The following is a 115,343-nucleotide window of genomic DNA, read 5'->3' on the forward strand; positions in this document are numbered from 1 at the left end:
GAAGTACGGCGAGCAGATCCTGACCGTGCTCGCCGACGCCCCGGCCTGACCAGCGGGCTCGGCTCAGCCGTCACCGTGCCGTCTCCTACCAGGATCTCGGCGGCGGCTGCCTACCTGACCGGCGAGTTCACTCGGTCGTCGGCGCCTTCTCGGTCGCGCCGCCGAGCGCGGCGAGGATCGCCTCGGCGGTACGCCGGCCCACCCCCGGCACCTCGGTGATCTCCTCGACGGTGGCCGCCGAGAGCCGCTTCAGCGACCCGAAGTGCCGCAGCAGCGCCTTGCGCCGCACCTCCCCCAGCCCGGGCACCGAGTCCAGCGCCGACTGGGTCATCCGCTTGGAGCGGCGCTGCCGGTGGAAGGTGATGGCGAACCGGTGCGCCTCGTCACGCACCCGTTGCAGCAGGTAGAGCCCCTCGGAGCTGCGCGGCAGGACGACCGGGAACTCGTCGTCGGGCAGCCACACCTCCTCCAGGCGCTTGGCCAACCCGCAGAGCGCGACGTCGTCGATGCCCAGCTCGGCGAGGGCCTGCGCGGCGGCGGCGACCTGCGGCGCGCCGCCGTCGACCACCACGAGCTGCGGCGGGTAGGCGAACCGGCGGGGCCGCCCGGTCGTCGGGTCGACCAGCGCGCCGACCCGCGGCTCGCCGTCGGCCGCCGGCCCGTCCGGGGCGGCCAGGTCGTCGGCCGACTCGACGCCCGCCTCGCCGGTCTCCGCGCGGGAATCCAGGTAGCGGGCGAAGCGGCGGCGCAGCACCTCGGACATCGCGGAGAGGTCGTCGGTGGCGCCGCGGATGATGAAGCGGCGGTACTCGCTCTTGCGCGGCAGCCCGTCCTCGAAGACGACCATGCTCGCCACCACGTCGGTGCCCTGGATCTGCGAGATGTCGAAACACTCGATGCGCAGCGGCGACGTGCGCATGTCGAGCGCCTCGCTGATCTCGTCGAGCGCCTTGCTCCGGGTGGTCAGGTCACCGGCGCGACGCAGCTTGTGCCGGGCCAGGGCGTCCTTGGCGTTGCGCTCGACCGTCTCCATGAGGACGCGCTTGTCGCCGCGCTGCGGCACCCGCAGCGAGACCCGGCTGCCACGGTGGTCGGAGAGCCAGTCGGCCAGTGCCTCGGCGTCACCGGGGAGTTCGGGAACGAGCAGTTCCCGGGGCACGTCGGCCTCGCCGTGCTCGCCGCCGTAGACCTGGGTGCAGAAGTGGTGCACCAGGTCGCCGGTGGTCAGCTCCTCGGTCTTCTCGACCACCCAGCCCCGCTGGCCCCGGACCCGACCGTCACGGACGTGGAAGACCTGCACGGCCGCCTCGAGCGGGTCGTCGGCGAAGGCCACCACGTCGGCGTCCGTACCGTCGCCGAGCACGACCGTCTGCTTCTCCATCGCCCGGCGCAGCGCGGCGACGTCGTCCCGCAGCCGGGCGGCCCGCTCGAACTCCAACTGCTCGCTGGCCTCGACCATCTCGCGTTCGATCCGGCGCACCATGGTGTCCGTGCGACCGGCCATGAAGTCGCAGAAGCCGTCGACGATCTCCCGGTGCTGCTCGGCGGAGACCTCGCCCACGCAGGGCGCCGAGCACTTGCCGATGTAGCCGAGCAGGCAGGGGCGGCCGACCTGACCGGCGCGCTTGAACACCCCGGCGGAGCAGGTACGCGCCGGGAACACCCGCAGCAGCAGGTCGAGCGTCTCGCGGATCGCCCAGGCGTGCGAGTACGGCCCGAAGTAGCGCACCCCCTTGCGCTTGGCGCCCCGCATCACCTGCAGCCGCGGATACTCCTCGTCGAGGGTGACGGCGAGGTAGGGGTACGACTTGTCGTCCCGGTACCGGACGTTGAACCTCGGGTCGTACTGCTTGATCCAGGTGAACTCCTGCTGGAGCGCCTCCACCTCGGTGCCGACCGTGATCCAGTCCACCGACTCGGCGGTGGTCACCATCTGGCGCGTGCGCTCGTGCAGGTTCCAGAGATCACCGAAGTAGGAGTTGAGGCGGCTGCGGAGGTTCTTCGCCTTGCCGACGTAGATCACCCGGCCGGTTCCGTCGCGGAACCGGTAGACCCCCGGCGACTCCGGGATGGTGCCAGGTGCGGGGCGGTAGGTCGAGGGGTCAGCCACGGCTGCAAGCCTAGTCCGGGGTACCGACAGGGCCTCGGCGCGGCGCGGGCGGCCGCGAATCCCACGATGGCCCGGGAGGCCGGAAATCAGCGTCGCCGCGACTCCCCGACCTCCCGGCCCTCGACAACTCGGATCAGGCGAACGAGATCTGGTCGCCGACGACCTTCACCGGCTTGGCGGGCAGCGGCCTGGTGGCCGGGCCGGCCTTGACCGAGCCGTCCTCGATCGAGAACTTGCTGCCGTGGCAGGTGCAGTTGATCGTGCCGCCGTCGACGTTCGACACCGGGCAGCCCTGGTGGGTGCAGATCGGGTCGAAGCCCTTGAACTGCCCGGCGGCGGGCTGGGTGATGACCACGCCCTGGGCGGCGAGCACCTTGCCGCCGCCGACCGGCACGTCGGCGGTGGTGGCCAGCGACTGCGAGCCCTGCCGGTCGCCGCCGCCCGCGTCCCCGGTGCTCGGCACGGCCGGCCCGCCGCTGGTGGGCTGCTGCCCGCTCGCGCCGTCGCCCGCGTCGTTCCCGCCACAGGCCGTCAGGACCACGGCCGCCCCGACCGCGCCGGCGCCGGCGAGCAGCGCCCGCCGCGTCTGCGTGCCCGGACCGGTCAACTCCTGATGGTCACTCATGCCTTGCCCTTCTCTCGGCTGCTGCGGCTCGTCCCGACCCCCGCGGCCACACCTTTTTCACACGTCCAACTGTGCCCGACGGTTCACTCTCAGCGTGCCGGAACCGCCCGCCGGCTGATCATCCGCCCCCACCCGGGGGACCGGCTCGGAGCCGTCGCGGGCGCGCCGGCCGGCGCGCGAGAAACGTCGACAGCCGGGCGGGACACGCCCGGCTGTCGAGTAGGCGGCTCGTCAGCGGGCCCCGGCGGGCACCTTCCGGCCGCTGCGGGCCTTCGACCCGTTGGCCTTGGCCGCCCGCGAGGTCGCCGCCGCGGCGCCCTTCGCCTCGCCGTCGAGCTTCAGCACCTGGCGCAGGAACTGCCCGGTGTGGCTCTCGGGCACCTCGGCGACCTCCTCCGGCGTGCCGGTGGCCAGCACCGTCCCGCCCCGGTGGCCGCCCTCCGGGCCCATGTCGATCAGCCAGTCCGCCGTCTTGATCACGTCGAGGTTGTGCTCGATCGTGATCACCGTGTTGCCCTTGTCGACCAGCCCCTCGAGCACCATCAGCAGCTTGCGGATGTCCTCGAAGTGCAGGCCGGTGGTCGGCTCGTCGAGCACGTAGACCGTCCGGCCGGTCGAACGCTTCTGCAGCTCGGAGGCGAGCTTGACGCGCTGCGCCTCACCACCGGAGAGGGTCGGCGCGGGCTGACCGAGACGCACGTAGCCCAGACCGACGTCGACCAGGGTCTTGAGGTGCCGGTGGATGGCCGGGATGGCGGAGAAGAACTCGGCCGCCTCCTCGATCGGCATGTCCAGCACCTCGGCGACGGTCTTGCCCTTGTAGTGCACCTCCAGGGTCTCCCGGTTGTAGCGGGCGCCCTTGCAGACCTCGCAGGGGACGTACACGTCGGGCAGGAAGTTCATCTCGATCTTGATGGTGCCGTCACCGGAGCACGCCTCGCAGCGCCCGCCCTTGACGTTGAACGAGAACCGGCCCGGCCCGTAGCCGCGCACCTTCGCCTCGGTCGTCTCGGCGAAGAGCTTGCGGACGTGGTCCCAGACGCCGGTGTAGGTCGCCGGGTTCGACCGAGGCGTACGGCCGATCGGTGACTGGTCGACGCCGACCACCTTGTCGACGTGCTCCAGCCCGGTGACCCGGGTGTGCCGGCCCGGCACCAGCCGGGCGCCGTTGATCTGGTTGGCCAGTACGGCGTACAGGATGTCGTTGACCAGGGTCGACTTGCCGGAGCCGCTGACCCCGGTGACCGCGATGAGCTGGCCGAGCGGGAAGCTCACCGTGAGGTTGCGCAGGTTGTGCTCCCGCGCGCCGTGCACCACCAACTCCCGGCCGGCGGTCTGCGGCCGGCGCAGCTGCGGCGTCGGGATCGACCTGCGACCCGACAGGTACGCCCCGGTCACCGACTCCGGGTTCTCCAGCAGTGCGGGGACGGAGCCGCTGTGCACGATCCGACCGCCGTGCTCACCGGCGCCCGGCCCGATGTCGACGATCCAGTCGGCGGTGCGGATGGTGTCCTCGTCGTGCTCGACCACGATCAGCGTGTTGCCCAGCCCACGCAGCCGGACCAGGGTCTCGATCAGCCGGTGGTTGTCGCGCTGGTGCAGCCCGATCGACGGCTCGTCGAGCACGTAGAGGACGCCGACCAGGCCCGACCCGATCTGCGTGGCCAGCCGGATGCGCTGCGCCTCGCCACCGGAGAGGGTGCCGGCCGGCCGGTCCAGGGAGAGGTAGTCCAGGCCGACGTCGAGCAGGAACCGCAGCCGGGCGTTGATCTCCTTGAGCACCCGCTCGGCGATCATCTTCTGCCGGTCGGTGAGCTCGATGCCGGCGAGCAGCTCGGCGCACTCCCCCACCGAGAGGTTGCAGACCTCGGCGATGCTCTTGCCGGCGATGGTGACCGCGAGCACCTCGGGCTTGAGCCGGGTGCCGCCGCAGGCCGCGCAGGGCACGTCCCGCATGTAGCCCTCGTACTTGTCCCGCGACCACTCCGACTCGGTGTCGTTGTGCCGCCGCTCGATCCACTGCACCACGCCCTCGAAGCCGGTGTAGTAGGAGCGCTCGCGGCCGTACTTGTTGCGGTAGCGGACGTGCACCTGGTCGTCGGAGCCGTGCAGGATCGTCTTCTGCGCCCGCGACGGCAGCTTCCGCCACGGCGTGTCCACGTCGAAGTGCTCGGCCTGGCCGAGCGCCTCCAGCAGGCGCAGGAAGTATTCCAGGTTGTGCCCGGTCGACCAGGGCTGGATCGCGCCCTCCCGAAGCGTCCGCTCCGGGTCGGGGACGACCAGCTCCGGGTCGACCTCCTTCTTGGTGCCGAGACCCGTGCACTCCGGGCAGGCGCCGTAGGGCGCGTTGAAGGAGAAGACCCGGGGCTCCAGATCCTCGATGGCGAGCGGGTGGTCGTTGGGGCAGGCGAGGTGCTCGGAGTAACGCCGCTCCCGGTCGGGATCGTCCTCGGCCAGGTCGACGAAGTCGAGCAGCACCAGCCCGCCGGAGAGGCCGAGCGCCGCCTCGACCGAGTCGGTCAGCCGCTGCTTGGCGCTCGCCTTCACGGTGAGCCGGTCGATCACCACCTCGATGGTGTGCTTCTCCTGCTTCTTGAGCTTCGGCGGCTCGGTGAGCGGGTGCACCACACCGTCGACCCGGGCCCGGGCGTAACCCTTGGCCTGGAGCTCGGTGAAGAGGTCGACGTACTCGCCCTTGCGGCCTCGCACCACCGGGGCGAGCACCATGAACCGGGTGCCCTCGGCCATGGCCAGCACCCGGTCGACGATCTGCTGCGGGCTCTGCTTCGAGATGCGCTCGCCGCAGACCGGGCAGTGCGGCTCACCGACGCGGGCGAAGAGGAGCCGAAGGTAGTCGTAGACCTCCGTGATCGTGCCGACCGTCGAGCGCGGGTTGCGCGAGGTCGATTTCTGGTCGATCGAGACGGCGGGGCTCAGCCCCTCGATGAAGTCGACGTCGGGCTTGTCCATCTGCCCGAGGAACTGCCGGGCATACGACGAGAGCGACTCGACGTAGCGGCGCTGTCCCTCGGCGAAGATCGTGTCGAACGCCAGGCTCGACTTGCCCGACCCGGAGAGCCCGGTGAAGACGATGAGGGCGTCCCGGGGCAGGTCGAGACTGACGTCACGCAGGTTGTGCTCGCGCGCGCCACGGATGATCAGTCGGTCGGCCACGGTCCGTGTACTCCCGGGTGAAGAAGATGAGGCGGATCTGTCCGCTCGGAGGCGATTCTGAGCGGTTGTGTGGGCGCAGAAATACGCCTCGGCAACTCTAGCCCCGAGGTACGACAATTCTCCGCGCCCGCACATTCCCCCAGCTCAACCCGGTCCGCCGCCCACCCGAGGGCACCCCGGCAGTCACCCGCGCGGACGCCCAGCCGGGCGGCCCGGCGACCGACCCCGCGGACCACCCCCCGCCCCGGCCGGGCGACCGCGGATCACTCCCCTGACCGGCCGGACGACCGGGAGATCAACCGGCCGGGGTTCAGAAACCGCCAGGTGCGGGCGGCCGGCTCGGTCGGCTCGGCCGCCGACGCGCGCCCCGCCAGCCGCCGCGCCGTTCGGCGGCGAGCCGCGTCTCCCGCCGCCGCGTCTCGAAGGCCACCTCCCGCTGCAGCCGACGCCAGCTCTCCCAGCGCCGGGCCGTCAACTCGCCGTTCTCCAGCGCGTCCCGCACCGCGCAGGCCGGCTCGCCGTCGTGCGCGCAGTCGGCGTACCGGCAGTCGAGCGCGAGCTCGGCGATGTCCGCGAAGGCCTGATCCAGGCCCGTCGAGCCGTCCAGCAGGCCGACCGCCCGTACGCCCGGGGTGTCGATCACCGCACCCCCGCCCGGCACCGGCACCAGCGAGCGCCACGTGGTGGTGTGCCGGCCCTTGCCGTCGACCCGACGGATCGCCTGCGTGGGCATCACCGCCGCCCCGGCGAGCGCGTTGACCAGGCTCGACTTGCCCGCCCCGGACGGACCGAGCAGGCCCAGCGTGCGCCCGGGGGCGACCTGCGCCCGTAGCGGGTCGAGGCCCGTGCCGTGCTCGGCGCTGACCGCCAGCACCGGCACGCCCGGCGCGATCGCGGCCAACTGGCGGGCGATGGCGTCCGGGTCGGCGGCCAGGTCGACCTTGGTGAGCACCACGAGCGGCCGGGCGCCGGACTCGTGGACCAGGGAGAGCAGCCGCTCGATGCGGCCGGTGTCCGGCTCGGGGTGCACCGGCTCGACCACCGCCGCGGCGTCGAGGTTGGCGGCGAGGACCTGCCCGCTGGCGTCCTTGCCCGCGGTGCGACGCACCAGCGCGGTCCGCCGGGGCAGTACGGTCTCGACGGTGCGGCGCCCGTCCGGCCAGGTGCCGACCAGCACCCAGTCACCGGCGCAGGGCAGGTTGGTCAGGTCGCGGGCGGCGGCCGCCAGCAGGGTGCCGCCCACGCTGGCCCGGACCGGTCCGTCCGGGCAGAGCACGGTGCACACGCCCCGGTCGACGCGGGCGACCCGGCCCGGCTGGTGACCGCTGCGTCGACGGGCGCTCGCCGCCCACCCGGCGTCCCAGCCGAGGGCGGTCAGTTCGATTCTCATGGCATCCTCATCGGTGTCGAAGGTGATGGTGGATCACGCGTGGCGAGGATCGGCATCGGCCCTCACCTCCTCCCGATCGATCCGGTGCCGCGTCGTCGCCGACGGTAGGTGGCGCGGCGACGCGCCGAAAGCCATTTCCCCGGCGACGCCGTGCCGCGCTACCGCTAGGGTCGGAACGTGACCACGGACCCGCTGCTGCTGACCGGCGAGGTGCAGGCCTCGACCGCGCGGCTGCTGGGCACCGCCGCCGTCTTCGACGAGGCCGGCCTGGCCGCCGCGTCACTGCTGCCGGGCTGGAGCCGCGGCCACGTCCTGGCGCACCTGGCCCGCAACGCCGACGGCTTCGTGAACCTGCTCACCGCCGCCCGCACCGGCGAGCCCCGCCCGATGTACGCCTCGCCCGCCGGCCGGGCCGCGGACATCGAGGCCGGCGCGGCCCGGCCGGCCGACGCCCACCTGGAGGACCTGCGCCGCTCGGCGGACCGGTTCGGCGAGGCGGTCGCCGCGATGCCGGCCGAGGCGTGGACCGCCACCGTCACCACTCCGGGCGGGCCGAGGGTCGCCGCCGAGCTGATCTGGTGCCGGCTGCGCGAGGTGGAGGTCCACCACCTGGACCTGGCCGCGGGGCATCGTGCCGCGGACTGGCCCGCCGGCTTCGCGCACCGGCTGCTGCACGAGGTCGTCACCGACCTGGCCGCCCGACCGGACGCGCCGGCGATGGTGCTGCGCTTCGACGGGACCCGGCACGAGCTGGTGGTCGGCGAGCGCGACGGCGCCCCGGTCGTCGCCGGCCCCGCCCCCGACCTCGCCGCGTGGTTGATCGGCCGGGGCAGAGGGGACCTCCTCACCGTCACCCCCGAAGGCCCCCTGCCGAACCCACCGGAATGGATGTAGAGACCAGATGACCTACAGCGGAGAGGTGACCCCCGGCGGCGCGCCGGCGGTACGCGAACTCGACCGGCTCACCGTCAGCAAGTTGTCGGTCGGCCCCATGGACAACAACGCCTACCTGCTGACCTGCCGCTCGACCGGCGAGCAGCTGTTGATCGACGCGGCGAACGAGGCCCCCCGGCTGCTGGAGCTGATCGGCGACCGGGGTCTCACCGCCGTGGTCACCACCCACCAGCACATGGACCACTGGGTGGCGCTGGAGGAGGTGGCGGCCAAGACCGGCGCCCGGGCCCTGGTGCACGCCGACGACGCGGCCGGCCTGCCGATCGAGGCGGAGACGCTGACCGACGGGGACATTGTTCGGCTCGGTGACTGCGCGCTGGAGGTCATCCACCTGCGCGGGCACACGCCCGGCTCCGTCGCGCTGCTCTACCGCGACCCGGCCGGCGTCCCGCACCTCTTCACCGGCGACAGCCTCTTCCCGGGTGGGGTGGGTAACACCGACAAGGACCCGGAGCGGTTCGCCGCGTTGATCGACGACGTCGAGCGGAAGCTCTTCGACCGGTTGCCGGACGAGACCTGGTTCTATCCGGGCCACGGCAAGGACAGCACGCTCGGCGCGGAGCGGCCGGCCCTGCCCCAGTGGCGTGCCCGCGGCTGGTGAGCGTGCTCAGGCGGCCCCGTCGGCGCCGGTGAGCGCCCGCAGCCGGCGCCGCGTGCCGAGCAGCACCACCCCGGCGAGCGCCAGCCCGACCCCCATGGTCACCAGCATCGGGCTGGACTCGCCGGGCAGCAGTCCGGCCAGGGAGCGGGAGGCGGTGCCGAGCACCAGGTAGAGGCCGGCCCAGCTGGCGGCGCCGAGCGCCGCGCAGCCGATGAACCGCCGGTACGACATCCGCAGCCCGCCGGCGGCGAGCGGCAGCAACGCGTTGAGCACGGGCAGGAACGGTGCGATCAGGACCATCCGGCCGCCGCCCCGGCGCAGCACCCGTTCGGCCGCCGCCCACCGCGACTCACCGATCCAGCCGCCGACCCGGCTGCTCCGCAACCGGTCACCGTAGTGCCGGCCGGCGTAGAAGCTCAGCGACCAGCCGGCCAGGCAGCCACCGACCACGGCGGCGAAGGTGGCCAGCCCGGTGGTGGGCCGACCCACCCCCACCGCGGCGAGAATGGCCACGTCGCCCGGGACGAGCACCCCGAGCAGCGGCACGGCGTCGAAGAGCATGACCACTCCGAGGACGCCCACCAGAAGCACGGTGGGCAACTCTCCGACCTGCGCGAACCAGTCCGCCATGACCCGTACGGTATTGCCGTGCCGCCACCGGCCACATCCGGCCGGAGCCCGGAGCCCACCCCTGACTTCGGCTAGGGGTGGTCCCTGATCCGGTACGAGCCGGTGACATGTGGTGCTCAGGTCGGCCGGAGCACCTGCACCCGGCGCACCGGGGAGTCGACCGCGGGTTCGGTGGTCGGCACCGGATAGCTGGTGACCAGCGCCAGTCGGTCCGCCGGCAGGTGGCCCCGGTCCGGATCTCCCACCAGCACCTCCGTGCCGTTCGCGGCGGCGCGGGCGAGGAACGGCAGCACCCGGTCGGCGAGCGCGCGGTCGTAGAGCACGTCGCCGGCGAGCAGTAGGTCGGCGTCGTCCCCGGCCGTGTCGAGCAGGTCGTCACCGGTGGCCGCGACGCGTACCCGGTTCGCGCGGGCGTTGACGGTCACGGCGGCGATCGCGTACGGGTCGATGTCGTTCGCCGTCACCTGTTCGGCCCCGGCGAGGGCGGCGGCGATCGCCACCAGCCCGGACCCGGCGGCCAGGTCCAGCACCCGCCGGCCGGCGGCCAGGTCGGGGTGGTCGAGCAGGTGGCGGGCGAGGGCCTGACCGCCGGCCCAGACCGAGGCCCAGTACGGCGGTGGCAGGCGCCGCCCGGCGGACGCCTCCATCCGCGCCCACCACAGGATCGGGTCCTCGGCCACGTGCAGCCGCACCTCGGGCACGAACGGGGTGGGCACCAGCCGCAGTCGGTCCATCCCGCCCCCCGGCGCGCCGATTTCGCGCTCCAGCTCGGACAGGGCGGCGACCGCGGCATCCCTCACCGGCGCAAGCATGCCCCAGCCCGGGTGCGACCGCGCGGATTTCTCCGGGTCGCCAGAAGAGTTCACCCGATTACCTGCGGCACTTCGCCCAGCGGATGGGCCTTTGGCCCGTTACTGTCGGGGGTGATACAGGGCGATCATCGGTCGGCGGCCGGTGGTCAGCCGTTTTGAACAGGGAGAGACGCATGGCAACCGGCACGGTTAAGTGGTTCAACTCGGAAAAGGGCTTCGGCTTCATCGAGCAGGACGGCGGAGGCCCGGACGTGTTCGTCCACTACTCGGCCATTCAGAGCGGTGGCTACCGGGAGCTGAGCGAGGGGCAGAAGGTCGAGTTCGAGGTGACCCAGGGCCAGAAGGGCCCGCAGGCGGACAACGTCCGCCCGATGTAGATAGGCGTGCCACGGCGGCGGTCGGCGAGCCCGACCGCCGCTGCGGCGTGTCACGACACGGTTCCGCCGGCCGCGGAGGCGTCCACGGCCGTCCGCGCCGCCGGGCCGGGTCGTGTTCGTTCCGGCGGCTCGGGGGCGGCGGGCAGGTCCCGCCGGTGTCGTACGGGCCCGACCAGCAGGATCAGCGGGGTCAGCGCCAGCCAGCCGGTCATCGCCAGCACCGCTACGCGTACCCCGAAGACGGTGCCGAGCGCGCCGGCGAGCAGCGCGGCGAGCGGAATGGTCCCGTAGTTGAGCAGTTGCATGCTCACCGTGACCCGGCCGAGCAGTTCGCGCGGCGGGTACGTCTGCCGGAAGCTGCCCTTCAGCACGTTGCCGACGGCGACCCCGAGGCTGACCAGCACCCCGCCGAGGGCCGGCCAGAGCACTGCCGGGCCGGGGCCGGCCAGCGGGATGAGCAGCGCCGGCGGCCCGGTGAACACCGCCGCGAGCAGCATCGCCCGGGCGGAGCCGAACCGGCGACCGGCGGCGGTGGCCAGTAGCGCCCCCGCGATGCCGCCGAGGCTCATCGCCGCGACCAGCAGGCCGACCGCCCCGGGGGCGAGTCGCACCTCGCGGACCAGGAAGAGCACCAGCACCGCCTGGTAGCCGACCAGCCCGATGTTGCTCGCCGCGCCGAAGAGCGTCATCACCCGCAGGTACGGGTCACGGGCGACGAACCGGACGCCGTCGACGATCTCGCGCCGCAGCGACCGGGCGGGACCCGAGCGCGACGGTCGGGGTTCCGTCCTGTGGATCCGGGCCAGACACACCGCCGAGACCAGGAAGGTCAGCGCGTCGAGCAGCAGCGCGGCGACCGCACCGACGGCCTGTGCGATCAGGCCGGCGAGGCTCGGCCCGACCACGTAGCTCGCGGTCTGGGTGCTCTGCAGCTTCGCGTTGCCCTCCGGCACCTGGGCCGGGCGGAGCAGGAAGGGCAGGTAGACCTGGTCGGCGGTCTCGAAGAAGACCCGGCTCAGCCCGGCACCGAGCGCCACGACCAGCAGCTGGCCGATGCTGAGCAGGTCGGCCGCGGCGGCGGCCGGGACGCTGAGGAAGAGCAGCGCCGACGCCAGATCGCAGGTGATCATGACGGGTCGGCGGGGCAGCCGGTCCACCCAGGCGCCGGCCGGCAGACCGACCAGCAGCCACGGCAACCAGGCCGCGGCGGTGAGCACGGCCACCTGGAACGTGCTCGCGTCGAGCACGGCCACCGCCACCAGGGGCAGGGCCACCGCCGTCACGTTGCTGCCGATGCCGCTGACCGTCTGGGCCGCCCAGAGCAGCCGGAAGTCGCGGTGCCGCAGCAGCCCGGCGCGGCGGGGCGGCGCCGGGGCGAGCGCGGTCACGGCTGTGCCGGGATGCCGTAGGCGAAGACGAAGACCGGTTGCCGCTCCCGTCCGTCGTCGGGGATCTCCCGGTCGGCCCAGCGGGCGAGCAGATCGATCACCTCGCGGCTCAGCTCGGCCAGCTCCTCGGGGCTGAGGTGCAGCCAGCGGTCGGTGGAGAAGGGGCCGTCGCCCCAGGCCGCGTGCGCGCTCTCGTCGGCGGCGTGCCAGGCGCGGGCGAGCCCGACGTGCCGGTCCAGGTTGAGCGAGGTGGCGGCGTCCGCCACCGCCCGGGTCGCCGGGTCCGCGTCGAAGTCCGCGTTCGACCAGCGCAGGCCCCGGCTGACCAGCCGCCACCACCGCTCGCGCCGGTCCCGGGCCAGCTCCGGCGCCTCGGTGACCAGCTCGGCGCCGGCGAGCACCTTGAGGTGGTGGCTGACGTTCGCGGGCGCCTGACCGGTGCGCTCGGCGAGCAGGCCGACGGTGGTGGGGCCGTGCACCTTGAGCACGTCCATCAGCCGGCGGCGCAGCGGGTGGGACATGGCGGCCAGCACCCGGGAGTCGGTGACCTGGCGTACGTCGTGGTTGCCCATGACCAGCAGCATGACATCCGCAAGAGTCCTTGCGCAATGATGATTGCGCAACAATCGTTGTGAACAGGGTGGGCGGGCCGCCCTCGGGCCTGGGCGGCCCACCCACGACTCAGGCGGCCAGCCGGCGGGCGAGCTCGTCGGCGACCTGCCGGGCCATGGTCGGCGGGATCGCGGCAGCGATCTTCTCGGGCGTGAGTGAGGCCAGCACGCCCTGGACGATCGCCGGCTCGTCGGTGAAGTCCCGACCGGCGAGGGCCGTCAACTGGCTGGTCAACGCGTCGATTCGCAGCATGGCGTAGTCGAGCTTCGCCACCAGGCTGTTGCTCGCCTTCTGACTGCCGCTGCCGTCCGGGTCGACCGAACGCCCCATCGAGCTGCCACCGAAGAACATCCCGGTGTACACGGAGTGGATCTCTCGTTCTGCCTGTTCGCTCATCTCATCCTCCAGAAGGCCGATGCTGGTGAGGTAGCGGCGGAACAGCGGGGTCTGGTCCCGGCCCGCCTTGATCGAGTCACGGAAGAAGCTGAAGTGTGTGTGCCAGAGGTGCGAGTTGTCGCCGCTGGTACGCCGGCCCAGCCGGTCCCACCGGCGGACGACCCGGCCGTCCGGGCTGTAGATGATCTCCCGAAGGTCGCGCGTGTCCGCGGCACCCGCGGTGCACTGGCCGACACACCAGGTGGAGAAGCTGCGCAGGTCATGGGTACGGCCCCCGGACGTCACCCGGAACTGGCCCACGTCGAGCGCGGCCGCGTCCAGGGTCAGCCCGTTGCGGTCCCGGGACGACTCGACGACGGAGTAGTCGTTGCTCACCACCCGGTCCGAGCCGCAGTGGTATCCGCCCCGGTGCGCGGGGTCGCCGACGATGCCCACCTCCGCGGGTTCGAGGTCCACGTCGCGAACTCGGGTCTTGTCGACGTTGAGGTGAGCGAGGAGCAGGCTTCGTACGGCCATGAGGTTCGCCGGAGCCCGGGTCATGATCTCCCCCCTTTCCGATGGATGGGGGCCGGGCGCGGCGTTACATCACGTGATTGGGTGGAGTCGACGCTCGAGCCCGGCCTACTGATGCACGGCGCCGGGCGTTGACCCCACCATAGCTCGGCGTTCGAGCAAACGCCCAGGTCAGAGCCTTCGCATTCACATTAGACGGTGGCGATCACCACTTCGGACGGGTGACGAACGCAACCTAAGCGGACCCGCACTGTCTTCACTCAGGGTGACGTACGAGCGTCCGGTGTGGACGCGTTCGGCGGCGTCAGGACGGATCCCGGGACGGCTCGGTGCGAGCCGCCCGCACCTCGTCCCGGTACTCCCGCGTCGACTCGGCCATCGTCCGCAGGAAGCGGTGCACCACCTGCAACTCGTCGTCGGTGAACCCCGCCACCACGGCGTCGGTACGCGTCCCCAACGGCCCGAAGAACGCGGTGGCGAGCGCGGCCCCACGGTCGGCGTAGCGCAGCAGGACCTTGCGCCGGTCGGCGGTGGCGCGGTCCCGGCGGAGGTGGCCGGCGCGCTCCAGCCGATCGACCAGAGCGGTGACGGAGCCGGAGGAGAGGCCGAGCTGCGTACCGAGCCGGCCGGCGGTGATCGGGTCGCCGGCGAGTTCGGCGTCCATGACCGCGATCAGCGCCTGCAGGTCGGTGGCGTTGAGCCCGTGCAGGGCGGCGAAGGCGTGCCCGATGTGCTGCGCGTCGGACGAGTAGCGCCGCAGGTCACCGGCGATCTCCGCGACCAGCCGCGCGCGCTCGGTGTCGCGCCGCCGGTACATGCCGTGCGCCGTCACCCGCCGTCGTCCCCCCGCTGCGATCTCTCGAGTTGCAGCCTAGTCCACCCACCAATAATCTCGATTATCAAGATACTTGACGGGCAGGAGAATCAGGATGGCTCTGCGTACGGCTGGACGGCGGGTGGCCGGGGCGGTCAGCGGCAGGTGGAGCGCGTGGGCCGTCCTGCTGATCGCCGTGGCCCTCTCCGGCGCCCTGCTCTCGTTCGGCGGCGCGGCGCGCACCAGCAACGACCCGACCGGCGCCCTACCGGCGAGCACCGAGTCGGTCCAGGCCGCCGCCCTCGCCCGGCAGCTCCCCGACGGGCAGCTGAACCCGGCCCTCGTCGTCTACTCCCGGGCCGGCGACCCGCTCAGCGCCCAGGACGAGGCGGCGATCACCGCCGACGCCGCCGCCCTCGCCCCGCTCGGCACCGGCCCGATCTCCCCACCGGTCTACTCCCCCGACCGGCGCGCGGCCCTGCTCGCCGTACCGCTGCCCGCCGACGTCGGCTCGGACGCGATCAGCGAGGCCGTGGAGCGGCTGCGGGCCACCGCCCGCGACGGGCTGCCGCCCGGACTGACCGCCCAGGTCAGCGGCGGCGCCGGCTTCCGCGCCGACGTCGCCTCCTCGTTCGACGGCACGAACCTCACGCTGCTGCTGGTCACCGTCACCGTGGTGGCGGCGCTGCTGATCGTCACCTACCGCAGCCCGTGGCTCTGGCTCGTGCCACTGGCCGTGGTGGGTACCGCCGACGTCGTGGCCAACGCGCTGATCGCCGTCGTGAGTCGCGCCGTCGACCTACCCATCGACCCCTCCACCACCGGCATCGTCGACGTGCTGGTCTTCGGCGCCGGCACGAACTACGCGCTCCTGCTCATCGCCCGCTACCGGGAGGAGCTACGCCGCCGCCCCGACCGGCGCGACGCGCTGCGGCACGCGCTGACCTCGGCCGGCCCGGCGATCGCCGCCAGCGCCACCACCGTCGTGCTGAGCCTGCTCACGCTGACCGTCGCCGTGCTGCGCAACGACCGGGCGATCGGCGTCGCCGGCGCCGTCGGCATCGGCACCGCAGCGCTCTTCGGTCTGGTCGTGCTGCCGGCCGCGCTGGCGGTCTGCGGACGCGGCCTCTTCTGGCCCTTCGTGCCCCGCCCCGGGCAGGCCGAACCGACCCGCAGCGGCGGCTGGGCGCGCGTCGGCGACCTGGTCGCCCGCCGACCCCGGGCCGTGCTCGCCGGCGCGCTGGTCCTGCTGATCGTGCTCAGCACCGGGCTCTCCGGTGCCCGGCTGGGGCTGAGCAAGACCGAACAGTTCCGGGTACAGGCCGAGTCCATCGACGGTCTGCGTACGGTCAGCCGGCACTTCCCCGCCGGCACCGCCGACCCGACCGTCGTCGTCGGACGGGTCGACGCCGAGGCGGCGCTGCTCGCGGCGATCACCGGCACCCCGGGCGTCGCCACCGCCCGGCCCACGGGGCGTACCGCCGAGCTGGTCGGCGTGGACGTGGTGCTGACGGCCGAACCGGACAGCAGCGCCAGCTACGACACCATCCGCGAACTACGGGACCGGGTGCACCGGGTACCCGACGCCGACGCCCGGGTCGGCGGCACCGTCGCCACCAACCTGGACACCCGGGACGCCGCCGTACGCGACCTCAAGGTGGTCGTACCGCTGGTCCTCGCGGTGGTGCTGCTCGTGCTCCTCGTACTGCTGCGCTCACTGGTGGCGCCGCTGCTGCTCGTCGCCACGGTGGTCGGCACCTTCTTCGCCGCGCTCGGCGCGAGCACCTTCCTCTTCACCCAGGTGCTCGGCTACGCGGCCCTGGACACCAGCGTGCCGCTGCTGTCGTTCCTGTTCCTGGTGGCGCTCGGAGTGGACTACAACATCTTCCTCGCCACCCGGGCCCGAGAGGAGGCCGTCACCGAGGGCACCCGGCAGGGCATCCGCACCTCCCTCGCCGTCACCGGCGGCGTGATCACCAGCGCCGGCGTCCTGCTGGCCGCCGTCTTCGCGGTGCTCGGGGTGCTGCCGCTGGTCCTGCTCACCGAGATCGGCGTCATCGTCGGGCTGGGCGTCCTGCTGGACACGTTGCTGGTGCGTACGCTGCTGGTGCCCGCGATCGTGCTGCTGCTCGGCCGGCGCTTCTGGTGGCCCGGCGCGCTCTCCCGGCGCAAAGATCCGGCGCACGCGGCGGCGACGCCGACGACCGGGGACCGGGATCGGGCGGGCACGCCCGGCTGACCCGCCCACGCGCTCGGCGCGCCGCCGGCCCGCGCGACCCGGGTGACCTCGCCCGCGCTAGCCGGGCTCCACCGGGTGCGGCCGCTCCCCGGCCCCTTCCGGCGTCGCCGCCGGGCCTTCGGCCTCGTCCGCCGGCGGGTTCTCCGATGCCCGTGGCGCCACCGCCGCAGGCTGCCCCGTCCCGCCGAGCGCCCGGTTCCGGGTCGCCCACGCCACCATGAAGACCGCCGTCCAGAGCACCCCGAGCAGGACGGCGGCGATCGTCCCACTGGCCGTGCTCAGCCCCAGGTAGAGACGAGCCCCGCCGAGGTAGACCACACCGGCGGCGGCGCCCGTCCAGGCGGCCACGGCCACCGGCCAGCGGGTGTTGCGGGAGAGCAACCAGGCGAGCGTGCAGAGGCTCGCCGTCACCACCGCGTTCTGAGTGGGGAAGAGCACATCGTCCGGGCCGGACCCGGCGGAGCCCGCCAGGTGGGCGGCGAGGGCCAGCACCAGCAGCGGGACGAACGCGCCCACCGTGCCGACCAGGCCGAGCAGGTCGGCCCGCCAGGAGCGCTGCCGCCACGCCAGCACCGCCGCCACCACCGCGACCAGCGTGATCACCACCGGGACGCGCAGCGCCGACACGGTCGCGAGACCGACCTCGACCGCCCCCGAGGTACGCCGGTCCGCGAACCAGCCGGCGATGGCGTCGTCCACCAGCGCCAACCCGCTGTTGCGCACCACGAACCTCAGCAGCCCCGCGAAGGCGAGACCGGCGGCGAAGAGCAACAACAGCCCGGCCGTCAGGTTGAGCAAGAGGGTCCAGCCGGGCCCGATGCGCATGGCGAGCAGGAAGAAGAGCACCCCGTACCGGCCGGCGAGCCAGCGCACCGGCGGCAGGGCGGTCGCCCGGGTCAGCAGCGCCCGGACCGGGTCCGGGTTTCGCCCCAGCCAACGCCCGGTCAGCACCACCGCGACCAGGGCGGCGAGCAGCACCAGCACCGCGCCGGTGGCCCGGCCCAGCAGCCGGGAGACCGTCTCGTACGACTCACCGGCCACGTAGCCGACCAGGACCGAGCCCCCCACCCAGCCGACGATCCCGGCCAGGTTCCAGGGCGCGAAGCGCCGGTACGGCATTCCGGCGGCGCCGGCCAGGCGGGGCACCAGGGTGCGGGCGAAGGCGATCCAGCGGGCGGTGAAGACGCCCCGGCCACCGAGCCGGCCGAGCAGCGCGTCGGCCCGCTGCCAGCGCTCCGGCCCGACCCGGGTGCCGAGCCCGCTGGCGCGCAGTTTCGGCCCGTACCGGCGACCCGCCCGGAACGCGAGTGTGTCTCCGATCACGGCTGCGCCGATCATCACGAGCAGCGCCGGGGCGAGCCGTAACGTCCCCGCGTACGCTAGGAAGCCGACCAGCAGCAGGGTCGCCTCTCCCGGCACCAGCAGCCCGAAGATCACGGCGGTCTCACCCGCGACGATCAGCGCGGCGACCAGGTAGATCAGCAGGGGCGGTAGACCCTGCACGAAGGTCAGCAGGTCGTGCACTCGGCCCCCATGAACACGAGGGTCAGCATGCCAGCCGTGCCCACGGCTGGGACAGGACTTCCACCACAGATCCGGGCCATTTCGGGGGATGACCCCGAGGCGGAACCGGCAACCTCGGACAGGAGAGTATGGAGGGTATGCAGCTACGCACCGACCTCCGCAACGTCGCCATCATCGCCCACGTCGACCACGGCAAGACGACCCTGGTCGACGCCATGTTGCGGCAGGCCGGCGCGTTCGGCGCCCGGGCCGAGGTGACCGACCGGGTGATGGACTCCATGGACCTGGAACGGGAGAAGGGCATCACGATCCTGGCCAAGAACACCGGCGTGCGTTACATGCCGGCCGACGGCTCGGACCCGGTGACCATCAACATCATCGACACCCCCGGCCACGCCGACTTCGGTGGTGAGGTCGAGCGCGGCCTCACCATGGTCGACGGGGTCGTCCTGCTGGTCGACGCCAGTGAGGGTCCGCTGCCGCAGACCCGCTTCGTGCTCCGCAAGGCACTCAAGGCCCGCATGCCGATCATCCTGGTGATCAACAAGGTGGACCGGCCGGACGCCCGGATCAAGGAGGTCGTGGACGACACCTACGAGCTCTTCCTCGACCTGGACGCCGACGAGGAGCAGATCGACTTCCCGATCGTCTACGCCTGCGCCCGCGACGGCATCGCCTCGCTGACCCAGCCCGCCGACGGTGCGGTGCCGGACGACAGCACCTCCCTCGAACCGCTCTTCCGCACCCTGCTGGACACGATCCCGGCGCCCGCGTACGAGCAGGACGCGCCGCTTCAGGCGCACGTCACCAACCTGGACGCCTCGCCGTTCCTGGGCCGGCTGGCGCTGTGCCGGGTCCGCCAGGGCACCATCACCAAGGGCCAGACGGTGGCCTGGTGCCGCACCGACGGCAGCACCCAGCGGGTACGCATCTCCGAGCTGCTGATGACCGAGGGGCTGGAGCGCAAGCCGGCCGAGTCGGCGGGCCCGGGCGACATCATCGCCGTCGCCGGCATCCCCGAGATCATGATCGGTGAGACCCTGGCGGACGCGGAGGACCCGATCCCGCTGCCGCTGATCACGGTCGACGAGCCGGCCATCTCGATGACCATCGGCACCAACACCTCGCCGCTGGTCGGCCGGGTCAAGGGCGCCAAGGTCACCGCCCGGATGGTCAAGGACCGGCTCGACAAGGAGCTCATCGGCAACGTCTCGCTGCGGGTGCTGCCGACCGAGCGCCCGGACGCGTGGGAGGTGCAGGGCCGCGGCGAGCTGGCGCTGGCCATCCTCGTCGAGCAGATGCGCCGGGAGTCCTACGAGCTGACCGTCGGCAAGCCGCAGGTGGTCACCCGGGAGATCGACGGGAAGACCTGCGAGCCGGTGGAGCGGCTGACCATCGACGCCCCGGAGGAGTACCTGGGTGCGATCACCCAGCTCCTCGCGACCCGCAAGGGCCGGATGGAGCAGCTGGTCAACCACGGCACCGGCTGGATCCGGATGGAGTGGCTGGTCCCGGCCCGTGGCCTGATCGGCTTCCGTACCGAGTTCCTCACCGACACCCGGGGCACCGGCATCCTGCACCACGTCTTCGAGTCCTACGAGCCGTGGTTCGGCGAGCTGCGGACCCGGCAGAACGGCTCGCTGGTCGCCGACCGGTCCGGCGCGGTCACCTCCTTCGCGATGATCAACCTGCAGGAGCGCGGCCAGCTCTTCGTCGAGCCGACCACCGAGGTGTACGAGGGCATGATCGTCGGAGAGAACTCGCGCTCCGACGACATGGACGTCAACATCACCAAGGAGAAGAAGCTCACCAACATGCGGGCCTCGACCTCTGACGAGACCGAGAAGCTGATCCCGCCGCGCAAGCTCTCGCTGGAGCAGGCCCTGGAGTTCTGCCGCGAGGACGAGTGCGTCGAGGTGACCCCCGCCGCGGTGCGTATCCGCAAGGTGGTGCTGGACCAGCAGCAGCGTGGTCGGGCGGCGGCCCGCCGCAAGCACGCCGGCTGATCCACCCCACGCACCTCGGAGCCCGGCCCGCCCCACCCGGCAGGCCGGGCTCCCCCACATCCCCACCCCTCTCCCCCTCCCTCCCTCCTCGGCCGCGTTGATCATGGAGTTGTTGCTCTCCCACACGGCGTGTCGAGGCGATAACTTCATGATCAACGTGGCTCGGGCGGGGCGGGTCGGCCGGGTGGGTCGGCCGGGCGGGTCGGCCGGGTGGGTCGGCCGGGTGGGTCGGTCAGGGTTTGGTGGCCTGGAGGGCGAGCAGATCGGGGATCGCTGTGGCGCCGGACTCCTGGAACCGGGTCGGCACCAGCCCCGCCTCGGTCACCGCGTTCAGCAGGTCGGCGAGCGGCACGTGCCAGGCGCCGACCCGGGCACGCACCCCGTTCGGGTTCCAGCCGCGACGGGTGCGCGCACGGTCGGCGTAGCCGCCGTCGACCACCGCCCGCGCCGGGTCGGACCGATCGGCGAACGCGCCGACGAAGCACGGGTGCACGCCCACGTGCACGAAGCGTCCGCCGGGAGCCAGCACCCGGGCGGCCTCCGCGATCACCGCCGAGTAGTCGGGCAGATCGGTGTGCCCGAGTACGCAGGTCACCGCCGGCACGCAGCCGTCGGCGACCGGCAGCCGGGTCACGTCGGCCCGTGCCACGGGCAGCCGCCCGTGGGCGTACCGCAGCTGCCCGGCCGACAGGTCCACGCCCATCGGCTGCCAGCCCAGCGCCCGCAGGTGCGCGGCGTGCACCCCGGTGCCGCAGCACAGATCGAGGCACCGGTGACCCGCGGCGGAGCCGAGCAGGTCGGTGAGCTGGACGCGCACCCGGTCCATGTAGTCGGCCGAGGTGTCGGAGGCGAACCGTTCGTACCAGTCGGCGATGTCGTCGTACGCGGCGGTCGGCATTCCCGCACGCTAGCCCCCGGGCCGTCCGGCCGTCGCCCCGTAGAGCGCCATGATCCGCTACGGTCACCGACATGACCTGGGAGCACCTCGACGCGCACCTCGACACGGTGCCCGGCACCGTCTCCGCGTACGTGGGGCGGCCGGACGCCGAACCCGCCTGGACCCGCCGGGCGGACGCCACCCACTACGCGGCCAGCACCATGAAGGCCGCGGTGCTCGCCGCCCTGCACCGCGCCGCCGAGGCGGGCGCCCTCGACCTGGACGCCCCGGTTCCGGTGGTCAACTCGTTCGACTCGGCGCAGCCCGGCGCCCCCCGCTTCACCTGCGCCCAGCACTACGACAACGACGACGCGGTGTGGGCGCGGGTGGGCGGCACCGCGCCGCTGCGCTGGCTCGCGCACCGCATGATCGTCCGCTCCAGCAACCTCGCCACCAACCTGGTGATCGGCCACGTCGGCCTGCCCGCGGTCGCCGAGGTCTGGTCGCTCGCCGGCGCCCGGCACAGCGTCACCGGCCGGGGCATCGAGGACTTCGCCGCCCGCGACAACGGCATCACCAACCTCGTCACCGCCGCGGACCTGGCCGCCCTGCTCGGCGCGCTCGCCACCGGCGCCACCCGTCCCGGCCCCATCGCCTCGCCGGCCGCCTGCGCCGAGATGCTGGACGTGCTCGTCGCCCAGGAGCACCGCGAGGACCTCGCCGCCGGCCTGCCACCGGGCACCCGGATCGCGCACAAGAACGGCTGGGTCCGCGGCGTCCGGCACGGCGCCGGCGTGGTCTTTCCCGACGACGCCGCCCCGTACGCCGTGGTCGTCTGCACCACCCGCGACGCCGAAGGCGACGACGAGGACGACGCCGACGCCTGCGCGCTCATCGCCGACGTCTCCGCCCGGGTCTGGTCGGCTCGCCACGACCTCTGACGGGCCGGCGCGCCGTCAGGCGGGCCGGGCGTCCGCGGGTGTGTCGACGGGCGGGTGGTCGTCGACGGGCGCCACGATCAGCGTCCGGGCGATCCCGACCAGCCACAGGAAGGTGAACGCGATGACGGTCGGGTTCTTGACCGCCACCACGACCGCGGTCACCGTCTCCCGGCTCGCCTCCGGCACGGCGGCGGCGATCACGGCGTTGGGAATGACGTCGAAGACGACGAACGCGGCCGCCAGGACCACCCACTGCAGCCAGAACGCCACCGGCCGGGCGTCGATCCCGGCGGTGAGCCGGGACCAGGCCGCTCGGCGGTCGATTCCGGTCGCCGCCAACTCCCGCAGCATCAGCCCGGCGGTCAGGAGCAGCAGGAGCAGCCGGACGAGCACGACCAGCACCTCGGTGGTGACGGCCACCGGCGTCGCCACGTCGAAGCGTACGACGAGGAACCGCTGCACGGTCGGCACCAGCGACAGCCCGATGACGAGCAGCGGGTGGTGCCCGTAGAAGCGCGCCGCCCAGCCGAGCGCCGCTTTGCTCAGAGCGAGTGCCTGCCTCATACTTCACGAGAATGAACTATCCATCCAGATGAAGCAATAGGGAGTCGGATGCGGGACTACGGCTGGGAGCTGAGCACGGCGATCGTGCTCTTCCACGAGGCGATCGCCCGCCGCCTCGGCCTCAACGCGGCCGAACACAAGGCACTCGGCCTCATCGTGCGCTCCGGCCCCCTCCCGACCGGCACGCTCGCCCCCGAACTCGGCGTGGGGGCCACCGCCGTCACCGCCATCGTCGACCGGCTGGTACGCGCCGGCTACGTCCGGCGCGAGCCCGACCCGACCGACCGACGCCGGGTGCTCCTCGTCGCCGACCAGTCCCGGGCACCCGACCTGAACGGCATCTTCGCCGACCTCGGACGGGAGATGAACACCTTCATGGCCGGCTACGACGAGCACGAGATGGCCGCGATCGTCGACTACCTGGAGAACACCATCCGGGTCCTCAAGGCACAGACCGCCAAGCTCGCCGAGCAGCCGTGACCACCTCCGGCCCGCCGACGGCACTCGACGCACCGGCGACCGGCAGGACGTGGCCGGCTCACTCCAGCAGGTGCGTACGCAGCGCCTCGACCACCTCGTCGGTCAGCCCGAGACCGTCACGCAGGTACGCCTCGAACGAGCCGTGCACCCGGCGCACCTCGTCGTAACCCGCGTCGAGGTACTCCGAGCGCACCTCCAGCACCGGCAACACCGCCTCGACGTCCAGCTCCGGCTGGCGACGCCGCATCGCCTCGACGATCACCGCCCGCAGGCTCTCGGTGAGCGGATTGTTCCGCAGGTACTCGGCGCGGATCGCCTCCTCCTCCACCCCCAGCGCGGTCAACAGGATCACCGTCAGCCAACCGGTGCGGTCCTTCCCCGCCGAGCAGTGGTAGACCAGCGGCAGGTTCTCCACCCGCGCCGCCAGCCGCACCGCCTCGGCGAAGCCCGCCCGCGCCGACACCCCCGTGACGAACCACCGGTAGATCGCCGCCATCGCCGCCGGAGTCCCCTGCCGCGCCAGCTCCGTGTAGGCCGACAGGTCGTGGCCGAGCAGCACCGCCGACACGTACGTGAACACCGGATGCTCCGGGTCGTACACCGGAAGGGTCACCAGCCGCGGCTCACCCACCAACCGGTCCGCCGGGGCGACCACGACCTCCGAGCGGTCCCGCAGATCCACCACGCAGGCCGGCGCGAGCTTGCCGAGCACCCCCAGGTCGTCGTCGGTCAACCGACCGAGCGCCGGGGTACGGACCAGCCGGCCGGCGCGCACCCGCCGACCCCCCGCCCCGATCAGGCCGCCCAGGTCACGCGCGTTCGGCGCGCCCACCAGCTCCCAGTCCCGCCCGCTCATCCCGACGCCTCCGTACCCACCCGACACCCTGCCCGCACGTTCCCCGCTCGACGCCGAGCACCCGCCATGCAGAGGCGGCGTCGCGTCGATGCCCCGCTGCCCGACGCCGTCGCGCACCACGTCGTCGAGCCTGGTCTGCGTATAGGGTGCCGCACATGACGATCGCCGCGGTACGCACCCACCGGCTCACCGCCCCCTTACACACCCCGTTCGTCACCGCACTGCGCCGGACGACCACGGTGGACACCCTGGTCGTCGAGGTGGTCGACACCGACGGCCGCACGGGGTTCGGCGAGGCGCCGCAGGTGTGGCAGGTGACCGGCGCGTCGATCGACGGCTCCGAGGCGTGCGTCCGGCAACTGCTCGGGCCGCTGCTCACCGGCCGCGACCCGGACCAGCTGGTGGCCCGCTGCACCGAGGTGCAGCGCGCGGTGGTCGGCAACGAGGCCGCCAAGATGGCCGTCGACGTCGCGCTGCACGACCTGGCCGCGCGGCGGCTCGGCGTACCCCTGGTGCGAATGCTCGGCGGCACCGCGCTGGTCGTGCCCACCGACGTCACGCTCGCCGCCGGCGAGGCCGCCGACCTGGCCGAGACCGCCGGCAAGCGGCACGCCGAGGGCTTCGACGTGCTCAAGCTCAAGGTCGGCACGGACGCCGCCGGTGACCTGGACCGCGTCCGGGCGGTACGCGCCGCGGTCGGCCCGGACGTGCGGATCCGGCTCGACGCGAACCAGGGCTGGACCCCCCGCGAGGCGGTCCGGGTGATCCGCGGCATCGAGGACGCCGGGCTCGACGTGGAGCTGGTCGAGCAGCCGGTGGTCCGCTGGGACCTCGACGGGCTGGCCTGGGTGAGCGACCGGGTGGACGTGCCGATCCTCGCCGACGAGTCGGTGTTCGGGGTGCGTGACCTGGTCGAGGTGATCCGTCGCCGGGCCGCCGACCTGGTCAACGTCAAACTGGCCAAGTGCGGCGGCCTGCACCCCGCGCGCACCCTGCTCGAACTGGCCACCGCGCACGGCCTCGGCACCGTCGTCGGGTCCATGATGGAGAGCGAGGTGGGCATCGGCGCGGCCGCCAGCCTCGTCGCCGCGTACGGCACCACCGCCGTGCCCGACCTCGACGCCGCCTGGTGGCTGGCCCGATCGCCGGTCCGCGGCGGACTCCGTTACGAGGGGGCGTCGGTCGTGTTGCCGGACGCGCCCGGCCTCGGCATCACCTCGGTGACTGAAGCAAAGGTGCAGGACGCCGGTTGAGCACTGGCGGTTTCTTTCATAAGGTCGCGAGGAACAACACGCACAACTGGGGGTGGACGTGGAGCTGCAACCGGGCCGCGAGGCCGTCGTCGGGGCGGCGGTCGCGACGCTCTGGACCGACCCCGAAGCGGTACGCCCCATCGACCGGCCCGCCCTCGCCACCCGCACCGACATCCCCGCCTGGATCAGCGGGATGGACAGCGACCAGCAGGTCGGCGACTGCGTACTGAGCCAACTGCTGCTCGGCGAACGGGTCCTCGTCACCGAACTCCGACCGGACGGCTGGGCGCACGTCGTCGCCGTCGAACAACCCGCCGCCAAGCTCGACCCGCGCGGCTACCCCGGCTGGCTCCCCGCCGACCAGCTCGTCCCCGCCGAGGAGACCGTCCCCGCCGACGTCGCGCCGCTGGTGCTGGACGCGAGCGTCAGCGCGCTGCGAGCGACCCCCGACGGCCCGGTGGTGCTGCCCGGGCTGATCCTCGGCACCCGGCTCGCCGCGGCCGGGCCGGCGCGCGACGGCTGGCGGCCGGTGCACGCCCCCGGCCACGCCGAGCCGCTCTGGCTGCCCGAGTCGCACCTCGCGGAGCCGTCGGCCACCCCACCGACCGCCGCCGAGGTGCTCGCCGTCGCGCAACGCCTGCTCGACGTCGTCTACGTCTGGGGCGGCGTCACCGCGTACGGCATCGACTGCTCGGGCCTGGTACACCTGGCCTGGCGCCGGTTCGGGGTGCAGCTGCCCCGCGACGCCGACGACCAGGCGGCCGCCACCGTCCCCCTGACGCTCGGCGACGAACGCCCCGGTGACCTCTACTTCTTCGCCCGCCCCGGACGCAAGATCCACCACATCGGCATCGTCACCGCCGAGCCGGGCTCGGCCGGCGACCGGCGCATGCTGCACGCCTGTTACCGGCGGCGGCGGGTGCTGGAGGAGGCGCTGCCGGCCGAGCGGGTCGCCACCCTGGTCGGCGCCCACCGGGTCTGACCGCCCAGGTACGCGAAGCAGGGGTGGCTCGTCGACGAGCCACCCCTCCTTCGCGTACGTGTCACGCCGCCGGCCCGGGCGCGGCGGCCTCGACGTGCCGCCGCGCGCCCGGGCCGTGGGATCAGCTGCGCGCCTCGGCCAGCGCTCGGCGCCGGTCCCGGGCCGACTTGACCAGGCTGGCCGCCGTGGCCGCCAGCAACGTGCCGATGATCACCAGCAGCGAGAGCCAGATCGGGATGTGCGGCGCCCAGCCCACGTGCTCGCCACCGTTGACGAACGGCAGGTTGTTGTCGGCGAGCGCCTCCAGCACCAGCTTGACGCCGATGAAGCCGAGCACCACCGCCAGGCCGTAGCTGAGGTAGATCAGCCGGTCCAGCAGCCCGCCCAGCAGGAAGTAGAGCTGACGCAGGCCCATCAGGGCGAAGACGTTGGCGGTGAAAACCAGGTACGGCTCCTGGGTGATCCCGAAGATCGCCGGGATCGAGTCCAGCGCGAAGATCAGGTCGGTGGTGCCGATGGCGATCATCACGATCAGCAGCGGGGTGAAGAGCCGCTTACCGTTCTCGTGCGTGACGAGCCGGCCACCCTCGTACGAGCGCGACAGCGGCAGCGCCCGGCGACTCCACCGGATCAGCACGTTCTCGGAGAACTCGTCCTCGTCCGGCTCGCCCTGCCGGGCCAGGTTGATCGCCGTGTAGATGAGGAACGCGCCGAAGATGTAGAAGACCCAGGAGAACTGGGAGATCAACGCCGCACCGGCGGCGATGAACCCGCCGCGCATGATCAGCGCCAGCACGATGCCGATGAGCAGCACCTTCTGCTGATACTGCCGGGGCACCGCGAACCGGGCCATGATGATCACGAAGACGAAGAGGTTGTCGACCGAGAGGCTGTACTCGGTCAGCCAGCCCGTGTAGAACTGGCCGGCCGCGCTCCCGCCGGCCGTCAACCAGACACCCGCCCCGAAGAGCAGGGCGAGACCGACGTAGAAGCCGACCCAGAGGCTCGACTCCCGCACGCTCGGTTCGTGCGGCCGCCGCCCGATGATGAGCAGGTCGACCGCGAGGACCGCGATCAGAGCGACGAGCGTGACCGCCCACACCAGCCCGGACACATCCAACGTTCATTCCTCCGGCAGACACGCGGCAACGGGCACACCGTACGCCTGGTGGGGGCGCGGCGTGCCGGCGATGCTCGCTGTGGTGACTGTCGGAGGTCTCTTCCGTCACCGCGGGTGGCGGCGACCGACGGGGCCGGGTCGCGCCACCTGGGTGGTCGACCGTGCTGACGACTCCGCCGCGGGGGAATACTCCCCTCCTCGATCACCATTGTGGCGCACCGGGTCCGCTGATCGCACGTCGGGCGGCGGTGGCGTCAGCCACCCCGACCCGGTGCCGGACTTCGACCTGCTCCCGCCCTGCCGGATGCGACCGGTGATCGACTCGGGTTCCGTGAAGTCGGGGCATCACGCGGCCGGGACACCCCGACATCACGGAAACCGAGCGAATCACCGGCACGCCTGCGGCCATTCGCGTGACCTAACCGCACAGCCGTGGTTGATCCGGACAGACCTGCCGGACCGGATGGCCGGGGCCGATCCGGTCCGGCAGAGGGCGGTCCGCTCGCGCCCGCCGAGACGGGAAGCGCCGGCTGACGGGACGATCGGGCGACGCGAGCGCCGCCACACCGCCTACGGCATCCTAGGAGGCTGGGTCATGCCTGTGGCACCAGCGGATCGGCCAGGCCCCAACCGGCGGAGAGCAGCGCGTCGCAGGCGGCCACCGCCCGCGCCAACCGCTCCTCGTGCGAGCCGGTCAACTCCACCACCGGCACACCGCAGCCGGCCAGCTCGGCCCGGAACCGGTCGGTCATCCAGGCCCGCAGGTGCTCACCGTCGCGCAGGCCGTCGTCGGTGAACGGCACGTCCCGGTGATCGGTGAGCAGATACAGCGCGGGTCGCCGGGCGGCCGCCCGGACCGCCGCCGAGGCCGAGCCCAGGTAACGCTCCTCCCAGACCGCGGTGGCCCGGGCGTCGGTGTCGCAGATCAGCAGCGGGCCGCCGGACCGGGCCGCCGCGTCCTCAGCCGCCTGCTGCGCCCGCACCACCTCCAGGAAGTCGTCCCGGTCCCAGGTGACGTCGAAGACGGTCGCCTCCGGCCGCCGCTCGCGCAGCCGCGCCAGCTTGCGGGCGGTCAACTCCCGGCCGTACTCCGGCACCCAGGCCGTGCCGTAGTGGGCCCCGAGAGCGGCGGCCATGGTGGTGGTGCCGGTCGACTCCGCGCCGACCACCACCACCCGCCGCACGAACCAGGCCCGCACCGGCGGGGCCAGCCACCGCCAGTTCGCCACCGGGTCCGCCCGCACGGCGGTCCCGGACACCGGCAGGTCGCGCCGGCCCGGATCCACGGTCACCGGCACCGCGTCGAAACGCCGCGCCAACTCGACGCCGTACGCCTCGGACGAGAAGACCGCGTCCACCGGACGGTCGCCGACGGCCTCGCGGAAGACCGCGCAGTGCGCCTCCCACGCCGCCGGATCGGCGTAGTCCACCGGATGGTCGTCGTACCGCCCGACGAACCGGACCCAGGGCGTACCGGCGTGCACCTCCCGCAACCAGTCCAGCCGATCGGCGAGCGGGATCGACTCCCGCCGGGACGGCGCGACCACCACGGTGACCGCCGCGCAGCGAGCCGCCGCCGCCCCGATCAGCGCGTGATGGCCCGCGTGCGGCGGATAGAACTTGCCCACCACCATGCCGTGGCGGAACTCCGCCCCCGGCCCGTGAGCGGTCGCCGTGCCGGTCACCGGCCGAGGCGGGCCGCGCCGCCGGTCACCCGCTCGGCGGCGTCCGGCGCCTGCGACGGTGTCGCCGCGTCCCCGCGCAGGTCCGCGCGCCACGCCCGCAGCCCGACCACGCAGAGGGCGAGGAAGACCAGGTAGAGCGCGGAGGTCAGGTAGAGCCCCTTGTAGGCGTACAACGGGATGTAGATCAGATCGGCGGCGATCCAGAGCCACCAGCTCTCCACCCGCTTGCGGGTCTGCCCGTAGGTGGCCAGCAACGACAGGGCCGTGGTCAGCGCGTCGGGCAGCGGCACGGTGGAGTCGGTGGCCCGGTCCAGCAGGAGCCAGAGTCCGCCGGTGAGCAGCAGACCGGCGGCGGCCAGGGCCAGCCACTCCGACCGCCCGGTGCGGCTGACCGCGAGCCGGCTGCGCTGCTCGCCGCCGAAGAGCCAGTGCCACCAGCCGTAGAGGCCGAGTCCTACGTAGACGATCTGGAGCCCGGCGTCCGCGTACAGGCCGGCCGTCCAGAACAGCAGCATGAGCAGCAGCACGTTCGCGAGGCCCACCGGCCAGTTCGCGATGCGCTGGCGGGCCACCAGCCAGACGTTGACCACGCCGGTGGCGAAGCCCAGCAGCTCGGCCCAGGTGGTGGCGGTGCCGGCCACGGAGAACGCCGCGCCGGTGAGCCAGTCGATCATTCGTGTTCCTCCCGTCGGCCACCCTATGGCCGACTCCGCCCTGTGGACAGACCCCGTTCCGGCCGCCGACGGCGGCGTGGCAGGCTGTCGGCATGGTGCTCGAGGTCGCGCTGATCGACGTACTGCCCGGACACGAGGACGCGTTCGCCGCCGCGTACGCCCAGGGGCGTCCGGTGCTGGCCAGCACACCCGGCTGCCGGTCGGTGCGGATGACCCGGGGAATCGAGTCCCCGTCCCGCTTCGTGCTGCTCGTCGAGTGGGACACGGTCGAGGCGCACGACGAGAACTTCCGCGGCACCGAGCGGTTCACCCAGTGGCGGGCGCTGATCGGGCCGCACTTCGCCGGCCCGCCCGTGGTCGAGCACTACACCGACGTCACGGTCTGACGGCGCGACCGGCCCGAGTCGCGCTGTCGTACCCCTGTCCTATGGTGCGGACGCACGCGCGGGTCACCGGTCCCGACGGGCTCGGGGGCGCCGGGCCCGGTGCTCGCGCGTCCTCCTCCGCCCGGTCTCCGAGGGCGAGCGCCCCGCCCTCAGCCGTCGACGCCGCGTGCCAGCACCGCCACCGTCTCCTCCGCCGGAAGCGCGACGCCGAGCAGCGCCTCGGTGATCCGCTCGTACCGGTCGACGTCGGCGACCGTGGCCAGCCGGACGTCGGTGGTCAACGTCTCCAGCATCACGGTGCGCGGGTCGGCCGGGTCGGGGAACGCGTAGCAGGAGTACGGCGTCAGCGGATGCAGGCCGCTCAGCGCCGTCGCCCCCCGGGGCAGCAGCCGCAGGGTGACGTTCGGCAGATCGGCGAGCGTGACCAGATTGCGCAGCTGCTCCCGCCAGACCTCGACCGGGATCTCCTCCGGGTCGCAGGCGGCCTCGGCCAGGAGCGCCGTGTACCGGGGCGGGTCCGCCCGGCGCAGCACCTCCTGCCGGACCGCCCGGGCGCGTACCTCGGCCTCCACGTCGTGCTCCGGATCGAGCGCGACGGCCGGGGCGAGCCGCAGCCGGGCGTACGCCGGGGTCTGCAGCAGCCCCGGCACGACGGCCGGCTGGTACTCGACGATGCGCGCCGCGCCCGCCTCCAGCTCGGCGTAGGTGCGCTGCCGCTCCCCCATCTCGGCCAGCGTCTTCCACCAGCCCCGGCCGGTGGCCGCGTCGCGGGCGATGACGATGAGCTGGTCCCGCAGCGGCCCCGGCACCTCGTAGACGTCGAGCAGGTCGAGCACGTCGGCCAGGTCCGGACGGCTCTGGCCCAGCTCGATGCGGGACAGCTTCGACGTCGAGGCCCACCCCAGCCGGTCACAGACCTGCTCCAGGGTCAGCGCCTCACGGCGACGTAGTTGACGCAGCTCGGCACCGAGCCGCACACGGCGAATGACAGGACTCGTTGGCAGCGGCATTCCCGGCCCTCCCCACCGAGGGAGAGTACGCAGGACGATCACGCAGCGCAATACCTTGCTCGCGGAACGCAACCACCATTGTGCACGTGAGCAGGAGGAGGGAAGGTGCGACGTCCCACCGGACACGCGGCGACAGCGGGCGACGCCGGCCCGTGGGCCGGCGTACCCGCCACGGCGGCCGGCCGGCCCGCCCGTCGTCCTCAGGCGCGGTAGGTGCCGAAGCTCCACATGTTGCCGACGAGATCGCGGGCCGCGTAGTCCCGTGATCCGTAGTCGGTGTCGAACGGTTCCCGGACGATCTCGGCCCCCGCCGCCCGGGCCCGTACGCAGTGCGCGTCGACGTCGTCGATCGCGACGTACACCGCCCAGTCGTCCTCGGCCGGCCGAGGCCGGGAGTCGGCCCGACCACCGATCATGATCATGCCGGTGTCCAGGGTGAGTTCCGCGTGGGCCACGCTGCCGTCCGGCGCCTCGTGCACGGCGTGCACGCCGAAGCCGAAGGCGGCGCAGAGCCAGTCGATGGCGGCGCGGGGGTCGGGGTAGCGGAGAACGGGATACACGGTACGCATGTCGCCGAGTCTGCCGACCGGGCAGTCGCGGGGATTGGACGAATGTGACCTCAACCGGTCGCCGTGGTCGACTGCCCGGCCAGCAGCACCGCCGGCGTGTCACCGGCGAACTCCCGGAAATCACGAATCAGGTGCGACTGGTCGTAGTACCCGTACCGGGCGGCGACGTCGGCACCACCGCCGACCGGCCCGCGCCCGGGGTCCGGCGCGACGGACAGCAGCGGGCCGGCCAGCGCCGCGTACGCCCGCTGGAAACGCAGCAGCCGCGCCGTGATCTTCGGGGGCAGACCGACCTCGTGCCGGAACCGTGCGGCGAGGTGCCGCCGGCTCCACCCCAGCTCGTCGGCGAGCAGCCCGATACCGACCCGACCGCCGCTACCGGTGAGCTGCTGCCAGGCCCAGGCGATCCTCGGGTCGGCCGGCACCGAGGCGGCCAGCCGGGCGGCGAAGGCCGCATCCAGCAGCGCGAACCGCTGCGTCCAGACCGACGTCTCCGCGAGCCGCTGCCGGAGCCGCTCCAGCCAGCCGCCGGGCAGCCGCGTCACGTCCACCGCCCGGTTCGCCAGCTCGACCATGGGCAGGCCGAGGATCCGGCGGGCGGTCAACGGCGCCAGCAGCACCTGGACGCCCTCCCCCACCCCGACCGTCTCGGTGCGGCACCACCTGTCGAACGTGCCGGCCACGAAGGTGTCCACCCCGTACGCGCTGCGCTCCCCGCTGCGCGGGTCGATCACGTCGAGCGGGGCGCCCCAGCCGAGGATGAGCACCACGAAGGCCCCGGCCGCCTCGCGGCGCACCAACGGCAGGTCCGCCCGCTCCCGATAGCCGATGTACCTGTCGACGTACGGGCGCAGCCGGCCCTGGGGCAGCCCGAGGACCACCCCGTCGGCCGGCCCGCCCGTCGTCATCGACCGGAGCCGCCGCTCACTTCACGCCGGCCGCGTCCATGCCGCGTAGCTCCTTCTTGAGGTCGGAGATCTCGTCACGGATCCGGGCGGCCAGCTCGAACTGCAGCTCGCGGGCCGCGCCGAGCATCTGGTCGTTGAGCTCCTGGATGAGCTGGGCCAGGTCCGCCCGGGCCATCCCCTCGCGCGACGGGGTGGCGGCGGTGGCCCGGCCACGACTGCGGGTCTCCTTGACCGGGGCCTTGCCTCGGGACAGCTGGCGTACCGCACCGCCGACGGTGTTGTGCGCGGTGTCCTCCGCCTCGCGGTAGATGTCGTCGAGGATGTCGTGGATCTTCTTCCGCAGCGGCTCGGGGCTGATGCCGTGCGCCTCGTTGTGCGCGATCTGCTTGGCCCGCCGCCGGTTGGTCTCCTCGATCGCGTCCGCCATCGACGGAGTGATCTTGTCGGCGTACATGTGGACCTGGCCGGAGACGTTACGGGCCGCCCGGCCGATGGTCTGGATCAGCGACCGGCCGCTACGCAGGAAGCCCTCCTTGTCGGCGTCGAGGATCGCCACCAGCGACACCTCGGGCAGGTCGAGGCCCTCCCGCAGCAGGTTGATGCCGACCAGCACGTCGTAGTCGCCCTTACGCAGCTCCCGCAGCAGCTCCACCCGGCGCAGCGTGTCGACCTCGGAGTGCAGGTAACGCACCCGGATGCCGTTCTCCAGCAGGTAGTCGGAGAGGTCCTCGGCCATCTTCTTGGTGAGCGTGGTGACCAGCACCCGCTCGTCGCGCTCGGTGCGCAGCTTGATCTCGTGCATCAGGTCGTCGATCTGGCCCTTGGTGGGCTTCACCACGACCTCCGGGTCGATCAGGCCGGTCGGGCGGATCACCTGCTCGACGAACTCGCCCTGCGCCTGCTCCAGCTCCCAGGAGCCGGGAGTCGCGGAGAGGAAGACCATCTGCCCGACCCGCTCCAGGAACTCGTCGAAGCGCAGCGGCCGGTTGTCGGCCGCGCTGGGCAGCCGGAAGCCGTGGTCGATGAGCATCCGCTTGCGGGAGGCGTCGCCCTCGTACATGCCGCCGATCTGCGGGATCGTCACGTGCGACTCGTCGATGACGGTGAGGAAGTCGTCGGGGAAGTAGTCGAGCAGGCAGTGCGGCGGGCTGCCCGGCAGCCGGCCGTCGATGTGCATCGAGTAGTTCTCGATGCCGGAGCAGAAACCGACCTGGCGCATCATCTCGAGGTCGTAGGTGGTGCGCATCCGCAGGCGCTGGGCCTCCAGCAGCTTGCCCTGCCGCTCCAGCTCCGCCAGCCGCTCGGCCAGCTCGGCCTCGATGTCACGGACCGCCCGCTCCATCCGCTCCGGGCCCGCCGCGTAGTGGGTCGCCGGGAAGATCAGCAGGTGGTCGACCTCGCGGACCACGTCGCCGGTGAGCGGGTTGAGGTAGTAGAGCTTCTCCACCTCGTCGCCGAAGAGCTCGATCCGGACGGCCAGCTCCTCGTAGGCCGGGATGATCTCCAGCGTGTCGCCGCGGACCCGGAACGTGCCCCGGTTGAAGGCCATGTCGTTACGGGTGTACTGGATGTCGACCAGGCGGCGCAGCAGCTGGTCACGGTCGACCTCCTGGCCGACGGCCACCCGGACCGCCCGGTCGAGGTACTCCTCCGGCGTGCCCAGGCCGTAGATCGCCGACACGGTGGCGACCACGACCACGTCGCGGCGGGTGAGCAGCGACATCGTCGCCGAGTGCCGCAGCCGCTCGACCTCCTCGTTGATCGAGGAGTCCTTCTCGATGTAGGTGTCGGTCTGCGGGATGTAGGCCTCGGGCTGGTAGTAGTCGTAGTAGGAGACGAAGTATTCGACAGCGTTGTTCGGCAGCAGCTCGCTGAACTCCTTGGCCAGCTGCGCGCAGAGCGTCTTGTTCGGCGCGAGCACCAACGTCGGCCGCTGCAGCCGCTCGACGAGCCAGGCGGTGGTCGCGCTCTTGCCGGTGCCGGTCGCGCCGAGCAGCACCGTGTTGCGGTCACCGCGGCGAACCCGCCGCTCCAGGTCGTCGATGGCCGCCGGCTGGTCACCGGCGGGTTGGAACTCACTGACGACCTCAAAGCGGCCGTCGAGCCGGGGAATGTCGAGCGCCATGACCTCAACGGTACGCCGACGGTCCGACATGTCCGGGCGGCTCGAGACCGGGTGACCACCTTCGATATTCCCATTGTGTGGCACATGCCACCGGACTACGCTCTGCGTGTAGGCCGCTCGCGGCGGCCGACCGGGCCCGGCGGCCCGGCCGACATCCGGCCGGCGGTCGCCCCCGGCACGATGGTCGCAGCACCCGGTCACCCGGCGTGCGCACCCGACGTGGTCGCGCCAGAGGCGCACCGGCCGCCGCGAGCGCCCCGCACGTCACTCCACTCCCCTCCGGCCGTTCAACAACGCGTGGAAACCTCCCCGCGTCCGGATCCCACGGCGACGCCGCCGACCGCCCGCAGCGGCCCGAGCCGGGCCCTGCCCACCGTCGCGGTGCCACCGCCCGGCCCAGCAGGCGCCGGGCCCGACGACACCGGGCTGCTGCCGAAGGTCACCGCCCGCCGTCGTCGTCACCTGCTCGCCATGCTCGGCCTGGTCGCCGTCCTCTCCGCCGTGGGGCTGGTGCTCGGGCTGCTCAGCTGGGCGCCCGAACCACCCGAGCCGGCCCGGGCGCTGACCGTCGGCGAGGCCGAGCGGCTGGCCGCGGTGCGGGTGACCAACTACCGCGACCTGCGCGCCGGGGTGCACGTGACGTTCGGCGCCGAGGAGTCCCGCACCGAGCTGGTGGGCTGGGTCGACTGGTCCCGGCCGCTGCTCTACCTCGACGTCGGCGGTCCCGGGGCCGGCGCCGAACGCGGACTCCTCCAGGCCACCCCCACCGTCCTGGTGATCCGGCCCGACCCGTGGGCCGTGCCCACCGCCGCGACGCCCCCGCTGGTGCCTCCCACCGACCGGTGGCGACTGCACGACCTGCCCGACGGGCACGCCCTGACCCCAGTACTGAAGCTGCTCTTCGACCTCGCCGCCGACCGCACGGACCCGATCCCGACCGCCGACGCCCGCTGGCTGGCCCGCGAGACGCTCACCGCCGGGCCGGCCGACGTCCTGCAGGGCCGCCTGCCGGGGGCCGCGACCGCCCCGGACGACCTGGAGGACCGACCGCGGTACTGGGTGGACGACGACGCCCGGCTGCACCGGATCGCCGTCCGGCTCCCCGGCGCGGGGGCGGTGAACGTGGACCTCAAGCGGATCGACCGGCCTACCCTGCGTCCCGTCGACGCCCTGGGCGGCCGGCCCGGCCTGCCCCGGGCGTTGACCGCCGCCGAACGCACCCGCGTGGAGCGCCTCCCGCAGCGGCTGCGCGCCCAGCAGGGGGCCACCGTGACCCTCTCCGCCTCCGTCGGGCGGGAGACGAACCTACGGGGCGCGGGGTGGCTCAGCTGGGCCGGGAGGACCGGCTACCTGGGGGTGGCCGACCTCGGGGTGCCGCAGCGCCGGACGCTGCTGTGGCGCGGCCCCACCGGCGTCTCCCGGACGCAGGTCCCCGCGACCGACGACCCGGAGAAGCCCGGGAGACCACCCCTGCCGCCGCCGGCGAAGACCGTCTGGAAGTCCGAGCGGGCCGGCGCGGACGAGGTCGCCGTGCTGCTGGACGCGGCGCTCGGCGCCGGTCGTACGGCACCGCGCGGCACGGCCGTACGGCTGCGGGAGGACACCCTGGCCGACCGGGTGGTGGACGTCGTCGAGCTGCGTGGCGGGCGCGCTCCGGTGCGCTACTGGATCGACCGCGACGGCCTGCTCCGCCGGGTCGAGCTGCGTACCGGGGCGGCCACCTGGGCTCAGCTCGACCTTCAGCCCGGCCGGGTGCCGGCGCTGCCCGCGCCGAAGCCCGCCGCCGGGAAGAACGGGCGGCCGGCCCCGGCCTCGTCCCGCTGACTCCCGTGGAGAGCCGGGCGGCGCCACACCCGGATCGCTCCGGCCCGACACCGGACCGGCCGGCCGCCGAGGCGGGGTCCTGGGCGGCCGCCCAGGACGTCGGTCAGGGCCGCCAGCCGGTCTGCGCCGCCCACTCCTCGGCGCGCAGGTACTCCTCGTCGAACCACGGATCGCCGGCCGTCGGGGAGCCGGCGCTCTCCGGGGCGGAGTCCGCCAACTCCTGCTTGAAGAGCAGGTACGCGGAGCGCTGCCCCGGGTCGGCGCGCAGGTGGTCGCGCATCAGCAGCGCATACCGCCAGCCGGGCGAGTCGGCCACGCGAACGTGCAGGCGGACCGGACGGCCCGGATCGGCGCTGCCGTGCAACCGCTTCTCCCACCGGCCGCGGCCGGCCGGGCGGGGGTCGTCCCACCACTCGCCCGACATGCGGGGGAAGCCGGCGTCGGCCAGCCGCTGCGCGATCGTCGCGTCCGCCTCGTCGAGGGTGGCCACGGTGAGCTGGACGTCGATCACGTCCTTCGCCGCGAGCCCGGGCACCGCCGTGGAACCTATGTGGTCGATCCGCAGGTCGGCCGGCGCGAGCGCGTGGCGGATCCGGGCGGCCAGGCGGGCGTACTGCCGCGGCCAGGTCGGGTCGTAGTCGACCAGCTGCGCCTGCTGCGGGGCCACTCGCCGCTCGCGCACGTTGCGTTCGTAGGGCAGCAGCCGGCCGGACCAGAGCGCGTCGACCGCCGCGTGCAGGTCGGTGAGGCTTCCGTCGTTGCTCAGCAGCGCGTCGGCCGCCGCGCGCCGGCGGGCGTCGTCGGCCTGCGCGGCGATCCGCCGCTCGGCCTCCGCGCGATCCATCCCCCGATCGCGGGCCAGCCGCTCCAACCGGATCGGCACGGCCGTCTCCACCACGACCACCAGGTGGTACGTGGGCACGAGTCCGACCTCGACCAGAAGCGGCACGTCGTTGACGACTATCGCGTCGGGTGCCGCCGCGGCGGCCAGCTCGGCGGTGCGGGAGCGCACCCGAGGATGCGTGATCTCCTCCAGCCGACGTCGGGCCGCCTCGTCGGCGAAGACGATCGCGCCGAGCGCGGCCCGGTCGAGGGTGCCGTCGGCGGCGAGCACCCGCGACGAGAAGCTCTCGACGATCTCGGCCAGCCCCGGGGTGTCCGGGGCGACCACCTCCCGGGCTATCCGATCCGCGTCGATGAGCACGGCGCCCCGCTCCGCGAGTCGCCGCGCCACGGCGCTCTTACCCGATCCGATTCCCCCGGTCAGCCCGACCATCAGCACGCGGTCAAGTCAACCTGATCGCGCCCGCCGTACCAAACGAGCCCCCGCCACCGCGGCGGCAGCGGAGCGCGTCGCAGCCGGGCCGGAGGATCCGCTCGGGGCCGTGGAGGTCCGGGTGTCCGGCTGCGGCGGACACCCCGATCTCAGGGATGTCGGGTGGACCGAACCGGCGAGGTGCGGCCCAGCCCCGCCCTCAGGCGAGGGGCGCCGACATGACGAAGGCCCCGCCCCCGGCGATCCGTGGATCACCGGGGACGGGGCCTGTGCTCGTTCGGCGTCAGACGCGCCGAGTCGGAGCAGCCGCAGGCGTCACTTGCCGCCGGCGAGCTTCTCCCGCAGAGCGGCGAGCGCCTCGTCGGTGGCGAGGGTGCCGGCCGGCTCCTCCTGACGGCTCGGGGCCGCGCTGGTGGAGGTGGCACCGGTGACCGCCGGAGCCGGGTTGGCAGCGGCCTCGGCCTCGGCCGCGCGGGAGTTCTGCACCTGCTTCTGGTGCGCCTCCCAGCGCTGACGCGCCTCGGCGTACTGGTTCTCCCAGGTCTCGCGCTGCTTGTCGTACCCCTCGAGCCACTCGCCCGTCTCCGGGTCGAAGCCCTCCGGGTAGATGTAGTTGCCCTCGGCGTCGTACGTCGCCGCCATGCCGTAGAGGGTCGGGTCGAAGTGCTCCTCGCCCTCGACGAAGCCCTCGTTGGCCTGCTTGAGCGAGAGGGAGATCCGGCGACGCTCGAGGTCGATGTCGATGACCTTGACCATGACCTCGGAGCCGACCTGGACGACCTGCTCCGGGATCTCCACGTGACGCTCGGCCAGCTCGGAGATGTGGACCAGACCCTCGATGCCGTCGTCGACACGGACGAACGCACCGAACGGCACCAGCTTGGTGACCTTACCCGGCACGATCTGCTGGATCGCGTGGGTGCGGGCGAACTGACGCCACGGGTCCTCCTGGGTCGCCTTCAGCGACAGCGAGACCCGCTCGCGGTCCAGGTCGACGTCCAGGACCTCGACCTCGACCTCCTGGCCCACCTCGACGACCTCGGACGGGTGGTCGATGTGCTTCCAGGAGAGCTCGGAGACGTGCACCAGACCGTCCACGCCGCCGAGGTCGACGAACGCGCCGAAGTTGACGATCGAGGACACGACGCCCTTGCGGACCTGGCCCTTCTGGAGCTTGTTGAGGAACTCGGTGCGCACCTCGGACTGGGTCTGCTCGAGCCAGGCCCGGCGGGACAGGACCACGTTGTTGCGGTTCTTGTCCAGCTCGATGATCTTGGCCTCGAGCTCGCGGCCGACGTACGGCTGCAGGTCGCGCACGCGCCGCATCTCGACCAGGGAGGCGGGGAGGAAGCCGCGCAGGCCGATGTCGAGGATGAGGCCACCCTTGACCACCTCGATGACCGAACCGCGGACGACGCCGTCCTCGTCCTTGATCTTCTCGATCGTGCCCCAGGCCCGCTCGTACTGCGCCCGCTTCTTCGAGAGGATCAGGCGACCCTCCTTGTCCTCCTTCTGAAGGACAAGGGCCTCGATGTGGTCACCGACCGACACGACCTCGGCCGGGTCCACGTCGTGCTTGATCGACAGCTCCCGAGAGGGGATGACTCCCTCGGTCTTGTAGCCGATGTCGAGCAGGACCTCGTCCCGATCGACCTTGACGACGGTGCCTTCGACAATGTCGCCGTCGTTGAAGTACTTGATGGTCTCGTCGATCGCGGCGAGGAAAGCCTCCTCAGAGCCGAGGTCGTCGACGGTGACCTTGGTGGCGCTCGAGGGAGCCTCGATGCTGCTCGTCATGTGGGCGGTTGCTCCGGTCGGATGGGATGTCACAGCAGGCGTGGTGCGCGGTGACCCGGTCGCGCCAGCGGACCCGTCGCTTGGCACACCGAACGATTGCCAGATGTGATGATGTGGCGCCGTCAGTGGCTTCGTCGACCGCGCACCTGCTCCCTGCCGAGGTGCACGATCCGCGAGCGCATCGTCAAGCCTACCTTGCGCATTACCACAGCGTGCAAGGCCTCCCGCCCTGCTCATCGCGTCATGACCTGCGAAAGCCGAGAAATCGCCCCGAAACAGTCGCCGTTGTCTCGTGGGTCACACCCGTCACACCGACGCGCCGACGGCGGCCACCGCAGGGCCCGCCGGCATCCCGGCGGGGCGAGGCCCTAGCGTGAGCGGATGGACGACGACAGCCGGGTGACCCGACGCCGGGTCGGCGACGCCGAGGCCCGTGTGGCGAGCCGCCGCTGGTGGGACACCGACGCCGACGACTACCAGGCCGAACACGGGGCGTTCCTCGGCGACGTGGACTTCGTCTGGTGCCCGGAGGGGGTGCGCGAGGCCGATGTACACCTCCTCGGCGACCTCGCTGGGCGGCGGATCCTGGAGGTCGGCTGCGGCGCGGCCGCCGCCTCCCGGTGGCTGGCCACCCAGGGCGCCCACCCGGTCGCCATGGACCTCTCCGCGGGCATGCTGCGCCACGCCCGGCAGGCGGCCGGGCGCTCCGGCGTACGTGTGCCGCTGGCGCAGGCCGACGCGCTCGCGCTGCCCTTCGCCGACGCCGCGTTCGACACCGCGTGCACGGCGTTCGGCGCCGTCCCGTTCGTGGCCGACTCGGCCGCGCTGATGCGGGAGGTGTTCCGGGTGCTGCGCCCCGGCGCCCGCTGGGTCTTCTCGGTCACCCACCCGATGCGGTGGATCTTCCTCGACGACCCCGGCGAGGGCGGCCTGCGGGCGGTGCACTCGTACTTCGACCGCCGCCCGTACGTGGAGCAGGACGACTCGGGCGTGGCCACCTACGTCGAGCAGCACCGCACCCTCGGCGACCGGGTCCGGGAGCTGGTCGCCGCGGGATTCCGACTGGTCGACCTGGTGGAGCCCGAGTGGCCGCCGGGGCACGAGGGGATCTGGGGGCAGTGGAGCCCGCTGCGCGGCCGGCTCTTCCCCGGCACCGCCATCTTCGTGACCGAGAAGCCCGGGTGAGCAGGCCGCCGCACTCGGAGTCCGGCCTCCGGAACATCGACGGGGTTACGCTGTGCCGGTGAGCGCCGAGCCGAACGCGACACCACCTGACCCCTGGTGTCCGGATCCGATCCGGCAGCAGCGTGCCGACTACACGCTGGAGGACGTGCTCCACCTGCCGGACGATGCCCCCCGCGTCGAACTCGTCGACGGAGTAATCCAGGTGACCCCCTCCCCCACCCTCGGCCACCAGGACATCTCGCTCCTGCTGGCCCGCTGGCTACTCCAGCACGCGCCCACCGAACTGCGCGTGTCCCAGGCGGTCGGCGTCGCCCTCAGCTCCAACACCAGCCGTCAGCCGGACGTCGTGGTACGCCGTGCCGACCTCCCTCCGGGTCAGTCCCTGCTGCGAGCCGAGGACGTCGTGCTCGCGGTGGAGATCGTCTCCCCGGGTACCCGGCGGATCGACAGGTTCGCCAAACCCGGCGAGTACGCCGCCGCCGGCATCCCCTACTACTGGCGCATCGAGCAGGATCCGGTGCACCTGTACGCGTACCGCCGGGGTGACCGGATCGGCCCGGGCGGCGAGCGGCAGTACGAGCTGGTCGCCGAGAGCGCCGAGCTGATCGAGCTCACCGAGCCGTTCGAGGTCAAACTGTCGATCGCCGAGATCACTCCCTGACCGGCGTCGTTTCCGCCCGCCGACCCCGGGTAACCGGACGGCATGGCCGAGAAGAGCGAGTTCCGCGAGGGTGACCACGTCTCCTGGGCCAGTCACAGCGGTCGGGCGTACGGCGTGGTCAAGGAGAAGCTGGTCGACCGGACACACGTACGCGGGCACGCCGTGAACGCCTCCGAGGAGGAGCCGCAGTACCGGATCCGCAACGACGACTCGGGCCGGGACGTCGCCCACCGTCCGGAGGTGCTGCGCCGTGAGCCGCGCTGACGAGGGCCGCGACACCTACCGGGAGTTCACCGACGCGGTGAATATGAAGCCCGGCGAGCTGTCGAAGTGGCTGGAGACCGACGAGTCGAAGCATGTCGGCTGGCGGAAGAAGGGCACCAAGGCCGGCGAGTCGGTGGGCCACGAGTCCGGCCGCCGGATCCTCGACCTGCTGCGCCGCAAGCGCGCCGAGCTCTCCGAGGCCGACTTCCGGCACATGCGCAAGGTCGTCGGCTACGTACGCCGGCACATGGCCCAACGCCCGTCGGGAGACGTGCGGAACACCAAGTGGCGCTTCTCGCTCATGAACTGGGGGCACGACCCGCTCAAGGGGCCGCTGCCGCCGCCCGGCGGCCCGTCCCGTCGGGCTCTCGAACGCCGGGGCTCCCCACCGAAGTCTCGCCGGGGAGTGGGACGGCAACCCGCCGAGCGGCGCTCGTCCCGCCGGGCGAGCTGACCAACGGTCGCACCTGGTCGGCCCCGGATCGCGCCGGGCACACCGTCCGTTCCCGTACTGGCCGGCGTGATGCTCCGGGTCACCGACGGCAACCTGCACCGCGGCCGACCCAAGGGCGGCGGAGGCCACCGTCACCGCGACCCGCGCTCGTGATCGGTGCTCCGGTGGCGAGCGCCCCGACGCCGGCGCCGGGACCAGCGCGAGCCGGCCGGCGTTGGTCGCCGTGCCGGCTCGCCGTGGTGCTGTTGCGCGGACCGTCAGTGGTCGGCGCTGTTCCAGTCCCGCCCCTCACCCACGGAGACCTCCAGCGGCACCGCCAGCGGGTGCGCCGCCCCCATCTCCCGGCGGACCAGCTCCTCCAGCGCGGGCCGCTCACCCGGGGCCACCTCGAAGACCAGCTCGTCGTGCACCTGCAGCAGCATCCGGGAGCCGAGCCCGGCCTCCCGCAGCGCCCCGTCGACCCGCAACATGGCCACCTTGATGATGTCGGCCGCGGAGCCCTGGATCGGGGCGTTGAGCGCCATCCGCTCGGCGATCTCCCGCCGCTGCCGGTTGTCGCTGCCCAGGTCGGGCAGGTAACGGCGACGGCCGAGGATCGTCGAGGTGTAGCCGTCGTGCCGGGCGCGGGCCACCACCTCCTGGAGGTAGTCGCGGACCCCGCCGAACCCGCCGAAGTAGTCCTCCATGAGGCCACGCGCCTCCTCGGTGCTGATCCCGAGCTGCTGCGAGAGGCCGAACGCGCTCAGCCCGTACGCCAGGCCGTAGTTCATCGCCTTGATCTTGCGGCGCTGGTCGGGCGTCACCTCGCCGAGCGGCACCGTGAAGACCGAGGACGCCGTGGCGGCGTGGAAGTCGGCGCCGGAGTTGAACGCGTCGATCAGGGCGTCGTCCGACGACAGGTGCGCCATGATCCGCATCTCGATCTGGCTGTAGTCGGCGGTGAGCAGGCACTCGTACCCCTCCCCCACCACGAACGCCCGGCGGATCCGCCGGCCCTCCTCGGTGCGGATCGGGATGTTCTGCAGGTTCGGTTCCGTCGAGGAGAGCCGCCCGGTCGCCGCGACGGTCTGGTTGAAGGTCGTGTGGATCCGGCCGTCGTCGGAGACCGACTTGAGCAGTCCGTCGACGGTGGACTTCAGCTTGGCCACGTCCCGGTGACGCAGCAGGTGAGCGAGGACCGGGTGCGGGTTCTGCGCGTAGAGCCACTGCAACGCGTCGGCGTCGGTGGTGTAGCCGGTCTTGATCTTCTTGGTCTTCGGCAGCCCCAGCTCGCCGAAGAGGATCTCCTGCAACTGCTTGGGCGAGCCGAGGTTGAACTCCCGCCCGACCGCCTCATAAGCGCCCTGCGCGGCGGCCTTCACCTCGGCGGCGAAGTGCGCCTCCAGCTCGGAGAGGTAGTCGGTGTCGGCGGCGATGCCGGTGCGCTCCATGCCGGCGAGCACCCGCATGAGCGGCAGCTCCACCCCGGCCATCAACCGGGCGGACTGCTCACCGTCGCGGGACAGCTCGGCGTCGATCGCGTCGGCCAGGTCGAGGGTGGCCCGCGCCTGGAGCATCAGGTTCTGCTCGGCCTCGCCGTCGTCGCCCAGGCCCTCCAGGGTCAGCTGGCCGGTCTCCGGGGCGTCGACGCGCAGCTCCCGGTGCAGGTAGCGCAGCGCCAGATCGGTCAGGTCGTAGGAGCGCTGGTCGGGGCGGGCCAGGTAGGCGGCGATCTGGGTGTCGCGGGCGATGCCCTCCAGCGACCAGCCCTGCGCGGCGAACGCGAGCACCGCCGGCTTGCTGTCGTGCAGCACCTTCGGCCGCTCGCCGTCGGCGAGCCAGCCGGCCAGCGCCGACTCGTCGGCCGCGTCGAGCCCGCTCGGGTCGAACCAGACGGCGGCGCCGGCCTCGGTGGCCAGCGCCACGCCCGAGACGGAGGCGGTGTGCCGCCGGTTCGGGCCGGTGTCGAGCTTCACCGCCATGCCGACCGGTGCGCCGGCCGGGGCGTGCGTGCCGAGCCACGCGCCGAGCGCGCCGGGCTCGGTGAGCACCTCGCCGGCCAGCTCGAAGCCGGCCTCCGCCTCCGGCTCCACCGACTCCAGATACTGGTAGAGCCGATCCCGCAGGATGCGGAACTCCAGGGTGTCGAAGACCTGGTGCACGGCCTCCCGGTCCCAGCCGGGCCAGCGGGCGTCCTCGGGGCGCAGCGGCAGCTCCAGGTCGGAGACCAGGCAGTTGAGGTCGTAGTTGCGGATCACGTCGGCGAGCCGCTCGCGCAGGCTGTCACCGGCCTTGCCCTTGATCTCGTCGGCCCGGGCGACGACCCCTTCCACCCCGCCGTACGCGGTGATCCACTTGGCGGCGGTCTTCGGGCCGACACCCGGGACGCCGGGCAGGTTGTCGCTCGTCTCGCCGACCAGGGCGGCCAGGTCGCGGTAGCGCTCCGGCGGGACACCGTACTTCGCCTCGACGGCCGCCGGATCCATCCGGGCCAGGTCGGAGACACCCTTACGCGGGTAGAGCACTGTGACGTTCTCGCCGACGAGCTGGAAGGCGTCCCGGTCACCGCTGGTGATCAGCACCGACATGCCCTGGTCGCGGGCCTGGCAGGCGAGGGTGGCGATGACGTCGTCGGCCTCGTAGCCCTCCATCTCCACCACCGGGATGCGCAGCGCCGCGAGCACCTCCTTCACGAGGCTGACCTGCCCCTTGAAGTCGGTCGGGGTCTCGCTGCGGCCGGCCTTGTACTCCGCGTACTTCTCGGTGCGGAACGAGCGGCGGGAGACGTCGAAGGCGACGACGATGTGGGTCGGCTGCTCGTCGCGCAGCACGTTGATCAGCATGGAGGTGAAGCCGTAGACCGCGTTGGTCGGCTGCCCTGTCGTGGTGGAGAAGTTTTCCACCGGCAGGGCGAAGAAGGCCCGGTATGCCAGGGAATGTCCGTCGACGAGGAGTAGGCGCGGCGTGGTAGCTGTCACGGCAGCGACTCTAGCCCGGACGTACGACCAAACCCGCAGCGACATGGCGGGGGACGGCGCGCAGCGGGCCGCGCACCCGTCACCGCCGCGGCCTCGCCTCATTCCGCCCGCCGAGGGCGGCGGACGCGGGAGAGACGAACCGGGCGGACGGGACGCCCACGACGGGCGTCCCGTCCGTCACAGCACCTTGGCCAGGAACGCCTTCGTGCGGTCGTGCACCGGGTTCGCGATCACCTCGCGCGGGTTGCCCTGCTCGACCACCACGCCGCCGTCCATGAAGACCAGCCTGTCGCCGACCTCGCGGGCGAAGCCGATCTCGTGGGTGACCACGATCATCGTCATGCCGTCGCGGGCCAGGTCCTTCATGACGTCCAGCACCTCGCCGACCAGCTCCGGGTCGAGCGCGCTGGTCGGCTCGTCGAAGAGCATCAGCTTCGGCTGCATGGCGAGCGCCCGGGCGATCGCCACCCGCTGCTGCTGGCCGCCGGAGAGCTGCCCCGGGTAGTTGCCCATCTTGTCGCCTAGACCGACCCGGGCCAGCAGCGACTCGGCCCGTTCCCGGGCCGCGACCTTCGCCTCCCGCTTGACCCGCACCGGCGCCTCGATCACGTTCTCCAGGGCGGTCATGTGCGGGAAGAGGTTGAACCGCTGGAACACCATGCCGATCGAGCGGCGCTGCGCGGCGACCTCCTTCTGGCGCAGCTCGTGCAGCTTGCCACCGTGCTCCCGGTAGCCGATCAGCTCGCCGTCCACCCGGATCGAACCGGCGTTGATCTTCTCCAGGTGGTTGATGCAGCGCAGGAAGGTCGACTTGCCGGAGCCGGAGGGCCCGAGCAGGCAGCACACCTCGCCGCTGCGCACCTCCAGGTCGATGCCCTTGAGCACCTCGAGGTGGCCGAAGGACTTGTGCACCTGCTCGGCCTGGACCATCAGGCCCGACTCGGCGGCCGGCGCGCCGGCCTGCGCGGGAACGGTCAACTCACTCATTGCGCTCCGCCCCCACCCTGCTGGGCCGCCATGGTGCGCAGCCGGTCACGGGCCTGCGCCGTCGGGCCGTAACCCTTGCCGAAGTGCCGCTCCAGATAATGCTGCCCGACCAGCAGGATGCTGGTCAGGAAGAGGTACCAGAGGCAGGCGGCCACGTACATCGGGAAGATCTGGAAGGTCCGCTTGCCGACCGCGTCGAGCTGGAAGAAGAGCTCGACGGTGACCGGCACGTAGAGCAGCAGCGACGTGTCCTTGAGCATGGCGATGGTCTCGTTGCCCGTCGGCGGGATGATCACCCGCATCGCCTGCGGCAGCACCACCCGGCGCAGCAGCTGCCCGCGGCTCATGCCCAGCGCCTGGGCCGCCTCGGTCTGCCCGCCGTCCACCGACTGGATACCCGCCCGGACGATCTCCGCCATGTACGCGGCCTCGGAGAGCGCGAGCCCCAGCAGGCCGGCCATGAAGCCGGTGATGATGTCGCGCGAGGAGAACCCGAAGAGCCGCAGCTGCAGGTTGTCGATGCCGAACAGCTGCCCCAGCTGGGTGTCGAAGGGCACCCCGAACTCGATCCGGCTCCACAGGATGCCGATGTTGCCGAAGACCGCCAGCAGGACGAGCCGGGGGACCGCCCGGAAGAACCAGGTGTAGAGCCAGCCCACCCCGCGCAGGATCGGGTTGTCGGAGAGCCGCATGATCGCGACCAGCACGCCCAGCACTACGCCGATCAGCATGGCCAGCACCGTCATCAGCACGGTGCCGCGCAGCAGCCCCTCGATGATCGGTGGACGGAACATCTTGTCCACCATGAAGGACCAGTTGAAGGCCTTGTTCGTGACCAGCACGTGGACGAACATCGCGGCCAGCACGGCCAGCACGGCCACCAGGATCCAGCGGCCGGGGTGCCGTACGGGCACGGCCTTGATCGGTTCCGGCCGCGCCCGTACGGTTGTCACTTCCTCGGATGCCATGTCGCGTTACGGGTTGATCGCGGGGTCCGTGATCGCGCCGTCGCCCACCTTCCACTTGTCGAGCACCGTCTTGTACGACCCGTCGGCGATCAGCGCCTTCGTGGCGTCACGGACCGCCTCGGCGAACGCCGCCTGGTCCTTCGCCACGACGTAGCCGTACGGCGCCGCCTCGTACTGCTTGTCGAGCAGCTCGAGGGCCCCGTTGGACTGGGTCACCGCGTACACACCCACCGGGTAGTCGGCGAGCATCGCGTCGTCCTTGCCCGAGACCACGGCGGCCGTCGCGGCGTCCTGGCCCGGGAACTGCTCGACGGTGATGGCCGGCTTACCGGCGGCGGTGCACGCCTGCGAGCGCTTCTGGACGTCCTCGACCTGGACGGTGTCCTTCTGCACGGCGATCTTCTTGCCGCAGGCGTTGTCCAGCGCGACGCCGGCCGGGTTACCGGCCTTGGTCACCCACTGGGTGCCGACCTGGAAGTAGCTGACCATGTTGGCCTGCGCCTTCCGCTCGTCGTTCACCGTGAACGAGGAGACGCCGACCTCGTACTTGCCCGTGTTGACACCGGTGATGATGTCGCCGAAGGGCGCCGAGACGAACTCGGCCTGCAGGCCGAGCTTCTGGGCCACCGCGCGGAACAGCTCCACGTCGAAGCCGATCACGGTCTTGCCGTCGGTGTCGAGGTACTCCGCGGGGGCGTACGTCGAGTCGGTACCCACCACGATCTTGCCGTCCGCCTTGATCGCGGCCGGCACCTTGTCCGACAGCGAGGCGTCGGCCGAGGCGCTGACCGAGGGGCCGGAGCCGGCCGAGTCGGCGGGCTCCTCCTCCCCACAGGCGGCGAGGGAGAGCAGCAGCGCGGCCGCCCCGGCGGCGCCGAGCAGAGCCCGGCGTCCACCAGTGATGTTGAACATGACGTGCACTCCTTGGGATGAGGGGTGGCGGCCGGTCAGGCGACGCCGAGGTAGGCGTCCTTGACCGACGGGTCGTGCAGCAGCTCCTCACCGGTTCCGCTCTTGACGATCCGGCCGGTCTCCAGCACGTACGCCCGGTGCGCCCGGGCCAGCGCCTGCTGCGCGTTCTGCTCCACCAGCAGGATGGTGGTGCCCTGCTCGTTGATCTCGGTGATGATCGTGAAGATCTGCTGGATGAGCATCGGAGCCAGCCCCATCGATGGCTCATCGAGCAGCAGCAGCTTCGGCCGGCTCATCAGCGCCCTTCCGACGGCCAGCATCTGCTGCTCACCGCCGGAGAGCGTACCGCCCTGCTGCTTACGCCGTTCCGCCAGGCGTGGGAAGAGACCCAGCACCCGGTCGAGGTCCTGGGCGATGCCCGCCCGGTCCCGCCGGGTGTAGGCACCCATGTCCAGATTCTCCAGCACCGTCATGCCCGGGAAGATGCCCCGGCCCTCGGGCGCCTGGCAGAGCCCCCGGCGCACCCGGAGATCCGCCCGGAGCTTGGTGATGTCCTCACCGTCGAACCGGATCCGGCCGCTGGCGACCGGCCGGATCCCGGAGATCGCGCGCATCGTGGTCGACTTGCCGGCGCCGTTGGCACCGATCAACGCCACGATCTCGCCCTCTTCCACGGTCAGGCTGATGCCGTGCAGCGCCTGGATCCGCCCGTACAGCAGGCTCACATCGTCGATCTCAAGCAGCATCGTCCGGCACCCCCAGGTACGCCGCGATCACCTTCGGGTCGTCCCGCACCTCGGCGGGGAGCCCCTCGGCGATCTTCTTTCCGAACTCCAGCACCACGATCCGGTCCGTGACGCCCATGACCAGTCGCATGTCGTGCTCGATCAGCAGCACGGTCACGCCGGTGTCCCGGATCTGCCGGATGAGCTGGAGCAGCTCCTCCTTCTCCGCCGGGTTGAAGCCGGCAGCCGGCTCGTCCAGGCAGAGCAGCACCGGGTCGGTGGCGAGCGCCCGGGCGATCTCCAGCCGCCGCTGCTCACCGTAGGAGAGGTTGCGGGCGAACTCGTGCATCCGATGCCGGATGCCGACGAACTCCAGCAGGCGCTCGGCCTTCTCCCGGCCCGCGCGCTCCTCCTTCCAGTACCGCGGCAGGCGCAGCAGCGCGGAGATCACGCTGGTCTTGTGGTGCGCGTCCGCGCCCACCAGCACGTTCTCCTGCGCGGTCATCTCCGGGAAGAGGCGGATGTTCTGGAACGTCCGCGCCATGCCCGACCGGGTGATCTGGTGCCGCTTCTTGCCGGCGATCTTCTCGCCCCGGAACCGGATCTCACCCTCGGTGGGCTGGTAGATGCCGGTCATCGCGTTGAAGCAGGTGGTCTTGCCGGCGCCGTTGGGGCCGATCAGACCGAGGATCTCGCCCTTGTACAGGGTGAAGTCCACCTCGTTGAGCGCGACCACGCCGCCGAAGCGCAGCGTGACGCGGTCCACCTCCAGCAGCGGCTCCCGATCGGGCACCGCCTCGACCGCCGGGGCGGTCGCCTGCGCCGGAACTGCCGGCTTCTGCTCCGTCTCACTCACCGACGGTCACCTCCTTGCGGCGGTCCTTGAACTCCGCCGCCCGTCGCCGGTTCGGGATAAGGCCCTGCGGCCGGAAGATCATCATCACCACGAGGACCAGACCGAAGAAGAGGAACCGGTATTCGTACAGTTCGACGCCGAACAGCTCGATGCCGCGGAACCGCTCGATCATGTACGCGACCAGCCCACCGCCGACGATCGCGCCGACGATGTTGCCCGAACCACCGAAGATGACCGCGGCCAGGATGATGATCGAGTTGAGCAGCTCGAAGTTCTGCGAGTTCACGAAGTTCTGCTTGCCGGCGAAGAGCGCACCGGCCAGGCCGGCGATCGCGGCGCCCGCGGCGAACGCCCAGAGCTTGAACTTGAAGGTCGGCACGCCCATCAGCTGCGCGGCGTCCTCGTCCTCCCGGATCGAGATCCAGGCCCGGCCGACCCGGCTGTGCGTCAGGTTCCGCACCCCGATCACGACCACGATGATCAGCGTGAGCACCAGCCAGTAGTACGGACGGGCGTCGAGCACACCGAAGATTGGCTTGCCGTCGGTGTACTGGCCCGGCGGGTGCGGGATCTGGTTGAAGCCCCGCTGGCCCTTCAGGAAGGGCGAGCTGACCGCCGCGATCCGGATCATCTCGGCGAAGCCGAGGGTCACCAGCGCGAGGTAGTCACCGCGCAACCGCAGCGTCGGCGTACCGAGCATGACGCCGGAGACCATGGTCAGCGCGATCGCGATCGGCACCACCAGCAACCACGGCCAGAGCGTCTTGATGTCACTGCTCGGCGAGGTCAGCACCGCCACGGTGTACGCGCCGACGGCGAAGAAGCCGAAGTAGCCCAGGTCGAGCAGGCCGGCGAAGCCGACCACGATGTTGAGCCCGACCGCCATCAGCACGTAGATGGAGACGGTGAAGAGCACCTGCGTGAAGTTCGCGCCCGGGGTCGGGATCGGCCCCAGATACTGGTAGAACTCCTTGTTCGGCAGCGCGTAGAAGAACACGATCACCGCCGCCAGCAGCACCCAGCGCACCCAGCGCGGGGCGTGGTGCCAACGCTGCGCGACCGCCTCGCGACCGTGGCGCAGCCGATCCCGCAACCCTTCGCGTTGCTCCGGGCTCGGCGGATTAACGGTCGTCGTCATGCCCGTGCCCTCCCCAGGGATTCGCCCAGCAGACCGGTGGGCCGGAACATCAGCAGCACCACCAGCACGGCGAAGGCGGCGAAGTCCTTCCACTGCGAGCCGAAGAGACCCGACGCGTAGTTCTCGATCACGCCCAGCAGCAAACCGCCCACCAGCGCCCCGCGCAGGTTACCGATGCCACCGAGCACCGCGGCCGTGAAGGCCTTGAGGCCGAGCAGGAAGCCGACGCTGTAGGTCAGCGTCTGGATCCGGACGTCGTAGAGCAGCCCGGCGACGCCGGCCATCGTGCCGCCGGCGATGAAGACGATCAGGATGATCCGGTCCTTGTTCACACCCATCAGCGCGGCGGTGTTGGCGTCCTGGGCGACCGCCCGGATGCCGCGGCCGACCCGGCTGCGGTTGACGAACATGTCCAGCGCCACCATCATCGCCAGCGCGGCGCCGACGGTGAGCAGCTGCACCGCGTCGATCGGCGCACCGAAGACGTGGAACAGCGGCTTCGTGCTGACCAGGATGGGAGCGCCCTCCGGCAGTCGGCGGGTGTAGACGCCGAACGCCTCCGAGATGGCGATCGACGCGCCGATCGCCGTGATCAGGAAGGCCAGCGGCGGCGCGTTGCGCTTACGCAACGGCCGGTACGCCACCCGCTCGATCACGGTCGCCGTGCCGGCGGAGGCGATCGCCGCGACGATCATCGCCACCAGCAGGTAGAAGAGGATCGACCCGACGCCGCTGACCTGCGAGTTCTGGTCGAGACCGAATCCGTTCCAGGTCCAGATCGCGGCGAACGCGCCCGCGATGAAGACCTCGGAGTGGGCGAAGTTGATGAGTCGCAGCACGCCGTAGACCAGCGTGTAGCCGAGCGCGACGAGAGCGTAGATGGCGCCCTGCGTCAGGCCGGTCGTGGTGTACTGCGCGAAATTGGAGAATAGATCGTCGAAGTTCAATGAAGGGACGCTCCATCAGGTCTGGAGAGACAAAGGGGTGCGGCCGGGAGCGAGCTCCCGGCCGCACCCGCGATCACGAATCAATCGCTGTAGCAGCGACCGATGTCAGGACTTCGGGATCTCCTGGTCCGGGACGACCTTGCCGCCCGTCACCTTGAAGGCCCAGACCTTGACCTGCGCCGGGTCCAGCTCGCCGCCCTCGACGAACTTGTAGCTGGCCGCGACACCCTCACCGCTGTAGCCCTTCACGAACTCCAGCAGCCCCTCACGGGTGGTCTTACCGTCCTTGATGCCGGCGAGCAGGATGTTGGCCGCGTCGTAGGCGGTGTCGCTGTAGGTGCCCGGGTCGACGCCGTTGAGCGCCTTGAACTCCTCGATGAACGTGCCACGCGCCTCGGTGGCCGGCTGGCACGGGCAGGTGAGGATGGTGCCCTCGGCCGCCGCCGCGCCCGCGGAGGTGATGTACGCGCCGTCGTTGACGCCGTCACCGGCGACCAGCGGAGCGGTGACCCCGGCAGCGGTGAGCTGCTTACGGATCAGGCCGGCCTCCTGGTAGTAGCCGCCGTAGAAGACCGCCTTCACGTTCGCGGCCTTGACCTTGGTGACGACCGCGGAGAACTCGGTCTGCTTGCCCTCGCCCTGGACCTTGTCCGTGCCGACGACCGCCGAGCCGAGCACCTTCTGGACCTCCTGGGAGAGGCCGGCGCCGTAGGCGGACTGGTCGTCGATGACGAAGACCCGGTCGGCCTTGATCACGTTCTTGATGTAGTTACCGGCCGCCGGGCCCTGGCTGAGGTCGTTGCCGACCGCGCGGAAGAAGGTCTTCCAGCCCTGCTGGGCCAGGGTCGGGTTGGTCGCGGACGCGGTGATGGTCGGCAGGCCCGCCTCGTTGAAGAGCGGACCGGCAGCCTCCGACTCACCCGAGTACGCCGGGCCGACGATGCCGAGGATCTTCGTGTCGTCGATGGCCTTCTGCGCCAGACCCGGGGCCTGGTCGGGGCTGCCCTGCGAGTCCAGCTCGACGAGCTCGACCTTGCAGTCGGCGTTCTCCTTGTTGTACTTGTCGACCGCCAGCTTGACGCCGTTGTTCTCGTTGATGCCGAGCGCCGCCGAGCTACCCGTCAGCGCGCCGAAGAACGCGATCTTGTTACCGCACTTGTCGCCGGACGCGGTCTCTTCACCGCCACTGGAGCAAGCGGCGCCGCCGGCGACGAGCGCCAGCATGGCCACTCCACCGATCACACGCGTGAGCTTCTGCCTCAAGGCCCGAACCCTCCTCCGTCCCATGGTTCGAACCACCCGCCGGCCATTGGCCCTTGCGGAGCGTACGAACCCGACCGTCGTCTCCGGTCTGGGGCCGGACGTTATCCCACCGCAGAGCAGTGACGTAAGTCCCGAGCGACTGGGTTGACCGAACCGTTACACGGCGTGGCGGATTGGAAACGATCGCTGTAAGAACATCCTCATCAGACGCCCCAGAAGTTCAATTCCACGTGCTGGGAAGGGATTTATCCCCCTCGTCGGCGGCGAACCCCGAGACCGGCGTCCACCAGACGCGCGGACCCCGACCGTCGTCGGCGATCAACAGCAGTCGCTCCCCCTGGGCGGCCACCGCCACCGCGGTCTCGCCGGTGTCCGCGACCACCACCGGCATCCGCACCGACCGCCACGAACCACCAAGGTCATCCGAGTACCAGAGCACATGACCCGCACCGGCCCGGGCCACCGCCAGCAGACCCGAACCGACGGCCACCAACCCGGACACCGTGGCCACCCCCGGCCCGGCCGCCGGGAACCCCCCGGCCTCCCGCCACCGCGTCGCCGCCCCGTCCGCCACCGGATCGGCGACCCCACGCCACGCCGCGAACCGGTCCCCCGCCGGACCCACCGCCACCACCGCGCCGCCCACCGACACCACCCGCTGCGCCTGCCCCCGGCCGCTCGCCGCCGGCAGCTCCGCCCGCCGCCACCCCAGCCCATCCCGGGAGGTCCACGCCAACGGCGCCAACCCCGTCCCGCCGGCCGGCAACACCGCCCCCACCACGAGCCAACCCGAACCGGTCGCCAACCCGTCGTACGCCGCCGTCCGACCCCGCCCGTCACCGGCCAGCTCGGGCAACCCCGCACGCAACGTGAACTCCCGGCCGTCGGTGGAGGCCCACACCGCCGCCCCGTCGACCCGCGACCCGACGATCAACCAGCCGGACGGGCCGGCCACCAACCGGGCCGCGCTCACCGCACGGGGACCGCCGAACCGCTCGAACGGCGCCGCCACTTCCCGGACCGCCCCGTCGGCGCCCTCGACCCAACTGCCGATCCGCGGATTGCCGTGCACCCCACCACTCGCGGTCCCGAGCGCGGCAAGCCGGCCGTCGCGGCACGCGGCGGCGTAGAGCAGGTGCTGTCGACCGTAGAAACTCGACGGCACCAGCCGCGACACCGACCAGATCGCACCGTCGACACTCGACCAGACCGCCGGCCGGGTCGCCCCCGCCGGCTCCGCCACCCCGCCCACCACGTACCACCGGCCGGCGCACGCCGCCGCGTCCCGCAGCAGCGGACGGCCCGGAGCGCCCGGCGGCACCGGCAACGTCAGCGGTCGCCACACCGGCTGGACCGCACGCGGATGGTCGCCGCCGGACGGCGTCACCCGCTCGCAGCCGGTGAGGAGCACGGCGAGCAGGCCGAGCACCACCATCACCTGCCGGACCGACACGGATCCGATGCTATCGATCGATGGTCGTCGGCGCGCTCCCCGCGCGGCCCTTCCCGGACGGCCGGGGCGTACCTCGATCAGGGTGCAGGACGCGGCGCCTCGCCGCCGGCGGTCTCCACGAGGATCCGCTCGGCGACCTCCTTCATGGTCATCCGGTGGTCCATCGCGGTGCGCTGGATCCACTTGAACGCCTGCGGCTCGGTCATCCCGTAGGTGGTCATCAGGGCGCCCTTGGCGCGCTCCACCGCCTTGCGGACCTCCAGGCGATCGGTCAGCCCGGCCACCTCCGCCTCCAGGGCGGCGACCTCGGAGTAGCGGGAGAGCGCGATCTCCACCGCCGGGACCAGGTCACTCTTCTGGAAGGGCTTCACGAGGTACGCCATCGCGCCGGCCGCGCGAGCCCGCTCGACCAGGTCCCGCTGGCTGAAGGCGGTCAGGATGATCACCGGGGCGATCCGGGCGCCGGCGATCCGCTCGGCCGCCGCCAACCCGTCCATGATCGGCATCTTGATGTCGAGGATCACCAGGTCGGGCTTGAGCTCCTCGGCGAGCCGGACGGCGGTCTCGCCGTCGCCGGCCTCGCCCACCACCTCGTAGCCCTCCTCGACCAGCATCTCGGCGAGGTCCAGCCGGATGAGCGCCTCGTCCTCGGCGATCAGTACCCGCCTGCGCTCGGCATCCGTCTGCGTCTCGGCCACCCCTACCCCCACCAGTCGAGCTTCTGCACGGTCACCCACCCATGCTCTCGCAGAAGCCTAGTCGGGTACAGTGGGCCACACCCCGCGCAGGGGTGACGCCGGGATGGAGGAATCGGCAGACTCGGATGCCTCAAAAGCATCTGCCCGAAAGGGCGTGCGGGTTCAAGTCCCGCTCCCGGCACATCTGTCGTACGGCTGTTCGAGAATGCTCGCGTGCATCCCCGCGAGATCCGCGCTCGAGCACGCGAGCAGCACCTGGCCGGCCGAACGGTGGCGGAGGTGGCTCGCGGCCTCAACCTCCCCTACCCCACCGTCTGGCATTGGTGTAACGACCGGCCGAATCCCCGGCGACACGGCACTGAGCTGCGCTGCTTTCGATGCCGGGACGACGTCGACAATCCGACAGACCCGAATTCCCACGCATACCTGCTCGGTCTCTACCTCGGCGACGGCCACCTGGTCACCAGTTCACGAGTGCCGGTCCTGCGGATCTACTGCACCAACACCTGGCCGAACCTGATCGACGCGTGCGAACAGGCCATGACGGCGGTGCTCGCCGGCTCCGTGCAGCGAGTGCAGAAGCAGGGGTGCGTCGGCGTGCAGAGCTACGGCACCCACTGGCCCTGCCTGCTCCCCCAGCACGGGCCGGGCAGGAAGCACGAGCGGCCGATCGTCCTGGCCGGGTGGCAGCGGGAGATCGTGGCCGCTCACCCGGGCGACTTCGCGCGAGGCCTGTTCCACTCCGACGGCTGCCGGGTCGCCAACCGGGTGACGGTGCGGGGCCGGCAGTACGTCTACCCGCGCTACCTCTTCACCAACGAGTCGGCCGACATCATCGGCCTCTGCCAATGGGCCCTCGACCTGCTCGGCGTCGCCTGGCGGATGAAACGGCGCAACTCGCTCTCCGTCGCCCGGCGGGACGCGGTCGCCACGCTCGACCGGCACGTCGGCCCGAAGTCGTGAGGTCGGCACCGTCGAGGCCAACCGGCGGACGCGTCAGTGACCGGCGGGCGCCACGGAGTGAAGGTAGTTCACGCCGGTGAGCCGCTCGGACTCCTGCCAGAGCCGCGCGGCCACGGCGGCGTCCCGCGACCGCCGCGACTTGCGCGCCACGGTGGGCTCGCCGGTGAGGCCGAACGGGCCGCCCGGCCCGTAGTACTCGCCGCCGGTCGCGTGCGGGCTGGTGGCGGCGTAGAGGGTGGGCAGGGCGCCGTGGTCGACGTCCTGCCAGAACCCGGGGATGCGCAGGGTGAGCCGGGTGGAGAGCGGCATCGCGCTGCGAGCAAGACCGAGGCTGGGGCCGGCGGTTTGCAGGTTGGTCCGGGTCGCGCCGGGGTGCGCGGCGTTGCTGAGCAGGTGCCAGTCGTAGCGGTCGCTGCGTCGCTGGAGTTCGTCGGCGAACATCAGCGTGGCGAGCTTCGACTGGGCGTACGCGCGCTGGGCACCGTACCGGCGCTCGCCCTGCAGGTCGTCGAAGTCGATCCTGCCGAAGTGGTGGGTGCCGCTGCTGAGAGTGATCACCCGGGGCTCGTGGCCGGCCGTCAAGAGTGGCAGCAGGCGTCCGGTGAGCGCGAAGTGGCCCAGGTGGTTGGTGCCGAACTGCAGCTCGAAGCCGTCGGCCGTGGTGTGCCGGGTCGGGACGGCCATCACTCCGGCGTTGTTGACCAGCAGGTCCAGCGTCCGCCCGTGGGCGGTGAGCCGATCTGCGAAGTCGGCGACCGAGGCGAGGCGGGACAGGTCGAGTTGCTCGACGCGGAGTCGGGCGGCGGGCGTGGTGGCCCGGATGTCGTCGGCGGCGAGGTCGCCCTTTCGGACGTCGCGGACCGCGAGGATCACCTCGGCGCCCGCTGCGGCGAGGCGACGGGCGGTCTCCAGGCCGAGGCCGCTGTTCGCTCCGGTGACGACGGCGAGCCGGCCGGACTGGTCGGGGACCGTGAAGCCACTCATGCTTCTCCTCCAGACGATGTAACTGAATGGTTGGTTACTTGCCTAGTGAAGCACGTGGGCGACGGCTCGGCAACTAACTGGTTAGTCGGCTATCCTGGCGCTATGGCACGGGACGCGGAGGACACCCGGCGCCGGCTGCTCGCCGCCGCCGCCGACGAGTTCGCGCAGCGCGGCATCGCCGGAGCACGGGTGGACCGGATCGCCGCCGCCGCGGGTGCGAACAAGGCGTTGATCTACACCTACTTCGGCAACAAGGACCAGCTCTTCGACGCGGTCTTCGACGCGCTGGTGGTGAGCACGGTCGCGGAGGTCCCGATCGATCCGGGCGATCTGCCCGAGTACGCGGGCCGTCTCTTCGACCGCAACCAGACCCATCCGCAGGCCCTGCGACTGCTGCTCTGGCACTCCCTGGAACGCGGCGGAATGGTGGCGTTGCCCGAGGCGGTGGCCCTGTCGAACGCGGACAAGGCGGCGGCGATCGCCGCGGCCCAGCGCGCCGGCCGGCTCCCCGACCGCTATCCGCCGGAGGAGCTGCTGTTGCTGGTCGTCGCGCTCTCCATGCTCGGCTCGGCGGAGCTGGCCCCCGCCGATGGTCCGGAGGCGCTGAGCCGACGCCGACAGACGGTCACCGACGCGGTGGCCCGGCTCGTGGCGCGCGACAGGGAGGAGCAGCGGTGAGGGTTGTCGTCTTCGGCGCGACCGGGATGGTGGGGCAGGGTGTGCTGCGGGAGTGCCTGCTCGCCGACGACGTGACGAGCGTGTTGGTGATCGGGCGGACGCCGACCGGCCGGCAACACCCGAAGCTGCGTGAGATCACGATCCCCGACGTCGGGGAGCTGGCCGGGGTGCGCGACGAACTCTCCGGCGTCGACGCCTGCTTCTACTGCCTGGGCGTCTCCTCGCTGGGCCTGGACGAGGTCACCTACACCCGGGTCAGCTACGACTATCCGGTGGCCGCGGCCCGGCTGCTGGCCGAGGTGAGCCCGGATGCGACGTTCGTCTACGTCTCCGGGCTCGGCACCGACTCCTCGGAGCGGGGGCGGGCGATGTGGGCGCGGGTCAAGGGCCGCGCCGAGAACGCGGTGCTCGGTCTGCTGCCGAACGGCTACGCGGCGCGGCCCGGGTTCATCCAGCCGACGCACGACGTGGTGTCGAAGACCCGCTGGTACCGGCTCGGCTACGCGGTGACCCGCCCGCTCTTCCCGGTGCTGCGTCGGCTCTTCCCGAACCAGGTGACCACCACCGACCTGCTGGGCCGGGCGATGCTGCGGGTGGCCCGGCAGGGTTCGCCCCGGCGGGTGCTCTCCGGCCGCGATCTGGCCTGAATCGTCCGCCGCGCGGTCGGTGCCGCTGTCAGCCGATCAGGGCGAGCGCCTGCGCCAGGTCGGCCCGCAGGTCCTCCGGGTCCTCGAGACCGACCGAGATCCGCAGCAGTCCCCCGTCGGGCTTGGCGTCGCCGGCCACCGGGCGGTGGGTCAGCGAGGCGGGGTGCTGGATGAGGGTGTCCACCCCGCCGAGGCTGACGGCGTGGGTGATCAGGCGGCAGGCGCCGGCGACGGCGGCGGCGGCGGGCGCGCCGCCGCGTACGTCGATGGCGAGCAGGCTGCCGGTGCCGCTCATCTGCCGACCGACGAGCCCGGCCGGGTCGTGCAGGGATGGGTGGTACACCCGCTCGACGGCGGGGTGGTCGGCGCACCAGCCGGCGAGCTTCTCGGCGGCTGCCTGCTGGGCGCGGACCCGGATCGGCAGGGTCTGCAGGCCACGGTGCAGGAGGTACGCCCCGAGCGGGTGAAGGATCGCGCCGGTGACCGCGCGGACCTGCCGGAGCCGGGCCGCCCAGTCGGCGTCGCAGGCGACGACGCCGGCGAGGACGTCGCCGTGGCCGCCGATGCTCTTGGTGGCGCTGTGCAGGACGAGGGTGGCGCCGTGCCGGGTGGGCCGCTGGAGCACCGGGGTGGCGACGGTGTTGTCGACGAGGAGTGGCACGTCGCCGGCGGCGTGGGCGAGGGCGGCGATGTCGACGAGGTCGCAGGTGGGGTTGGCGGGAGTCTCGACGATGACGAGCGCGGTGTCGGGGCGTACGGCGGTGGCGATCTCGTCGGGGCGGGCCCAGGTGACGGCGGTGCCGAGCAGGCCGGTGGCGAGCACGTGGTCGGTTCCGCCGTAGAGGGGGCGGACGGCGACGACGTGGCGGCGGCCGTCGCGGGTGGCGGCGAGCAGGGTGGCGCTGAGCGCGGCCATGCCGCTGGCGAAGGCGACGGAGGCGGCGGTGCCTTCGAGATCGGCGAGGGCGGTCTCGAACCGGGCCACGGTGGGGTTCCAGAGCCGCTGGTAGACGGCGCTGTCGCCGGGTGCGAGCGGTCCGCCGGTGGCGAGGTGCTCGTAGGCGTCGCCGCCGGCGGAGACCGACGGCAGCGGGTTGGTAGTGGAGAGGTCGATGGGCGGCACGTGGACGCCGAGTGCGTTCAGGTCGTCGCGTCCGGCGTGCACGGCGCGGGTGTCCACGGTCGTCACGACGGAAGCGTCGAATATCAGGCTGATGTGACGCAATAGCTCCGAAGATGATTCTGTGAGTAGGGATTGTATGCGAGTGATATTCGATACAGGATGGCCGGGTGACCCTTGTATCGAATGATCTGCGGCCGCCGTCCGCCCTCGACGACACCGACCGCGCGATCCTCGCCGAGTTGGCCGCTGACGGGCGGATGCCGAACAACGCGCTGGCGGAGCGGGTCGGCGTGGCGCCGTCGACGTGTCTGGCGCGCACCCGGGCGCTGCGGGAGAGCGGGGCGATCCGCGGTTTCCACGCCGAGATCGACCCGGCGGCGCTGGGTCTGCCGTTGCAGGCGCTGGTCTCCGTGCGGTTGAGCGCGCACGACCGGCAGGTGGTGGATGCGTTCCGGGCTCGGTCGGTGCGGCTGCCGGGGGTGGTGTCGGTCTTCCACGTTGCCGGCGCGGAGGACTACGTGCTGCACGTGCGGGCGGCGTCGGCGGACGCGCTGCGGGACTTCGTACTCGATCACCTGGCCGTGGACCCGGCGGTACAGCACACCCAGACGAGTTTGATCTTCGAGCAGGCGCGGGGCGTGGGTTGAGTCGCATCCGGGAACAAACCCGACGTCCACGGGGTTGGCCACGCTTGTGATCGACGTACCGCTCTCCGTTCTTGACCTTGCGCCGGTCGCCACCGGCGCCACCCCGGGCGAGGCCCTGCGACACACCACCGAGTTGGCCCGCCGCACCGAGGAGCTGGGCTACCACCGGTTCTGGGTGGCCGAGCACCACAACATGCCGGCGATCGCGAGCTCCGCCCCGCCGGTGCTCATCGCGCACCTGGCGGCGGCGACCTCGACGATCCGGCTCGGTTCTGGCGGGGTGATGCTGCCCAACCACGCGCCGCTGGTGGTGGCCGAGCAGTTCGGCACGCTGGAGGCGCTGCATCCGGGCCGGATCGACCTGGGCATCGGCCGCGCCCCGGGTACGGACCAGGTGACGGCGCTGGCGCTGCGCCGGACCATGGAAGGGCTCTCGGCCGAGGGGTTCCCCCGTGAGCTGGCCGACCTGATGAACTACTTCAGCGGCGAGCAGCCGGGCCCGATCACCGCCACTCCAGGCCTGGGCGAGCAGCCGGCGGTCTGGCTGCTCGGTTCGAGCGGGTTCAGCGCCCAGTTGGCCGGTCTGCTCGGACTGCCGTTCTCGTTCGCGCACCACTTCAGCGCGCAGAACACCCTGCCGGCGCTGATGCTGTACCGGCAGCACTTCCGGCCGTCGCGGTTCCTGGAGAAGCCGTACGCCATGGTGGCGGTCAACGTGTTCTGCGCGGAGACGGACGAGCGCGCGCACTGGCTCGCGGGGCCAGCCGGGCTCTCCTTCCTCCGAATGCGCTCCGGCCGGCCGCAGCCGTTGGCCACCCCGGAGGAGGCCGCGGCGTACCCGTACACCGAGGTCGAGCGGGAGTTCATGGCGCAGCGCCTGGAGGGTCAGGCGGTCGGCTCGCCGGAGACGGTGCGCCGTCAGCTGACCGAGCTGTTGGCGCGGACCGGCGCGGACGAGCTGATGCTCACCACGATGGTCTACGACGTGGCGGACCGCGTGCGCTCGTTCGAGCTGGTCGCCGAGCAGGTCGCCGGCGGCCTGCGGAGGAATGCCTGAAACACGATCTTCATGCTGGTGTCACCCCCGCGACCCGGACGGGGCCTAGGTTCATATCCGGTGGTGGTACGGCATTCCCGGTCGGGACGGGTCGGGAATGCCGCGGTGTGGCGCACCGGGCCGTAGCTGGGCGGATTCCGCGGCTGCGGCCCGGTGCCTGCCGCGACACCGTCTCGTCGGCGCGCATTTATCGGACCCTCTGGACGCTCGGGCGTTGACGCTCTGGTCGGTGCTGCCTCGCTGGTCCGTGCTGCCGAGCTGTTCGAAGGCTGACCCCTCGCCGTGCCGCTGCCGACCCCCTGATTCCCGGCCGTCGGCCATTACGGAGCGCGACTTTCCGGCGGGGTGGAGTGGACCTCGCCGCCGCCTTTGCTCTGCACCCCTATACGCGCCAGTCGCACACCGTCACCGAATTCGGCTGCCCGACTCGGGGCTCGCCTTCGAAAACCCCAGCTCGGCGGGGTGGTGCGTCGGCGGGTGCAGAGCAAAGGGCCGAAAGAGCGAGGCACCGCCAGGCGGCGGCGGCAGCTCTCCGTAGTCAGTACGGACGGTTACTTCGGTGGCGGAGCGGCCGGACAGGGCCCGCCGGCCCGGACAGGGCCCGCCGGCCAGGACAGGGCCCGCCAGCCAGCGCGCGGCGCCGGCGGTGGCGGTGGCGGGGCGGGACTGCGGTGGTGCGGGCGGGGCCGGCAGGCCCAGTCGTGGGATCAGGTCCAGGCGCGCGGGTCGGCGGCCAGCTCGGTGACCCGCGACGGCAACGTCCCGCCGGCCACGTCGGCGATCGTCACCAGCTCCAGGATCTCCCGCTCGCTGGCCCGCAACGCGATCCAGACCTCCTGCAACGAGCGGGCCGGGCCGTGGTAGCCGAGCTGCTCCGGACGCTGCCCCCGAACGTGGGCGAGCGGCCCGTCGATCACCCGGATCACCTCGGCCAACGAGATCTCGTCCGCCGGGCGGGCCAGCCAGTAGCCGCCCTCGGGACCACGCTGGGCTTGGACGATGCCGCCGCGGCGCAGCTGCAGCAGGATGCTCTCCAGGAACTTCGGCGGGATCTCCTGGGCCCGGGCGATCTGGTCGGCGGTGACCGGCCGGCCCCGTCCCGGCCCGGTGGCCGTCGCCGCGAGCTCGGCGGTCGCACGGAGGGCGTAGTCGACCCGAGCGGAGAGACGCATGCCGCAAAGGTTATCGGGCTGGTCAGCCGCCCGGTCCGCCGCCCCTCGGCCGATCGGTCACGCGCCGACGCGCCGCAGCAGCCCCTCCTGCACGGCGCTGGCGATCTGGCGGCCGTCCGTGGTGAACATCCGCCCGGTGGCCAACCCCCGGGCACCCGACGCCGACGGGCTCCAGCAGTCGTAGAGGAACCACTCGTCGGCGCGGAACGGCCGGTGGAACCAGAGCGCGTGGTCGAGGCTGGCCCCGACGACCCCGCCCGGACCCCACACCTCGCCGTGCACGGAGAGCACCGAGTCGAGCAGGGTCAGGTCGGAGGCGTACGTCAGCGCGCAGGCGTGCAGCAGCGGGTCGTCCGGCAGTTTGCCGTCGATCCGCATCCACACCCGCTGGTGCGGGTTGGCGGGGCGGTCGCCCGGGCGGACCCAGCCGGGCTCGCCGACGTAGCGGACGTCGATCGGGCGCGGGATCTGGGACCAGATGCCGAGCCGTTCGGGGTAGCGGGCGAGCCGGTCGGGCATCGTCGGCACCTCGTCCGGCCCCGGCACGTCCAGCGGCGCCGGCGCCTGGTGGTCCAGCCCCTCCTCCACCCGCTGGAAGGAGGCCGACATGAAGAAGATCGGCTTGTCGTGCTGGAGGGCCACCGAGCGGCGTACCGAGAAGGAGCGCCCGTCCCGGACGTTCTCCACCTGGTACTCGATCGGTTCGGCCGGGTCGCCGGGGCGGACGAAGTAGCCGTGCAGCGAGTGCACGAACCGCTCCCGGTCGACCGTACGGCCGGCGGCCACCAGCGCCTGGCCGGCGACCTGCCCGCCGTACACCCGCTGCGGCCCGACGGGCGGGCTCATCCCCCGGAAGGTCATGGTGGCGGTCTGTTCGAGATCGAGCACCTCGAGCAGCTGGTCGACCGCGGCCTGGCCGACCACGACCTTCGGGTCGGTCACTGCAAGGCCCGCGCCGAGGCCGCGTCGACCAACGATCCGAGCTGGTGCACGCGGAGCGTGTTGGTCGAGCCGGGGGTGCCGGGCGGGCTGCCCGCCACGATCACCACGTAGTCGCCGGGGTTGGCCCGGTTGAGGCCGAGCAGCGCCTCGTCGACCTGGCGGAACATGTCGTCGGTGTGCTCGACGAAGGGCATCAGGAACGTCTCGACGCCCCAGGCGAGGGCGAGCTGGTTGCGCACCTCCGGCACGGGGGTGAAGGCCAGCAGCGGCAGGTCACAGTGCAGTCGGCTGAGCCGCCGCACCGTGTCGCCGGTCTGGGAGAAGGCGACCAGCGCCTTGGCGCCGATGGCCCGTGCGATGGAGGAGGCGGCGATGGTGAGGGCGCCGCCGTGGGTACGCGGGTCGTGCTGCAGCCGCGGCACGGCGAACGAGCCGCACTCGGTGGTCGTCACGATCCTGGCCATGGTGCTGACGGTGAGTACCGGGTACTTGCCGACGCTGGTCTCACCGGAGAGCATCACCGCGTCCGCGCCGTCGAGCACCGCGTTGGCCACGTCGGAGGCCTCGGCGCGGGTCGGGCGGGAGTTCTCGATCATTGAGTCGAGCATCTGGGTCGCCACGATGACCGGCTTGGCGTTCTCCCGGCAGAGCTGCACGGCGCGCTTCTGCACCAGCGGGACCTCGTCCAGCGGCATCTCGACGCCGAGGTCACCGCGGGCGACCATGACGCCGTCGAAGGCCAGCACGATGGCCTCCAGGTGGTCCACCGCCTCCGGCTTCTCGACCTTGGCCAGCACCGGCCGCTGCACTCCGACCTCGTTCATGATCGCGTGCACGCGCTTGATGTCGTCGGGCGAGCGGACGAAGGACAGCGCGATCATGTCGGCGCCGAGGCCGAGCGCGAAGCGCAGGTCCTCCTCGTCCTTCTCCGACAGCGCCGGGACGCTGACCGCCACGTTCGGCAGCGACACGCCCTTGTTGTTGGAGACCGGGCCGCCCTCGGTGACCAGGCAGCGGATGTCGTTGCCCTGCACGTCGGTGACCTCGACGGCGACGCGGCCGTCGTCGATCAGCAGCCGGTCACCGGGCTTCACCTCCTGCGGCAGCCGCTTGTAGGTGCAGGAGACGCGGTCCTTCGTGCCGAGGATGTCGTCGCTGGTGATCACGACGGAGTCGCCGGTGCGCCACTCGTACGGGCCGTCGGCGAACTTGCCCAGGCGGATCTTGGGACCCTGGAGGTCGGCGAGGACCGCCACCGGGTGACCGGCCGCCTCGGCCGCCTCCCGGACCAGCCGATAAACGGCTTCGTGGTCGGCGTGGCTGCCGTGACTGAAGTTGAGTCTCGCCACGTTCATCCCGGCCTCTACGAGCCCCCGGATGCGCTCCGGGGAAGAGGTGGCGGGGCCGAGAGTACAGACGATCTTCGCGCGGCGTGTCACGCCCATCAGGCTAGTCTCTCCTCCGGGTCGGCCTGCTGACCGACCCCCTCGCGGGCTGCGGAACAATTCTCCACCGACACGCGAACACGCGTGGAACACAGGGTGGAGCCGCATCCGGGACGTTCTGGCTGGCGGGCAACGGCGACCGCGCGCCGGGAATCGTACGCCTCCCGTCCCGGCCGGGCGCCGGGTCCTCCCGGCCCGAGCGCGAGCCGCACCCGCACGAAGTCAGTGGCCGTCCGCGCCGCCGCCCTCAGCTCTCGGTCTTCGCGAGGGGGAACTCCAGCGACCCAGCCGGGCAGAGGAAGGTCATCACATCCACCCGGTAGAGCCCCGCCTGCACCGCGGGGTCGGCCTCCATCACGCTGCGCACGTCCTCCACGGAGCCGGTACGGGCCAGCCCGAACCCGATCGGCGGGTCCGGGTTGTCCGCCCGCCCGTCGACCGAGCCGGAGACCAGGACGATGCCGCGCCGGTGCAGCGCGTCCATGTGCTCGGCGTGCTCGGCCTGCAGCCGCTGGATGGTCTGGGTCGACAGCGCCCGGCCGGCCCGCCCCGGGTAGAGCACGATGCACTCGTACGTGTCGAGCGCGAAGTCGACCTGCGGCACTCCCGCCATTGCAGCCCCCTCCCGCCGTGCGCGCCGTCGCCCGCCCACGGGTCGGCATCACCGGCACCGGCTCAGCGTCGCACGGGCCGTGACGGCGTGGTCGCCGCTCGGTCATTCCGGCCGGAGCGCCCCGTTCCGACCGGAGCTGCCGGATCCGTTCCGTCCCGTACCGTTCGGGGGTTCCGTCCCCGGTGGCGTTGCGTCCTCGCACTGCTGCGGGCGGCGCAGGGCCCGCTCCCCGTGACGCCCGTGGCGGTGCTGCCACCGGCGCCCCTCGGCGACCACCAGAAGCCGGTGGCGGCGGCCCGCTCGCTGCGCGCAGGTGTACGGCTGGTGCTGGCCTGCACCGCTGCGCTGGTGGCCGCGGTCGGCGTCACCTGGTACGCGCCGGGCCGGGCCGCCCCGGCCGCCACCGCCGGTGTCGTCGTGCTGCGCGAACCGCGCTGACGCGGCCCGCCGAGGCCGGTCACGGCCCGATGTGGACGTAACCCGCCCAGAGGTCCGGCCGGCCGGGCAGCACGGCACGGAGCCGGCGCACCGCGTGGTGCAGGGCGGGCGCGGCACGTTCCGGGTCGATACCGCCGGGCACCGCGAGCCGCGCGTAGAACTCCGCGCTGAGCTGCGCGGCCAGCGCGTCCGAGATGGACCAGAGCGCGCCGATGACGTGCCGGAAGCCGGCGAGCTGGAACGCGGTGCCGAGGGTGAGCGCCTCGTCCGCCAGGGCCGCCCCACCGCGTACCGTCTCGCAGGCGGACAGCACGGCGAGGGCCGCGGCGGTGCCGGCGGGGCGCCACAGGTCGCGCACCTGCAGCGGCCCGCCGGAGAGCACGAGCCGCCCCTCGGTCGGCGCGTCCAGGCGCTGGGTGCCGTGGCAGCAGAGGTGGACGACCGGCTGTCGGGGCAGCGCGGCGAGGACCGCCTGCGGTGTCGCGGCCGGGCCGGTCAGGGAGGTCACCTGCGGCAGGTACCGGCGGACGACGCCCTCCTCGCGCGCCACCGCGGGCAGGTCGGCCAGGCCCGGTGTCCGCGGCATGCCGACCACCAGCGCGGAGGTGATCGGTCCCCCGCCGGCCGGCGCCGCGTCGCGGGCTCGCCGCAGCGCCCGCAGCGACGCGGTGTACGACGGCACGACCCGGTCCAGCACGCCGTCGCGGCCCTCCATCGGCGCGGCGGCGTGCAGCGGCAGCAGGGTGAGCAACCCGGTGGGGCACCACCAGAGCCGGGGCCAGCTCGACCCTTCGGGCAGCGTGGCGGTCGGAGCGAGCGCGTCGAGCACCGGGGCGGCGGCGACCCGCCACAGCCAGTCCAGCGTTGCGGCCAGCCGCCGACGGGCTGCCGCGCGGCGCTCCAGTTCGGCGGCGACCCTCGCCGTGCCGCCGGAGGCGGTCGGGTCGTCGGTCGTCTCCCGACCCGGCACCGCCGCCGCGCCGATCTCGGCGACGGCGGCCAGAAACGCCGAGGCCCGCGGCACCAGCTCCGCGTCGGAGAGCTCGGGCAGCGGCACCAGCTCGACCCGCCCGTGCGTGACGACCAGCGCGTCGCAGCGCCGCCGCGCCACGTTGACCAGCACCACCGGGCCACCGGCCGCCGCGGCGGCCAGGTCGGCGAAGGGTGGTGGGCGGAGGAAGCCTTCGAAGCCGGGCAGCCGACGGATCTCGGCGAGTACCTCCCGCCGGCGGGTCGCCAGCTCGTGCCGGCGCTCCGAGCCACCGGCGGCACCGGTTCGTGCCGAGGCCAAGCCGTCCAGTTCGGCCTGCAGGTCGGCGAGGCGACCGGCCAGCCGGGGCGCCTTCGCGCGGAGCGCGGCCAGGTCCGCACCGGCGTCGTGTGCCCGGGTCAGCAGCACCGCGCGGCCGTACTCCAGCAGCTCCACGGCGCGTTCCGGCCGGTCCAGCGCGATCGCCACCGCCGCGGCGTCCCCGGCCAGGCGGGGGAAGCGGCGCAGCAGCCGCGCCTGGTCGTCGGGGTCCATGCCGTGCCAGGCGACCAGGTCGATCAGCTCGATCGCGAGGGTGTACCCGGCCAGGGCCGACACCAGGTCGCCGACCCGCTCGGCGTGCGCCGCCCACCGGTCGGCGGCGTGGGCGCGCTGCAGGGAGGGGGCGGCGTCGATCATCGCCGCTTCCCGGAGCGCCGCGGCCGCCTCGGCCAGGTCGACCGCCGGAACGCCACCCCGGCCGGCGGCGGACCCCACCGGGTTTGCGGTGTCGCTGCCCTCCGGGGGTACGCCGGCGATCATCTCCACCGCGCTGGCCAGGTTGATCAGGCACATGGCGCGGTCCGGGTGCCAGACGGGCAGCGAGGCGACCGCCGTCCGGAACACCCTCAGCAGCTCCGCCGCGTCGTCGCCGGGCCGTCCGGCCTCGATCCGGAGGCGCAACGCGTTGCCGAGGTTGGTGTACAGCCGGTGACCGTCCGGCGGGAACGGCGGCAGGGCCGCGCGTACGTCGCGCAGCAGGTCGACCGATTCGTCGACGTCCGCCAGGTCTCCGGTCAGCTGGTGCCGGAGCAGGAGGGCGAGGGCGAGGATGTGGACGACCGGGGCACGCTCCTCGTCGGCCTCGTGCCGGGCCAGCTCGGCGGCCTCCCGCAGCAGCGTGACGGCCGTCTGCGCGTCCCGTTCCAGCTCGGGGGGCGGCGGGTGGCCGTCGGCGCCGATTCTTGCCGGCCCACCGGCCTTCGGTGTCGCGTCGGTCATTCCCTCGACCGCCAGGTCGACCCGCCGGTTCAGGGCCGCGCCGTAGTTGGTGAGGACGAGCAGCCGGTCGGGGTGACCGGGCGGGGCCGCCGCCAGGGCCCGGCGCAGTACGGCGACCGCCTCGGTGAGGGTCGCCAGATCCTGCGTATGGGCGAAGAGCGCCTGCAGGGCGACGCCCAGGTTGGACAGGGATTGGGGCAGCAGCGGCGAATCGGCGGCGGCCGCGACGGCGGCGCGTAGCGTGGCCACGGCCGGCTCCAGCAGCTCGGGCTCCCCCGCCGCGTCGGCCAACTCGCGCCGGGCCTCGCCGAGGTCGCGCAGGAGGTGGGGGCGTTCCGGGTGACCGGCCGGGAGCAGTCGCTCCGCCTCGGCCAGCAGGTCGTGGCACTCCCGCAGGGTGTCGAGACCGAGCAGGCCGGTGTGGTGGCGGTGCAGGACGTGGCCGAGGTCGCGCAGGAGCAGGGCCCGCGTCACCGGCTCGTCCGTGGCGGCGACCGCCGTGCGGAGCAGCCGCAGTGACTCGGTGAGGTCGCCGCGGTGCCGGTGCAGCTCGTAGCGGGAGGCCAGCAGGCCGCCCAGTGCGCGTCGCAGCCCGGCCCGGTCGGCTCCGGCCGCGGCGTCCACCGCCGTCCGGTACGCGAAGATCGCCCCGTCCAGGTCGGCCGGGGCGTGGCTGTCTTCGTACCGCTGGCCGAGCAGGGCCGCGAGACCGATCCGGGCGAGGTCGGCGAGGTCGGCGAGGTCCTTCGGCAGGCTGCCCGCCACGGCCACCGCGGCCCGGTTCGCCTCGATCGCCGCGTCCAGGTCGGCCGGGGTGCGTCGCTCGGTGTACCGCTCGGTGATCACCATGGCGTACATCAGGGCCGCCCCGGGGTCGGCCGCGGCCGCGAGGACCTCCACGGCGCGGTCGAGGTCGGTCGGGTCGCCGCGACGATGCCAGCGGTCCCGTAGCCGCTGGCCGAGGTTGATCCGGGCCGGCACGGGCAGCGGTGCCCCGCCGGCGTCGGCGAGGACGGCCTCGTCGAGCAGGCGGATCGACTCGTCCAACGCCGCGACGTCGTCGAGGAGCTCGTACCGGTCGCTCAGCACGGTAGCGAGGTTGAACAGCCGGAACGCCCGCTGCGGGTCGCCGGGCGGCGTCGACGCGAGGCTCCCCCGGTGCGCGTCGATCGCCGCCTGCAGGGCGGCACGGCGACCGAGGTGGCGGAACTGGTCCCGATACACCCGTCCCAGCGCGGAGAGGTGGTGCAGCCGCTGCGGCGCGCCCTCCGGGGTGATGGCGAGCGCCTGGCGCAGCAGCGCCGCCGCCCGGTCGGCGACGGAGTAGTCGCCGTCGCGTTCGGCCGCGGCCATCAGGGCCACGGCCTCCAGGAGGAGTTCCGTCCCCCGCCGGAGGCCCCGCGCCGGCTCCGGCTCCGACATGCCGCCCCCTCCCCGTTCGACGCGCCGACTGCGATCAGACTTGACATCCTCTCCGCCCTAAAGGACGGAGATTCCCGCAACGCTGCGCGTGGAACACGCGGCGTCCGGGTGGGTTCCCGCTTCGTTGCGCGCCGCCGGGATGAGTCCCGGTCTTACGTGCGCTCCACGGGCGTTGAGGTCCGCCTGTCCAGCGGCCCTGACATTGATGGCCGCGTTCACGTCCCGGTCGTGGGCTGCTCCGCAAGGGCAGTCCCACGCTCGGACGTTGAGGGCCATCTTCTCGTTGATCCGGCCACACACCGAGCACATGCGGGTGGACGGGAAGAGCGGGTCCACCCGGCCGAAGGCGCGCCCGTACCGGGCGGCCTTGTACTCCAGCATGCCGGTGAAACTGGTCCACCCCGCATCGTGCACAGACTTGGCGAGCCGGGTCCGGCCGAGACCGACGACGCACAGGTCCTCGACATAGATCGCTTGGTTCTCGCGGATCAATGTCGTGGACAGCTTGTGCTGCCAGTCCCGCCGGGTGTCGGCCACCCGGGCGTGCGCCCGCGCGACCTTGACCACGGCCTTCTTACGGTTTTGACTCCCGCGCTGCTTGCGGGACAAGTCCTGTTGCAGCCGCTTGAGCTTGCGGGCCGCGCGGCGCAGGAACTTCGGTGCCGCGACCTTCGTGCCGTCCGACATGACCGCGAAGTGCGTCAAACCCAGGTCGATGCCCACCTCGAAGGCGACCGGCGGCAACGACTCGTCCTCCGTAGTCTGCACGACGAACGAAGCGAAGTACCGGCCTGCCGCATCCCGGATGATCGCCACACTCGACGGGTCCGACGGCAGAGTCCGGGACCAGCGCACCTGCAGGTCGCCGATCTTCGGCAACCTGAGCCGGCCGTTGTCTAGCACGCGGAACCGGCTGTTCTTGGTGAACCGGATGGCCTGCCGGTTGTCCTTACGCGACCGGAACCGGGGCGGGGCCACCTTGCGGCCCTTGCGCTTGCCCGTGATCGAGGCGAAGAAGTTACGGTACGCGGTGTTCAGGTCCGCGAGGGCCTGCTGCAACACCACGCTGGACACCTCGCCCAGCCACGCCCTCTCCGGCGTGCCCTTGGCCTGCGTGATGATCCGCTTCGACAGCTCGGCGTCCGAGACGTACGGCAAGCCCTGCTCGCGGGCCTCCTGCCGCAGGCGCAGCCCATCGTTGAACACCACCCGCGCGCACCCGAACGCCTTGGCCAGCTCGATCTGCTGGCCGGGCGTCGGGTAGACGCGGAACTGGTACCGGAGCTGCACAAGAAGCACAGTATCATGTTGGTCTATGCCTGACATCGACGATATCCGTACCGGTAGACACTGTGTTTTCGCGATGCACGTTCACTTGGTTTTCGTCACGAAGTTCCGGCACAAAGTGTTCGCCGACTGGCACCTGTCCCGCATGGAAGCGATCATGCTAGACGTGTGCCGAGACTTCGAAGCCGAACTGGTCGAGTTCAACGGCGCAAACAACCACGTCCACCTGCTCGTCAACTACCCGCCCAAGGTCGCCGTGGCCCGGCTGGTCAACAGCCTCAAAGGCGTCTCCTCACGCCGGCTGCGACAGGAGTTCCCCGACCTGGCGCGGCACTACTACCGGGCAAACAAGCTCTGGTCGGGTTCGTACTTTGCGGGCTCCGTCGACGGGGCGCCGTTGAGCGTCGTGAAGCAGTACATCGAGCAGCAGAACCGTCCCGGTTAAGGCACTGCTCCGGCCTTGGCGGCCCTCCCAGCGCGGGCCTTCACCCCCGGCCTGAAGGCCGGAGCACTGGCCCGCATTCCGGTAGCAGAGTGGGCCGGGTGAGGCCAGCGCCAAGCCGACGCCGAGGCGGCCGTGCCGGCCGCGGGCCGACGGGTTGCCCCGCGAAGGGGCGCGCCCGACGTTGGCCGCGTCGGCGGCCGGGGTGGGGGTTAGATTGGCCGACGATGGTGGAACACGACAGGGGGAACTCATGGCAAGCAACGCCGAGGCCCGGCCCGCGAAGGCCGCCGGCACGTACCGGATCGGCGGCGACCTCGAGGTGGACCGGCTCGGCTACGGGGCGATGCAGCTCACCGGCCCGGGCGTCTGGGGCGACCCGAAGGACCCGCAGGAGGCGGTCCGGGTGCTGCGCCGGGCTGTCGAACTCGGCGTGACGTTCATCGACACCGCCGACTCGTACGGGCCGTTCGTCTCGGAGCTGCTGATCCGCGAGGCGCTGCACCCGTACGCCGACGATCTGGTCATCGCGACCAAGGCGGGCTTCACCCGGGCCGGGCCGGGCGACTGGCGTCCGCTGGGGCGTCCGGAGTACCTGCGCCAGCAGTGCGAGCTGAGCCTGCGCCACCTCGGCCTGGACTGCATCCCGCTCTACCAGCTGCACCGGATCGACCCGACGGTGCCGCTCGCCGACCAGCTCGGCGAGCTGGCCCTGCTCAAGCAGGAGGGGAAGATCCGGCACATCGGTCTCTCCGAGGTGACGGTCGAGCAGGTCGAGGCGGCCCGGCAGATCACCCCGATCGTGTCGGTGCAGAACCTCTACAACCTGGCCGATCGCCACTTCGAGGACGTGCTGGAGTACTGCGAACGCAACGACCTCGCGTTCATCCCCTGGTTCCCGATCGCGACCGGCAACCTGGCCCGCCCCGGCGGGCCGCTGGACGCCATCGCCGCCGAGCACAGCGCGACGCCCGCGCAGCTCGCGCTCGCCTGGCTGCTGCGCCGCTCGCCGGTGATGCTGCCGATCCCGGGTACGTCCTCCGTCGCGCACCTGGTGGAGAACGTCGCCGCGGCCGAGGTGAAGCTCACCGACGCCGAGTTCGAGGCGCTGGCCAAGGCCACCTGACCGGACGGTCACGAGAACTCCAGCCGGTCGGCCCGTCCGACGCACGCCCCGCGACAGCGTGGGCATCGGACGGGCCGGACCGGCGGCCGGCGGGTGGGTCAGCCGGCGGTCTCCGTACCGGTCTGCTCCGCGCGGGCGATCCGTAGCGCCTCGGTCGCCTGCGCGAGCAGCCGGGCCGAGTCGGTGCGGCCGTTGACCTGAAGCTCCACCTCGGTCTCCCCGGTCTGGATCCGGATGCTCGCCTCGGTGCGCTGCTGGTCGACCCAGGACTGGAGCAGGTTGAACAGCCCCGGCAGGAGCGCCTGCGCCACCACGGCGATGATCACCGCGTCGCTGAAGCCGGCCCGCCCGCCGCCTGCTCCGCCGGCGCTGCGTACCACCGGCCGGTACTCCGGTCGGCGGTGGATCCAGTCCAGCAGCGTCACCGGGGGCGCCTGCCGTTGACGCGGCGTGATGGTCAGCCGGAACGGTTGGCACGCCACGGGGTCGGGGTTCGTCTCGGTCACCTGCGGCTCCTCTCTCAGTCGTCGCCGTTGCCGGGCTGGAACGTGAGGGTGTCGCCCGATGCGGTCAGCAGACCGACGACGGCGACCTGATCCTCGTCGTCGAAGGGGCTCGGCCCGCCGAAGTACGTCTCGGTTCCGGTGGCCCGAACGCGCCCCTGACCTTCGGCCGGGGTGCTGACCCGGGCGGTGTCCGGGCCGAGCAGATTCACCACGACCTCCGGGTACTCGAGGATCTCCCAGCTGATCTTCTGCACGGTGCCCCCGGAGTGGTCGAACGGGCAGCCCGTCGGCGCGGCCACGGTCTGCTTCGCGCACTCGTCCAGGTAGGCGCGTACCCGCTCCTGCGCGGTGGCGGTGACCTCCGGGCGCAGCACCGGGGCCAGGGCGAAGGCCGCGCCGGTGGTCTGCCCCGGAACCAGCACGATCTTCTCGGTCGGCACCTCGCTGAGCGCGCTGCCCGGTGCGCTCGCGGTGTGGACGCCGGGCAGGAGCGAGATCGGCGGGGAGTCCTCGCTGGGCGACGGGATCGGCACGCCGTTCACCGTCAGCCCGTCGCGCCCGGGTGGTAGGCCGACCGTGGCGAGGCCGTCCTGGAGCCGCCAGCCGTGGAACAACCCGGCGGTGGCGGACTCGGCGCGGTGCAGCCGCAACTCGGCCTGCTGCTCCGTGCCGGCCAACCGGAAGGAGATGGTGGCCGTGGCCGTCTCTTCCTCGCGCTCGATCGCGGTGATCTCGACGTCGGTCGGCGGCTCGTAGCCGTCGCCCCGGATCAGGTCGGCGAGGAGTTCCCGGTCGGCGGTCGGCACCGCCCCGGGGTCCAGCAGGTCGAGCGCGGCGTCGGCGTCCCGATCGGCCAGCGCGTCGAAGTATCCGTCGACGGCCGACTGCGGCCGGAAGAAGGCCCACTGCACGACGCCGAGCCCGGCGGTGCCGACGACGAGGGCCGCCACGACCAGTCCGGCCACCAGCCAGGAGCGCGGGGTGCCGAAATCACCGGGACGGCCGAAGAGCGTCTCCGTGGTGAGCGGGACCGGCGCCACGGCAGGCTGCTCCGTCGTACGGTCGAGCCGGTCGAGCCGCAGCTCGTGCGGCGGGTGGGTGGCGCAGACCGCCTCGTCCCAACCGCTGCGTCCGCCCTCGAAGGATCTACGCCGTTCCAGGACGCTGCGCAACCCCTCGACATGACCGGTGAAGACCGCCCCCAGATCCGCCCGGTACTCCGCCGCCCGCACGTCCTGGGCGTGCAGCGGCAGCACCACGTACCGCATGGTCAGCAGGATCGGCCAGAAGATCAGGAAGACCACGAACTTGGTGCCGGTGTGCGGGAACGTCCGCATCAGCCAGGTCGGCAACGCGTGCGCCAGGGTGAGCGGAAGCGCGACACCCCGCACGAACGCGCTGGTGACCTCGTCGCCGGTACGCCAGTGCACCAGTTCGTGGCTGAACAGCGCGGCGATCTCCTCGTCCGGCTCGTCGAGCACGCTGGAGGTGATCACGATGTGCCGGGTGTACGTCCGGGCGTTGGTGAGCACCGCGCCGTCCTCGATGAGCAGCCGCGGCACGGTGGGCAGGCCGAGTCGCCGGGCACAGTCCTCGAGGATGGGCAGCAGCCGGGCCTGCTCCCGTCGGCTGAGCTCACGGGCCCCGGAGACCACCATCAGCCGCGGCTCCAGCAGTACCCGGTAGATCGTGTAGAGCAGCCCGATCAGCGCGGCGGCGACCGTGGTGCCGAGCAGACCAGCGAGCAGGGCGAACGGCTCGTCGAGAACCTCCCGCCAGGGCAGCAGCACGACGATCAGGAAGCCGCCGACCGCGCCGAGCGCGAAGCCGACGAAGCCGCCGAGCACTCCGCCCGAGCGGCTGAGAACGGCGTCGAGCAGGTCACCTACGAGCGGGGTGTCCCGGATCGCGGCGGGCAGCTGGTCCTCGGTGCCGAGGGCGCCGGCGAAGACGCTGACGAACGCGCCGAGCACGCCGCCCCAGACCGCGGCGAACAGGGCCACCGGCAGGTAGAACCAGGTGGCGACGAAGGCGCCCAGCACGCCGCGCCAGTCGCGCAGGATTCCGGCCCGCAGCCAGACCAGTGCGTTCGGGTAGCCGGGTGGACGGTTGGTGATACGCCCGGGGGCCGGGCTCGGATCCGGCGGCGGTTCGGCGGCGCGCACCGCCGCGGGTGGTTCGGTCATGTCGTAACTCCTCAGCGCACCCACAGAATCGACAGTGGACAGACCGAGCAGACTATCGAGATGAGCCGATGGTTTCAGACCCGTCGGGCGCTCCGGTCGGCCAGCCGACACGAGAAGGGAGCAGGCTTCCGCACCCGACGGGGTCGCGTCAGGCGAAGGCGGGCGGGTAGCGCAGCCCGTCCAGGGCGATGGCCAGCACCCGATCACGCTGGCCCGGCTCCGGGAACTGGAACGCGACGATGCCGCTGATCAACCGCACCACGTCGTCGAAGCTGGTGTCGGGGCGCACCGCTCCGGCCTGCTGGGCGCGGCTCAGCAGGGGCTCACCGGCGGCGTAGATCTCGGTGCGGCACCGGCGGAAGACCTCGGAGTCGTACGCCAGCTCCTCGCGGAGCGCCCGCTTGGTGGCCGCGTACGCGACGAACCGGTTCAGCCAGGCGACGAGCGCGTCCCAGGGCGACAGGTGCGCCACGTCCGCCACCGAGCGGCTGAGCGCCTGCACCTCGTCGACGTAGACCGCCTCGAAGAGTTCCCGGCGGCTCGGGAAGTTCCGGTAGAGGGTGCCGATGCCGACCCCGGCCCGCCGGGCGACCTCCTCCAGCGACGCGTTGACGCCGCTCTCGCCGAAGACCTCCCGGGCGGCGCTGAGCAGGGCGTCGTAGTTCCGCTGGGCGTCGGCCCGCCTGGGCCGTCGCGCGAGGTATTCCCCCAGCTCATGGGTGCTGGCCATGGCGGACGTCACACCTCCTCGGTTGCTACCGGAGGCATCCCTCCAGTAAGTTTGCGGAGGCACCCCTCCGGAACTGTCCGGAGCCGTGCCTCCGGATAGCTTACCCGGATCCTCCGGCCGGTCCCACCGATGGCCCACCGCACGCAGGAGCGGCCGGGCGGCTGACCGCCGCCACCGCATCCTCTTCCCTCCGTACCGATTTGGGAGTTCACTCCGTGACCGAGACCACCCGACGCGGCTCGCGTCGGCTGACCTTCCTCGTCCTCGCGGCCGGCGCCGGCTTCTTCGCGATGCTCCAGTCGCTGATCACCCCGGTGCTGCCCGTCATCCAGCACGACCTGCACACCTCCCAGAACACCGTGACCTGGGTGCTCACCGCCTACCTGCTCTCCGCGTCGATCTTCACGCCGATCCTCGGCCGGGTCGGCGACATGATCGGCAAGGGACGGATGCTGGTCGTCGCCCTCGTCGCGCTCGCGGTGGGCTGCCTGCTGGCCGCCATCGCGCCGAGCATCGGCGTGCTGATCATCGCCCGCGTCGTCCAGGGCATCGGCGGCGCGGTCTTCCCGCTCTCGTTCGGCATCATCCGCGACGAGTTCCCCGCTGCGCGGGTGAGCTCCTCGGTCGCCACCATCTCGGCGATCATCGCGGCCGGTGGCGGCCTCGGCGTCGTGCTGGCCGGTCCGATCGTCTCCGTACTCGGCTACCGGTGGCTGTTCTGGATCCCGATGGTCGTCGTGGGCCTCACCGCGCTCGCGGCGTACCGGTTCGTGCCGGAGTCGCCGGTCCGCTCGCCCGGCCGGATCAACGTCTGGGCCACCCTGCTGCTCTCCGGCTGGCTGGTGGCGCTACTGCTGCCCGTCAGCAAGGGCGCGACCTGGGGCTGGACCTCGGGCCGGGTGCTCGGCCTGCTGGCGCTCGCCGTCGTGCTGCTGATCGGCTGGCTGGTCGCCGAGGTGCGCTCCGCGAACCCGCTGATCGACATGCGGATGATGCGCCTGCCCGGGGTGTGGACGACCAACCTGGTCGCCCTGCTCTACGGCGGGTCGATGTTCGCGATCTACGCCTTCGTGCCGCAGTTCGTGCAGACCCCGTCCAGCGCCGGCTACGGCTTCGGCGCGAGCGTCACCCAGGCCGGGCTGCTGATGCTGCCGATGCTGGTCGGCATGTTCGTCGCCGGCATCGTCGCCGGTCGACTGCAGGCCCGGTTCAGCGCCAAGGCGCAGCTGGCCACCGGCGCGGTGTTCAACGTGGCCGCCTCGGCCATGCTGGCCCTCGCCCACGACACCCGCCTGGAGATCGGCGTGGCCGGCGCCCTCGTCGGCATCGGCATCGGGCTCGCGTTCGCGTCCATGGCCAACCTGATCGTGGCCAACGTGGCGCCCAGCCAGACCGGCGTGGCCACCGGGATGAACGCGAACATCCGCACCATCGGCGGCGCGATCGGCGCGGCCGTGGTGAGCAGCGTGATCACCGCCAACCCGCAGGCGAGCGGCCTGCCCCGGGAAGCCGGCTTCACCACCGGCTTCGTGCTGCTGACCGCGATCGCCCTGGCCGCCGCGGTGGCCGCGCTGATCGTCCCCTCGGGCCGCCGCGCCACGGGCCGTCGCACGCCCGTCCCGGCCCCCGGAACCGAGCTGAGCGAGGGGCTCGCGACCGCCGGTCGCTGACTCGTCGCGTCATCGTGCCCCCGGGAACACCGGTCGCCTCACCACGAGGTCACCGGCGTTCCCGGGGGTCGTCGCGTCACCCCCCGCCGCCACTCCGCCGGCCGCTTCACCGCACGATCCGCAGCAGCAGCAGGTAACCGCAGTAGGCCAACGGGACCAACAGGAAGCAGACCGCCACGCCCAGCACCGGGTGGCGCGCGACACCGGTCTCCTCCATCGGCGCCCGCCCCCACCTGCCCAGCACCAGCCATCCGGAGATCAGTGATCCGGCGGGCAGCCCGGCGCACATCCAGGCGTAGAGCGGGCCGGCACCGAGCGCGCCGAGACCGGAGGCGAGCACCATCGCGAACATCAGCACCACGCCCGCCCCGGCCGAGGCCAGGTAGACCACCGCCGCCCGGGCCACGGGCGACCAGGCCGGCAGCAGCATCGGCCGCCTTGCCAGCAGCTCCGCCTGTTGCCCGTGGCGGTCCGCCTCGTCGGCGTAGCGCCGGGCCAGCTCCAGCTCGACCACGGCGTCGCGCTGCGACACCGCGGGCGCGCTCGCCGACGCCGCACCGTCGCACGCCTCGACCACGGGCCGAGCCGGCGCGGCGGTCGCGCCGGCGGTCGGCCCCGGGTCCGGGTCCGGGGCGACAACGGCCGGCGGGTCGCCGACCGGAGTCGAGGGCCCCGCCGGGGCGGTGCCGGGCTCGGCCGCCGGGGCGGCCGCAGGCGGCTCCCCGATCGCCCGGCCGAGCAGGTCGAGACGCCTGCCCTGCGCGGTCAACCGCCCGTCGAGGAAGTCGGCAGCGGCGTGCAGGTCACGGCGGCGCTCGGCGGCGGCGACGCTCTGCGCACCGGCCCCGCGCCGCTCGGCGAGTAGGCGGGCCAGCTCCGCGTACTCCTCGAAGGTCACCGCTCAGCCCTCACCGGCGAGGTCGTGCGCGGGCCGGGCGAACGGCACGATCAGCCGTACCCGCCGGTCGTGCCGGTCCACCAGCAGCGCCCGGTCCGGCCGGGGCGTGTAGGCGACCTCCGGCAACCCGAGGTGCCGGCGCAGCTCGTCGCCGGGCACGTCGAGGGCGACCAGGCAGGCGACGCCGTCGCCGTCCCGGGCGTCGCCCACGTCGTCGGCGAGCCGGCGCGGGTCGCGCCACCAACCGAGCAGGTGCACCCCGCGCCCCGGACCGTGCCGGAGCAGGGCCCGCAGGTCGTCCCGACCACGACGGGAGGGCTCCGGCCGGGCCGCACCGAGCACCGTCGCGGCACCGTCCATCCCGAACACGACGAGGAACGTCCGGCCCGCCGGGGGCTGATCCGCCGGGACCGGATCCGCCAGCGTGGCGAGCCGTTCCCGCAGGCCGTCCGCGTCGAGCTGCTCGACCCGGTGTCCTGCGGCGGCCAGCGCGGCGGCGGTCTCGTCGGCCACCGGGTCGGCGCCGGCCACCAGCGGCGCGAGCAGGAACCGGCACCGCCCCGGCAGGTGCTGCCGGGCCAGGCTCAACGTCGCGGCACGCAGCAGGTCCGCGCCGGCCGGCGAGGAGCCCACCACCCCGAGGTGCCGCCCGGGCGTGGTGTCCATGATGAACATCGCGCTGCTGACGTGCACGTCGACCGTCCGGCCGACCAGGGCCAGCGGGCGGCGCCCGCCCGGCCGCAGCCCGCAGTAGGTGGCGTCCTGCTCGATCCGGGCGTTCTCGTATCCGCGGAAGACCGCCGGCGGGGACGAACCGGCCGGCCGGGCCCGCCACAGCTCGCTCCGCACCCGGCTGACCGCGCCGGCCGTGGCGCCGACGCCGGGGAGGCGGACGACGATGTCGGCGCCTGCCGCGCCCGCGGCGACGTTGACCACGGCCGCCCCGGGCGGCAGCCCCGCGGCCGCCTCGTTGCCGGGGTCGAGCACGCCGCTGCCGTCGCGGAGCGCGATCCGGCCGGTCGGCGTCGCGCCGTCTCCGCGCAGCGCCGATATCCCCGCCGCGTCGCGGCCGGCGAGCACCAGGTGCACGCCGCACGGGCCGCCCCGGCGCAGCAGCTCTCCCAGCAGGCTCGCCGACTCGCGGGCCGCGACGTCGTCGCCCGCGAGCAGGACGGAGAACTCGTCGATCACCGCCACGAGCCGCGGCAGCGGGGGGTCGCGGGGCAGGTCGGCGAAGCGGGTGACGCCCTGCCGCTTGAGCGCGGAGGCACGACGGCGCAGCTCCCGGCGCAGCTCCCGCAGGACGGTCACGGCGTACTCGCGGTCGGACTCGACACCGACGGCCCGTACGTGCGGCAGCCAGGACGGGTCGCGCCCGGTCGGCCCGAACTCGGCGAAGCTCACGCCCTCGGGGAAGCCGAGCAGATAGAGCTGCAGCTCGGTCGGGGCGTGCCGGGCGGCCAGCCCGTGCAGCACACCGGTCAGGAAGGCGGCCGTGGTGTCCGGCTCCCCGCCGCCGACCAGCCAGTGCGGGGTGGTGTCGTCGAACGCGAGAGTCGTCGGCGTGGGGCCGCTGTGACCGACCACGGTACGCAGGCCCGTACCGGCCGACTCCGCCCACCGCTGCTCGGGCAGCAGGGCGGTGAAGCGCTGCTCGCCGCCGTCGCGCACGGTCACACCGAGCCGCTCGGCCAGCGCCCGCACGGAGCTGACCGGCGGGTCGCCGTCGAGCAGGACCGGGGCCGCGAGGCCCGCGCCGTCGACGCTGAACGGGGTGTCCGGCGGATCACCGACGTACGCGTACCGCCCGGTCATCCGCACGAGGGTGGCGGCGCCCAGCCACGGCGTGGGGTCGTCGGTCGGGCGGCGTGGCCGGCCGGCGGCGAGTACGCAGAGCGCGGCCCGCGCACCGGCCCGGGTGAGTGCGGCGAGCCGGTCCAGTTCCCGCCCCGGCAGGTCGGCGGCGACCACCAACAGCACTCCACCACCGGGGGCGAGCCGTGCGGTGCGGGCGTGCCGCTCGGCGGTGTCGAGCAGGGCGGCCACCTCGGCGTCGGTGCCGGCCGGTGGGTCGAGCACGCCGACGTCGACCAGCGGGGACAGTGGCCCGAACGTGGATCCGGGTGTGGTGGTGTCGATGCCGACGACCCGGACCTCGCCGGCCGGTGCGGCGGCCAGCAGCCGCAGCACCAGCGACCGCAGCAGCCCGGCCACCCGGGGATCCCGGGCGTCGGTGTCGATGGCCAGGTGGCGGCCACCACCGAGCGGGACCAGCGCCGGAAACGTGCCCTCCGGGGTGACCGCCGATCCGAGCCGGACCGCGACCGCCGTCTCCGTGAGCGGAGCGGCTCCGGACTCCGCGGCGGTGACCGCGGCACCGACCTCGTCGAGCCGTCGGACCAGTTCGCCGACGTCCGGCGCGGGGGCCGGCGCGGGCACGGCCCGTAACGCGTCGCGGACCAGGTCGAGGTGTGCGCGCGCCGCGCGGTGTGCCGCGACCGCCTGCCGGTACGTCGACGCGAGCCTGCCCACTGTTCGCCTCCCACGCCACGGCCGTCCGCGACGACCATAACGGACGGTGGTGACGCCGTCACAGCACAACGGGTGCGCGTCGCGGCGGCCGGCGACCGCCCCGGGGCGCCGGCCGCCGTCGCGGGTCAGAGACTGTCGGGAAACCCCGGGGCGAGCGAGACGGAGTCCAGGCGGCGGTCCGGCAAAGCGGAGATTCGTCCGGATACCGGTGTTGTATCGGGACGAATCTCCAACGCCGCCGGTCGTCGGCTGGGCCCGCCGCAGCCGCCGCGGGGTTTCCTGACGACCTCTCAGCCGGTGACCGAGTTCAACGCCGCCAGGTAGCCGTGGCGGTAGCCGTCGGCATCCGGGTGGTACGCCTCGATGACGCCGCTGATGTCGTGGATCCACGGGTCGCTCGCGCAGACGCCGTGCCCGGCGAAGAACGGCCGGGTGTCGACGAAGGTGGCGCCGGCCGCCGCCGCGCGGCCGGCGGTGACCGTGGCGAGCAGGTCGGCGGCCTGGTTGAGGATGGTGCGCTTGTAGACGCTCATCGCGAGCCACCCGCAGGAGTTCAGTTCGAACAACCGCGGGTAGCCGAGCACGATCAGCCGGGCGTTGGGCGCGCGGTCGCGGATGGTCGCGTAGGTTTCGTCGAGCCGGCCGGGCAGCGTGCCGGTGACGAACGCGCGCGCCTCGTTCACCGCGTTCGTGCAGGTCGAGGTGGTGCCGAACCGGCAACTGGTGATGACGTCGACGAAGCCGGCGTCGTTGCCGCCGATGGTGACGGTGACCATGGTGGTACCGGCGCTGAGCGAGTCGACCTGGTCGTTGATGACGTCGGCGGTGACCGCGCCACCGCAGGCCGGGAACGCAAAGTTCGACGCGCCGTGCGCCGTCGCCCAGAGCGGGGCGTACGACTTCTGGCTGCGCAGGCAGGTGGACCAGTCGTACGGGCCGGCGCCGACGCCGGAGGAGTACGAGTCGCCGAGCGCGACGTAGTTGACGGCGGCGGCCTGCGCCGGGCCGGGCCCGACGAGCACTGCGGCGAGGGCGGTGGTGAGCAGGGTGGCCAGCGCGGTGAGGGCGCGCGCCAGCGGGCGGTGTGACATGACGGACCTCCACGGGACAGGGGTGGTGGGATCCGTGACCGCGCGCGTGGCCAGGGCTGGAGCGGTTGTTACCAGGCGGTAATGCTATCGAAATTCTTCGATCGGGGAAACAGCTCGGCGGGTCCCGCTCGCCGGCGGGGCGGGACCTCCGACGCTGCGACGCTCAGCCGGCGTCGGCGAGCGCCGCCGGCCGGTCGCCGCGCCAGCCACCGCCGGCGGCCTCGATCCGGCGGATGTGCCGGTAGGCGAACCACAGCGGCGGGAAGGCGCCGACGGCGAACGACAGGTCGACGAGCGTCCAGAACCAGGGAATGTCGCGGATCGGCCCGCAGATCAACGCGAGCGGCACGATGCCCGCGCAGGCGATCATCCCGAGCTGGACGACCCAGACGTTGCGCACCGGATCCCGCAGCGGCCCCCAGAAGGCCACCGCGAGCACCAGATGCGCGAAGGCCAGCCAGTCGGTGCCGTAGAGCATGAACGGATAGCGGTCGCCGGTCTCCACCAGTCCGGTGTGGACCCGTTCGATCCAGGCGACCAGCGCCGGCAGCTGGTCGGAGAGCGGCTCGACCAGCCGCAGCAGCCAGCGGACTTCGATCTCCAACGGGAAGGCGGTCGCCCCGCTGAGGAAGAGACCCACCACCACGACCCACAACCACAGGCGGATCCGCCGCAGGCGCTGTTCGACGTCCATACCGGCAGCGTAGCGATGATCTTCAGTCCGCCCGGTCCCGTAGCAGACCGCAGGCGGCACGGAAACGATGGCGTCGATCACAGCGCAACCGCTCCCGCGCCGGCGGCGTGGCCGGGTCCGACTCCGGCGGGCCGGCCGGCTACCGCCCGGTCGGGGTCACGTCCTGGGAATCCGCTCCGTCGAGAAGGGTGACCGGCGTCCCGAGCGGCGTGGCGTGGTGCACGACCGAAGGCCGGTGCGGGAGGTGCGAGGGCAGCGACGGGGTGGGTCGACCGGCGGCGGGACGCGGCACCGGCCGGCGACCGGCTCCGCCGCCGACGGAGGGCCGCGGCGCCGGTACGACCGTGCGGGCGGGTCGCACCGCGCGGACCAGGGTCGCCGCCGGGCGTACGACCCGGGCCGCCGAGGAGGCGACCCGACGGATCGGACGGCGGACGGCGGGTACCGCCAGCGCCTCGACCACCCGGCCCCGCAGCACCCGACCGCGCAGCCCGTCCAGGGCCGCGCCTGCGACGACGGTGCCGACGGCGGCGACCGCGCCGGCCAGCACCAGGGTCTGCCGGGGGCCGGCGTGCTCGGAGAGCCAGCCGAGCAGCGGCGCACCGACGGCCGAGGAGACCGAGCCGGTGACGGCGAGCGCCGCCAGCACCCGCCCCCGCATCAGGTAGTCGGTGTCGAGCTGTGCCCGGGCGCCGACGGTGGTGTCGATGACCACCGCGGCGGCGGCGATCGGCAGGATCACCGCGGCGAAGCTGAGGGTGCCCGGCGCGAGGCCGGCGACGATCTGCAACACGCTCGCGAGCAGCCCGGCGCCGACCAGGACGCCGTAGCCGAGCCGGCGGCTGCGGGCGGCGACGAGCGCGCCGAGCACCGTGCCCACGGCGAAGACGGTGGAGAGGAGGCCGTACCCGGCGGCGCCACCGCCCAGTGGTCCGTCGCTCATCGCGGCCATGGTCACCTGGTAGTTGCGCCCGAGGCTGCCGAGCACGAACGACAGGCCCAGCGCGACGAGCACCACCGGCTGTCCGAGCAGGTAGCGGAAACCAGCCCGGATGCCGCCGTCGGTGGCCACGGCCGCCGGCTCGGCCTCCGGTCCGGCGGCGTACCGCTCGCGCTCGCGTACCAGGAGCAGGGCCACCACCACCGCGACGAAGCTGACGGAGTTGACGACGAAGAGCAGCGCCGGTCCGACGGCGGCGACCACGACGGCGCCCGCGCTCATGCCGAGGATGCGTCCGGCGGAGTTGGTGAGCGAGCCGAGCGCGAGGGCGTTGCCGAGGCTCTCCCGGTCCACGAGGGTGGACGCCCAGCGGCCCATCACGGGCCCCTCGATCGCCGAGACCGCGCCCGCGGCGAGCGAGATCACGTAGATCGCCGGCAGTCCACCGGTGCCGGTGAGGGCGACGAACGCCAGGCTCGCGGCCAGCGCCGCGTGGGCCCCCTGGGCGGCGATCAGCAGCGGCTTGGCGGGCAGCCGGTCGGCCAGCGCCCCGCCCCAGACGCTGAGCAGCAGCGTGGGGACGGCCTGCAGCAGGATGGCGAACCCCATCGAGGTCGCCGAGCCGGTACGGGCCAGCACGTACCAGTTGACACCGAGCACCTGCATCCAGGTGCCGATCACCGACACGAATCCGGCGATCGCCCAGATCCGGTAGTTGCGGTGACGCAGTGCGGCGAACGTGGCACCAAACGCCACGGCACGACCTCCCGACCAGACAGCCTCATGACAGGGGCCGGTACGCACGCGTTCGGCCGTCGCCAAGTGTGACGGCGATTAGCCCGATTTGCCGGTCTTCGTGAGCGGGTTCACGTGGCACCGCCCCGGTCCACGGGGAACCGGGGCGGCGCCGGGGCCGGTGTGACGGTTGAGGCTGGGGAGGCCGCCGCTCAGCGGGCGGCGAGCGGCTGGGCGGCCGGGTCGACCGGGGCGGGCAGCGCGCCACCGCCACCGAGGTACGCGTGGACGGCCGCGGCGGCCGCCCGCCCCTCGGCGATCGCCCAGACGATGAGCGAGGCGCCCCGGTGCATGTCACCGGCGACGAAGACCCCGTCGGCGTCGGTCTGCCAGTCCGGCCGGGCGTCCACCGCGCCCCGGGCGTTGCGACGCACCCCGAGCTGGCTCAGCAGCGGCTGCTCCTCGGTGCCCTCGAAGCCGATGGCGAGCAGCACCAGGTCGGCGGGGAGTTCCCGCTCGGTGCCGGGCACCGCGGTGACGACGCGCCGGCCGTCCACCTTCTCCACGGTCACCTCGGCGATCCGCACGGCCCGTACCTGCCCGGTGCCGTCGTCGACGAACTCCTGCACCGCGACCGCGAAGACCCGCTCGCCGCCCTCCTCGTGCGCCGGGTAGCCGCGCAGGATCCACGGCCAGGTCGGCCACGGATCGCGCGCCTCGTCACGGGCCAGCGGCGGTTGCGGGTAGAGGTCGAGCTGGTGCACGCCGGCCGTGCCCTGCCGGTGGGCCACCCCGAGGCAGTCCGCGGCCGTGTCGCCACCGCCGATGATCACGACATGCTTGCCGGCCGCGTCGATGGGCGTCCCGTCGGGCAGCACGGCCGGCGCCGGCCGGCCCCCGTCGGCCGCCGCGACCACCCGGTTCGCCGCGACCAGGTGCGCCATGGCCTGGTGTACGCCCCGCAGCCGCCGCCCCGGGGTCTCCGGGACGTCCCGGCCGGCGAGCGCGCCGCAGGCCAGCAGCACCGCGTCGTGCCGCTCCCGCAGCTGCTCGGCGGTCACGTCCACCCCGACGTCGACCCCCGTACGGAACTCGACGCCCTCCGCGGCGAGCTGCGCCAACCGCCGGTCGACGTGCTGCTTCTCCAGCTTGAAGTCCGGAATGCCGTAGCGGAGCAGACCGCCGAGCGCGTCGTCGCGTTCGTACACGGTGACGGCGTGCCCGGCGCGGGCGAGCTGCTGGGCGGCGGCGAGCCCGGCAGGGCCGGAGCCGACCACGGCCACCGAGCGGCCCGTGGCGGTCGGCGCCGGCCGCGGCCGCAGCCCGTCCCGCGCCACCGCCGCGTCGGCGATCTCCACCTCGACCTGCTTGATCGTCACCGGGTCACCCCCGGCGATGCCGAGCACGCAGGCGGCCTCGCACGGGGCCGGGCAGAGCCGGCCGGTGAACTCGGGGAAGTTGTTGGTGGCGTGCAGCGAGGCCACCGCGGCGTCCCAGTTGCCGGTGCGGACCAGGTCGTTCCAGTCCGGGATGCGGTTACCGAGCGGGCAGCCGTCGTGGCAGAAGGGGATGCCGCAGTCCATGCACCGGGTGGCCTGCTCGCGGATCAGCTCCGCGCCGGCCGGCGGGTAGACCTCCCGCCAGTCCGAGATCCGCACCGGCACCGGCCGGCGGGCCGGCAGCTGCCGCGGATAACGCAGGAAACCGTTCGGGTCAGGCACGCGCCACCTCCTGGGCGGCCGCCCGCGGCGCGGGCGGTACGGCGGCGGGCGCGGCCAGCGCGCTCATCACCGCGTCGTCGACGTCACGGCCGGCGGCTTCGGCGGTCCGCATGATCTCCAGCACCCGGCGGTAGTCCCGGGGCACCACGGCGGTGAACTCGGCCACCGCCTCCGGCCAGTGCTTGAGCAGCTCCGCGGCGAGCGCCGAGTCGGTCTCGGCGAAGTGCCGCTGCACCAGCTCGTGCAGCACGGCCTGCTCCTCCTCGCGCAGCGGCGCGAGGTCGACCATCTCGGCGTTGACCTGGTCGTGGTCGAGCCGGTGGACGAAGGCGGTACCGCCGGACATGCCGGCGGCGAAGTTGCGCCCGGTCGGGCCGAGCACGACCACCGTCCCGCCGGTCATGTACTCGCAGCCGTGGTCGCCGACCCCCTCGACGACGGCCGCCGCGCCGGAGTTGCGCACCGCGAACCGCTCCCCCACCCGGCCGCGCAGGAACAGCTCGCCGCCGGTCGCGCCGTACAGGATGGTGTTGCCCGCGACGATCTGGTCCTCGGCCCGCTGCCCGGGCGCGGCGTCCGGGTCGACGAACGGGGCGGTCGGGTCGGGGCGGACCACGACCCGACCACCGGAGAGCCCCTTGCCGACGTAGTCGTTGGCGTCGCCGTGCAGCCGCAGGGTCACCCCGCGCGGCAGGAACGCGCCGAAGGACTGCCCGGCGGTGCCGCGCAGCGTCACCTCCACGGTGTCGTCGGGCAGCCCGGCGCCGCCGCGACGGCGAACCACCTCACCGCCGAGCATCGCGCCGACGCTGCGGTGGTCGTTGCGGATGCCGAGCTCCACGCGGACCGGCGTGCCGTCGCGCAGCGCCGGCTCGGCGAGCGCGATCAGTTCGTTGTCCAGCGCCCGGTCCAGGCCGTGGTCCTGGGCCCGTACGCCGCGACGGGCCGCGCCCGGCGCCAGTTCGGGCAGGTGCAGCACCGGCGCGAGGTCGAGCCCCTGCGCCTTCCAGTGCGCGATCGCCGGTACGACGTCGAGCAGCTCGGTGTGCCCGATCGCCTCCTCGATCGAGCGGAAGCCCAGCTCGGCCAGGTAGCCGCGGACCTCCTCGGCGAGGAAGAGGAAGAAGTTCTCCACGAACTCCGGGGTGCCGGTGAACCGCTCCCGCAGCACCGGGTTCTGGGTGGCGATGCCGACCGGGCAGGTGTCCAGGTGGCAGACCCGCATCATCACGCAGCCCGCGACGATCAGCGGCGCGGTGGCGAAACCGAACTCCTCGGCGCCGAGCAGCGCCGCGACGAGCACGTCCCGGCCGGTCTTGAGCTGGCCGTCGACCTGGACGGTGACCCGGTCGCGGAGGTTGTTCAGCAGCAGCGTCTGCTGCGCCTCGGCGAGCCCCAGCTCCCACGGCGTGCCGGCGTGCTTCAGCGAGTTCAGCGGGGACGCGCCGGTGCCGCCGTCGTGACCGGAGATCAGGATGACGTCGGCCTTGAGCTTCGCCACGCCCGCCGCCACGGTGCCGACGCCCACCTCGCTGACCAGCTTGACGTGCACCCGGGCGGCGGGGTTGACGCACTTCAGGTCGTGCACCAGCTGGGCGAGGTCCTCGATGGAGTAGATGTCGTGGTGCGGCGGCGGGGAGATCAGGCCCACTCCGGGGGTCGCGTGCCGGGTACGGGCGATCCACGGCCAGACCTTGTTGCCGGGCAGCTGCCCGCCCTCACCGGGCTTCGCCCCCTGGGCCATCTTGATCTGGAGGTCGTCGGCGTTGACCAGGTACTCGGTGGTCACCCCGAACCGGCCGCTGGCGATCTGCTTGACCGCCGAGCGGCGGGCCGGGTCGTGCAGCCGGTCGACGTCCTCGCCGCCCTCACCGGTGTTGGACTTGCCGCCGAGGCGGTTCATGGCCACGGCCAGGGTCTCGTGCGCCTCCGCCGAGATCGAGCCGTACGACATGGCGCCCGTGGCGAAGCGCTTCACGATCTCGGTGGCGGGCTCCACCTCGTCCAGCGGCACGGGCGCGCGCACGTCGGCGCGCAGCGCGAAGAGGCCCCGCAGCGATCCCGCCTCGGCCGCCAGCGCGTCCACCTTGGTGGTGTACCGCTTGAAGATGTCGTACTGGCGGCTGCGGGTGGCGTGCTGCAGCAGGAAGACCGTCTCGGGGTTGAAGAGGTGCTGCTCCCCGTCGCGGCGCCACTGGTACTCGCCGCCGACCGCCAGCCGCTCGGAGCCGGGGGCGCCGGCCGCCGGCCAGGCGAGGGCGTGCCGGGCGGCGACCTCGGCGTGGATGCCGGCCAGCCCGACGCCGCCGATCTTGCTGGGGGTGCCGCGGAAGTAGCGCTCGACCAGGCGATTGTCCAGCCCGACCGCCTCGAAGACCTGCGCGCCGCAGTACGAGGAGACCGTCGAGATGCCCATCTTCGACATGATCTTCAGGACGCCCTTGCCGAGCGCCTTCACGTAGTTGCGGACCGCGGTGGCCGGCTCCACCCCGACCAGCGCCTTCGTGGAGATCATGTCCTCCACCGACTCGAAGGCCAGGTACGGGTTGACCGCCGCCGCGCCGTAGCCGATGAGCACCGCCGCGTGGTGCACCTCGCGACAGTCGCCGGACTCGACGATCAGCGCCACCTGGGTACGGGTCTGCTCGCGGACCAGGTGCTGGTGCACCGCCGCGGTGAGCAGCAGCGACGGGATCGGGGCCAGGTCCGCGTTGGAGTCGCGGTCGGAGAGGACCAGGATCCGTACGCCGTCCTCGATCGCCTCGGAGACGTGCCGGCAGATCTCGGTCAGCCGCGCCTTCATCCCGGCCGCGCCCTCCCGGAGGCGGTAGAGCCCGGAGACCCGGACGGCCTTGAAGCCGGGCAGGTCACCGTCCTCGTCGATGGAGAGGATCTTGGCCAGCTCGTCGTTGTCGATCACCGGGTAGGGCAGCACGATCTGCCGGCAGCTCGCCGGGCCCGGGTCGAGCAGGTTCCCCTCCGGCCCGATCCGGGAGCCGAGACTGGTCACCAGCTCCTCCCGGATGGCGTCCAGCGGTGGATTGGTGACCTGCGCGAAGAGCTGGTGGAAGTAGTCGTAGAGCAGCCGCGGCCGGGTGGACAGCGGCGCGATCGGCGTGTCCGTGCCCATCGAGCCGATCGGCTCCGCGCCGCTGCGCGCCATCGGCGCGAGCAGGATCTTCAGCTCCTCCTCGGTGTAGCCGAAGGTCTGCTGGCGGCGGCGTACCGAGTCGTGGGTGTAGACGATGTGCTCGCGGGGCGGCAGGTCGGTCAGCTCGATGAGCCCGGCGTGCAGCCACTCCCCGTACGGCTGCTCGGCGGCCAGCTCGGCCTTGATCTCGTCGTCGTGGACGATCCGCCCGGCGGCGGTGTCGACGAGGAACATCCTGCCCGGCTGGAGCCGCCCCTTGGCGATCACCCGGGCCGGGTCGAGGTCGAGCACGCCCGCCTCGCTGCCGAGCACCACCAGCCCGTCGTCGGTACGCCACCAGCGCCCCGGACGCAGCCCGTTGCGGTCGAGCACCGCGCCGACGATCTCGCCGTCGGTGAAGGCGACCGAGGCGGGCCCGTCCCACGGCTCCATGAGGCTGGCGTGGAAGCGGTAGAAGTCGCGCTCGTCCGGGCGCATGCCCGGGTCGTTCTCCCACGCCTCGGGGATCATCATGAGCACCGCGTGCGGCAGGCTCCGCCCCGCGAGGTGGAGCAGCTCCAGGACCTCGTCGAAGTTCGCCGAGTCGGAGGCGCCCGGGGTGCAGACCGGGAAGATCCGCCGCAGGTTGCCGGGCACGTCCGGGCTGCGCAGCAGGGCCTCGCGCGCCTGCATCCAGTTCCGGTTCCCGCGGATGGTGTTGATCTCGCCGTTGTGGGCGATGAACCGGTACGGGTGCGCCAGCGGCCAGGAGGGGAACGTGTTGGTGGAGAACCGAGAGTGCACGAGCGCGATCGCGCTGGCCAGCCGTTCGTCGGTCAGCTCGGGATAGAACGCCGGCAGCTGGTCGGGGGTGAGCATGCCCTTCCAGACCATCGTGCGCGCCGACAGCGACGGGAAGTACGCCGGCACGCCCCGCTCGGCGCTCTCCCGCTCGACCTGCTTGCGCAGGCAGAACGCCACCCGGTCCAGGTCGAGCCCGCGCAGCGGCGTGCCGGCCGGCCCGGCCGGTGAGTCGGTGAGCCGGCGGGCGGCCAGGAAGAGCTGCCGGACCCGGGGCATCGCGGCGAGGGCCGTCTCGCCGAGCCCGCTCGGGTCCACCGGCACGTCCCGCCAGCCGAGCAGCTCGGCCCCCTCGACCAGGGCGTACTTGTCGACGACGCGGCGGGCGAGCGCCTCGGCGGCGTCGTTGTCGGGGAGGAAGACCAGGCCGGTGGCGTACTCGCCGGCGGGCGGCAGCGGGAAGTCCACCACGGCACGCAGGAACGCGTCCGGCACCTGGATCATGATGCCCGCGCCGTCGCCGGTGTTCGGCTCGGCGCCACGGGCACCCCGGTGATCGAGCCGGCACAACGCGGCGAGACCGTTCGCGACGACCGAGTGCGAACGCCGCCCGTGCAGGTCGGCCACGAAGGCCACGCCGCAGGCATCGTGCTCGAACGCGGGATCGTAGAGCCCCACGGGCCGTGCGGAACCGTGGGTCGGGACCGGCTGCTGCGGGTACGGAAAGGCCACCGGGCCTCCTGTCGTCACTCAGGGTGGATCATGAAGGGGACGACGTCGGCCCGTGGGTCTATTGAGTCTACGTTAGGGCGGGTCGCGCAAGGCCAGTCCAGATTGATCACACCTTCCAGAGTCTGGGACAGGTAGTCTCGCGCGGTGGATTCCGCGCACAAGGAACTCTTCGACCGGCTTGAACGTTTCTACGACGCGGTGCCCCGGGACGCGGCCCGGGTCGAGGAACACGGGGCGTTGGTGCTCTTCGTCCGGAACGAGGCCGGTTTCCCGTTCTACGCCCGCCCTCGGCCGGGCGCGGCCGAGCCGCCGTCGCTGGCCGACGTCAACGCGGTCCGGGAACGACAGCGGGAGCTGGGCCTGCCCGAGGCGTTCGAATGGGTGCACGAGACCACTCCGGAGTTCCTGCCGGTGGCCCGCTCGGCGGGGCTCTCCGTGCTCGAAGCGCCACTGATGGTGCTCGATCCGCAGGAGCTGCCCGATCCGGGAACGCTCGGCGACGTACCCGTGCGGGTGCTCGAACCGGACGCGCCGGACTTCACCGCCGCCGTGGCCGCCCGGCGGGCGGTCGCCGCCGTGGCGTTCTCCTACGGGGGCACGGCCCGGGGCGAGGCCGGAGCGGCGCAGCGGGACGCGATCGTCACCGAGCTGGAGAGCGCCGTGCTCGCCGAGGAGCGCGCCGGCATCAACGACGGCCGGCGGATCTCGGCCCTGGCCGGCACCGCGGCCGAGGGGGCGCTCGCCAGTGGGATGGCCATGCGCGTCGACGACGTCGCCGAGATCGCCGGGGTGGGCGTGCTACCCGCCGCCCGCCGTCGCGGGCTCGGCGCGGCGGTCACCGCGACGCTCGCCCGCGAGCTGCTCGCCGCAGGCGCCGAGACGGTGTTCCTCTCGGCGGGCAGCGAGGAGATCGCCCGCGTCTACCTACGCGTCGGTTTCCGCCGGGTCGGCACCGCCTGCATCGCCGAACCGGCCGCGCTGCTCGGCTGAGCCGGGCCACGGGGAACCCGCCGGCCGGACGGGACGGTTCAGGCCGGGGGACGCCACTGGGCCGCCGTGGCGGCTGCGGTGTGGAGCAGCCGCGGCGTGAGGGTGCCCAGCGCCGCGTCCCGGGCGCGCAGCGCCAGCTTGCCGCGGGCCTGGAGCACCGCCGACATCCGGCGGGTCTGCCGGACCATGCCGGCCGCGCGGGGACGCCGCACCCGGTCGTACGCGGTGACCGCGTCCGGCAGCGTCGACTCCCGGAGCAGCCCGGCGAGGGTGGCCGCGTCCTCGAACGCGAGGCAGGCGCCCTGCCCCAGGTGCGGTGGCATGGCGTGCGCGGCGTCGCCGAGCAGCACCACCCCGCCCGGGCCGGCCGGGAAGCCGTACGCGCGGGGCAGCGGCCGCAGCTCGCGGATCTCCTGCTGAACGAGGTCGGCCGGATCGGTGGCGTCCAGCAGCGCCGCGATCGGCGCGGGCCAGCCCGCGTACCAGCGGCGCAGCAGCGCGAGCTGGGTCTCCGGTGGCTCGGGGCGGGCCGCGCCGGCGGCGGTGGCCACCCAGTAGATGCCGCCCCGGCTGGAGCCGCCCGACGAGCCGCGGTCACCGAGCGAGGCGGAGACGAAGCGGTAGCCGGCCCCGAGCACCTCGCCGCCGACCCGCTCGTCGGTGGGGAGTTGGGGCGCCCGGTACCAGGGGATGACCGCACGCCAGGCGGCGGAGCCGGAGCTGACCACCTTCGCGCCCGGGGCGAGCCGCTGGCGGATCTGGCTGTCGGCCCCGTCGGCGGCGACCACCAGGTCGGCCTCGTAGGTCTGCCGGCCGTCGCCCACCGCCGGCCGTTCGCCCGGCTCGACGCGGACGGTCCGCACGGTCACACCGGTACGCAGCTCGACCCGGTCGCCGAGCCCCGCGATCAAAGCATCGTGCAGGTCCTCCCGGTGCACCACGACCGGCATCCGGTCGGCCGGCAGCGCCTGCGGCTGCACCAGCCAGTGCCCGTCCGGTCTCCGGATCCCGCCGTCGGGCAGCGGGGTGGCGATCGCGTCGAGCCCCGCGCCGAGGCCCAGCGCGAGCAGCGCCCGCACCCCGTTGGGCCAGAGCACCACCGCGGTCGGTTCGGGGCGTACCCGGTCGGTCCGCTCCAGCAGCGTGACCTGCCAGCCGGATCGGGCCAGCGCGCCGGCGACCGACAGGCCGCCGATGCCGGCGCCGACCACCACCGCGCTACGCATGGTGTCGCTCCTCCGTCAGCTCTCGCGGTCGGCCGGGCCGGTGCCGCTCGCGCCGGCCCGGTCGTCGGCACGGGCCGGCGCGTCGTCGCGGTTCGGCTCGTCGTCGCCGGCCGACTCCTCGGTGCGGGACGGCTCGCCGTCGGCGTCGGCCCGGGGCACGTCGGCGGCGGAGTCAGCGGTCACCGGCTCGGCGGGCGCGACACCGGTCTCGCGGTAGACCCGGAACTGCTCCTCGTCGACCACCCGGTAGCCGTCGGGGATCGCGGCGCGGGGCTTGGCCTCGCGGACGGAGAGGTCGACCTGGGAGACATCCGACCCGGTCGACTCGGCGGCGGCGGGGACGCCGGTGGCGGTCACCGGGATCACGTACTCGCGGGGCCCGCGTACCCGCAGGAAGTAGATCAGCGCGCCGAGGAAGACCAGCCCGGCGGTCCACACGTTGAGCCGGACGCCGAGGATGGTGTTCGCCTCGTCGGTGCGCATCATCTCGATCCAGAACCGGCCGGCGGTGTAGCCCATCACGTAGAGGGCGAAGGCCCGGCCGCGGCCGAGGCGGAACTTGCGGTCGAGCAGGAAGACCAGCGCCGCGACGCCGACGTTCCAGATCGCCTCGTAGGCGAACGTCGGGTGGAAGAGACCCGGTTCGAGGATCGGCTGACCGGTGTCGTCGCGCAGCGCGTGGCCGGGATTGTCCGGGTCCATCCGATGGACCTCGAGACCCCAGGGCAGGGTGGTGCGGTCACCGAAGAGCTCGTTGTTGAACCAGTTGCCGAACCGGCCGATCGCCTGCGCGAGGGGCAGGCCCGGGGCGAGGGCGTCAGCCACCACCGCGAACGGGATGCCCAGCTGTCGGGCGGCGATCCACGCGCCGAGCGCGCCGCCGGCCACCGCCCCCCAGATGCCCAGACCGCCCTCCCAGACGGCGAAGACCTTCATCGGGTCGCCACCGGCGCCGAAGTACTTCTCCGGCGAGGTGAGCACGTGGTAGATCCGGGCGCCGATGATGCCGGTCGGGACGGCCCAGACCGCGATGTCCAGCACCGCGCCCGGCGCCACGCCACGCTGGCGCAATCGGTACTCGGTCACCAGGCAGGCCACCAGGATGCCGGCGATGATGCAGATGGCGTACGCCCGGACCGGCAGGGGCCCGAGCTGCCAGACGGCGGTCGTCGGGCTGGGCAGGGCCGCCTGGGGGGAGAACGAGGCGAGGGTCACGGATGCACACGGTACCGCTGCGAGGGCCTTGAGTGGCACCCCGGGCGCCGCCTCGGGTCGTCGCGATGACTTCTGGTTTGCGCCACCGTAGGCTCTTTGTCATGAGTCGGCTCACCTGGGCGGTGGCCGCGGTCGTCACCGACGACGCCGGCCGGGTGCTGCTCTGCCGGCAGTCCCGGGGCGAGCGCCGCCACGCCCTGCCCGGCGGCCGGCTGCACCGGGCGGAGAGCCCGCTGCCCGCCGTGCTGCGAGACGTCCGGGTCGAGACGGGCTGGGAGATCGAGGTCGTCGACCTGATCGGTCTCTATCACCTCAGCGACCCGGCGCCACCCGGACGAGCCGGGCCGCCGTCGGACGTGCTGGTGCACGTGTTCCGGGCCCGGGCCCGGGGTCGCGCGGCGGCGGGCGAGCCGACGGGCGGTTGCCGGACCTCCTGGCACGACCCGGCCGCTCTGCCGGAGACGCTCACGCCGACCACGCGGGCGGCGCTCACCGATGCCCTCGCCGGCCGATCCGGGGTGCTGCGCGAACATCCCGCCCCGACTCCGCCAGCACCCAACCAGCGCGCACAGCTTCCGCCGGCGGAACCCGCTCACCCCTGACCCGCAACCCCGACCATGCACCGCGCAGATTCACGGAAAGAGTGCGCATTGCGGCGCGAACGGACACTCTTTCCGTGAAAGAGCGCGCCCGGGGCGGGGGCGGGTTGACCGGTCAGGGCTGCGGGGAGAGGAGCCAGGCGCCGATGCGGCTCAGCACGCCGCCGTCGTACTCGCCGACCGCGCCGCTCAGGTCGGCGATCGTCACCTCTCGCAGCGCGGCCCGCCAGGCGCGGTCGGCGGCGTACATCGTCCGGGCGATCGGGCACGGGGCGGCGCAGGCCTCCTGCGGCCGGGCCAGCGGCCCCCGCTGCCGGATCTCCGTGCAGACGAACGTCGACCGGGTGCCCTCGATCGCCTCGACCACGTCCAGCACCGTGATCTCAGTTGCCGAGCGGGTCAACACGTACCCGCCGGACTTGCCCTGGACGGACTGCATCAACCCGGCCCGGGACAGCGCCTGCAGCTGCTTCGCCAGGTACGTCGCCGAGACGCCGTGCAACTCCGCCAGGCGCGCGGCGGGCACCGGCGCGGCCGACGCGGTCAGCACCACGCAACAGTGCAGAGCCGACTCCACTCCGCCGGACAGTCGCATACGGTGAGCCTAACGACAGTCCTTGACCCGGACAACTGACATCCGAGTATTATCTCGGATAGGAGCAATCCGAGTTGCCGGACGAACTCCGGCGGAGGGCATAATGCGCAAGATTCTGATCGTCGGTGGCGGCTACGCCGGCTTCTACACGGCCTGGAAACTCGAGCGGAAACTTCGCCGAGACGAAGCCGACCTCACCATCGTCGACCCTCGCCCGTACATGACCTACCAGCCGTTCCTGCCGGAGGTCGTGGCCGGCTCGATCGAGGCCCGGCACGCCGCCGTGTCGCTGCGGCGTCACCTGCGGCGCACCCACGTCGTCGCCGGCTCGGTGACCGCGATCGACCACGAGCACCGGGTGGTCACCGTCGAGCCCAACACCGGAGACGACTTCGAGCTGAGCTACGACCTCATCGTCGTCACCGCCGGCGCCGTCACCCGCAAGTTCCCCGTGCCCGGCATCGCCGAGCAGGCGATCGGCCTGAAGCACGTGGAGGAGGCGGTCGCCATCCGGGACCGGCTGCTCACCGCGTTCGACCAGGCCGCCGCGCTTCCGCCGGGGCCGCAACGCCAGAAGCTGCTCACGGTGACCTTCGTCGGCGGCGGCTTCTCCGGCGTCGAGGGCTTCGGCGAACTGCTCTCCCTGGCCACCGCGCTGCTCAAGCGGTACCCGGAGCTGCACCGCGACGAGCTGCGTTTCCACCTCGTCGAGGCGACCGGCCGCATCCTCCCCGAGGTCACCGACGAGCCCGGCCGCTGGGTGGTGCGCTCGCTGGAGAAGCGCGGCGGAAACGTACACCTGAACACCCAGATAACCTCCGCGGTGGACGGGCACGTGGTGCTCTCCAGCGGCGAGGAGTTCGACTCGGAACTGATCGTCTGGACCGCCGGCAACGGCGCCAACCCGGTCATCAGCCGGCACACCGACCTCCCGATCGACGGGCGCGGTCTGATCGTCGTGCGGCCCGACCTGCGGGTCGGCACCGACGAGGACCCGGTGCCCGACGCGTGGGCCGCGGGCGACGACGCCGCAGTACCCGACCTCGCCTCGCCCGTTGCGGGCGCGCGCACCGTGCCCAACGCCCAGCACGCCTACCGCCAGGGCAAGCTGCTCGCCCGCAACATCGCGGCCGTCCTGCACGGCCGGAAGCCGAAGCGGTACCTGCACCACAGCCTCGGCTCCATCGCGACGCTCGGCCTCGGCCGGGGCATCTTCCAGTACCGCGGCATCGTCATCAAGGGCCTGCCGGCGTGGCTCATGCACCGCGGCTACCACGTGCTGGCCGTACCGAGCTGGGAGCGCAAGACCCGGGTCCTCGCCATCTGGCTGACCGCCGGGATCTTCGGCCGCGACATCCTGTCGCTCGCCTCGGTGCAGCGCCCCCGGGACGCCTTCGTCGCCGGTGGCGAGCCGGCGGCCCGCGCCGGCCGGAAGTGACGGCGACCGGCCGGAAGTGACGGCGACCGGCCCGGCGGGGCCGGCCCGCCCGACCTGTCGACCCTGCGCACCCGGCGGGTGCGCAGGGTCCCCGCGGGAACGTCGCCGCGCGGTGGCTCAGCGGACGGGGTTGCGCACGCCCTCGGCCAGCTCGGCGCCGAGCGTACGCAGCCCGGCCAGCCCGGTCTGAAGGTCCGGCGCGTCGAGCACCCGACGGATCAGCGCGCTGCCCACGATCACGCCGTCGGCGTATCCACCGACCGTGCCGGCCTGCGCCCCGGTGCCGACGCCGAGACCGACGCCGACCGGGAGGTCGGTGACCTGCCGGACCCGGGAGACCAGGACCGGGGCCGCGTCGGAGGTCTGCGCCCGCGCCCCGGTGACCCCCATGATCGCCGTGGCGTAGACGAAGCCCCGGCAGTGCTCGACGGTCATCGCCAGCCGCGCGTCGGTGGAGGAGGGCGCGACCAGGAAGGTGCGGTCCAGCCCGTACGCGTCCGAGGCGGCCAGCCACTCGTCGGCTTCCTCGGGGATGAGGTCCGGAGTGATCAGGCCGGTGCCACCGGCGGCGTCCAGGTCACGGGCGAACGCGTCGACCCCGTACCGCTCGATCGGGTTCCAGTAGGTCATGGTGACCACCGGGGCGCCGGTGGCCGCGACCGCCTCGATGACGCGCAGCGTGTCGGCGGTGCGTACGCCGCCGGCGAGCGCGATGTCGCTGGCCTTCTGGATGACCGGGCCGTCCATCACCGGGTCGGAGTACGGGATCTCCACCTCGATCACGTCGACGCCGGCCTCCACCATCGCGGTCATCGCGGCGATGCTGCCCTCGACGGTGGGGAACCCGGCCGGCATGCAGCCGACCAGCACCGCCCGCCCCTCCGCCCGCGCCTTCTCGAAGGCGACACCGATCCGGCTCATCACTGCTCCTTGCCGAGGATGCCGAAGTACTCGCCGGCGGTGTGCACGTCCTTGTCGCCCCGCCCGGAGAGGTTGACGACGATGGTGGGCTCCCGGCCCAGCTCGGCGGCGAGCTTCGGGGCGATCGCCGCGGCGCCGGCGATCGCGTGCGAACTCTCGATCGCCGGGATGATCCCCTCGGTGCGGCAGAGCAGCTCGAACGCGGCCATCGCCTCGTCGTCGGTGACCGGCAGGTAGCTGGCCCGGCCGCTGTCGTGCAGCCACGCGTGCTCCGGCCCGACGCCCGGGTAGTCCAGGCCGGCGGAGATCGAGTGCGACTCGATCGTCTGCCCGTCGGCGTCCTGGAGCACGTACGTGCGGGCGCCGTGCAGGACGCCGAGCGACCCGCCGGTGATGCTGGCCGCGTGCCGGTCCGTCGTCACCCCCTCGCCGCCGGCCTCGAAGCCGTACAGCCGCACGTCCGGGTCGCCGACGAAGGCGTGGAAGATGCCGAGGGCGTTGGAGCCGCCGCCGACGCAGGCCGCCACGGCGTCGGGCAGCGCGCCGATCTGGTCGAGGCACTGCTGGCGGGCCTCGTCGCCGATGCCCCGGACGAAGTCGCGGACGAGGGCCGGGAACGGGTGCGGCCCGGCGGCGGTGCCGATCAGGTAGTGGGTGCCGTCGACGTTCGCGACCCAGTCCCGCATCGCCTCGTTCATGGCGTCCTTGAGGGTGCGGGAACCGGTGGTGACCGGGACGACGGTGGCGCCGAGCATCCGCATCCGGGCCACGTTCAGCGCCTGCCGCTCGGTGTCCACCTCGCCCATGTAGACCACGCACTCCAGGTCGAAGAGCGCGGCCGCGGTGGCGGTGGCCACCCCGTGCTGCCCGGCGCCGGTCTCCGCGATCACCCGGGTCTTGCCCATCCGCCGGGTCAGCAGGGCCTGGCCGAGCACGTTGCGCACCTTGTGCGCGCCGGTGTGGTTCAGGTCCTCCCGCTTGAGCAGCACCCGGGCCCCGAGCTTGGCGGAGAGCCGCTCGGCCGGGTAGAGCAGCGACGGGGTGCCGGCGTAGTCGCGCAGCAGGGCGGCGAACTCGGCCCGGAACGACTCGTCGGTCATGGCCGTGCGGTGCGCCTCGGTCAGCTCGTCGAGCGCGGCCACCAGGGCCTCGGGTACGAACCGGCCGCCGAAGCGGCCGAAGTGACCGGCCGGGTCAGGGCGGGAGCCGGTGTCGGCCGGCGCGTCGGCGCTCATGGCGGGATCCTCTCGGTGCTGGCGGGCCGGCGCGGGATCAGCGCACCGGACGGGGCGTGGCCGGGTGGTTGCCGGCGTTGACCAGCTCGGCGACCGCCTCGCGAGGGCTCTTCTGGGTGACCAGACCCTCACCGACCAGGACCGCGTCGGCACCGGCGGAGGCGTACCGGATGAGGTCGTGCGGGCCACGCACGCCGGACTCGGCGATCTTCACGACGCTGCTGGGCAGGCCGGGCGCGATCCGCTCGAACACCGAACGGTCAACCTCAAGGGTACGCAGGTTGCGGGCATTGACCCCGATCACCTGGGCCCCGGCCTCCATCGCCCGGTCGGCCTCCTCCTCGTCGTGCACCTCGACCAGCGCGGTCATGCCGAGCGACTCGATCCGCTCCAGCAGCCCGACGAGGGCGTTCTGCTCCAGCGCGGCGACGATCAACAGCACCAGGTCGGCGCCGTACGCCCGCGCCTCGTGCACCTGGTAGCTGGAGACCACGAAGTCCTTACGCAGTACCGGAATCTGCACCGCCGCGCGGACCGCCGCGAGATCGTCCAGCGACCCCCCGAACCACCGCCCCTCGGTCAGCACGCTGATCGCCCGCGCGCCACCGGCCGCGTAGTCGCCGGCCAGGTCCGCCGGGTCGGCGATCTCCGCGAGCTGCCCCTTGGACGGCGAGGAGCGCTTCACCTCGGCGATCACCGCGACGCCGGGGCGGCGCAGGGCCGCGTAGGCGTCCAGCGGCGGCGGGGCGGCCGCGGCCAACTCCCGGATCCGCTCCAGCGGAACCTGCTCCTGTCGGCGGGCGATGTCCTCGCGCACGCCCGCCAGGATCTCGTCGAGCACGCTTACGGACGCCGCCGAATCGGCCCCGTCCCCCTCCGCGTGCGCATGCTCAGCAGTCACCAACGGACTCCCTCCTCCGGGCGTCATGGGCCGATGCTAGGCGTCCCCACCTGGCGCCAGACGGTGGGGGTATGGCGCTGCTCACGAAACGGCCTGCGGCATAATGGCCGACCTGCCGTGAAGGGGATGTCACGCAGCGCCACCTCCATCGCCCGTCGCGCCCGCGTCGCGACGGCCGGATCCCATCGCCGTCGACCTATCGATGATGCCCCCGGGGCCGGCCCGGGAATCCAGTCACGGGCATCGATTTTGTGAGGAAGCTCAAGGACTGCCGGACCGGCCCTGGTCAGGGGCCGGACGGAGTGTTGATGCGACGGACACCACGGTGAAACGTGAGCCGGTGAGCATCGATGTCGGGCAGACTCGAATGCGCGCCTGCCCAGCCCTCGCCAACCTCCTCGTACGGGGTGACCATGAGCACTGCCGGCCCGAACCCGAACATCGGCCTGACCACCATCTCGCGGACCGTCGCGTCCCTCGCCGTCGGCGTGGTGCACACGCTGGAGCGCGCGGTGGTCGGCGAGGCCCGGATGCGTACGGCGCGCGGCAACGCGTGGGAGGCGGTCTGCGCCGACCGGGCCCGCGCCGACCGGCGCGCCGAACTCGACCGCCTCGTCGCCGAGCTGACCACCACGCGCGCCGCCGCCCGCCGCGAGCGGGAGCGACAGCCGGTCAGTTGACCGTCGGATCCTCGCCCCGGTCCAGCGCGTCCCACGCCTCGGTGGTGCGGCGGCCGGTGACCGGTCCCGCCGGGGCACCCCCCGGCGGCACGGCGGCGGCCCGCGACGGCCGCTCGTAGCGGGCCCCCATCGCCGGCCAGTCCCGGCCGCGCAGCGCCGTCAGCAGACCACCCGCACCCGCCAGCAGACCGCCGACCAGGCAGAGCACCGGCCACTGCCGGCTCACCACCCCCTCGAAGCCGGCGACGAGGCCGTAGCCACCACCGACGGCGACCGCCAGCCCGAGCAGGGCGAGCAGACCACCGAGGAGCTGGCGTACCCGGCCCCGGGTGGCGAGCACCGCTCCCCCGCCCGCCAGGCCGACCACGGCCAGCGCGGGCAGCCACGGCAGCAGGGTGGTACCGGTGCTGGCGACCCGCTCCGGCGGCAGCGGGGACGGCCGCACGGTCAGCTCGACAGACCAGGTGCGGGTCGCCGCCCAGAGCGCCAGGCCCGCGCCGGCCAGGCTGAGCAGCACCGCGTACGTCAACTCGCGCCGACCGGCGCCGGCCCGGGCGTCCCGGGTCTCGTCCGCGCTCACCGGACCCGCCTTTCGTTCGCGACTGCGGGGCTCCGCTGCGCTGCACTCCTCGCGCTCACCGGGTCAGCCTTTCGTTCGCGACTGCGGGGCTCCGCTGCGCTGCACTCCTCGCGCTCACCGGGCCGCTCGCAACGTCTCGGCGGCGGCGATGGCGGCGAGCACCGCGGCGGCCTTGTTCCGCGTCTCCTGCTCCTCGGCGGCCGGGTCGGAGTCGGCCACGATGCCCGCGCCGGCCTGCACGTACGCCCGGCCGGCCCGGATGAGCGCCGTCCGGATCGCGATGGCCATGTCCAGGTCGCCGCCGAAGCCGAAGTACCCGACCGTGCCGCCGTAGACGCCGCGCCGGACCGGCTCCAGCTCCTCGATGATCTCCATGGCCCGCACCTTCGGCGCACCGGAGAGGGTGCCGGCCGGGAACGTCGCGGCCAGGGCGTCGAAGGCCGTCCGGTCCTCCCGGAGCGTGCCGACCACGGTGGAGACGATGTGCATGACGTGGCTGTACCGCTCGATGGTGGCGAACTCCGGCACCTCGACCGTGCCCGGCCGGCAGACCCGGCCCAGGTCGTTGCGGCCCAGGTCGACCAGCATGACGTGCTCCGCCCGTTCCTTCGGATCGGCGAGCAGCTCGGCGGCGAGGTGGGCGTCCTGGGCCGGGGTCGCGCCGCGCGGGCGGGTACCGGCGATCGGGTGCAGCAGCGCGCGCCGCTCGCCGCCGGCCTCGGTGGTCACCTTCAGGTGCGCCTCCGGCGAGGAGCCGACGATGTCGAAGCCGTCGAAGCGCAGCAGGTACATGTACGGGCTCGGATTGGTGGTGCGCAGCACCCGGTAGACGTCCAGCGGATCGGCGTGGGTGGGCCGTTCGAAGCGCTGGGACAGCACGATCTGGAAGCACTCACCCGCCCGGATCGCCTCCTTGGCCACCTCCACCGCCTTGGGGTAGCCGCCCTCGGGCGTACGGCCGGCCACCTCCCCTGCCGGTGACCGGTCGACCGTCGAGATCATCGGCGGGATCGGCCGGGAGAGCGCGGTGGTCATCGCGTCGAGCCGACCCACCGCCTGGTGGTACGCCGCGGCGACGAGCTCGTCGCGGGCCGGCTCGTCGAGCGGGGGCAGGACCGCGTTGGCGATCAGGATCGCCGAACCGTCGTAGTGGTCGAGCACCACCAGGTCGGTGGCGAGCATCATGCCCAGCTCCGGCACACCGAGGTCGTCCTCGGTCAGCTCGGGCAGCCGCTCGAAGCGGCGTACGAGGTCGTAGCCGAGGTAGCCGACCATGCCTCCGGTGAGCGGAGGCATTCCGCTGGCCGGGTCCCAGGCGGGGCCGGCGAGCGCCGAGACGGTCTCCCGCAGCACCCGGACCGGGTCACCGCCGGTGGGCAGCCCGGCCGGCGGCGCTCCGAGCCAGCTGGCCGCGCCGTCACGTTCGACGAGCGTGGCGCTGCTGCGTACGCCGATGAACGAGTACCGCGACCAGGTCATGCCGGCCGATCCGGCGCCCTGCTCGGCGGACTCCAGCAGGAACGTGCCTGGGCCACCGGCGAGCTTGCGGTAGACCCCGACCGGGGTCTCCGCGTCGGCGAGCAGCCGTCTGGTCACCGGCACCACCCGCCAGCGGGCGGCCAGCTCGGTGAAGGTCGCCTGGTCGGGGCTGACCTTGCCGTCGGTCACGACCGCCGCCCGTCCGCCGGCCGGCTTCCCGGCGCGCTCACGGCGTCTCCACGCCGGTGACCGGCAGCTCGTCGAAGAAGCAGGTGCGGTGCCCGGTGTGGCAGGCCGCGCCGACCTGCTCCACCGTCACCAGCAGCGCGTCGCCGTCGCAGTCGAGCGCGACGGAGCGGACGTACTGGTGGTGGCCGGAGGTGGCGCCCTTGACCCAGTACTCCTGGCGGCTGCGCGACCAGTAGGTGGCCCGGCCGGTGGTGAGCGTGCGGTGCAGCGCCTCGTCGTCCATCCAGGCGACCATCAGTACCTCGCCGGTCTCCTGCTCGCGCACCACGGCCGCCACCAGCCCGTCGGCGGTACGCCGCAACCGCGCCGCGATGGCCGGGTCGAGCCGGGACGACGGACGGGCCGGGCCGGACACCGGGGGCCGGCTCGCTGGGCTGGGGGCGCCGGTCACGGGCGCGTCAGGTGCGGGCACAGTAAGACATTCTCCCGCACGCGGCGCGGGCACCGCAGATGCCTCCCGTCCGGGGCGGGGCGGAGCATCGGAGGCCCGGACGAGCTGGGCGACGTAGCGGTCCAGCCGGCCGTCGAGCAGCGCCTCGGCCAGGTCCGCCCCGGCGGCCTCGGCGATCCGTTCGGCGTACGGCCGGATCAGCGGGAGCGACCCCCTGACCAGCCGGACCGCCGCGGCCCAGAGCTGCTCGGGGGCGCCCGGGCGCAGGCCCAGGCAGAGCAGCATGTCCGCCCGGTAGCCGGGCGGGGCGACCGGAAGGTTCAGCGCGGCCTCGGCGGCGGCCCGGCGCGAGGCGACGCGCACCGAGGGGTTCGCCAGCCGCAGCACGGACGGGCAGAGCCGGGCCAGGTCGGCCGTGACCAGGCGGAGCCCGAGGTGGTCCCCGGCGGCTCGGGCACTCGCCGCCTTGCCGAGGGCGGCGATCAACTCCTCCAGCTGTGGCTCGCCCGCCGGTTGGCAGAGCACCGGCAGGTCGATCCGTCGCCGCCAGTACGCGTCCGCCCAGAGCAGCCGGGCGGGCGCGAGCACCGGCAGGCCGAACGCCCAGTCGGCCGGTTTCCCGAGCCGGGCCACCCAGGAGCGGACGTCCCGGGCGGCCACCGACACGTGGGTGAGCCGGCCCGCTGTCCGGGCCAGGTACGCCCGCCGTGCGGCGTACGGCGCACCGCCGACCAGCACGTCGAGGTCGACGTCGCTGTGTTCGGTGGCGGCCTGCCGGGCGTGGCTGCCGCGCAGCATGATGCCGACGACCTGCCGCTCGCCGAACTCACGCAGCCGGGCCGCCCAGTCGTCGAGGAATCCGGCGTCTGGCAACGGAGCGTGATCCACGTCCGCCATCGTGCCGTACCGGCGCTGTCCGATGGCGCACCTGGTGTCCGAATCGACGGCGACAGTCTCTCAGTGCCCGAGGGTTCTCATCGCCGGCGTCGGGTACCTCTCGCCGGCCGCGGCTCCGGGTGGCACCGCCGCGTCGAGCCGGCCCAGTTGCGCCGCGTCGAGGTGGACGTCGGCCGCCGCCACGTTCTCCTCCAGCCAGCGCACCCGCTTGGTGCCGGGGATCGGCAGCACCTCCTCGCCCTGCGCGAGCAGCCAGGCCAGCGCCGTCTGCGCCGCGGTGGCGCCGACCTCGGTGGCCACGGCGCGCACCTCGTCGACCAGCTTGAGGTTCGCCGCCAGGTTGCTCTCGGCGAAGCGGGGCGCCCCGGCACGCCAGTCGTCGGCGGCGAGCTGACCCCGGCTGGTTATCGCCCCGGTGAGCAGTCCCCGCCCGACCGGCGAGTACGCCACCAGCGCCACCCCCAGCTCCCGGCAGGTGGCCAGCATCTCCGCCTCCACGTCCCGAGTGAAGAGCGAGTACTCCATCTGCACGGCGGCGACCGGGTGCACGGCGTGCGCGGCGCGCAGGGTCGCCGGGCTGACCTCGGAGAGCCCGATCAGCCGCACCTTGCCGGCCGCGACGAGCTCGGCCATCGCTCCCACGGTCTCCTCGATCGGGGTCTGCGGGTCACGCCGGTGCAGGTAGTACAGGTCGATGGTGTCGACACCGAGGCGCGACAGCGAGGCGTCGCACGCCTGGCGGGCCCAGTCGGCGCTGGAGTCCACGTAGGCGCCGGGGGTGCCGGTGAAGCCATGGCCCTCGCCCCGGTTGCGGTTGCCGAACTTGGTGGCCAGGAACACCTCCTCCCGACGGGCTCGGACGACCGGGCCGAGCAGGCGCTCGTTGGCGCCGGCGCCGTAGACGTCGGCCGTGTCCAGGTGGTTGACGCCCAGGTCCAGGGCGCGGTGCAGGGTCCGGGTCGACTCGGCGTCGTCCCGGCCGCCGTAGGCGAAGCTCATCCCCATGCAGCCGAGGCCGATCGCGGAGACCTCCGGCCCGTTCGCTCCGACACGCCGACTGATCACTGGCCCTCCTCCGCTCGGCGGTACGCGTCGATCTTGTGGTCGAGCACCTTCAGGTCCGCCTCGAGCTCGGCCATCCGGGTCAGTACCCGCGCCCGGTGCGACTCGAAGAGCGCCCGCCTCGCCCCGAGGGTGCGATCGCCCTGCCGGGCCAGTTCGGCGTAGCGGCGCATGTCCCGTACCGGCATGCCGGTGCGGCGCAGCCGGGTGAGCAGGAAGAGCCAGTCGACGTCGCCGGTGGTGTAGCGGCGCCGTCCGGCCGAGTCGCGACCGACCGGCGCCACCAGACCCTCCTGCTCGTACCAGCGCAGCGTGTAGGTGGTGAGGCCGACCCGCTCGGCCGCCTCGCCGACGGTGAGGGTGCGCTCGCGTGTGCTGATGTCCACGACCGACAGGGTTGCAGTTCGACTGCGCTCGAAGTCAACCCGTTGCGCGCGGGCGGATAACTCATCTAGCGTTGAGTTCAACAGTTGATGAGTTCTTGGGAGGAGCGATGGAGGATGCGATCGTGCTCCGCGACCTGGTCGTCGACCGGGGGCGGCGGCGCGTGCTGCACGGCATCAGCTGCGCGGTGCCGCGCGGCGTGGTCGCCGGCCTGCTGGGGCCGAGCGGCAGCGGCAAGACCACCCTCATGCGCGCGGTGGTCGGGGTGCAGGTGGTCGCCGGGGGCACGGCGACAGTGCTCGGACGCCCCGCCGGCTCGGCCGACCTGCGCCGACGGGTCGGCTACCTGACCCAGGCGCCGAGCGTCTACGCCGACCTCACCGTGCGGGAGAACGCGCGCTACTTCGCCGCCCTGCACGGGCGCGGCCGGGCCGACGCCGACCGGGCGGTCGCCGACGTGGGGCTGGGCGCGGCGGCGGGACAGCTGGTCGGCACCCTCTCCGGCGGGCAGCGCAGCCGGGCCTCGCTGGCCTGCGCCCTGGTGGGCGAGCCGGAGCTCATCGTCCTCGACGAGCCGACCGTCGGACAGGATCCGGTGCTCCGCGCCGAGCTGTGGAGCCGGTTCCACGAGCTGGCCGCGGCCGGGGTGACGCTGCTGGTGTCGAGCCACGTGATGGACGAGGCGGCCCGGTGCGACCGGCTGCTGCTCATCCGGGAGGGGCGTCTGATCGCCGACGACACCCCGGACGCGGTCCGCGCCGCCGCCGGGGTCGCCGACCTCGACGAGGCCTTCCTGCGTCTGATCCGGGCGAACGAGGCCAGTGCCGCCGTGGCGGCGGGCGCCGGAGGGGAGTCGTCGTGAACCCGCGGATCCTGGCCGTGACCACCGGTCGCATCCTGCGCCAACTACGCCACGACCGGCGTACGGTGGCGCTGCTGCTGGTGGTGCCGGCGCTGCTGCTCACCCTGGTCTACTACATGTACGCCGACCAGCCCGCCCCGCCCGGCGGCGCGCCCTCCACCTTCGACCGGATCGCGCTGGTGATGCTCGGCTTCTTCCCGTTCATCGTCATGTTCCTGGTGACCAGCATCGCCATGCTGCGCGAGCGCACCACCGGCACCCTGGAGCGCCTGCTCACCACGCCGTTGGCCAAGGCCGACCTGCTCTTCGGCTACGGCATCGCCTTCGGGCTGGCCGGGGCGGCGCAGGCCGCGGTCGCCGCGGCGGTGGCGTACTGGCTCTTCGACCTGGAGACCGCGGGCGGCAGCGGGCTGGTGATCATGATCGCCGCGTTGAACGCGGTGCTCGCGGTCGCGCTCGGCCTCTTCTGCAGCGCCTTCGCCCGCACCGAGTTCCAGGCCGTACAGTTCATGCCGGTCGTGGTCGCCCCCCAGCTGCTGCTCTGCGGGCTCTTCGTGCCCCGTGACGAGATGGCCGGCTGGCTCCAAGCGATCAGCGACGTGCTGCCGCTGTCGTACGCCGTCGAGGCGTTGCAGGAGGTCGGCGCGCACGCCGAGCCGACCGGCACGATGTGGCGGGACGTGGCGGTGGTCGCCGGCGCGGCGGTGCTCGCGCTGGTGCTCGCCGCGGCCACGCTGCGCCGACGCAGCGGCTGACCGACCCGCCCGTTCGGCGGGGCGGGAGCAGGACGACCCGGCCCGGCGAACGGGCGGGCCGGCAGCACGAGGAACACGAGCGACCCGGCCGGGCGAACGGACGGGTCGAGGAGCACCAGCGAAGGGCGGCGATGGCGCGACGGACCGGCCGGCGACCCGGCAACCCGGGGACCCGCGAGGCGATCCTCTCCTCGGCGCGGGCCGCGTTCGCCGAACGAGGCTTCGACGCGGCCTCCATCCGGACCATCGCCGCCACCGCCGGCGTGGACCCGGCGCTGGTGCACCACTACTTCGGCAGCAAGGACCAGCTCTTCCTGGCCGCCATGCAGGCGCCGGTCGACCCCCGGGAGCTGCTCCCGGGAGTGATCGCCGGCGATCCGGACGGCATCGGCGAGCGGCTGGTCCGCACCTTCCTCGGCGTCTGGGACTCCCCGGCCAGCACCGCCGGGGTGGCACTGCTGCGCTCGGCCGTGAGCAACGAGTGGACCGCCCGGCTGCTGCGCGAGTTCGTGGTCACCCAGGTGCTGCGCCGGGTGCTGGAGCACCTCGACATCGACCCGGCCGAGCTGCCGCTGCGCGGGTCACTGGTGGCCACGCAGCTGGTCGGGCTGGCCATGATGCGCTACGTGATCCGGCTGGAGCCGGTCGCCTCCGCCGCCCCGGAGACCCTGGTCGCCGCCGTCGGCCCGACGATCCAGCGCTACCTGACCGGCGAGCTGCCCACCGGATAGCCCCACCGCCCCGGGCGGTGCGGGTCACCGTTCCGGCGGCGGCACGGGACCGCCCAGGCTCACGATCGGTGTCGGGCGGCACGGCAGCCCGAGCCCTGGGGCAGTCACGCCGACGGGTGCGCCGGCCGCCGGAGCGACGACCGGCGCACCCGAACCTCAGCCCGCCGAGTTGTACGCCCGCGCCGAGACCCGCACGTGGCCCCGCAGGTCCAGCCGCGCCGGCCACGAGATCTCCACCCGACGCGACTCGCCGGGAAGGAGCCAGAAGTAGTTCTCCTCGTACCGGGCGGGCAGCACCCGCTCCCCCCGGGCGTCGCGCACGTCGAGCCGGACCAGCGCCGCCACCGTGTCGCCCTCGTTGCGCACCGTCGTGCTGACCGTGGCGCGACCACCGGCCGTGCGCACGCCGCCGGTCTTCGTGGACAGGCGGGTGCGCGCCAGGTCGTTGAGCGCGCGCATCTGCGCGGCTTCGCCGTAGCGCCAGTAGGTGTTCTCCGAGAGCAGCCGGCCGTGTCCGTCACGCAGCTCCAGCCGGACGAGGTGCAGCCCGGCACGGTCCGGCTCGGGCACCACGAACGCGGCGGAGGTGGACGAGGCCGCCACGCTCAGCCGCTGGCTCTGGGCCGCGCCCAACGACCGGCCTCGCAGGTCGTACCGGCGGGCGGTGACGGTGGCGCCGGTGAGCGCCGTCGTGGTGTGGTTGACGGCCCGGACCCGCCAGGTGCCGGGGTCGGCCTGGACGTGCAGCGGCTCGCAGCCCTTCCGGGTGCCGAAGTAGGCGCCGTTCACGTCCAGGTCGTAGTCGTACGTCTGCCAGACGGTGCTGTGCCACGCCGGGTGCGACATCCACAGCAGCAGGCCGGTGGCGTCCTGCCACAGGTTGGCGTTCCACGCCTCGAACATGGCGCGGTGGCTCTCGTAGTTCACGAACTGCGCCCGGGTGGCGAACTCGTCGAGCGAGCCGGACTCGCCGAGCCGCGCGTCGATCGCCTCCTGGTACGTGCCGACGCGCTGGTTGCCGATGCTCGACCAGTCGTGGTGGTTCCAGACCACGCCCGGCGGCCACTCCGGCTCGTCGCCGACGAGGTTGCGCATGCTCTCGACGACCGAGACCACCGGCATGCCGATCTCGGTGTGGAAGCCGAAGGAGTCGGCCTCGTAGATCTTGTTGTCGACGTACGTCGCCGGGTCGACCCAGTGGTACGGCCCGCGGCCACTGACGATGCCGCTCGCGGAGTTCGGGATGTAGAGGATCTCCGGGTGCTCGGCGGCGACCGCCTGCTTGAGCCCGGCGTCGACGATCGGCGGCGGGTCGCCCTCGTTGGCGCCGCACCAGACGACGATGCTCGGGTGGTGGCGGTACCGCCGGATCGTGTCGGCGGCGATGTCGACGTAGCCGGGCGGGTTGGGCAGGAACTGGCCGGCCTGCCAGAAGTCGTTCCAGACCAGGATGCCCTGCTCGTCGCAGGCCTGGTAGAGCTCCTCGCGGTTGCTGCTGCCGAGCCAGTTGCGGATCATCGTGAAGTTCATGTCGCGGTGCATCTCGACCGTGTCGGCGAGCCGCTCGGGCAGCACCCGGCGCAGCAGCTCGTCCCAGCCCCAGTTGCCGCCCCGGGCGAAGACCGGCACGCCGTTCACGCTGATCTTGAGTTCGGTGATCTTGTTACTCACCGACTTGACGTCGGTCCAGTGCTGCCCGTCGGCGGAGACCTGGATGACGAAGTCGCGGGCGTACGCCTGCTCCCAGACGATGGTCACCTGGTCGAAGGTGGCCGGCTCCGCGAAGTCGACCTGGATCCACTGGCCGTCCTCCGCCTTGGACGCCCAGCGGGTGCGCGGGTTGCCGTCGACGGCCCGCTCCGGGCCGGTGGAGTCGCTGTCGGCGGAGGAGGCGCTCGCGGCGGCGCGCAGGGCCAGATCGGTCTCCGGGTCGGCCTGCCGCCCCACCGAGAGCGTCCACATGGAGACACCCCACGAGGTGGCCCGGGTACCGGCCTGGATGCGCAGGTGCTGGGCGGCCTGCTCGGGGAACGTCTCGACCTGGGTGGCCCGGCTGCCCAGCGGGGTCTCGTTGCTGACCGACTTCACGTCGGTGAAGGACTCCCCGTCCGCGGAGACCTGGACGCGGTAGTCGAGGGCGTACGCCTGCTCCCAGACGATGGTGACCCGGTCGAAGTCGACCGCCTCGCCGAGGTCGACCTGGAGGTACTGGTCGTCCTCGTACTTGGAGGCCCAGCGGCTCGTCGGGTCGCCGTCGACGGCGTTGGCGGCGACGTTGGTGTCGTTCTCCGCGCCGGAGTCGGTGGCGGACTTTCCCCGGGCCAGGTCGGGGCCGTCGCCGTCGGCCACCGAGAGCGACCACATCGAGACGCCCCATCCGGTGGCGCGCTGGCCGGCCTGGATGCGGACGTGCCGGGCGTGCTGGCGGTCGAAGGTGACGATCTGCGTGGCGGCGCCGTCGACGAAGTCCAGCGGGGGCGTGCCGGGCGGCGAGATCTGGATCGGCTGGTGCCAGTCGTAGCCGAACTCCCGGACACCGAACCGGACCCCGCGCCGGTCGCTGACCTTCCGGCCGACGGTGGCGGTGAGCTTCAGGTCGTACAGGTGGGGCTCGCCGTAGCCGTTGGGCCACCAGAGCCGGGGGTTGCGCAGCCGCAGCGCGGGGAAGCGCTCCGGCGTGAACTCCACAGTGGTCTCCCCGCCGGCGGGCACGGTCACCGTGGTCTCGACCTTGACCTTGTCGAACTCCGCGCGGACGGTCACGGTGGTGGCCGTGGCGGCCGCGTTGCGCACCGGTACGGCGATGGTGACCTCGGCGGCGCCGGTCTCCGGCAGGTTCGGCAGGACGGTCTTGACGTACGGGTCACCGAGGACGGCGGCCCCGGTGCTGCGCAGCCGGACGTGGTTCCAGATGCCGCTGACCCGGTCCCGGACCGCGGGCATCCAGTCCCAGCCGGAGACGGCGAGGTAGGTCGGCGCGTCGAGGTAGTGGTGGGCCGACTGGAGGAAGGTCCGACCGTCGGGCCCCTTGTCGCCGGGAGTGCCGGGGTGCGGCATCGGGGTGACCTGGACGGCCACGACGTGCTCGGTGTGCCCGGCGAGGGCGGCGGTGATGTCGAGGGCCGCCCGGGCGAAGGGGTGCTTGACGTCGCCCACCCGCGTCCCGTTGACCCAGACGGTGGCCTCGTGATTGATGCCGTCGAACTCGAGCCACACGTGGCGACCGGCGGAGGTGTCCAGCCCGCGGGGCAGCCGCAGGGCGCGGCGGTACCACCAGGAGTGCCGGGACAGCGCCTCCGGGATGTGCATGTTGTTGAGGCCGGAGACCGGGTCGGGCAGGTGACCCCGGTCGACGAGGGTGCCCAGCACGGTGCCGGGCACGGTGGCGGGCAGCCAGTCCCGCACGTCGACACCGCCGGTGGAGAGCTTCGCGCCGTCGGTGGTGCCGGCGAAGTCGTCCATCGTCAACGACCAGCCGGACTCGACCGGCACGGTGCCGTCGGCGGCGACCTTCAGCTCGGGTGCTGGGCGGGTGTTGCCCCCCGCCCAGCTGGTCCAGCCCTCGGCTCGCGGCCGCGGGGCGAGGGCGGTGCCGTAGACCTGGAACCCGTTGAGTCCGACGGGGTTGCTGTTCGAGCGCTTCGTGGCGGTCATCCGGATCCACCGGGCGGTGGCCGGCTCCGGAAGCCGGATCGCCTGGCTGCCGCCCTGGCCCTCGGTGGTCTCGTACACGGTCCGCCAGGTCCGCCCGTCGGAGGAGACCTCGAGCCGGTACGCCACGGCGGCGCTGGAGAGGATCTCGTCGCCGTCGGTGTCTGTGTAGTTGCCGTCGAACGGCCCGTCGGCGAGCGTGGCCTCGAAGACCAGCGTCACCGCCTCGATCCGGCACGGCGCCTGGAGATCGACCGAGATCCACTGCGGATCGGCGGCGGCGGCTCGCCAGCCGCTGCCGCGCACGCCGACCTGCGGCAGTCCGTCCACGGCGAACGAACCCGGGGTGGGCGCGTAGTCGGTCGAGGAGACGCTCACCGGCCGGTACCGGGCCAGGTCGACGGCGGCGGTTCCGCCTGCCGGCGCGGCGGGCGCGGCCCCGGCGGCCTCGGGCAGCGCGGCGGCCACGCCGACCGAGGCGAGCAGGGTGGCGCTCGTGGACAGGAAGGTTCGCCGCGACATGGACGCGGACTCGGACATGATGCCTCCCAGGCTGACAACGTTGTCAGATCCTCGCGGCGAAAGATCACACGTGTCAAGGCGTTGACCCGAGCTTGATCCACCCGTCATCCGGAGGCGGTAAGGTCTCGCGGGTGACCAGCGCCCCCGGCCGCAGCAGACGACCCACCATGGTGGACGTGGCCGCCCTTGCCGGGGTGAGCGTGAAGACGGTCTCCCGGGTCGTCAACAACGCCCCCTACGTACAGCCGGAGGTGGCGCAGCGGGTCCTCGCCGCCGTCGCCGAGCTCGGCTTCCGCCGCAACCACCTGGCCAGCTCGCTCCGCTCCGGCCAGGCCACGGCGACGATCGGGCTGCTCATCGAGGAGATCGCCAACCCGTTCTACGCCACCATCGCGGGCGCCGTCGCGGAGGTCGCCTCGGAACACGACACGATGCTGCTCATCGCCAGCTCCGAGGAGAACCCGGCCCGGGAGCAGCAGCTGCTGCGCGACCTCTGCGCCCGGCAGGTGGACGGCCTGCTCGTCGTACCCGCCGGCGACGACCACGCGTTCCTCTGCAGCGAGGTGGAGCGCGGCACCCCGGCGGTCTTCCTCGACCGGCCGGCCGGCGGGCTGCCGGCCGACACGGTGCTGCTGGACAACCGCGGCGGCGCGAACGCCGGGGTCCGGCAACTGGTCGAACTCGGCCACCGCCGGGTCGGCATCCTGCTCGACTCGACAGCCATCTACACGATGCGCGAACGGCTGGCCGGCGCGCGGGACGCGCTCACCGCGGCCGGGCTCGCCGACGACCGCCTGATCCGCTACGGCATCCGGGACCCGGAGACGGCCGCCCGGGTCGTCGGAGAGCTGCTCGACGAGCCCGAACCGCCGAGCGCCTTCTTCGCCCTCAACAACCGGATCTCACTCGGCGCGGTGGAGGAGCTGCACCGCCGGGGCAGCGACGCGGCCCTGCTCGGCTTCGACGACTTCGACCTGTCCCGGCTGCTGCCGTACCCGTTCACGGTGGTCGCCTACGACACCCGCACGCTGGCGCGTACCGCGGCCGAGCTGCTCTTCCGCCGGATCCAGGGCGACCGGTCCGCGCCGCGTGACCTGTTGATCCCCACCGAGCTGGTCGACCGGGGCCTGCCCCGGCGCTGAACCCCTGCCCGCGACGGCCGTCGACCGGCGCGCGGGCGGCCGCTCAGCCGGCGGCGGCGCGCGGGCAGATCATCGGGTGCAGCAGCCGGACCAGCTCGGCGTGGTCGGCCACCGGCGCCGGGAAGGCCAGCCGCGCCCGACGCCGGGCCCCCGGCCCACCGAGGGCCACCGCGAGACCGTACCGGTCGATCCGGACCACCCGGGGCGCGTCGGCCGGGTCGTCGGCGACCAGGCCGAAGTGCCGGCGAAGGTAGGCGCTCACCTCGTCGCCGTGGTGGTCGGCCAGGTCGGCCAGCAGCTCGGCCTCGATCGGGTGCAGCGGGTCGGGCTCGGCCCCGGCGTAGACGTCGGGGTCGACGCGACGGACGTCGTCGGCGCGCTCCCAGCGGGCCTCGGCCACCTCGAAGCGGAACAGGCGGAACCGGCGGCCGAGGTCGAGCAGGTCACCGGTCGGCTCGACGGCGGCGAAGTCCTGCGCCGCGGCGCGGGCCTCCGCGCCGCCCAGTTCGACGGCCCAGCCGGAGACCCAGGCCCGCCCGAGCGAGGGCGCGCCCGCCGCGGGAGGCAGGTCGAGCACGTCGAGGACGATCGCCACGTCCTCGTCGCCGTCGACCGGCCGCAGCGCCGCGGCGAGATCGCTGACCACCGGCACGAGCAGCAGCACCCGCCCCTCCGGGTCGGTCACGTGCCGTACGTGGTGCGGGCCGGGCCGGTGCGCCAGGTGGACGAGGCCGGGGAGCCGGCCCGCGACGAGGGTACGGATGATCTCGGCGGGGCTGGGTCCCATGGCGCGATCTCCTTAGTAGGTTAGGCTTACCTAACTAGCACCATAGAGCACCTGATCGGAGACGTCCACGTGAACCAAGCCCGGCCCAAGGTCCGGCTCTCCCGCGCCCTCGGTATCCCCCTCACCGCCAAGTGCGTCCGCTACGTCGAGCGCCGCCCCTACCCGCCGGGCGTACACGGGCGGCAACGCCGCAAGACCTCGGACTACCAGGTACGGCTGCTGGAGAAGCAGCGGCTGCGCCACCAGTACAACGTCAGCGAGACCCAGCTGCGCCGCACCTTCGACGAGGCCGCCCGGGGCGCCGGGAAGACCGGCGAACGTCTGGTCACGCTCCTGGAGCGCCGCCTCGACGCCGTGGTCCACCGCGCCGGCCTGGCCCGCACCATCTACCAGGCGCGCCAGCTGGTCGCGCACGGCCACATCACGGTCGACGGTCGCAAGGTCGACCGCCCCTCCTACCGGTTGCGCCCCGGCCAGCTCGTCGGAGTCCGCGAGCGCAGCCGCGAGCTGCTGCCGTTCCAGGCCGCCGCCGCCGGCACGAACCGGGGAGACGGCCCGGGACAGCCGTACCTGGACGTGGACCTGGCCGGCCTCCGGGCGACGCTGCTGCGCGAGCCGACCCGGAACGAGGTGCCGGTGATCTGCGACGAGCAGCTCGTCGTGGAGTACTACTCCCGCTGACCCCGCCGCCCCGGCACGGTCGACCCCCGTGCCGGGGTCAGCGGGTCTGCTCCAGCCACGAGGCGTAGAGCAGACCGTAGGTCGACTCCGGGTCCCGGACCAGCTCGTCGTGGGGCCCGCGCTGCACGATCCGACCCCGGTCGACCACGATCACCTCGTCGGCGGCCTGCGCGGTCGAGAGCCGGTGCGCGATGGCGAGGGTCGTCCGACCTCGGGTGACCGCGTCCAGGGTCCGCTGCAGGCGCACCTCGGTGGCCGGGTCGACGGCGCTGGTCGCCTCGTCGAGCACCAGCAGGTCCGGGTCGGCCACGTACGCCCGGGCCAGCGCCACCAGCTGCCGCTCCCCCACGCTCAACGCCTCACCGCGCTCGCCGACCGGAGTGTCCAGCCCGGCGGGGAGCCCGTCCAGCCAGTCCGCCAGGCCCAGCTCGTTGAAGGCCGCCACGAGCTGCTCGTCGGAGAGCTCCGGGCGGGCGAACCGGACGTTCTGCCCCACCGTGGCGTCGAAGAGGAAACCGTCCTGCGGAACCATCACCACCCGGGCGCGCAGCGAGGCGAACCGCACCTCGTTCAACGGCACCCCGGAGAGCAGCACCGCGCCGCCGGTCGGGTCCATGAGTCGGGTGAGCAGCTTGGCGAAGGTCGTCTTGCCGCTGCCGGTCTCGCCGACCACCGCCACCCGGCTCTTCGCCGGGATCTCCACCTCGATGTCGTGCAGCACCGGCGCGCCGCCCGGGTACGCGAAGCCCACCCCGGCGAAGCGGATGTCCAGCGGACCGGACGGCAGGTCACGGCCCTGCTCGGCCG

At 72.9% G+C, this 115,343-nt stretch carries 100 protein-coding genes, 1 tRNA gene and 1 pseudogene (2 of these 102 only partly in view); 35 read left to right on the top strand and 67 right to left on the bottom strand.

Annotation, left to right across the window (positions count from 1 at the left end):
- On the top strand, positions 1–49 hold the 3' end of the coding sequence (recQ, locus tag D7044_RS06635; RefSeq protein ID WP_120688300.1) for a DNA helicase RecQ. The gene continues 1,799 nt to the left of window position 1, outside the view; 49 of the gene's 1,848 nt are visible here — the last part of the coding sequence; the start codon falls outside the window, past its left edge; the stop codon is at positions 47–49.
- A gap of 78 nt (positions 50–127) precedes the next feature.
- Here the strand turns inward: recQ and uvrC are convergent, their stop codons facing one another.
- The 4 genes from uvrC to rsgA all read right to left on the bottom strand — a co-directional run bounded on the left by uvrC (position 128) and on the right by rsgA (position 7,299).
- A complete protein-coding gene (uvrC, locus tag D7044_RS06640; protein WP_120677893.1) occupies positions 128–2,110 on the bottom strand; it encodes an excinuclease ABC subunit UvrC in 1,983 nt (660 codons plus the stop codon).
- Positions 2,111–2,243: 133 nt separating this feature from the next.
- Positions 2,244–2,735, bottom strand: a complete 492-nt coding sequence (locus D7044_RS06645) for a Rieske (2Fe-2S) protein (RefSeq protein WP_120688301.1) — start codon at positions 2,733–2,735, stop codon at positions 2,244–2,246.
- Between the two features lie 231 nt (positions 2,736–2,966).
- Positions 2,967–5,909, bottom strand: coding sequence for an excinuclease ABC subunit UvrA (gene uvrA, locus D7044_RS06650; RefSeq protein ID WP_120688302.1), 2,943 nt, complete (start codon positions 5,907–5,909; stop codon positions 2,967–2,969).
- Between the two features lie 310 nt (positions 5,910–6,219).
- Positions 6,220–7,299, bottom strand: coding sequence for a ribosome small subunit-dependent GTPase A (rsgA, locus tag D7044_RS06655; protein ID WP_120677899.1), 1,080 nt, complete (start codon positions 7,297–7,299; stop codon positions 6,220–6,222).
- Between the two features lie 177 nt (positions 7,300–7,476).
- Here rsgA and D7044_RS06660 point away from each other — a divergent pair, with 177 nt between their 5' ends.
- Entirely contained in the window at positions 7,477–8,193 is a 717-nt protein-coding gene (locus D7044_RS06660) for a maleylpyruvate isomerase family mycothiol-dependent enzyme (RefSeq protein ID WP_120677901.1), read from the top strand.
- A gap of 7 nt (positions 8,194–8,200) precedes the next feature.
- A complete protein-coding gene (locus D7044_RS06665; protein WP_120677903.1) occupies positions 8,201–8,854 on the top strand; it encodes an MBL fold metallo-hydrolase in 654 nt (217 codons plus the stop codon).
- A gap of 6 nt (positions 8,855–8,860) precedes the next feature.
- On the opposite strand, the gene D7044_RS06670 is transcribed toward D7044_RS06665, so the two are convergent.
- Both D7044_RS06670 and D7044_RS06675 read right to left on the bottom strand, forming a co-directional pair.
- A complete protein-coding gene (locus tag D7044_RS06670; RefSeq protein ID WP_120677905.1) occupies positions 8,861–9,484 on the bottom strand; it encodes a DedA family protein in 624 nt (207 codons plus the stop codon).
- 116 nt (positions 9,485–9,600) lie between these two features.
- The gene (locus tag D7044_RS06675; protein ID WP_233563175.1) at positions 9,601–10,218 is read right to left on the bottom strand and encodes a class I SAM-dependent methyltransferase; all 618 of its coding nucleotides are present in this window, start codon (positions 10,216–10,218) and stop codon (positions 9,601–9,603) included.
- Positions 10,219–10,469: 251 nt separating this feature from the next.
- Here D7044_RS06675 and D7044_RS06680 point away from each other — a divergent pair, with 251 nt between their 5' ends.
- Positions 10,470–10,673 carry a cold-shock protein gene (locus tag D7044_RS06680; RefSeq protein ID WP_120677909.1) on the top strand — a complete coding sequence of 68 codons (204 nt, stop codon included), beginning with the start codon at positions 10,470–10,472 and terminating at the stop codon, positions 10,671–10,673.
- 50 nt (positions 10,674–10,723) lie between these two features.
- On the opposite strand, the gene D7044_RS06685 is transcribed toward D7044_RS06680, so the two are convergent.
- The 4 genes from D7044_RS06685 to D7044_RS06700 form a co-directional block, all read right to left on the bottom strand.
- The gene (locus D7044_RS06685) at positions 10,724–12,061 is read right to left on the bottom strand and encodes an MFS transporter (protein WP_120677911.1); all 1,338 of its coding nucleotides are present in this window, start codon (positions 12,059–12,061) and stop codon (positions 10,724–10,726) included.
- A complete protein-coding gene (locus D7044_RS06690) occupies positions 12,058–12,633 on the bottom strand; it encodes an ArsR/SmtB family transcription factor (protein ID WP_120678863.1) in 576 nt (191 codons plus the stop codon). Before D7044_RS06690 ends, D7044_RS06685 begins: the two co-directional genes overlap by 4 nt.
- Before the next feature lie 109 nt (positions 12,634–12,742).
- Positions 12,743–13,609: a hypothetical protein gene (locus D7044_RS06695; RefSeq protein WP_120677912.1), complete on the bottom strand. Its 867-nt coding sequence runs from the start codon at positions 13,607–13,609 to the stop codon at positions 12,743–12,745.
- A gap of 277 nt (positions 13,610–13,886) precedes the next feature.
- The gene (locus tag D7044_RS06700; protein WP_120678865.1) at positions 13,887–14,399 is read right to left on the bottom strand and encodes a MarR family winged helix-turn-helix transcriptional regulator; all 513 of its coding nucleotides are present in this window, start codon (positions 14,397–14,399) and stop codon (positions 13,887–13,889) included.
- Between the two features lie 112 nt (positions 14,400–14,511).
- Between D7044_RS06700 and D7044_RS06705 the strand changes: the two genes are divergently transcribed.
- Positions 14,512–16,635, top strand: coding sequence for an MMPL family transporter (locus D7044_RS06705; protein WP_120688303.1), 2,124 nt, complete (start codon positions 14,512–14,514; stop codon positions 16,633–16,635).
- A gap of 57 nt (positions 16,636–16,692) precedes the next feature.
- Here the strand turns inward: D7044_RS06705 and D7044_RS06710 are convergent, their stop codons facing one another.
- The gene (locus D7044_RS06710; protein WP_120677916.1) at positions 16,693–18,159 is read right to left on the bottom strand and encodes a DedA family protein; all 1,467 of its coding nucleotides are present in this window, start codon (positions 18,157–18,159) and stop codon (positions 16,693–16,695) included.
- A 137-nt stretch (positions 18,160–18,296) separates the two neighbouring features.
- Here D7044_RS06710 and typA point away from each other — a divergent pair, with 137 nt between their 5' ends.
- Positions 18,297–20,165 carry a translational GTPase TypA gene (typA, locus tag D7044_RS06715; RefSeq protein ID WP_120677918.1) on the top strand — a complete coding sequence of 623 codons (1,869 nt, stop codon included), beginning with the start codon at positions 18,297–18,299 and terminating at the stop codon, positions 20,163–20,165.
- Positions 20,166–20,397: 232 nt separating this feature from the next.
- Here the strand turns inward: typA and D7044_RS06720 are convergent, their stop codons facing one another.
- Positions 20,398–21,063, bottom strand: coding sequence for a class I SAM-dependent methyltransferase (locus D7044_RS06720; protein WP_120677920.1), 666 nt, complete (start codon positions 21,061–21,063; stop codon positions 20,398–20,400).
- Between the two features lie 71 nt (positions 21,064–21,134).
- Between D7044_RS06720 and D7044_RS06725 the strand changes: the two genes are divergently transcribed.
- On the top strand, positions 21,135–21,983 hold the full coding sequence (locus tag D7044_RS06725; protein WP_120677922.1) for a serine hydrolase: 849 nt from the start codon (positions 21,135–21,137) through the stop codon (positions 21,981–21,983).
- Between the two features lie 15 nt (positions 21,984–21,998).
- On the opposite strand, the gene D7044_RS06730 is transcribed toward D7044_RS06725, so the two are convergent.
- Positions 21,999–22,547, bottom strand: coding sequence for a hypothetical protein (locus D7044_RS06730; protein WP_120688304.1), 549 nt, complete (start codon positions 22,545–22,547; stop codon positions 21,999–22,001).
- Positions 22,548–22,595: 48 nt separating this feature from the next.
- Between D7044_RS06730 and D7044_RS06735 the strand changes: the two genes are divergently transcribed.
- Positions 22,596–23,027, top strand: a complete 432-nt coding sequence (locus tag D7044_RS06735) for a MarR family transcriptional regulator (RefSeq protein WP_120677926.1) — start codon at positions 22,596–22,598, stop codon at positions 23,025–23,027.
- Between the two features lie 58 nt (positions 23,028–23,085).
- Here D7044_RS06735 and D7044_RS06740 read toward each other — a convergent pair whose 3' ends face one another.
- Entirely contained in the window at positions 23,086–23,883 is a 798-nt protein-coding gene (locus D7044_RS06740) for a tyrosine-protein phosphatase (RefSeq protein WP_120688305.1), read from the bottom strand.
- A 155-nt stretch (positions 23,884–24,038) separates the two neighbouring features.
- Here D7044_RS06740 and D7044_RS06745 point away from each other — a divergent pair, with 155 nt between their 5' ends.
- Both D7044_RS06745 and D7044_RS06750 read left to right on the top strand, forming a co-directional pair.
- Positions 24,039–25,136 (top strand): mandelate racemase/muconate lactonizing enzyme family protein, encoded by a 1,098-nt coding sequence (locus D7044_RS06745; RefSeq protein ID WP_120688306.1) that lies wholly within the window; start codon positions 24,039–24,041, stop codon positions 25,134–25,136.
- Positions 25,137–25,194: 58 nt separating this feature from the next.
- Entirely contained in the window at positions 25,195–26,118 is a 924-nt protein-coding gene (locus D7044_RS06750) for a C40 family peptidase (protein ID WP_120688474.1), read from the top strand.
- 121 nt (positions 26,119–26,239) lie between these two features.
- Here D7044_RS06750 and D7044_RS06755 read toward each other — a convergent pair whose 3' ends face one another.
- From D7044_RS06755 to pnuC, 3 genes are all read right to left on the bottom strand, one after another.
- Positions 26,240–27,238 (bottom strand): TerC family protein, encoded by a 999-nt coding sequence (locus D7044_RS06755; RefSeq protein WP_120677932.1) that lies wholly within the window; start codon positions 27,236–27,238, stop codon positions 26,240–26,242.
- Between the two features lie 593 nt (positions 27,239–27,831).
- Positions 27,832–28,923 (bottom strand): AAA family ATPase, encoded by a 1,092-nt coding sequence (locus tag D7044_RS06760; protein WP_233563157.1) that lies wholly within the window; start codon positions 28,921–28,923, stop codon positions 27,832–27,834.
- Positions 28,920–29,597, bottom strand: a complete 678-nt coding sequence (pnuC, locus tag D7044_RS06765) for a nicotinamide riboside transporter PnuC (protein WP_120677934.1) — start codon at positions 29,595–29,597, stop codon at positions 28,920–28,922. Before pnuC ends, D7044_RS06760 begins: the two co-directional genes overlap by 4 nt.
- A gap of 92 nt (positions 29,598–29,689) precedes the next feature.
- On the opposite strand from pnuC, the gene D7044_RS06770 reads away from it, so the two are divergent.
- Entirely contained in the window at positions 29,690–29,983 is a 294-nt protein-coding gene (locus D7044_RS06770) for an antibiotic biosynthesis monooxygenase family protein (protein ID WP_120688307.1), read from the top strand.
- Between the two features lie 149 nt (positions 29,984–30,132).
- Here the strand turns inward: D7044_RS06770 and D7044_RS06780 are convergent, their stop codons facing one another.
- The 4 genes from D7044_RS06780 to uvrB all read right to left on the bottom strand — a co-directional run bounded on the left by D7044_RS06780 (position 30,133) and on the right by uvrB (position 34,595).
- On the bottom strand, positions 30,133–30,993 hold the full coding sequence (locus D7044_RS06780; protein ID WP_120688308.1) for a helix-turn-helix domain-containing protein: 861 nt from the start codon (positions 30,991–30,993) through the stop codon (positions 30,133–30,135).
- 200 nt (positions 30,994–31,193) lie between these two features.
- Entirely contained in the window at positions 31,194–31,562 is a 369-nt protein-coding gene (locus tag D7044_RS06785) for a VOC family protein (protein WP_120688309.1), read from the bottom strand.
- 50 nt (positions 31,563–31,612) lie between these two features.
- Positions 31,613–32,470, bottom strand: a complete 858-nt coding sequence (locus D7044_RS06790) for a helix-turn-helix domain-containing protein (RefSeq protein ID WP_120688310.1) — start codon at positions 32,468–32,470, stop codon at positions 31,613–31,615.
- 16 nt (positions 32,471–32,486) lie between these two features.
- Positions 32,487–34,595, bottom strand: a complete 2,109-nt coding sequence (gene uvrB, locus D7044_RS06795) for an excinuclease ABC subunit UvrB (RefSeq protein ID WP_120688476.1) — start codon at positions 34,593–34,595, stop codon at positions 32,487–32,489.
- A gap of 297 nt (positions 34,596–34,892) precedes the next feature.
- Between uvrB and D7044_RS06800 the strand changes: the two genes are divergently transcribed.
- On the top strand, positions 34,893–36,419 hold the full coding sequence (locus tag D7044_RS06800) for a hypothetical protein (protein ID WP_199716517.1): 1,527 nt from the start codon (positions 34,893–34,895) through the stop codon (positions 36,417–36,419).
- Positions 36,420–36,522: 103 nt separating this feature from the next.
- Here D7044_RS06800 and coaE read toward each other — a convergent pair whose 3' ends face one another.
- Both coaE and rpsA read right to left on the bottom strand, forming a co-directional pair.
- Complete coding sequence (coaE, locus tag D7044_RS06805; RefSeq protein WP_120677945.1) at positions 36,523–37,701, bottom strand: dephospho-CoA kinase; 1,179 nt, start codon at positions 37,699–37,701, stop codon at positions 36,523–36,525.
- A 309-nt stretch (positions 37,702–38,010) separates the two neighbouring features.
- A complete protein-coding gene (gene rpsA, locus D7044_RS06810; protein ID WP_120677947.1) occupies positions 38,011–39,492 on the bottom strand; it encodes a 30S ribosomal protein S1 in 1,482 nt (493 codons plus the stop codon).
- A 381-nt stretch (positions 39,493–39,873) separates the two neighbouring features.
- Here rpsA and D7044_RS06815 point away from each other — a divergent pair, with 381 nt between their 5' ends.
- The 4 genes from D7044_RS06815 to D7044_RS06830 are packed head-to-tail and all read left to right on the top strand — an operon-like array spanning position 39,874 to position 42,056.
- Positions 39,874–40,677, top strand: coding sequence for a class I SAM-dependent methyltransferase (locus D7044_RS06815; RefSeq protein WP_120688311.1), 804 nt, complete (start codon positions 39,874–39,876; stop codon positions 40,675–40,677).
- Positions 40,678–40,735: 58 nt separating this feature from the next.
- Positions 40,736–41,338: a Uma2 family endonuclease gene (locus D7044_RS06820; protein ID WP_233564893.1), complete on the top strand. Its 603-nt coding sequence runs from the start codon at positions 40,736–40,738 to the stop codon at positions 41,336–41,338.
- A 42-nt stretch (positions 41,339–41,380) separates the two neighbouring features.
- Positions 41,381–41,602: a hypervirulence associated TUDOR domain-containing protein gene (locus D7044_RS06825; RefSeq protein WP_120677951.1), complete on the top strand. Its 222-nt coding sequence runs from the start codon at positions 41,381–41,383 to the stop codon at positions 41,600–41,602.
- On the top strand, positions 41,589–42,056 hold the full coding sequence (locus tag D7044_RS06830; RefSeq protein ID WP_120677953.1) for a DUF3140 domain-containing protein: 468 nt from the start codon (positions 41,589–41,591) through the stop codon (positions 42,054–42,056). Before D7044_RS06825 ends, D7044_RS06830 begins: the two co-directional genes overlap by 14 nt.
- A gap of 257 nt (positions 42,057–42,313) precedes the next feature.
- Here the strand turns inward: D7044_RS06830 and polA are convergent, their stop codons facing one another.
- The 11 genes from polA to D7044_RS06885 form a co-directional block, all read right to left on the bottom strand.
- A complete protein-coding gene (polA, locus tag D7044_RS06835) occupies positions 42,314–45,013 on the bottom strand; it encodes a DNA polymerase I (protein ID WP_120688312.1) in 2,700 nt (899 codons plus the stop codon).
- A gap of 177 nt (positions 45,014–45,190) precedes the next feature.
- Positions 45,191–46,000 carry an amino acid ABC transporter ATP-binding protein gene (locus tag D7044_RS06840; protein ID WP_120677956.1) on the bottom strand — a complete coding sequence of 270 codons (810 nt, stop codon included), beginning with the start codon at positions 45,998–46,000 and terminating at the stop codon, positions 45,191–45,193.
- Complete coding sequence (locus D7044_RS06845; RefSeq protein ID WP_120677958.1) at positions 45,997–46,968, bottom strand: amino acid ABC transporter permease; 972 nt, start codon at positions 46,966–46,968, stop codon at positions 45,997–45,999. Before D7044_RS06845 ends, D7044_RS06840 begins: the two co-directional genes overlap by 4 nt.
- Positions 46,969–46,974: 6 nt before the next feature.
- A complete protein-coding gene (locus D7044_RS06850) occupies positions 46,975–47,880 on the bottom strand; it encodes an ABC transporter substrate-binding protein (protein ID WP_120677960.1) in 906 nt (301 codons plus the stop codon).
- Positions 47,881–47,915: 35 nt separating this feature from the next.
- Positions 47,916–48,626, bottom strand: coding sequence for an ABC transporter ATP-binding protein (locus D7044_RS06855; RefSeq protein ID WP_120677962.1), 711 nt, complete (start codon positions 48,624–48,626; stop codon positions 47,916–47,918).
- Positions 48,616–49,461: an ABC transporter ATP-binding protein gene (locus tag D7044_RS06860; protein WP_120677964.1), complete on the bottom strand. Its 846-nt coding sequence runs from the start codon at positions 49,459–49,461 to the stop codon at positions 48,616–48,618. Before D7044_RS06860 ends, D7044_RS06855 begins: the two co-directional genes overlap by 11 nt.
- Complete coding sequence (locus D7044_RS06865) at positions 49,454–50,599, bottom strand: branched-chain amino acid ABC transporter permease (protein WP_120677966.1); 1,146 nt, start codon at positions 50,597–50,599, stop codon at positions 49,454–49,456. The genes D7044_RS06860 and D7044_RS06865 overlap by 8 nt, the downstream gene beginning before the upstream one ends.
- The gene (locus D7044_RS06870; RefSeq protein ID WP_120677968.1) at positions 50,596–51,546 is read right to left on the bottom strand and encodes a branched-chain amino acid ABC transporter permease; all 951 of its coding nucleotides are present in this window, start codon (positions 51,544–51,546) and stop codon (positions 50,596–50,598) included. The genes D7044_RS06865 and D7044_RS06870 overlap by 4 nt, the downstream gene beginning before the upstream one ends.
- 105 nt (positions 51,547–51,651) lie before the next feature.
- A complete protein-coding gene (locus D7044_RS06875) occupies positions 51,652–52,809 on the bottom strand; it encodes a branched-chain amino acid ABC transporter substrate-binding protein (RefSeq protein ID WP_120677970.1) in 1,158 nt (385 codons plus the stop codon).
- 220 nt (positions 52,810–53,029) lie between these two features.
- Positions 53,030–54,262 (bottom strand): hypothetical protein, encoded by a 1,233-nt coding sequence (locus tag D7044_RS06880; RefSeq protein ID WP_199716518.1) that lies wholly within the window; start codon positions 54,260–54,262, stop codon positions 53,030–53,032.
- Positions 54,263–54,339: 77 nt separating this feature from the next.
- Positions 54,340–54,960 (bottom strand): ANTAR domain-containing response regulator, encoded by a 621-nt coding sequence (locus tag D7044_RS06885; RefSeq protein ID WP_120677972.1) that lies wholly within the window; start codon positions 54,958–54,960, stop codon positions 54,340–54,342.
- Between the two features lie 97 nt (positions 54,961–55,057).
- On the opposite strand from D7044_RS06885, the gene D7044_RS06890 reads away from it, so the two are divergent.
- Together D7044_RS06890 and D7044_RS06895 are read left to right on the top strand one after the other, a co-directional pair.
- Positions 55,058–55,141, top strand: a tRNA-Leu gene (locus D7044_RS06890).
- Between the two features lie 32 nt (positions 55,142–55,173).
- Entirely contained in the window at positions 55,174–55,923 is a 750-nt protein-coding gene (locus D7044_RS06895; protein WP_120688313.1) for a transcriptional regulator, read from the top strand.
- Positions 55,924–55,956: 33 nt separating this feature from the next.
- On the opposite strand, the gene D7044_RS06900 is transcribed toward D7044_RS06895, so the two are convergent.
- Positions 55,957–56,907, bottom strand: a complete 951-nt coding sequence (locus tag D7044_RS06900) for an SDR family oxidoreductase (protein ID WP_120688314.1) — start codon at positions 56,905–56,907, stop codon at positions 55,957–55,959.
- A gap of 102 nt (positions 56,908–57,009) precedes the next feature.
- On the opposite strand from D7044_RS06900, the gene D7044_RS06905 reads away from it, so the two are divergent.
- A complete protein-coding gene (locus tag D7044_RS06905) occupies positions 57,010–57,585 on the top strand; it encodes a TetR family transcriptional regulator (RefSeq protein WP_120677975.1) in 576 nt (191 codons plus the stop codon).
- Positions 57,582–58,232, top strand: coding sequence for a Rossmann-fold NAD(P)-binding domain-containing protein (locus D7044_RS06910; protein ID WP_120688315.1), 651 nt, complete (start codon positions 57,582–57,584; stop codon positions 58,230–58,232). The genes D7044_RS06905 and D7044_RS06910 overlap by 4 nt, the downstream gene beginning before the upstream one ends.
- Positions 58,233–58,260: 28 nt before the next feature.
- Here D7044_RS06910 and D7044_RS06915 read toward each other — a convergent pair whose 3' ends face one another.
- Positions 58,261–59,439 carry a trans-sulfuration enzyme family protein gene (locus D7044_RS06915; RefSeq protein ID WP_120688478.1) on the bottom strand — a complete coding sequence of 393 codons (1,179 nt, stop codon included), beginning with the start codon at positions 59,437–59,439 and terminating at the stop codon, positions 58,261–58,263.
- Between the two features lie 83 nt (positions 59,440–59,522).
- On the opposite strand from D7044_RS06915, the gene D7044_RS06920 reads away from it, so the two are divergent.
- On the top strand, positions 59,523–60,002 hold the full coding sequence (locus D7044_RS06920; protein WP_120688316.1) for an Lrp/AsnC family transcriptional regulator: 480 nt from the start codon (positions 59,523–59,525) through the stop codon (positions 60,000–60,002).
- A gap of 46 nt (positions 60,003–60,048) precedes the next feature.
- On the top strand, positions 60,049–61,059 hold the full coding sequence (locus D7044_RS06925) for an LLM class flavin-dependent oxidoreductase (RefSeq protein WP_407663360.1): 1,011 nt from the start codon (positions 60,049–60,051) through the stop codon (positions 61,057–61,059).
- Positions 61,060–61,766: 707 nt separating this feature from the next.
- Here the strand turns inward: D7044_RS06925 and D7044_RS06930 are convergent.
- The 4 genes from D7044_RS06930 to D7044_RS06945 form a co-directional block, all read right to left on the bottom strand.
- Positions 61,767–62,231, bottom strand: a complete 465-nt coding sequence (locus D7044_RS06930) for an RrF2 family transcriptional regulator (RefSeq protein WP_120677981.1) — start codon at positions 62,229–62,231, stop codon at positions 61,767–61,769.
- Positions 62,232–62,288: 57 nt separating this feature from the next.
- Positions 62,289–63,173 carry an acyl-CoA thioesterase gene (locus D7044_RS06935; protein ID WP_120677983.1) on the bottom strand — a complete coding sequence of 295 codons (885 nt, stop codon included), beginning with the start codon at positions 63,171–63,173 and terminating at the stop codon, positions 62,289–62,291.
- Complete coding sequence (pyk, locus tag D7044_RS06940; protein WP_120688317.1) at positions 63,170–64,618, bottom strand: pyruvate kinase; 1,449 nt, start codon at positions 64,616–64,618, stop codon at positions 63,170–63,172. The genes D7044_RS06935 and pyk overlap by 4 nt, the downstream gene beginning before the upstream one ends.
- Positions 64,619–64,865: 247 nt before the next feature.
- Positions 64,866–65,231, bottom strand: coding sequence for a YciI family protein (locus D7044_RS06945; protein ID WP_120677987.1), 366 nt, complete (start codon positions 65,229–65,231; stop codon positions 64,866–64,868).
- 240 nt (positions 65,232–65,471) lie between these two features.
- Between D7044_RS06945 and D7044_RS06950 the strand changes: the two genes are divergently transcribed.
- Entirely contained in the window at positions 65,472–65,669 is a 198-nt protein-coding gene (locus D7044_RS06950; RefSeq protein WP_120688318.1) for a hypothetical protein, read from the top strand.
- Between the two features lie 19 nt (positions 65,670–65,688).
- Here the strand turns inward: D7044_RS06950 and D7044_RS33240 are convergent, their stop codons facing one another.
- Both D7044_RS33240 and D7044_RS06960 read right to left on the bottom strand, forming a co-directional pair.
- Positions 65,689–69,342 (bottom strand): CHAT domain-containing protein, encoded by a 3,654-nt coding sequence (locus tag D7044_RS33240; protein WP_120688319.1) that lies wholly within the window; start codon positions 69,340–69,342, stop codon positions 65,689–65,691.
- 57 nt (positions 69,343–69,399) lie between these two features.
- Positions 69,400–70,641 carry an RNA-guided endonuclease InsQ/TnpB family protein gene (locus tag D7044_RS06960; RefSeq protein WP_199716519.1) on the bottom strand — a complete coding sequence of 414 codons (1,242 nt, stop codon included), beginning with the start codon at positions 70,639–70,641 and terminating at the stop codon, positions 69,400–69,402.
- A 16-nt stretch (positions 70,642–70,657) separates the two neighbouring features.
- Here D7044_RS06960 and tnpA point away from each other — a divergent pair, with 16 nt between their 5' ends.
- Together tnpA and D7044_RS06970 are read left to right on the top strand one after the other, a co-directional pair.
- Positions 70,658–71,074, top strand: coding sequence for an IS200/IS605 family transposase (gene tnpA, locus D7044_RS06965; RefSeq protein WP_120688320.1), 417 nt, complete (start codon positions 70,658–70,660; stop codon positions 71,072–71,074).
- A gap of 250 nt (positions 71,075–71,324) precedes the next feature.
- Positions 71,325–72,197, top strand: coding sequence for an aldo/keto reductase (locus tag D7044_RS06970; protein ID WP_120688321.1), 873 nt, complete (start codon positions 71,325–71,327; stop codon positions 72,195–72,197).
- A 98-nt stretch (positions 72,198–72,295) separates the two neighbouring features.
- On the opposite strand, the gene D7044_RS06975 is transcribed toward D7044_RS06970, so the two are convergent.
- From D7044_RS06975 to D7044_RS06985, 3 genes are all read right to left on the bottom strand, one after another.
- Positions 72,296–72,703: an effector-associated constant component EACC1 gene (locus tag D7044_RS06975; RefSeq protein WP_120688322.1), complete on the bottom strand. Its 408-nt coding sequence runs from the start codon at positions 72,701–72,703 to the stop codon at positions 72,296–72,298.
- Between the two features lie 14 nt (positions 72,704–72,717).
- Positions 72,718–74,889, bottom strand: coding sequence for a M48 family metalloprotease (locus D7044_RS06980; protein WP_120688323.1), 2,172 nt, complete (start codon positions 74,887–74,889; stop codon positions 72,718–72,720).
- A 148-nt stretch (positions 74,890–75,037) separates the two neighbouring features.
- Positions 75,038–75,619 (bottom strand): TetR/AcrR family transcriptional regulator, encoded by a 582-nt coding sequence (locus tag D7044_RS06985; protein WP_120678000.1) that lies wholly within the window; start codon positions 75,617–75,619, stop codon positions 75,038–75,040.
- A gap of 215 nt (positions 75,620–75,834) precedes the next feature.
- Between D7044_RS06985 and D7044_RS06990 the strand changes: the two genes are divergently transcribed.
- On the top strand, positions 75,835–77,289 hold the full coding sequence (locus tag D7044_RS06990; RefSeq protein ID WP_120678003.1) for an MFS transporter: 1,455 nt from the start codon (positions 75,835–75,837) through the stop codon (positions 77,287–77,289).
- A gap of 106 nt (positions 77,290–77,395) precedes the next feature.
- Here D7044_RS06990 and D7044_RS06995 read toward each other — a convergent pair whose 3' ends face one another.
- The 7 genes from D7044_RS06995 to gltB all read right to left on the bottom strand — a co-directional run bounded on the left by D7044_RS06995 (position 77,396) and on the right by gltB (position 90,563).
- Positions 77,396–78,187, bottom strand: coding sequence for a hypothetical protein (locus tag D7044_RS06995; protein ID WP_120678005.1), 792 nt, complete (start codon positions 78,185–78,187; stop codon positions 77,396–77,398).
- 3 nt (positions 78,188–78,190) lie between these two features.
- Positions 78,191–80,719 carry an FtsK/SpoIIIE domain-containing protein gene (locus tag D7044_RS07000; RefSeq protein ID WP_120688324.1) on the bottom strand — a complete coding sequence of 843 codons (2,529 nt, stop codon included), beginning with the start codon at positions 80,717–80,719 and terminating at the stop codon, positions 78,191–78,193.
- Between the two features lie 290 nt (positions 80,720–81,009).
- The gene (locus D7044_RS07005; RefSeq protein ID WP_120688325.1) at positions 81,010–81,810 is read right to left on the bottom strand and encodes an SGNH/GDSL hydrolase family protein; all 801 of its coding nucleotides are present in this window, start codon (positions 81,808–81,810) and stop codon (positions 81,010–81,012) included.
- Positions 81,811–81,973: 163 nt separating this feature from the next.
- On the bottom strand, positions 81,974–82,504 hold the full coding sequence (locus D7044_RS07010; RefSeq protein ID WP_120678013.1) for a hypothetical protein: 531 nt from the start codon (positions 82,502–82,504) through the stop codon (positions 81,974–81,976).
- Positions 82,505–82,643: 139 nt separating this feature from the next.
- On the bottom strand, positions 82,644–84,200 hold the full coding sequence (locus D7044_RS07015) for an MFS transporter (RefSeq protein ID WP_120688326.1): 1,557 nt from the start codon (positions 84,198–84,200) through the stop codon (positions 82,644–82,646).
- Between the two features lie 191 nt (positions 84,201–84,391).
- Complete coding sequence (locus D7044_RS07020) at positions 84,392–85,900, bottom strand: glutamate synthase subunit beta (protein WP_120688327.1); 1,509 nt, start codon at positions 85,898–85,900, stop codon at positions 84,392–84,394.
- Positions 85,893–90,563: a glutamate synthase large subunit gene (gene gltB, locus D7044_RS07025; RefSeq protein ID WP_199716520.1), complete on the bottom strand. Its 4,671-nt coding sequence runs from the start codon at positions 90,561–90,563 to the stop codon at positions 85,893–85,895. The genes D7044_RS07020 and gltB overlap by 8 nt, the downstream gene beginning before the upstream one ends.
- 144 nt (positions 90,564–90,707) lie before the next feature.
- Here gltB and D7044_RS07030 point away from each other — a divergent pair, with 144 nt between their 5' ends.
- Positions 90,708–91,553: a GNAT family N-acetyltransferase gene (locus tag D7044_RS07030; protein ID WP_120688328.1), complete on the top strand. Its 846-nt coding sequence runs from the start codon at positions 90,708–90,710 to the stop codon at positions 91,551–91,553.
- A 38-nt stretch (positions 91,554–91,591) separates the two neighbouring features.
- On the opposite strand, the gene D7044_RS07035 is transcribed toward D7044_RS07030, so the two are convergent.
- Together D7044_RS07035 and lgt are read right to left on the bottom strand one after the other, a co-directional pair.
- The gene (locus D7044_RS07035) at positions 91,592–92,779 is read right to left on the bottom strand and encodes an FAD-dependent oxidoreductase (RefSeq protein WP_120688329.1); all 1,188 of its coding nucleotides are present in this window, start codon (positions 92,777–92,779) and stop codon (positions 91,592–91,594) included.
- A gap of 15 nt (positions 92,780–92,794) precedes the next feature.
- Positions 92,795–93,994 (bottom strand): prolipoprotein diacylglyceryl transferase, encoded by a 1,200-nt coding sequence (gene lgt / locus D7044_RS07040; protein WP_120688330.1) that lies wholly within the window; start codon positions 93,992–93,994, stop codon positions 92,795–92,797.
- 101 nt (positions 93,995–94,095) lie between these two features.
- On the opposite strand from lgt, the gene D7044_RS07045 reads away from it, so the two are divergent.
- On the top strand, positions 94,096–94,596 hold the full coding sequence (locus D7044_RS07045; RefSeq protein ID WP_120678029.1) for an NUDIX hydrolase: 501 nt from the start codon (positions 94,096–94,098) through the stop codon (positions 94,594–94,596).
- Between the two features lie 112 nt (positions 94,597–94,708).
- Here the strand turns inward: D7044_RS07045 and D7044_RS07050 are convergent, their stop codons facing one another.
- Positions 94,709–95,188, bottom strand: a complete 480-nt coding sequence (locus D7044_RS07050) for an RrF2 family transcriptional regulator (RefSeq protein ID WP_120688331.1) — start codon at positions 95,186–95,188, stop codon at positions 94,709–94,711.
- A 103-nt stretch (positions 95,189–95,291) separates the two neighbouring features.
- Between D7044_RS07050 and D7044_RS07055 the strand changes: the two genes are divergently transcribed.
- Positions 95,292–96,626 (top strand): NAD(P)/FAD-dependent oxidoreductase, encoded by a 1,335-nt coding sequence (locus tag D7044_RS07055; RefSeq protein WP_120678034.1) that lies wholly within the window; start codon positions 95,292–95,294, stop codon positions 96,624–96,626.
- 117 nt (positions 96,627–96,743) lie between these two features.
- Here the strand turns inward: D7044_RS07055 and trpA are convergent, their stop codons facing one another.
- From trpA to trpC, 3 genes are read right to left on the bottom strand one after another with little or no spacing between them, the layout of a single operon-like run.
- Complete coding sequence (trpA, locus tag D7044_RS07060; protein WP_120678037.1) at positions 96,744–97,547, bottom strand: tryptophan synthase subunit alpha; 804 nt, start codon at positions 97,545–97,547, stop codon at positions 96,744–96,746.
- On the bottom strand, positions 97,547–98,782 hold the full coding sequence (trpB, locus tag D7044_RS07065; protein ID WP_120678040.1) for a tryptophan synthase subunit beta: 1,236 nt from the start codon (positions 98,780–98,782) through the stop codon (positions 97,547–97,549). Before trpB ends, trpA begins: the two co-directional genes overlap by 1 nt.
- A 37-nt stretch (positions 98,783–98,819) precedes the next feature.
- A complete protein-coding gene (gene trpC, locus D7044_RS07070; protein WP_199716530.1) occupies positions 98,820–99,623 on the bottom strand; it encodes an indole-3-glycerol phosphate synthase TrpC in 804 nt (267 codons plus the stop codon).
- A gap of 473 nt (positions 99,624–100,096) precedes the next feature.
- On the opposite strand from trpC, the gene D7044_RS07075 reads away from it, so the two are divergent.
- Positions 100,097–100,363 (top strand): hypothetical protein, encoded by a 267-nt coding sequence (locus D7044_RS07075; RefSeq protein WP_120678881.1) that lies wholly within the window; start codon positions 100,097–100,099, stop codon positions 100,361–100,363.
- On the opposite strand, the gene D7044_RS07080 is transcribed toward D7044_RS07075, so the two are convergent.
- From D7044_RS07080 to D7044_RS07100, 6 genes and pseudogenes are all read right to left on the bottom strand, one after another.
- A complete protein-coding gene (locus D7044_RS07080; RefSeq protein WP_120688332.1) occupies positions 100,356–100,943 on the bottom strand; it encodes a Trp biosynthesis-associated membrane protein in 588 nt (195 codons plus the stop codon). The two genes, D7044_RS07075 and D7044_RS07080, sit on opposite strands and share 8 nt — an antisense overlap.
- A 114-nt stretch (positions 100,944–101,057) precedes the next feature.
- A complete protein-coding gene (locus tag D7044_RS07085) occupies positions 101,058–102,611 on the bottom strand; it encodes an anthranilate synthase component I (RefSeq protein WP_120678048.1) in 1,554 nt (517 codons plus the stop codon).
- Positions 102,612–102,648: 37 nt separating this feature from the next.
- A complete protein-coding gene (gene hisI / locus D7044_RS32875; protein WP_120678883.1) occupies positions 102,649–103,083 on the bottom strand; it encodes a phosphoribosyl-AMP cyclohydrolase in 435 nt (144 codons plus the stop codon).
- A 180-nt stretch (positions 103,084–103,263) separates the two neighbouring features.
- Positions 103,264–103,959: pseudogene (locus tag D7044_RS32880) on the bottom strand (phosphoribosyl-AMP cyclohydrolase); the annotation flags it as partial.
- A 60-nt stretch (positions 103,960–104,019) separates the two neighbouring features.
- On the bottom strand, positions 104,020–105,024 hold the full coding sequence (locus D7044_RS07095) for an aldo/keto reductase (protein WP_120688333.1): 1,005 nt from the start codon (positions 105,022–105,024) through the stop codon (positions 104,020–104,022).
- Positions 105,021–105,407, bottom strand: coding sequence for a MerR family transcriptional regulator (locus D7044_RS07100; protein WP_120678054.1), 387 nt, complete (start codon positions 105,405–105,407; stop codon positions 105,021–105,023). The genes D7044_RS07095 and D7044_RS07100 overlap by 4 nt, the downstream gene beginning before the upstream one ends.
- Before the next feature lie 107 nt (positions 105,408–105,514).
- Between D7044_RS07100 and D7044_RS07105 the strand changes: the two genes are divergently transcribed.
- From D7044_RS07105 to D7044_RS07115, 3 genes are all read left to right on the top strand, one after another.
- Positions 105,515–106,267 carry an ABC transporter ATP-binding protein gene (locus tag D7044_RS07105; RefSeq protein WP_120678056.1) on the top strand — a complete coding sequence of 251 codons (753 nt, stop codon included), beginning with the start codon at positions 105,515–105,517 and terminating at the stop codon, positions 106,265–106,267.
- Positions 106,264–107,022 (top strand): ABC transporter permease, encoded by a 759-nt coding sequence (locus tag D7044_RS07110; protein WP_120678059.1) that lies wholly within the window; start codon positions 106,264–106,266, stop codon positions 107,020–107,022. The genes D7044_RS07105 and D7044_RS07110 overlap by 4 nt, the downstream gene beginning before the upstream one ends.
- Positions 107,023–107,153: 131 nt before the next feature.
- A complete protein-coding gene (locus D7044_RS07115) occupies positions 107,154–107,753 on the top strand; it encodes a TetR/AcrR family transcriptional regulator (RefSeq protein WP_120678062.1) in 600 nt (199 codons plus the stop codon).
- A gap of 156 nt (positions 107,754–107,909) precedes the next feature.
- Here D7044_RS07115 and D7044_RS07120 read toward each other — a convergent pair whose 3' ends face one another.
- Positions 107,910–111,944, bottom strand: coding sequence for a discoidin domain-containing protein (locus D7044_RS07120; protein WP_199716521.1), 4,035 nt, complete (start codon positions 111,942–111,944; stop codon positions 107,910–107,912).
- A 149-nt stretch (positions 111,945–112,093) separates the two neighbouring features.
- Here D7044_RS07120 and D7044_RS07125 point away from each other — a divergent pair, with 149 nt between their 5' ends.
- Positions 112,094–113,068 carry a LacI family DNA-binding transcriptional regulator gene (locus tag D7044_RS07125; protein ID WP_120678065.1) on the top strand — a complete coding sequence of 325 codons (975 nt, stop codon included), beginning with the start codon at positions 112,094–112,096 and terminating at the stop codon, positions 113,066–113,068.
- Between the two features lie 43 nt (positions 113,069–113,111).
- On the opposite strand, the gene D7044_RS07130 is transcribed toward D7044_RS07125, so the two are convergent.
- Entirely contained in the window at positions 113,112–113,855 is a 744-nt protein-coding gene (locus D7044_RS07130; protein ID WP_120688334.1) for a DUF2470 domain-containing protein, read from the bottom strand.
- A 69-nt stretch (positions 113,856–113,924) separates the two neighbouring features.
- Here D7044_RS07130 and rpsD point away from each other — a divergent pair, with 69 nt between their 5' ends.
- Complete coding sequence (gene rpsD, locus D7044_RS07135) at positions 113,925–114,536, top strand: 30S ribosomal protein S4 (RefSeq protein ID WP_120688335.1); 612 nt, start codon at positions 113,925–113,927, stop codon at positions 114,534–114,536.
- 37 nt (positions 114,537–114,573) lie between these two features.
- Here rpsD and D7044_RS07140 read toward each other — a convergent pair whose 3' ends face one another.
- Positions 114,574–115,343, bottom strand: the 3' end of a protein-coding gene (locus D7044_RS07140; RefSeq protein WP_120678074.1) for an ABC transporter ATP-binding protein. The gene runs 1,027 nt beyond the window's last position; the window shows 770 of its 1,797 coding nt (coding positions 1,028–1,797); the start codon falls outside the window, past its right edge; its stop codon occupies positions 114,574–114,576.

It is taken from the genome of Micromonospora musae (assembly GCF_003626635.1).
Lineage (GTDB): Bacteria > Actinomycetota > Actinomycetes > Mycobacteriales > Micromonosporaceae > Micromonospora > Micromonospora musae.

Excerpts from the sequence above, each read along its gene's own strand:
- D7044_RS06645 (WP_120688301.1), bottom strand. The coding sequence starts at position 2,735 with ATGAGTGACCATCAGGAGTTGACCGGTCCGGGCACGCAGACGCGGCGG.
- rsgA (WP_120677899.1), bottom strand. The coding sequence starts at position 7,299 with ATGAGAATCGAACTGACCGCCCTCGGCTGGGACGCCGGGTGGGCGGCG.
- D7044_RS06665 (WP_120677903.1), top strand. The coding sequence starts at position 8,201 with ATGACCTACAGCGGAGAGGTGACCCCCGGCGGCGCGCCGGCGGTACGC.
- D7044_RS06670 (WP_120677905.1), bottom strand. The coding sequence starts at position 9,484 with ATGGCGGACTGGTTCGCGCAGGTCGGAGAGTTGCCCACCGTGCTTCTG.
- D7044_RS06675 (WP_233563175.1), bottom strand. The coding sequence starts at position 10,218 with ATGGACCGACTGCGGCTGGTGCCCACCCCGTTCGTGCCCGAGGTGCGG.
- D7044_RS06680 (WP_120677909.1), top strand. The coding sequence starts at position 10,470 with ATGGCAACCGGCACGGTTAAGTGGTTCAACTCGGAAAAGGGCTTCGGC.
- D7044_RS06690 (WP_120678863.1), bottom strand. The coding sequence starts at position 12,633 with ATGGGCAACCACGACGTACGCCAGGTCACCGACTCCCGGGTGCTGGCC.
- D7044_RS06695 (WP_120677912.1), bottom strand. The coding sequence starts at position 13,609 with ATGACCCGGGCTCCGGCGAACCTCATGGCCGTACGAAGCCTGCTCCTC.
- D7044_RS06700 (WP_120678865.1), bottom strand. The coding sequence starts at position 14,399 with ATGTACCGGCGGCGCGACACCGAGCGCGCGCGGCTGGTCGCGGAGATC.
- D7044_RS06705 (WP_120688303.1), top strand. The coding sequence starts at position 14,512 with ATGGCTCTGCGTACGGCTGGACGGCGGGTGGCCGGGGCGGTCAGCGGC.
- typA (WP_120677918.1), top strand. The coding sequence starts at position 18,297 with ATGCAGCTACGCACCGACCTCCGCAACGTCGCCATCATCGCCCACGTC.
- D7044_RS06720 (WP_120677920.1), bottom strand. The coding sequence starts at position 21,063 with ATGCCGACCGCCGCGTACGACGACATCGCCGACTGGTACGAACGGTTC.
- D7044_RS06725 (WP_120677922.1), top strand. The coding sequence starts at position 21,135 with ATGACCTGGGAGCACCTCGACGCGCACCTCGACACGGTGCCCGGCACC.
- D7044_RS06730 (WP_120688304.1), bottom strand. The coding sequence starts at position 22,547 with ATGAGGCAGGCACTCGCTCTGAGCAAAGCGGCGCTCGGCTGGGCGGCG.
- D7044_RS06735 (WP_120677926.1), top strand. The coding sequence starts at position 22,596 with ATGCGGGACTACGGCTGGGAGCTGAGCACGGCGATCGTGCTCTTCCAC.
- D7044_RS06740 (WP_120688305.1), bottom strand. The coding sequence starts at position 23,883 with ATGAGCGGGCGGGACTGGGAGCTGGTGGGCGCGCCGAACGCGCGTGAC.
- D7044_RS06745 (WP_120688306.1), top strand. The coding sequence starts at position 24,039 with ATGACGATCGCCGCGGTACGCACCCACCGGCTCACCGCCCCCTTACAC.
- pnuC (WP_120677934.1), bottom strand. The coding sequence starts at position 29,597 with ATGATCGACTGGCTCACCGGCGCGGCGTTCTCCGTGGCCGGCACCGCC.
- D7044_RS06770 (WP_120688307.1), top strand. The coding sequence starts at position 29,690 with ATGGTGCTCGAGGTCGCGCTGATCGACGTACTGCCCGGACACGAGGAC.
- D7044_RS06780 (WP_120688308.1), bottom strand. The coding sequence starts at position 30,993 with ATGCCGCTGCCAACGAGTCCTGTCATTCGCCGTGTGCGGCTCGGTGCC.
- D7044_RS06785 (WP_120688309.1), bottom strand. The coding sequence starts at position 31,562 with ATGCGTACCGTGTATCCCGTTCTCCGCTACCCCGACCCCCGCGCCGCC.
- D7044_RS06790 (WP_120688310.1), bottom strand. The coding sequence starts at position 32,470 with ATGACGACGGGCGGGCCGGCCGACGGGGTGGTCCTCGGGCTGCCCCAG.
- uvrB (WP_120688476.1), bottom strand. The coding sequence starts at position 34,595 with ATGGCGCTCGACATTCCCCGGCTCGACGGCCGCTTTGAGGTCGTCAGT.
- rpsA (WP_120677947.1), bottom strand. The coding sequence starts at position 39,492 with ATGACGAGCAGCATCGAGGCTCCCTCGAGCGCCACCAAGGTCACCGTC.
- D7044_RS06815 (WP_120688311.1), top strand. The coding sequence starts at position 39,874 with ATGGACGACGACAGCCGGGTGACCCGACGCCGGGTCGGCGACGCCGAG.
- D7044_RS06825 (WP_120677951.1), top strand. The coding sequence starts at position 41,381 with ATGGCCGAGAAGAGCGAGTTCCGCGAGGGTGACCACGTCTCCTGGGCC.
- D7044_RS06840 (WP_120677956.1), bottom strand. The coding sequence starts at position 46,000 with ATGAGTGAGTTGACCGTTCCCGCGCAGGCCGGCGCGCCGGCCGCCGAG.
- D7044_RS06845 (WP_120677958.1), bottom strand. The coding sequence starts at position 46,968 with ATGGCATCCGAGGAAGTGACAACCGTACGGGCGCGGCCGGAACCGATC.
- D7044_RS06850 (WP_120677960.1), bottom strand. The coding sequence starts at position 47,880 with ATGTTCAACATCACTGGTGGACGCCGGGCTCTGCTCGGCGCCGCCGGG.
- D7044_RS06855 (WP_120677962.1), bottom strand. The coding sequence starts at position 48,626 with ATGCTGCTTGAGATCGACGATGTGAGCCTGCTGTACGGGCGGATCCAG.
- D7044_RS06865 (WP_120677966.1), bottom strand. The coding sequence starts at position 50,599 with ATGACGACGACCGTTAATCCGCCGAGCCCGGAGCAACGCGAAGGGTTG.
- D7044_RS06900 (WP_120688314.1), bottom strand. The coding sequence starts at position 56,907 with ATGAGTGGCTTCACGGTCCCCGACCAGTCCGGCCGGCTCGCCGTCGTC.
- D7044_RS06905 (WP_120677975.1), top strand. The coding sequence starts at position 57,010 with ATGGCACGGGACGCGGAGGACACCCGGCGCCGGCTGCTCGCCGCCGCC.
- D7044_RS06930 (WP_120677981.1), bottom strand. The coding sequence starts at position 62,231 with ATGCGTCTCTCCGCTCGGGTCGACTACGCCCTCCGTGCGACCGCCGAG.
- pyk (WP_120688317.1), bottom strand. The coding sequence starts at position 64,618 with ATGGGCGTGACACGCCGCGCGAAGATCGTCTGTACTCTCGGCCCCGCC.
- D7044_RS06945 (WP_120677987.1), bottom strand. The coding sequence starts at position 65,231 with ATGGCGGGAGTGCCGCAGGTCGACTTCGCGCTCGACACGTACGAGTGC.
- D7044_RS33240 (WP_120688319.1), bottom strand. The coding sequence starts at position 69,342 with ATGTCGGAGCCGGAGCCGGCGCGGGGCCTCCGGCGGGGGACGGAACTC.
- tnpA (WP_120688320.1), top strand. The coding sequence starts at position 70,658 with ATGCCTGACATCGACGATATCCGTACCGGTAGACACTGTGTTTTCGCG.
- D7044_RS06970 (WP_120688321.1), top strand. The coding sequence starts at position 71,325 with ATGGCAAGCAACGCCGAGGCCCGGCCCGCGAAGGCCGCCGGCACGTAC.
- D7044_RS06980 (WP_120688323.1), bottom strand. The coding sequence starts at position 74,889 with ATGACCGAACCACCCGCGGCGGTGCGCGCCGCCGAACCGCCGCCGGAT.
- D7044_RS06985 (WP_120678000.1), bottom strand. The coding sequence starts at position 75,619 with ATGGCCAGCACCCATGAGCTGGGGGAATACCTCGCGCGACGGCCCAGG.
- D7044_RS07005 (WP_120688325.1), bottom strand. The coding sequence starts at position 81,810 with ATGTCACACCGCCCGCTGGCGCGCGCCCTCACCGCGCTGGCCACCCTG.
- D7044_RS07010 (WP_120678013.1), bottom strand. The coding sequence starts at position 82,504 with ATGGACGTCGAACAGCGCCTGCGGCGGATCCGCCTGTGGTTGTGGGTC.
- D7044_RS07035 (WP_120688329.1), bottom strand. The coding sequence starts at position 92,779 with ATGCGTAGCGCGGTGGTGGTCGGCGCCGGCATCGGCGGCCTGTCGGTC.
- D7044_RS07045 (WP_120678029.1), top strand. The coding sequence starts at position 94,096 with ATGAGTCGGCTCACCTGGGCGGTGGCCGCGGTCGTCACCGACGACGCC.
- D7044_RS07050 (WP_120688331.1), bottom strand. The coding sequence starts at position 95,188 with ATGCGACTGTCCGGCGGAGTGGAGTCGGCTCTGCACTGTTGCGTGGTG.
- D7044_RS07055 (WP_120678034.1), top strand. The coding sequence starts at position 95,292 with ATGCGCAAGATTCTGATCGTCGGTGGCGGCTACGCCGGCTTCTACACG.
- trpA (WP_120678037.1), bottom strand. The coding sequence starts at position 97,547 with ATGAGCCGGATCGGTGTCGCCTTCGAGAAGGCGCGGGCGGAGGGGCGG.
- trpB (WP_120678040.1), bottom strand. The coding sequence starts at position 98,782 with ATGAGCGCCGACGCGCCGGCCGACACCGGCTCCCGCCCTGACCCGGCC.
- D7044_RS07075 (WP_120678881.1), top strand. The coding sequence starts at position 100,097 with ATGAGCACTGCCGGCCCGAACCCGAACATCGGCCTGACCACCATCTCG.
- D7044_RS07105 (WP_120678056.1), top strand. The coding sequence starts at position 105,515 with ATGGAGGATGCGATCGTGCTCCGCGACCTGGTCGTCGACCGGGGGCGG.
- D7044_RS07115 (WP_120678062.1), top strand. The coding sequence starts at position 107,154 with ATGGCGCGACGGACCGGCCGGCGACCCGGCAACCCGGGGACCCGCGAG.
- D7044_RS07120 (WP_199716521.1), bottom strand. The coding sequence starts at position 111,944 with ATGTCCGAGTCCGCGTCCATGTCGCGGCGAACCTTCCTGTCCACGAGC.
- D7044_RS07125 (WP_120678065.1), top strand. The coding sequence starts at position 112,094 with ATGGTGGACGTGGCCGCCCTTGCCGGGGTGAGCGTGAAGACGGTCTCC.
- D7044_RS07130 (WP_120688334.1), bottom strand. The coding sequence starts at position 113,855 with ATGGGACCCAGCCCCGCCGAGATCATCCGTACCCTCGTCGCGGGCCGG.